Consider the following 115,343-nt stretch of genomic DNA (forward strand, 5'->3'; position numbering starts at 1 on the left):
CTGATCACCGACGGCCCCGACGACGATTCGACGCTGACCGGCACCGCACTGGTCGACGAGATCACCGCGGCGACCGAGCCGGGCAAGCCCATCCGAATCGATGTCGTCGTGATCGGCGGCAAGGGCACCCAAACGCTGCAGACCCTCGCCGATCGAACGGGTGGCACCTACACCAGCATGCCGACCAGCAACGACCTCGGCTTCGGCACCGCGGTGGTCAGGGCGCTCACCACGGCTTGAGCCGGTACACCCGAACCCAGCGAACACCGTCGGTCTGAAAATACCGCGCACCGGGATGTCCAATGGTTCATGCCCGCACGGCGTACACCTCGTGCAGTTCTGTGCCGGACAGTGATGGGTCTTGACGGGTTCGGGGGGTGAGGCCGTGGACGTCGAGCACCTCGCAGAACTCGGCGAGACGACCGTCGCGGTCGTGCACCTCCGCTACGACGGATCGGATGCGGGACCAGTCGGATTCGTTGATGCCGAGCAGCACATCGAATTCGGCACGTTCGACGTCGATCTTCAGCACGCCGATCTCGGCGGACGGATCATGCTGTGCCAGGATCGCCGACACGGTCGTGACCTCGACATCGATCTGCTCGCCGTCGTGCAAGCCGCGGGTGATGAGGGTGATCGCGTCGTCGGGCAGGCCGCTGTTGCGCAGAAAGGTCTTCGTCGCGTCGTCGTCGGCATCACGATCGGCGTACAGGCTCGAATTCGCGGTGGCCCGGGGGTACCAGGTGAACGGCAGCACGCCGGGTGCGGCGCCGACCGCGACTTCGAGAGCGACACCGCCGGGTACGTGGGCCGCCATATTGCGGTGCAGGCAGTCGTAGGTGGCGGGGGCCGGTTCGGCGGCTATCACCCGCACACCGGGGTGCGTCTCGGCGAACATCATCGCGCTGAGACCGATATTGGCGCCGATGTCGACGGCGAGGTCGCCGGGGCGCAGGGTAGCCGCGGCTCGGCGGTAGTACCCGTCGGCGATCATCTCGTTCCAGAGCATGCGTGCTTCGGCCGGGCTGGTGCAGGCCACGGTGCGCCCGTCGTCGAGGCGCAGTTGCTGCTGTGTGGTCATGAGGTCATGAATCCTTCGAGGATCGGGCCGATCACGGCCAGCGCGGACGGATGGGTCAATTCGAGGTGGCGTGCGTCGAGAACAGTGTTGTGGATGCGGCCGGTGACGTGCGGTCGCCACGTCCGCGCGATGGCTTCGATGTCGTCGCGGTCCCGGCCCGCGGTGAAGAAGACCAGGTCACCATCGAAGGTGCGCGGCTGGTAGTCGTCGGCAAGTTTTCCCGCGGTGGAGAAGCTCTCCATCACTCGGTCGATCTGATCGGCGCTGAACAGACCGGTGCCGGTGATCTGATCGCGGACGACCTGCCAGGCCTGCTCCGGGGTGCTAGCGGTGACGGCGTCGCCCAGATCGAACAGTTCCCGCCAGCCGCCGAGCAGGTCCGCCATCAGCTCGCCCGGCGCGGATTCGGCCGCGGGGGCGGTCGGGGGCTCACCGGCCGCGCTGTCCATCATCGCCAGCAGAGCGACCCGTTCACCCTGCTCCTGCAGCAGTGTCGCTACCGCGTGGGCGATCTCGCCGCCCAGCGACCAACCGAGCAGGTGATAGGGCCCGTTTGCCTGTACCCGGCGGATCTCGTCGACGTAGCGGTGCGCCAGCTCGTCGATCGAAGCGGCACCGGGCTCGTCGGTGACGACGTGTGGATCCTGCAGACCGAAAACCGGCCGGTCGCCGCGCAGGTGGCCGACGAGTCCGCCGTAGAACCAGGCCAGCCCGCCCGCGGGGTGGATCGCGAACAGCGGCGCGGCAGCGCCGACGGGCCGCAAGGGCAGCAGCACCTGCATGCCCGATCCGGCCTCGGTCTCGTCGACCCTGCGGGCCAGGGCCCGCGGTGTCGCATCGTCGAACATCCACGGCAATTCGAGCTGCACGCCACGGCCGTGGAGTTCTGCCACCGCCATGGTCGCCAGCAGTGAGTTGCCGCCCAGGTCGAAGAATCCGTCGCAGGCTCCGACCCTGGCCACGTTCAGTGTTTGGGCGAAGACCTCGACTATCGCGATCTCGGAAGGTGTTCGCGGCGCGTCGTATTCGTCCTCGGTGCGTTCGAAGTCCGGTGCGGGCAGGGCATTTCGATCGAGCTTGCCATTGACCGTCATAGGCAGCGTGGCGAGCACCACGATGGCCGATGGCACCATATAACTGGTGAGCAGGTCGGCGGTGGTGTCGCGGACTCGAGCCGGATCGAGCAGCTGACCGCCGACGGGGACGACGTAACCGATCAACTGGTCGACATCCTTGGTGTGCCGGTGCACCGCGGCGGCTGCCTGTGCGACGCCGGGATGGCCGAGCAGTGCTGACTCCACTTCACCCAATTCGATACGGAAACCACGTAATTGGATCTGTGTGTCGGCGCGACCGAGGTAGTCCAGTTCCAGTCCGTGCCCGTTGCGGCGCCACCGGCCGACGTCACCGGTCCGGTACAGCCGGCTGCCTGGCGTGCCGAACGGATCGGCGACGAATCGGCCCGCGGTGAGCGCGCCCGCACCGTGATAGCCGCGCGAGACCTGGCCGCCGCCGACATAGAGGTCACCGGCGACGCCGACCGGGACCGGCCGCAGCCGCTCGTCGAGCACGTAGACCGCCATCCCGGGTAGGGCGCAACCGATCCCGCCGTTGCCCGTCTCATCGATATCGGCGTAGCTGACGTGGACAGTCGTCTCGGTGATGCCGTACATGTTCACCAGTCGCGGTGAGCCCGCAGGGTGGGCGGAGAACCAGCCGGTCAACCGTGCCGGGTCGAGCGCTTCGCCGCCGAACACGATGTAGCGCAACGCGAGATCGTCGCCACCTTCCGCACGGTAGCGGCGCTCCGCGTCGACGAATCCGTAGAACGCGGACGGAGTCTGGCTGAGAACGGTTACCTGCTCGCTCGCCACGAGGTCGACGAAGGCGTCAGGTGTGCGGGTCGTGTCGTAGTCGACGACCACCAGGCGACCACCCGAGAGCAGTGCGCCCCACATCTCCCAGACCGCGAAATCGAAGGCGGAGGAATGGAACAGCGTCCACACATCGTCCGGACCGACCTCGAATTTCTTCGCGGTGTTCGTGAGCAGGGTGACGACGTCGCGGTGGGTGACGGCCACACCCTTCGGCCGTCCGGTGGATCCCGAGGTGTAGATCATGTAGGCGACGTTGTCCGGAAGCGCAGCGCCGCTGTGCCTGCTCGTGACAACGGCTTCGTCGTCCAACTGAATGACCGGCCCGGCGAATTCGGGGACCTGCGACGCCATCGCCGACGTGGTCAGCATCGCCACAGGCCGGGCGTCGTCGAGCACGAAGCGGAGCCGTTCGGCCGGATAGGCCACATCCAGGGGCAGATACCCCGCACCCGACATGACAACCGCCAACAGCCCGACAACCAGTTCGGCCGATCGCGGCAATGCGACGGCCACCAGATTTTCCGGCCCGGCGCCGGACGCGATCAGTTGGGCGGCAACAGTCTTGGCCCGCAGCTCCAGCTCCCCATAGGTCAGGACGGTCGTTCCATCGGTCACCGCGATCGCGTCCGGGGCGGCAGCCGCCCGTCGCGCGAACAATCCACCGATCGTCTCGTCGGGAACGTGTGCCCCCACCTCACCTGCCGCATCGAGCACTTCGTGGCGCTGCCGCAGCTCCATGAACTCGATGTCGCCGATGACGGCCTGCGGATCAGCGGTGACCGCCTCCAGTATCCGGAGGTACCAATGCGCGAACTGTTCCATCGACTCTTCGACGAAAAGGTCTGTGGCGTAGGTCAATCGGCCCAGGGTTCCCAGTGCCCTGCCGTCGGCGTCGAACCGCTCGACCAGCTTCACGTTGAGGTCCGACTGCGCCTGCTCGAAATAGTTCTCGATCGGTTCAACCGTGATTCCCGGCAGTTGCAGAACTGCCTGATCCAGGTTCTGGTAGTCGATCGTCACCTGATACAGCGGCAGGTGGGCGGTCGACCGCGGCGGGTTGAGCGCCTCGACTACCTGTTCGAACGAGACCTCCGGGTGCGCGAGGGCCGCCAGATCGGCTGCGCGGACGTCGGCAAGGAGCGCGTCGAACGGCTGATCAGCGCATACTGCCGTGCGCAGGACGACGGTGTTGACGAACATGCCGATCAGATCGTCGAGTTCGCGTTCCCCGCGCCCGGAAACCGGTGTGCCGACCGCGACATCGCGGGTGTTGGCCAGCCGCGCGAGCAACACGGTCAGCGCGGCGTGCGCCACCATGAACGGCGTCGCGCCCGCTGCCCGCGCGACCACGGCGATCCGCTCCTGCAACGGTGCCTCGATGGTGAAGTCGATGATCCGGCCGCGCATCGACGCGACCGGCGGGCGCGGCATGTCGGTCGGCAGTTCGAGGAGTTCCGGCAGCCCGGCGAGGGTGTCACGCCAGAAGTCCAGCTGACGGGACAGCAGCGACTCGGGATCGCGCTCATCACCGAGCAGATCACGTTGCCACAGTGCGTAATCGGGGTATTGGACGGTGAGCGGTGGCCACGCGGGCGCGCTCGTGGTGGTCACGGCGTGATAGGCGGCCGCGACGTCGCGGGCAAGGGGGATCATCGACAGGCCGTCCGCGCAGATGTGGTGCACGGCGATCACCAACACGTGATCGTCGGGGCCGAGCTCCAACAGTTCGGCCCGCACCGGCGGCGCCTCGGTGACCTGGAAGCTCGCCGACAGCATCGCCGCGGCGGCCTGCGGCAGCACCGATTCCTCGATCTTCACCGGGATCAGGTCCGGCATCACTTCGTCGGCGTCGACGATGACTTGCTGCGGAATACCGTCGACCACAGGGAACTTGGTGCGCAACGATTCGTGCCTGCCGATCACCATCGCGCAGGCGCTGCGCAGCGCGCAGATATCGAGCTCTCCGGTCAACCGGACCACCAGTGGCACGTTGTAGGCGCCGACCGAGGCGTCGAGCTGATTGAGGAACCACATCCGCTGCTGGGCGGGCGAGAGCGGGACCGGGCCGCTGTCCGGTCGCCGGGTCAGTGCCGGGCGTTCGATATGGTCGCCGCCGGTGAGCCGTACGGCGAGGTCGGCCAGTGTCGGGAACTCGAACAGGTCGCGCACCGCTACCCGAATTCCGAGTGTGGAGCTCAGTCGTGCGGTCAGCCTGGTCGCGGTCAGGGAATTGCCCCCGAGGTCGAAGAAGTTGTCGTGCATGCCGACTCGGGGCAGGTCGAGTACTTCGGCGCAGATGTCGGCGACGAATTGTTCGGTCGGGTTGCTCGGTGCTACGTGTCCGGCGGCAACGAAGGCAGGCATCGGTAGTGCGCCGCGGTCGAGTTTGCCGGTAGTGGTGAGCGGAAGGTGTTCCAGCACAACACAGATGTCGGGAACCATGTGGGCGGGTAGTCGGCGGCGTGCCGATGCTCGCACCTGCTCGGGGTCGACGGCGTCGCCGACCAGGTAGCCGACGAGTCGATCTGTGCCGTTGTCGTCGGTGCGCAGCACCGCTACCGCATGGGTGACCGCGGGGTGTGCGGCGAGGACGGACTCGATCTCGCCGAGTTCGATCCGTTGCCCACGAATCTTGACCTGGTGGTCGGCGCGGCCAACGTAGTCGAGTGTGTGGTCGGCAGTCCAGCGGACCCGGTCGCCCGTGCGGTACATCCGGGTGCCCGGATCGTAGGGGTTGGCGATGAACGTCGCGGCGGTAGCCGCAGGTCGGCCCAGATACCCGCGCGCCAACTGGATGCCGGCGATATACAGTTCGCCTGCCACACCGATCGGCACGGGCCGCAAGTGTGAATCCAGCACCACCGCGGAGGTTCCGCGAATCGGGCCACCCAGGGTGATGGGTTCGGGGGACGAATGGGGGTTGCTGATGGCGACCATGATCGTCGTCTCGGTGGGTCCGTAACCGTTGAACAACCGGCGTCCCGGCGCCCAGATGGCGGCGAGTTCGGCGGGTACCGCCTCACCACCGGCTACGAGCACCGCGAGGCTGTCCAAGCCGTCGGGTGCCATGGTCGCGAGCACGGTCGGCGTGAGGAAGGCGTGGGTAACCGCGTTGTCGTGGATGACCCCGGCGAGTTCCGCGCCCGCGTAGGTGTCGGGCGGCGAGATGACGAGTGCCGCGCCGTGCGGATGTGCCATCAAGACCTCGAGCATGACGGCATCGAATCCTGGTGCGGCACACTGCAGCACCCGGGATTCGGGACCGACTTGATACCGATCCTGTTGCTCGGCAGCGAAGTTCGCCAGTCCGGCTTGAGTGACAGCGACGCCTTTCGGGGTGCCGGTCGTCCCGGAGGTGTAGATGACGTAGGCCAGGTCGGTGTCACGGACCGTCCGTCGCACAGCGCGCGCGGGCCGGCTCGCGATCTGCCGCGCCACCGCCGGATCGTCCACGACCAGCCGGGCCCACTCCCCCTGCGGGACACCACTGCTCACGTCCGCGACGGTCAGCACGATGCGGGCGTCGCAGTCGGAAAGCATGACCGCGAGCCGTTCGTCCGGGTTGCGCGGGTCGAGCAGCGCGCAGGCGGCGCCGACTTCGGCAAGGGCCCAGATCGTGGTGACCAACGGGATCGAGCGCGGCATGACCACGGCGACGGTGTCTCCCGTTTCGACGCCGAACTCGACCAGCCTGTGCGCCAACCGATGTGCCCGAGTATCAATTTCCGCGAAGCTCACCGTTTCGGACCCGCACATCACCGCGACACCGTCGGGCCGTTGGGTCACGCCCTGCCGCAACAGGTCCGTCAATGCCTCGGGCGTCACCCGCGCCGCACCCCTGGCCGGGACCAGCGCCGCGCGCTCCGCCGCCGACAGCAGGTCGATGTCGCCGACACTCCCATCCGGGTCGGTGGCGATGGCGCGTAGGACGAGCTCGATGCGATCGGCGAGCCCCGTTGCGGTCGTGCTGTCGACGCGGGCGGCCTGGTAGCGCACGCGGATATGCAGGGTGTCGGTGTGGTGCGCCTGCACGGTGATCGGGTAGTGCGCCGCATCGGTGCCGACCACATCCGTTACCCGCACCCCGCCGATATCGGCCTCGCCGAGTCCGCTGCTGTCGACCGGGTAGGACTCGTAGGCGACCAGCGTGTCGAACAGTTGCCCGCCATTCAGGGCGGCCATGATGCCGGACAGTTCGATGTGGTGGTGGTCGAGCAGTCGACTCTTGTTCGCCTGCAACTGTTGCAGCGCAGCCACTATGGTTCGTTCACGACGCACGAGGACGGGGACCGGCAGCGTATTGATGAACAGGCCGATCATCGACTCGACGCCGGGCACCTCGGCCGGTCTGCCGGAGACGGTCTCGCCGAACACTATCCGGTCGCGGCCGAGTTGATTCGCCAGGACTGTCGCCCACGCGAACTGCACGATCGTCGACATCGTGGCACCGCAGGTACGGGCGAGTTCGGTCAGTAACGTGGTGGTTTCGTCATCGAGGTCGATTGTCAGGTCGGTCGGTACTTCGACGGTGGCGTCGCCGCCTGTTCGGGCGATCAGGGTCGGTTCGGTGAATTCCGCCATGGTGTCGCGCCAGACCTGGACGCCCGCGGCGGTGTCGCGCTGGTCCAGCCAGCTGAGGTAGTCACCATAGGACGGTGCGGGAGGCAGCAGGGCCGCGTTGTCGCCCGCCGCGTACAGCCCGACCAGGTCGCGCAGCAGCAGCGGCAGTGACCAGCCGTCGAGCAGTAGGTGGTGGGCGGTCAGGATCAACCGGAACTCGGTGGGCGCCACGGCGGCGAGGACGAAGCGCACCAGTGGCGGGTCGGCGGGGTCGAAAGCCATTTCACGTTCCGAAGCGAGGATCTCCGGCAGCGCCGTTGCCGAGGCCTCGATGGTGCGCCAGTGCAGGATGGGATGCGCCGGAATGACCTGCGCGACAGCACCATAAGCGGTACGGGTGAATGCCGCCCGCAGGTTCGGATGGCGTTGCAGAAGGTCTGCCGCGGCCTGTCGTAGTCGGGGACCGTCGAGCGGGCCGGTCAGCGTCAGCTCGGATTGGGCGGTGTACACGTCCAGTTCGCCCGCGGCGAGTTCGGCATGGAACAGCAGTCCCGCCTGCAGTGGCGCCATCGACCAGACGGCTTCGATCGGCCCGTAGCGTTCAGTGAAGGTGTCCAAGTCCTGTTGGGTCACCGCCACGAGCGGGGTGTCCGACGGCGAAAGGCCCCAATCTCGCTCTTGTGCTGCGGCTTCCGCGATCTCTGTCAGGGCCGTAGTCCACTCGTTGAGCAGTTCGCGAACATCGTCACCATCGAGAAGTCTCGCCGCGTAGCCGATCTGCGCGGAGAGGGTCTGGCCGTCCGGGGTGTCGATGATGCTGGTGTCGATGGTCAGTGTGGCGGCAGCGGGCATATCAGAATCGAAGGCGGCCCGGTGGTCGAAATCGTCGTCGGCGGGAATCCAGGCGAGACCGGACAGTGCCGCGATATCGACGCCTGCCCGGCCCAGGTTGTTGAAACTGATCTGCGGTTCGGACAGCGCCGCCAGCTGCGGGGCTGTTTCCGCGTTGAGGTACCGCAGCATGCCGTAGCCGATGCCCTTGTCCGGCACGGCCCGCAACTGTTCCTTGACCGCCTTCACAACGGCGCGCGGATCGGTGCCGTCGATGTCGAGGTCCACCGGGTATGCGCTGGTGAACCAGCCGACGGTGCGCGAGAGGTCGGCACCAGGGGCGAGCTGTTCCTCGCGCCCATGGTTTTCGAGCAGGATGCGGGCACCGCGGTGCTCGACCCCGCGTGCGGCGCGCCAACGACCCAGTGCCAGTATCAGACCCGCGAGCAGTACGTCGTCGGTGGTGGCGTGCGCGGCGCGTGGCGCCGCACCCATCAGCGCGGTAGTCAGGTCGACGGGGAGCGTCAGCGTCATCCGCTCGACCGTGGCGTGCACATCGACAGCCGGGTCGAGTGCGACCCGACCGAGCAGCGGTTCGGAACGGGACCCCATGCGCTGCCACAGTGCCAGTTCCTCGGCACGACCGTCGGCTGCCGCTGACACGGCCGCTGCCCACCGGCGCATCGAGGTGCCGACTTCGGGCAGCTCGACCGCTCGTCCCTCGCCGACCTGCTGCCACGCGGAGACGAAATCGGGGATCAGGATGCGCCAGGAGACACCGTCGACCACCAGGTGATGGATCACGATCAGCGCGCGTCCCCGCGATACCACGCCGGGCTCCGGCACCAGACAGACGACCTGCATCATCGCGGCATCGACAGGGCTCAGCCGGGCTGACGCTTCGTCGAGTGCATCCTCGACGAGCGCCGTGAAACGCGCGCTCCCCGGTACACTCTCGGGACCGAACGTGCGTACCGATACCAACCGCTCGGCATCGACCGCGCCGCGCGGCAATACCTCGAGGTGGGGCGAATCGGCGTTCGCGGCACTCAGCCGCGCGCGCAGCATGTCGTGCCGGTCGAGCACGGCGCCGACAGTGGCGACCACGTCAGCCGCACGCAGATCGCCGGGCACCTCGACCAGCAACGACTGCGCGAACCGGTCACCGGCGGGGCGGTCCAGATACCAGGAAACAATCGGCGTCCGCGCTACCTCCCCGATACCACCGCCGGGCAGTTCTTCGAGGGTCACGCGTCCCGCGTCCTCGGCAACGGCAGCCAGTCCACGAACAGTCCGATGTTCGAAGATGTCTCGCGCCGTCACGACCACCCCGGCTGTCTGCAACCGCGATGCCAGCTGGATCGACATGATCGAGTCGCCGCCGCGCGCGAAGAACGACTCGTCGGCGCCCACCGAGGCCACCCCGAGCACTTCGGCGAAGATCCTTGCGATGGTCTCCTCCAGGTCTGTCGCCGCCGCGATCACCGTTGAATCGAACGCCTCGGCGCCGGGTTCGGGCAGTGCGCGCCGGTCCACCTTTCCTGTCGACGACACCGGCATCTCGTCGAGAACCGTGAGCACGGCGGGCACCATGTGTTCGGGTAGTGCGCCCGAGATCTGGTCGCGGATTGCGGTCGTATCGATCGTTCGACCCTGGTCGGCCACCAGGTAGGCGGCCAGCATCGGTTGCCCGGCGTGGCCACGCCTGCTCACGGTGACCGCGGTAGCGACATCCGGGCAGGCCACCAGCGCCGCATCGATCTCGCCGAGTTCCACGCGCTGACCACGGATCTTGACCTGGAAATCGGCGCGACCCACGTATTCGATGGTGTGCTCGGCACTCCAGCGCACCAGGTCGCCGGTGCGATACATCCGGGTGCCCTGCTCCCCGTACGGATCGGCCACGAACGCGGCAGCACTCGCCCCCGGCCGATTCAGGTATCCGCGCGCCAGTGCCTTGCCCGCCAGATACAGCTCACCGACCACGCCGATCGGTACCGGTCGCAACCGAGCGTCGAGCACGACGGCGCGCACCCCGCGGATCGGGGCGCCGATAGTGATCGGATCGCCGGGCGCCAACTCGGAGCTCACACTGACCGCGACCGTCGCCTCGGTCGGCCCGTACACATTGTGGAAACGGCGGCCCGGCGCCCAGGCCGCGACGAGTTCGGCGGAGAGCGCTTCGCCGCCGACCGTCAGCATCTGTAGCGCGTCGAGGCCGTCGGGCCGCAAGGTCGCCAACACGCTGGGTGTCAGGAAGGCATGCGAAACCTGTTGTGTACGAATCAATTCGGTCAGGGCCGGGCCGGCGAACACTTCGGCGGGCGAGACGACAAGGGTGGCGCCCGCCGCATAGGCCATCAGCGATTCCATCATCACCGCGTCGAATGCGGGCGCGGCGACCTGGAGGACCCTCGACAGTCGATCTATCCGGTAGTGCTGGTGCTTCTCCGCCGCGAAGGCCGACAGACCCGCGTGCGTGACGACCACCCCCTTCGGTCTGCCCGTCGAGCCCGAGGTGTACACCAGGTAGGCGGCATCATCCAGGCGCGCCGCCGCGAAGGGGTGATCCATTGACGCGGTGGACAGTTCGGCCACGACCTGCTCGTCGTCGAGGCACACCCAGTCGACGGTGTCGGGCAGCGACGACCGCGCCGCGCCCGAGGTCACGCCGAGCGTGACACCGGAGTCGTGGACCATGTGCGCCAGCCGATCCGCGGGGTAACGCAGATCCATCGGCATGAACGCCGCACCGGTTTTCGCGATCGCCCACAGCACCACGTGGAAGGCCACCGACCGCGGGACAGCCAGGGCGACAAAGGTTCCAGGTGCCGCGCCTGCCCGTGCGAGCAGCACGGCGAGCCGGTCCGATCGCCGATCGAGTTCGCCATAGGTCAGGGTTTCGTCGTCACCGATCAGCGCCGTGGCCGTCGGATCGGCGGCAGCGAGGGCGAGCAGGGCGGGCAGTGTTTTCGGCAGCACCGCCGTCGCACGTCCGGCGGGGAGCAGGTGTGCGGTCTCCTCGGGACTCAGCAGGTCGATGGCCTCGATGGTCACGTCCGGTTGTGTGGTGATCGTGTCGAGCACGCGCAGCAGCCGGTCGGCGAACCGGGTCGCGGTGGCCTCGGTGAACAGGCCGGTGGCGTAGACGATCTCGCCGTCGATCCCCACTCCGTCGGCGCGTTCGTTCAGCAGCACCGTGAGGTCGGTTTTGGCTTGTGCCACACCGGGATCGAGTACCTCGACGCCGATATCGTCGAGTTCGAAGCGCGTGGGGTCGGCATGACGGAAGCCGAGCATCACCTGATAGAGCGGCGAATACGCGGTCGACCCGGCTCGGTCGAGCACCTCGACCAGACGCTCGAACGGCACGTCCGCGTGTGCGAGCCCCTCCAGATCCGTGCCGCGTACCTCCGCCAGGAATTCGCGGAACGACTGTCGCTCGGCGACGCGGGTACGCAAAACCACCGTGTTGACGAACATCCCGACCAGATCGTCGAGTTCGGGGCGCCCGCGACCACTCACCGGGGTGCCGATCGTAATGTCGTCGCTGTGCGCGGTGCGCGAGAGCAGGATCGCCAGCGCGGCATGCAGGACCATGAACACCGTGACGCCTTCGCGACGTGCGAGTGCGACGACGGCGTCATGTAGACCCGGCTCGACGGTGAAGCCGACACTGGCACCGTCCATCGACAGCACCGCGGGCCGCGGACGGTCGGTAGGCAGGGCGAGCAGTTCGGGTGAGTCGGCGAGAATCCGCTGCCAGTAAGCGATTTGGCGGCTCGCCAGCGAGGTGGGGTCGTCCTCGGCGCCGAGCAGCTCACGCTGCCAGACCGCGTAGTCGGCGTAGTCGACGGGCAACGGCGGCCATAGCGGAGTCGTACCGGTGCGGCGAGATCGGTAGGCAGCGAATACATCTCGGGCGAGCGGCGCCATCGACGCACCGTCCGCGGCGATGTGGTGCACCACAAGGACCAGCACGTGTTCGTCGGCGCCCGTGCGATAGAGCCGTGTGCGAACCGGCGTGTTCGTGGCGATGTCGAAGCCCGACTCGACCGCGTCGCGCAGCCGGTCTGCCAGCACTGCCGGATCGTCGACCTCGACGAGTTCGATGTCCGCGGCACCGGCCACGCTGTCCTGGACGAGCTGACGCGGTTGCCCGCTCACCGAGGGGTAGATCGTGCGCAGGGTCTCGTGGCGGGTGATCACATCGACCATCGCCGCGCGCAGTGCCGCTACGTCGAGCGGTCCGGTCAGCCGGGCCGCGAAGCCGATGTTGTACGCACCGGAGGCGGGGTCGAGCTGGTTGAGGATCCAGATGCGCCGCTGAGCCGCCGCCAGGGGAATCGCGGACCGGTCTCGGCGACGGACCAGCGGCGCCTCCGCGTATCCGTCGCGCATCGCGATTCGTTCGGCCAGCTCAGCGACGGTCGGGGCTTCGAAGATGTCGCGCACGCTGACCCGCACGCGCAGAGCGGCCTCCGCGCGGGCCGCAAGCTGAGCGGCTGACAACGAGTTCACCCCGATATCGAACATATCGGCGATGACGCTGACCTGGTCGGCACCGACGATCTTGGCGACGATCTTCGCCAGCACCGCCTCTCGGTCTGTGCGGGCAATGCACTCGGCCAACCGGTTCGCCCGCGTCGCATCGTTGCCCGCGTCGGCGGCAATGAACCCGTCGGCATCGTCGAAAGCCACGTGCGACAGGACCGACCTATCCACCTTTCCGTTGAAGTTGAGCGGCATGGTGTCGAGCACTTGGATCCGCGCAGGCACCAGGTAGGACGGCAGCAGTCGGGCGAGCTGTTTACGGACCGTCGACCCGACGAGCGTCGCGCCCGGTACCGGCGTCACATACGCCGTGATCCGGTCGGCGGAAACAATCGCGGCTGCTTCTGCGACCGCGTCGATCGAGTGCAGGGCGGCCTCGATGTCGCCTGGTTCTACCCGCTGGCCGTGGAACTTCACCTGGAAGTCGTTGCGGCCCTGGTACTCCAAGGCACCGGTTGGTGTCCAGCGAACCAGGTCACCTGTGCGATACATCCGCCCGTTCGGAGTGAACGGGTTCGCCACGAATCGATGCGCGGTCAGGTCCGGCCTTGCGACGTACCCACGCGCGAGCTGATCACCCGCCAGGTACAGCTCACCGACCACACCGGGGGGCACGGGAAGCAACTGTGAATTCAGGACGTATACGCGGGTGTTCCACACTGGCACGCCGATCGGCACCGAACCCCGTCGGGTGTCCTCGACCCGCCAGTGGGTCACCGTCACGGCGGCCTCGGTCGGGCCGTACAGGTTGTGCACCTGTGTATCGGAGATCCTGCGCAACGCCGCGACAGTCTTCGGCGGCAGGGCTTCACCGGCGGCGAGGACAACTCGCAGCGTAGGAATCGAGCCCGGTCTTGCGAGCTCGGCGAACACGGTCAGCATCGACGGCACGAAGTCGGTCATTGTGACACCATGCGCCGCGATGGTTTCGGTGATATAGGCCGGATCCCGATGCCCATCATGGGTGGCGACGACCAGTTTCGCGCCAGCGCGTAGCGGCATGAAGTAGCCCCACAGCGATACGTCGAACGTTGTCGCGGTCTTCTGCAGATACACATCGTCGGGGCCGAGCGGGTACTCCGCGAGCATCCACGCGATCTGGTTGTCGATCGCCTGATGCGATACCGCGACACCCTTCGGACGACCGGTAGTACCCGAGGTGAAGATGACATAGGCCGGATGATGCGGGCGCACTGGCCGGATCAATTCGGCCGCGCTCAGCGGATCACCCGAGAACCCTTCCAGTGCGACGGTATCCATCGTGATCACCGGTGTTACGTCGGCCACCTCGACCGCATCGGTGCTGGTGGTGAGCACACACACCGGCTGCGCGGTCTCGACAATGTGGGCGATCCGCTCGGCCGGATGATCCGGGTCCAGCGGCACATACGCACCACCCGCGGTGACGATCGCGTACATGCCGACGACCAGGTCGAGCGACCGACGCACTGCCAACCCGACCAGCGACTCCGCACCGACCCCACGCTGCACCAGCAACCGGGCCAGCTGGTTCACCCGCTCGTCGAACTCGCGGTAGGTCAACTCGGCGCCCTCATAAGACAGAGCAACCGCATCGGGATACGCGGCGACCGCGGCACGGTAACCATCGAGCAGCAGCGCAGGAGCAAGCTGGTGCCGGGTGTCGTTCCACTGCTCCAGGATTCGCTCACGCTCGATCGGTGCGAGCACCTCGATCGCACCGACCGGGCGGGTCGGGCCGGCCACCACCTCCGACAGCAACCGCACCAACCGATCGGCGAACCCGGCAATGGTTGTCTCGTCGAACAGGTCGGTGGCATAGGTCAGGCGCAGGTTCATGCCCGCGATCTCGTTGTGCGGGCCGCGGTCCTCGGTGATCATCAGCAGCAGATCGCAGATGGCCGCGTCGGCGCCGACATCGATGGCGCCGACGACGAGTCCGGGCAGTTCGAGCTGAGCGGGCGGCATGTTCTGGTAGGCGAGCATTACCTGGAACAGTGGCGAATGTGCCGTCGAGCGGGCCGGATTCAGAACTTCCACCAGCTGTTCGAACGGGACCGCGGCATGGTCGAAGGCCTCGATGTCGGTGCGCCTGGTCAGTTCGAGCAGGTCGACGAACCGCTGTCCCGGGCGGACTCGGGTGCGCAGCACGAGGGTGTTGACGAACATGCCGACAAGGCGGTCGAGTGACCGGTCGCCGCGGCCCGCATACGGGGTGCCGATAGCGATGTCATCGCTGCCCGACAGTTGTGCCAGCAGCACCGCCAAGGCGGTGTGCGCCACCATGAACGGTGTCACTCCGCTGCGGCGCGCAAGCGCGGCAACGCCTTTCGCGATCTCGGAGGGAACTGCGGCGTGCACCGTCGCGCCGCGATGGGATTGCTCCAGCGGGCGCGGCCGGTCGGTGGGTAGGGCGAGAACATCCGGAATCCCGGCGAGCTGGGTACGCCAGTATCGGAGGTGGCGGCCCGCCGCGGAGTCGGGAGCAGCGAGTTGTTCGCGCTGCCATAGGGCGAAATCGGCGAATTGCACCGGTAGCGGCATCCATTCGGGAGCGCTACCAGCACGGCGTGCGCTGTATGCCTCGATGATGTCGGCAGCCAGGGGCGCAATCGAGTAGCCGTCGCAATTGATGTGGTGGACCGACAATGCGAGCGCATGGGAGGTTTCGGTGAGCCCGAACAATGCCACGCGCAACGGTGCGCCCGAGGAGACATCGAAACCGGTGCCGAACAATTGGGCCAACCGTGGGATCAGGTCGTCCGCGGAAACCGGGTGCACGGTGAGGTCGCAGGCCGCAACGACCTCGTCAGCGGTCAGCACGACCTGGGCGGGAGTGCCGTCATAGGCAGGGTAGGTGGTGCGCAAACTCTCGTGCCGTTCCACGACGTCTCGCAATGCCGCGATCAGTGCCGCGGTATCGAGCTCACCGTCGAGGCTGATCGACAGTGGCACAACATAACTCGCCGATTCGGGATCGAGCTGGTTGAGCAGCCACATCCGACTCTGCGCGGGTGAGAGCGGGATTCGCGCGGGCCGGGGTCGTGGCACCGGCCCTGTGACGCTGCCGACCGCACGCACGCATTCGATCCAGCGGGCCAGTTCGGTGACGGTCGGGGCTTCGAAGACGGCGCGCACGGGGATCGTGACGCCGAGGACCTCGCCGATGCGGCTGAGCGCGCGGGTGGCCAGCAGCGAATTGCCGCCGAGGGCGAAGAAATTGTCGTCGGCGCCGACCCACGGTGTTTCCACCAATTCGCCGATCACGTTCGCGATGGTTTCCTCGGCGATGCCGCTGGGGGCCCGGTAACGCGTAGAGATGGCGTCGGGGGCAGGTAGGGCGCGGAAGTCGATCTTGCCGTTGGGTGTCAGCGGAATCGTGTCGATCCGCATCACCTGCGCGGGAACCATATACGCGGGAAGGCGTCCGAGTAGGAACGTCCGCAGCGTGTCTGCGTCGAGCGCCTCGTCGCTCACGGCGTAACCGATCAGCACCTGTTCCCCGGCGACAGCGTGTACACGGGCGACCGCGGCACCGATGTGGTCGTACGCCAGAAGCGCGGATTCGATATCGCCGAGTTCGACGCGCAGGCCCCGGATCTTCACCTGGGAATCGCGGCGGCCGATGTACCGCAGCCTGCCGTCCGAGTCCCAGCGAACGAGATCGCCGGTGCGATACAGGCGAGCACCCGCCACGGCGCCGAACGGGTCGGCGACGAAGGCAGCGGCGGTGAGGTCGGGGCGGGCATGGTAGCCGCGGGCGAGTTGGATTCCGCCGAGGTACAGCTCGCCGGTGACACCCGTGGGGACGGGACGCAGGCGCGCATCCAATACATGAGCGACAACATTCGCCTCAGGTGTGCCGATCGGCACGATAGGTCCGTCGAGCTCGCCGATCTCCCAGGCGGTGGCGCTGACCGCCGCTTCGGTCGGGCCGTAGAGGTTGTCGATGCGTGCCTGGCTCACGCCGCGGAACCGACCGACACCGGCGGCGTCCAAAGCCTCACCGATGCACAGCACTTGGCGCACGGTGGCGAGGTCCTCGCGCGTCGCGGTCTCGAGGAATGTCGACAGGAGCGAGGGCACGAAGTCGACCACGGTCACGCCGTGCCGGGCGATGAGTCGGGCAACGGCGGCAGGGTCGGTGTGATCGTCGGGGCCCGCGACGACGAGTGCGGCGCCGGATGTGAGGGCGGTGAACAATTCCCACACCGACAGGTCGAAGGTGGCGGGCGTGCGCAGGAGCAGCGTGTCCGTGGTGGCGATGCCGTAATGGCCGGTCAGCCATCGTAGTTGGTTGACGACAGCGTCGTGGGTGAGCGCGACACCCTTGGGTACACCGGACGAGCCGGAGGTGAAGATGACGTAGGCCAGGTCACCTGAGCGCAGCGGCCTGATCCGATCGGCGTCGGTCACCGGCGCGTGCGCAGTGTCGGTTACCGGCACTGCGCCGGTCGAAGGCGCGGTGCCGGTCGAAGGCGCGGTGAGGTCGGACAGGCGCCAGACCGGTGCCTCTGTGGACATTTCGATGTCTTCGCGGATCAGCACGGCGTCCGGTCGTGCGGCGGTGAGGACCGTCCGCAACCGGTCGAGCGGGTGGTCGGGGTCGAGCGGGAGATACGCGGCGCCTGCCGCGTGGATGGCGTAGATCGTGGTGAGCAGATCGACCGAGCGTCGCATCGCCACGGCCACAACACTTCCCGGCCCGATGCCGTTGCCGATCAGCACCCTCGCCAGCGCGTTCACCTCGGCACTGAACGCGCCGTAGGTGAGTACGTCGCCGCTGTCTGTGTCGATGACCGCGGTGAGCTCCGGTGTCGCCGCGACCTGCGCCGCGAACAGATCCGGGATCGTCGAGTCGCCCGAGGGGACCTCGGGGCCGGTTTCGCGCAGCGACAGTTCGTCGAGTTCGTGCGGACTCAGCAGCGGTAGGTCACCCACGGGCAAGCTGGGGTCGGCGACGACACCGCGCAGGACAGCGACGAGCCGGTCGAAGATCGGCACGATGGTGGATTCGTCGAACAGATCTGTCGCGTAACCGAATTCGACCCGCATATCGCCCGGAGCACCGTTCGAGTCGATCGTGTCGACCAGGGTGAGATGCAGGTCGTACTTGGCAACGCCCGGTTCGACGAGGTCGGCCGCCACCGTCAACCCGCCGAGGCGCAGGGTCGGGACGTCGATGTTCTGGAACGAGAAGCCGACCTGGGTCAGTGGCTCGTGCGCGGTGCTGCGCGGCGGATTGAGCACCTCCACCAACTGTTCGAACGGGATCGCGGCATTGTCGAATGCGCCGAGATCGCACTCGCGGGTGCGGTCGAGCACCTCCGTGAACGTGGCCGCGGGATCGACCTGCACTCGCAGCACCAGCGTATTGACGAACATGCCGATCAGCAGGTCGAGTGCGGGTTCGCCGCGTCCCGCGACCGGGGTGCCGACCGCGATGTCGCCCGTACTCGACAACCTGGCGAGTAGGACCGCGAAAGCGGCGTGGGCCACCATGAACAGCGTCGCGTCGTGGCGTCTCGCGAGGGCGACCATGTCGCGATGCAGGTCGGCGGGAATCGTTGCCGACAAGGTCGCGCCCCGGTAGGACTGCACCGCGGGTCGCGGTCGGTCGGTCGGCAGATCGAGCATTTGCGGTAGGTCTGCGAGGGCAGCGAGCCAGTACCGGATCTGACTGGCGGTCACGCTGCTCGGATCATCCTGCGCGCCGAGGATCTCCCGTTGCCACAGCGTGTAGTCGGCGTACTGGACCGGCAGCGGTGTCCAGCCGGGCACCTCCCCCGCCGCGCGGGCCCGATAGGCGACGGCCAGATCGGCGGCCAACGGCGCGAGCGAGGATCCGTCGATGGCGATGTGGTGCACGGTGAGCACCACCGTCCACTCTTCGGACGCGGAGCGCAGCAGCGTGATCCGGAACGGGACCTCGGCACTGACGTCGAATCCGATGGTGGTCTCTCGCACGATCCGATCGTGGATCTCGTCCTCGGTGACCGCGACGGAGGTGAGTTGCGGCACCGAGTCGAGCGGCATGACCTGCTGCCATGGTCCGCTGTCGCTGTCCGGGTATCGGGTGCGCAGCGCTTCGTGCCTCTCGATGACATCGGCGAGAGCCGACCGCAGCGCGTCGACGTCGAGTGGTCCGGAGATCCGCACGACGACGGGCACGTTGTAGACCGCCGCCGCGGTGTCGAACTGGTTGAGGAACCACATGCGGGTCTGCGCGGGCGAGAGCGGAATCCGGTCCGGTCGGTGCCGCGGCACGAGGCGGACTCGACCTGTACTTGAAAGATCCTGCGGTCCAACCGAATCCAGTTCACGGGCGAGCGCGTCAACGGTCGGCGTCTCGAAGAGCGCACGCACCGCGATGTCGGTGTCGAACACATCGGACAGTCGTGCCGCGGCCTTCGTGGCCGAGAGCGAGTTGCCGCCCAGATCGAAGAAGTTGTCGAGGGCACTGACGTGGGGGGCACCCAGCACATCACGGTAGACACCGGCAACGAGTTGTTCGGTGGGCGTGCGCGGCGCGATGTCTTCGGCGGTGCGCGGGAACACCGGCTCGGGTAGCACAGCGTAATCGAGCTTCCCGCTGGCGGTCAGCGGGAGCCGGTCGAGCACCATGCACACATCGGGCACCATGTGCGCGGGAAGCCGGTCGCGTGCGGCAGTGCGGACCCGCTCACCGTCGACGCCGGCACCGACCAGATAGCCGACGAGGCGGTCGGCTCCCTCGCTGCCCCGGATCACGACGATCGCGTGGGTCACCGCGGGGTCCCGCGCGAGCACCGCTTCGATCTCGCCGAGTTCGGTGCGCTGCCCGCGGATCTTCACCTGATGGTCGGCCCGGCCCAGGTACTGCAGGGTCTGCTCCGATGTCCACCTGACCAGGTCGCCGGTGCGGTACATGCGGGTGCCCTCGCCGCATGGGTCGGCGACGAAACTCGCCGCGGTCACTGTCGGTCGGCCGAGGTAGCCGCGCGCCAATTGCACACCGCCGATGTAGAGCTCGCCCGCGACGCCGACCGGCACCGGCCGCATCCGGGGGTCGAGCACCTGCGCGGAGATGCCGCGAATGGGGCCGCCGATGGTGATCGCACCGTGCGCGGGTACCGGGTCGCTGATCGCGACCATGATCGTCGTTTCGGTGGGTCCGTAGCCGTTGAACAGCTGGCGTCCCGGCGCCCAGCTCGCGCTGAGCTCGGACGTCATGGCTTCGCCACCGGAGACCAGCACCCGCAGGCAGCCCAGGCCTTCCGGCGACATCGTGGCGAGGACGGTCGGTGTCAGGAAGGCATGGGTAACCGAGTGTGCCCGAATGAGTTCCGCCAGCTCCGCACCCGCGTAGACGTCGGGCGGGGACACGATCAGCGCCGCGCCACCAGGATGGGCGAGCAGGATCTCGAGCATGACCGCGTCGAACCCAGGACCGGCGGCCTGCAGGACCCGCACGGTGGGCTCGACGTTGTAGCGGTCCTGCTGTTCGGCGGCGAAGTTCGCCAGCCCCTGGTTGGTGACCTCGACGCCCTTCGGGACACCGGTCGTTCCGGATGTGTAGATCACGTACGCCACGTCGCCCGGATGCACGGGCCTGCCGCGGTCGGCGTCGGTCACCGGTGCGGGTGAGTACCCGGCGGTGATGGCGCGCGAGACGGGATCGGCGACCACCAGCAGCGACCACGGCTCCCCGGACGCGGCGCCCTCGACCTCGGCGCTGGTCAAGACCACCCGGGGCTTGCTGTCGGCGAGCATCGAGCGGACCCGATCCCGCGGGTTGCGCGGGTCGATCAGCACCAGAGCAGCGCCCGTCTTGGCGACGGCCCACACCCCAACTACGAAGTCGACCGAGCGTGGCAGGACCATCGCCACCACTTCGCCGGGTCGGGCTCCGTCCTCGAGCAGCCGCCGGGCGAACCGGTTCGATGCCGCGTTCAACTCCGCGAAGTCCATGCGCTCGGCACCGGAGACGACCGCCGGACCGTCCGGCGAGATCGCGACACCTCGGGCCAGCAAATCCGCCAGTGCTACTCCTGGTACCGCGTTCGCACCCCGAACAGGATGCAGCGCAGCATGTTCGGCGGTGGACAGTAATTCCACATCGCCGACCGGCGCGGAGGGGTTCGCCACCACCGCGTCCAGGATCCGGCGCAACCGTGCGGCCATCTGCTCGACGGTGGCCGGGTCGAACAGGTCGGTCGCGTAGTTGATGCGCAGGGTGACGTCACCGGGGTTCGCGGCGTTCGCGGCGACGGTGACGACGAGGTCCACCTTCGCGGGTTCGGCGCCCGGATCGAGGATGTCCACCTCGAGGTCAGGCAGGGTCAGGCGAGGCAGTTCGGTGTTGTCGAAGGCCAGATACACCTGGCACACGGGTGCATAGGCCGCGGAACGGCGCGGATCGAGCGCTTCCACGACCCGGTCATAGGGCAGGTCGCCGTGCGCGAAAGCGTCGATGTCGATGTTCTTGACGCGTTCGAGGAAGGCGGTGAACGATTCGTCGCCGCGCACCGGCGTGCGCAGCGCCACCGTGTTCACGAACATTCCCACCAGTGGCGCGAGGTCCGGCTCGCCGCGTCCGGCCAGTGGGGCGCCGATGACGATGTCGCCGGTGCCCGACAACCGAGCCAGCAGGACGGCGAGCGCGGCGTGCACGACCATGAAGGGGGTGACGTCCGCGGCACGGGCGAGTCGCGCGATGTCGGCGTATGTCTGCGCGGGGAGCCGCGCGGCAACGGCCTCGCCGCGCATCGAACGGCGAGCGGGCCGCGGCCGGTCGGAGGGTAGTTCGAGCACAACGAGCGCATCGGCCAATTGGTCTGTCCAGTAACGTAATTGGTCGGCGGCGAGGGAGTCCGGATCGGTTTCGTCGCCGAGCAGGCGACGGTGCCAGTCCGCGTAGTCGGCGTATTGCACCCTCAGGGGCAGCTGATCCGGCGCGATCTGCTGCGACCGAGCCGTGTAGGCGGTGGCGAAGTCGACGGCGAGAGGTGCCAGCGACGCACCGTCACAGCAGATGTGATGGAGCACCAGGACCAGCACGTGGCTGTCGGGGCCGGTCGTGAGCAGGACCGCCCGCAGCGGCGGTCGAGCGCAGACATCGAAGCCATCGGCGGTCAGCTCGCGGATCCGGTCAGCGAGCTGGTCTTGCGCGACTTGTTCCGGGACGCAATCGAATTCGGCCAGGGTGGACGCGGTCGACAGGATCTCCTGCACGCCGTGGCCGTCGCGGGTGGGGTAGCGGGTCCGTAGCGACTCGTGGCGATCGAGAACGTCGCCCAGCGCCGTGCGCACTGCGGCGGTGTCGAGTCGGCCGGTCAACCGCAGGACAAGGGGGATGTTGTAGGCGGCCGACTCCGGTTCGACACGGTTGATCAACCACATCCGGTGCTGCGCGGAAGCCAGCGGCAACAGCCCGTCCCGCGCGACCGGGGTCAGGGCGGGCCGCACCCGCCGCCGCGCCCTGCCGACGCACGCGGCGAACCCGGCCACCGTCGGGTTGGCGAACAGATCACGCACCGACAGTTCGCATTCGGTGGCATCGGCGACCCGGACGACGGCGCCCGCCGCGGTTAGCGAGTTGCCGCCCACCGCGAAGAAGCTGTCGAACGCACCGACATGATCCACACCGAGCACCTCGGCGAAGACTTGCGCGACAGTCGCTTCGGTCTCGGTCCGCGGCGCGATATAGCTCGCCGTTGCCCCCGCTGCCGGATCGGGGAGTGCACGCAAGTCGAGCTTGCCGTTGACCGTCAGTGGTAGTTCGTCCAGAACTGTCACGACATTCGGGATCATGTAGTCCGGCAGCAGCGAACGCGCCTGGGCAACAACAGAATCGACATCACAATCGGCACCGGACGCGACGACGTAACCCACCAGACGTGCCGCCTCGGTGTCGGCGCGATGCACCACCACAGCAGCCGAAGCCACCGCCGGATGAGCCAGTAGCGCGGCACGGACCTCGTCGAGTTCGATGCGGAACCCACGCAGCTGCACCTGCTGATCCGCACGGCCGCGGTATTCGAGGTCACCGTCGTGATTGCGGCGAGCCACATCGCCGCTTCGGTACATCCGAGCCCCCGGCGCCCCCCATGGGTCGGCGACGAACCGGCCCGCGCTCAGCGCGGGCTGACCGAGGTAGCCACGAGCCAATTGTGTTCCCGCTACGTAGATTTCCCCCCATGCGCCCACCGGTGTCGGCCGCAGGCGCCGATCCAGCACATAGGTGCGCAGGCCAGGTAGCGCTGTTCCGATCACGCTGGGTGCGCCGGGGACGGCCATTTCGGCGCTCAGGTCGGTGCGGGTGACGAAAACGGTGGTCTCGGTGATGCCGTAACTGTTGACGAGGACCGGTCCGGCCGGATGGTCTTCGTACCAGGGCGCCAACGCCGCCGGATCCAGACCCTCACCGGACAGCACGACCACCCGCAGTGCCAACTCCCCATCGGGTGCGCCTGCCACGAGGTGCCGCCGCCGAGCCGCGGCGAATTGATAGAACGCCGAGGGGGTTTGACTGAACACGGTGACGCCTTCACGGGCGGTCAGACGCACCAGTTCATCGGGCGCGCGCGCTGTCAGCCCATCGACGACCACCACCCGGCCGCCGGTGACGAGCGGACCGAAGACCTCCCAGATCGAGTAGTCGAAGGCCACCGAATGCAGCCATGTCCACACGTCGTCGGCCCGAATATCGAGCGCGGCCGACGCATTCGCCAAGTACGTGACCACCGAGCGGTGGCTGATCACCACACCCTTGGGCCGCCCGGTCGAGCCGGAGGTGAAGATGACGTATGCCGCGTCGTCGGGTCGCAGCGGTGCGCTGCGCTCGTCGTCGGTGATCGGATCCGCGGCACCGTCGAGGTCGTCACCGGGCTCGAGGACCAGGACCTGCCCCCCGCCCGCCGGCTGCGCGGAGTCCGCGACGAGGACAAGCGTCGGACCGGCTCGATCGATGACGTCGTTCAGCCGCTCCGGCGGATGGGAGATATCCAAAGGCAGATACGCGGCACCGGATTTCAGGACAGCGAGCATCGCGACGATCAGCTGGGCACCGCGCGGCAGGGCGACGGCGACCAGCGCACCCGGACCGGCACCACGCTCGATCAAACGCCGGGCGAGCCGAGTGGAGCGCTCGTCGAGATCGCGATAGGTGATCGTCTCACCGTCGGCGGTGACAGCCGCGCCGAGAGGCGTCGAATCGGACTGTCGCGCCAGCGAATCCACCAGCGTCTCGACCGGTCCGACAGCGTCGACGCCGACCGCCGCGTCGACGATCTCACGCTCCTGCACGGACGAGACCAGCGGTAGTTCCACCACCCGATCGCCGGAGTCGGCCTCGATGAAGCGGTGCAGGAATTCGATGAACAGGTCGGCGTGCGCGTCGATATCGCGTCGGCTGTAGAGATTGTCGTTGCCGTGCAGTTCGATGAGCAGCGGTGCGTCCGGGCCGGTCCGGTAGAGATTGATCTGCAGATCCTCGAGCGCGCCCGACGTGAGCGCGTGGTAGCGGCCGACGGCCTCACCGAGTCGGATCTCGGAGTCGAAGAACAAGATGTTGAGCACGGGTCCGAAAGTGTTGGCGGAGTTGTCGATCGCGGCCGATTCGCGGCGCAGATCCTCGAAGCGGTAGCGCTGATGGCGCAACGCCGAGACCAGCTCGCCGATCGAGGCCTTCACCAGCTGTGCCACCGTGGTCGCGTCGTCGACCGCGAACCGGATCGGCACCATATTGGCCAGCATCGCGGCGGCACTGCGCAGCTTGACGGTGACCCGCGCACTCATCGGGACCGAGAGCACGACCTCGTCGGCCCCCGTCATTCGCGTGAAGAACGCCGCGAACGCCGCGACAACGACCTGCGCGGCCGACGCGTCGAGTTCGGCCGAGCGGCGATCGAGCAGCGCGCACAGCTCGGGCGGAAGTTCGCGCGCCGCAACCTCGTCCACGGCTCCCGCGCGCGCCGACCGGCCGGAAAGCCCGGCGGGGGCGGGTAGATCCGCGACCTTGTCCAGCCAATACCGGCGATCGGCCTCGAAGCGCGCACCTTCCCGATAGGCCTGCTCTTGCGCGGCGATATCTCGCAGGCGAGCGGCGGTCAGCCGAGAGGGCGGCCGGTCTTCCGACAGCGCGTTGTAGTGCTCGGCGACCCTGCCCACCACGTTGAACGCGCCGTACCCGTCGATGACGAGATGGTGCGCACGCGCGTACCACAGGTGCAGGTCGTCGCCGATCCTGATCAGTCGGCAGACCGCGAGTTGGTCGCGGGTGATATCGACCGGTCGGGTGTAGTCGCGACGCATCCACTCCAGCGCCGCCGCCATCGGATCGCGGCGTGTGCCGAAGTCGAGCACGAGTTCGTTGAACGTGATGCCGCGATCGACGACCTGGTAGGGACGTCCTTGCACCTCGACCACCCGCACCATGAGCGACTCGGTCTCCTCGGCCGCCTCGTGCACCGCCCTGTTGAACAGGGCCACATCGATCCGCCCCGCGATCTCGACGTACTGCGCGATATTGGCCGCCGATCCGCTGTGCGCGCTATCCGCGAACCACATGCCGTATTGCGCGGCGGAAAGCGGAATAAGATCCCGATTACCAGCACAGCTTTCGACAGACTCCATGATTACCCGACCCCTCGCATGGCTATCGACCTAGCACAGACTCCAAGTACGAAAATCTGCGCGCTTTCATACCCCGCATATCAACGTGTACCACTACCACCGTTGAATGTGGATCCATTACCGCCGAACAGCCATACGTATTCCCCTTGCCGTATCAAGGACAGATGGGGATCCCGGTAGACACCGATCCGGCATTCCGCGAGGTGCGGTACCCAGTCGATTCAGATCCGAAACCCACTACCGACATTAGCCTGACAGCAAATAATTAGCATCCGATTTAGAGGAAACACCATAGTAACAATTCAGGTCACATGAACTATGAATTCAGACATTCCACGCAAAACCACTTTTCGACAACAGTCCAGGTAGAAGCGCTGCGGTCGATGATCCACCACCGGCGGAGGCACACGGCCATCATCCGGGGTCTGGTGATACAGATGCACCATTCTGCACATCCCCAGCGTAACTAGCAATTTTCGGCACGAATTCGCCGAGAATGATTGATCGACCGAAGCCGATCGATCACATCCGCGTCGTCAGTCGACGTATGACGGGCCCAAGAAAGCAATCCGGAAACCGGATTCGTCTCGAACATTCCGACGTCGCGCGTGTCGTCGGAGGAAAAACCGATTCTGCCCCCAACAATATTCGGGGCTTGACTTATCTGGGAATACTTCTTGTCCGTATAGACATACTGGGCATTCCCTGAACAGGCTGAAACAAGACGTTCAGTTTGCAACACGCCGACAGTTCAGCCGATGAGAATTCACTGTCGGCAATCTTGCCGCGACCGCGGCATCAGCCGATCGTGCACACTCGCATCGACAGCAACGGGCCCCGCCGACAATCTCGGCGGGGCCCGTGGCGGGCAGACCGGTCAGTCCTCGTACGCATCCAGCGGCGGGCACGAGCACACCAGATTGCGGTCGCCGAACGCACCGTCGATGCGCCGCACCGACGGCCACACCTTCGGGCGGGTATGGCCGATCCCACGCGGGTACACCGCGGTCTCACGGCTGTAGGGGTGGTCCCACTCCGCGACCAGACTGGCCGCGGTGTGGGGTGCGCCGCGCAGCGGGTTGTCGGTCACCGGCCACACCCCGGCGGCGACCTGGTCGATCTCGCCACGGATGGCGATCATGGCGGCGATGAACTCGTCGATCTCTTCGAGGTTTTCGCTCTCGGTGGGCTCCACCATCAGGGTGCCCGCCACCGGGAAGCTCATGGTCGGCGCGTGGAAACCGTAGTCGGCCAGTCGTTTTGCCACGTCGTCGACAGTGACGCCGGTCTGTTTGGTGATCTCGCGCAGATCGAGGATGCACTCGTGGGCGACCATGCCGTTCTCGCCGGTGTAGAGCACCGGGAAGTAGGCATCGAGGCGGCGGGCGATGTAGTTGGCCGACGCGATCGCGGTCAGGGTCGCCGCCCGCAGGCCCTCGGCGCCCATCATCCGGATGTAGGCCCAGGTGATCGGCAGGATCGACGCGGAGCCGTAATTGGCCGCCGACACCGCGTGCGAACCGGCTTCGAGGGGATTACCGGGCAGGTACTGCGCCAGGTGCGCACCCACCGCGACCGGGCCCACTCCCGGACCGCCACCGCCGTGCGGGATGCAAAAGGTCTTGTGCAGGTTCAGGTGGCTCACATCGCCACCGAATCGGCCCGGACGGGCGAGGCCGACCAGGGCATTGAGGTTCGCCCCGTCGACGTACACCTGGCCGCCCGCATCGTGCACGAGCGCGCACAACTCGGCGACCTCGTGTTCATAGACGCCGTGGGTGGACGGGTAGGTGATCATGATGCAGGCCAGCCGCTCGGCGTGGTCGGCGATCTTGGCGCGCAGGTCGTCGAGGTCGACGTCGCCGTTCGCGCGGCATTTCACCACCTCCACGCGCATGCCCACCATCGCCGCCGAGGCCGCGTTGGTGCCGTGCGCGCTGGAGGGGATGAGGCAGGTGTCGCGGTGGTCGTCGCCGCGATCGAGGTGGTAGCGACGGATCGCGAGCAGGCCCGCGTACTCGCCCTGGCTACCCGCGTTGGGCTGCAGGCTCACCGCGTCGTAGCCGGTGATCTCGGCCAGCCACCGCTCGAGGTCGGCGACCAGTGCGCGGATGCCCGGGGAGTCCTCCGTCGGCGCGAAGGGGTGCAGGCGGGCGAAACCGGGCCAGGTGATGGGCTCCATCTCCGCGGTCGCGTTGAGCTTCATCGTGCAGGAACCGAGCGGAATCATGCTGCGGTCGAGGGCGATGTCCTTGTCCGAGAGCGCGCGCAGGTAGCGCAGCATGGCGGTCTCGGTGTGGTGGCGGGTGAAAGCCGGGTGGGTGAGGTACTCCGAGGTGCGCGTCTCGATCACGACGAGCTCGGTGCCCGCGCCCGCGTCGGGCGTCGACGCGGTGCCGAAGGATTCGACGACGGCGGCGACGTGCGCGTCGGTGGTGGCCTCGTCACACGCGATCGCGACATGATCGGCGTCGACCAGGCGCAGGTTGATGCCCTTCGACTTCGCCTTGGCGACAACGGCTTCCGCACCGCCGGGCACCTGGGCGAGCACCGTGTCGAAGAAGGCGCCGTGCACCACTGCCCCACCGAGACCGGTCGCGACAGCCGCAGCGTGCTCGTGCACCCGGCGCGCGATGGCACGAAGACCGTTGGCACCGTGGTAGCTCGCGTACATGGCGGCGACGATGGCCAGCAGCACCTGGGCGGTGCAGATGTTGGAGGTGGCCTTCTCGCGGCGGATGTGCTGCTCACGAGTCTGCAGCGCCAGGCGGTAGGCGGGCGTGCCGTCGGCATCGACGGAGACACCGACCAGGCGACCGGGCAGCTGACGAGCGAACGCCGTGCGCACGGCGAGGTAGCCGGCGTGCGGGCCACCGAAGCCCATCGGCACACCGAAGCGCTGGGTGGTGCCGAAGCACACATCGGCGCCTTGCTCACCGGGCGGGGTGATCAGCGTCAACGCGAGCAGATCGGCGCCGGCGGCGACCAGCGCGCCACGCTCGTGGGCGGCGGCGAACAACGGGGTCCAGTCGACGATGCGGCCCGACGCGCCCGGGGTCTGCACGATCACGCCGAAGAACTCACCCTCGGGCAGCTCCCCGGTCGACAGGTCGGCCTCGACGATCTCGATGCCGAGCGGCTCGGCCCTGGTGCCGATGATGGTTTTGGTCTGCGGGAACAGGTCGGTGTCGAGGAGCAGCCGGTTCGACTTGGATTTGCCCGCGCGGCGCAGCAGCGTCATCGCCTCGGCCGCGGCGGTGGCCTCGTCGAGCATGGAGGCATTCGCGACGTCCATGCCGGTCAGGTCCGACACCATGGTCTGGAAGTTGAGCAGCGCCTCGAGGCGGCCCTGGCTGATCTCGGGCTGGTACGGGGTGTAGGCGGTGTACCAGGCGGGGTTCTCGAGCAGGTTGCGCACCAGCACCGGCGGGGTGAGGGTGTCGTAGTAACCCAGGCCGATCATCGAGGTGGCGACGGTGTTCGCTTGCGCCAGCGCGGCCAGTTCCTCGAGCACCTCGTGCTCGGAGGCGGGCGCGGGCAGGGCGCCGAGGCCGGACTCGTCGAGGATCGTGGCGGGCAGCGCCGTGGTCGCGAGTGCGTCGACGGACTCCACGCCGATGGTCGCGAGGATCCGGGCGAGTTCGTCGGAATCGGGTCCGATGTGGCGGTCGGCGAACGAACGGGTCACGGCAGCTCCAGGTCGGGCGGGTCGACCTCGTGGTCGACGGGTACCAGCCCTCCCCCTCTGTCTGTGCGCCTGAGAGATTCGGAAACACGATCTTCGAGAGACCGTGCTCCTTTCCCCGTGGGCGGGCAGCCGGATGCCACCGCTTTCCAGAGGCGTCGAATCACCGTGCGGTCCCTGTTGCCTGAGAGATTGACGGGGAGGTGCTGCTCCTTCGGCGCCCGGATTCATACGAACCAAGGACTCTCCCGCACGGCGGCGACGCGCTACCGAGTCTAGATGCAGCAAACCCCCGGTCGCGCCACCAGGGGCACGCCGGGGGTGTAGCTCTCGTCACTAACCGGTTTTTCGGTTCTCCCTCACCTTGCGGCGGAAGGACAGTTCGTCCTCGGGGCGGTCGGTGATCGCGGTGGCCCGTTCTGCCGGGAAATCGGCGATCGCGCCGGTCAGTTCCCGCATCGCGCCACCGACGGCGATGCCGAAAACGCCCTGGCCACCCTGCAGTAAATCGACGACTTCCTCGGGCGAGGTGCACTCGTAGACCGAGGTGCCGTCGGAGAACAACGTGATCCCGGCCAGGTCGCCCACGCCACGACTGCGCAGGTGATCGACGGCGATCCGGATGTTCTGTAAAGAGATGCCCGCGTCCAGCAGCCGCTTCACGATCTTGAGGACAAGGATGTCCTTGAACGAGTAGAGCCGCTGGCTGCCCGACCCGGCCGCACCACGGATCGACGGCACGACCAGCCCGGTGCGGGCCCAGTAGTCGAGCTGCCGATAAGTGATCCCTGCGACCTGACACGCGCTCGGCACCCGGTAGCCGACCAGATCGTCCGGAACCGAGTCGTCCGGGAACAAGCCAGGCTGTACGACATCCTGCGTTTGTTCTTCCACTGATCGCTCCTTCTGCCGACGTTCTCGGGTCGGAGTCACGACGGATGTTGCCCGACTTTCGAGGTTACTCCTGCCATTGTCGGACCTGCGGTGTTGTCACACCAAGCACCAAACGCCGCGATTCCCTGGACCTCTACTTAAGGCTGAGCCTTTTGGCGGCTGGCGCCGCCGGGTTCTCGGCCTGGAAGCCTCGATCTCAACTGTCGGTTGCCTTGAAGTCGTCGGGTGAGACCGACTCCAGGAACTCCTTGAACTTCTCCACCTCGTCTTCGCGTTCGTCGGGCATCACCAGTCCCGCCTCGGCGAGCACCGGTTCCTCGGCGTAGATCGGGCACCCCACGCGCAGGGCGATCGCCACCGAGTCCGAAGGCCGCGCCGAGACCCGCAGGTCGCCGTCGAAGACCAGGTCGGCGTAGAAGGTGCCCTCCTGCAGGTCCACGATCCGCACTTCCTTGAGCGTGTGCCCAAGGTCGGTGATCAGAATCTTGATCAGATCGTGAGTGAGCGGACGGATCGGGGTGACCCCCTCCTGCTCGAGCACGATCGCGGTGGCCTCGGCCTGCCCGATCCAGATCGGCAGATACCGCTCCCCCGATGCCTCCCGCAGCAACAGCACGGGCTGGTTCTGTGGTTGCTCGACACGGATGCCGATCACGCGCATCTCGCTCATGCCTGCACCTCGCCGGCGCTCGGCTCCGCCATGACCGAGTACTCGGCTGTGATCACCGATCGCTCGCTACGCTCGCTCATGAGTTCGTCCTGCCTCCCATACTCGGCCGCCGGCCGGCACGACAGCTGCACAGCTCGCCGTATCACTGAGTCTAGGCGAATTCTGGGGCGCGCAACGGCGACGTTCGAGCCGAAATCGGTGTGTAGCCGGGGTGATACCTGATCACCCCGATGGGTGTGTCAGCCGCCGAGGGCCGTGCGCACCGCGGCTTTCACCAGTGCGGCGTGCAGGTTCAACGACAGTGCCGCGAGTTCGCGGACGGTCTCCTCCGCGCGTGCGCGCGCGTCGGCATCGCGACTCTTCGCGATGGGCGCGGCGATCTGCGCGATCAGTGCGGCCTCGCGATCGGCGGCCAGTTTGAAGGCGCGCAGATGCCGGGCTTCCAGGCCGAATTCGGCCATCGCTTTCGCCGCGTGCGCGAGCGTCACCGCGTCGGCCTCGAAGAACCCCCCGACGCCGGGGACGATGAGCCCCGCGCGCAGCAGATCGTCGAGGAAACGATCATCGATATCGGCCTTGGCCAGCAGATCTGCCCTGGTGAGCCGCACACCGACGTCGACACGCAGTTCCTCGGACGTGATCTCCCCGGGAACGATGCCGAGACGGCGTGGCCCGGCCCTGCCCGGCCCGGCGTCGGCGTCCGCGGAGCCGGACAGACCGTGTGCGGCTTCCGCGGACCCGTGGTGGGAGTGCGCGCGGGCGCGCGCTTCGCGCACGCCCAACGTCGCCGCACCACTGTCGATCGCTTCCAACTGCTCCTTGATCACCTTCAACGGCAAGTACTGATCGCGTTGCGCGGTCAATACGAAGCGCAGCCGGTCGTAGTCGGACACCGAGAACCGCCGGTATCCCGACGGTGTTCGTTCCGGCCGGATCAGGCCCTCGGATTCGAGGAACCGGATCTTGGAGATGGTGATGTCGGGAAAATCTGGTCGCAGCAGGTCGAGTACGGAGCCGATCGACATCCCTCCGCGCGCCCACTGCGCCGCCCCTGTCACAGCACTGTGCCCTTCACGGCCACCAGTACCGTTGGGGTCATCGCGACCCCGCGCCCGACGCCGACTCGTTCGCCTGTGCGCGCGGACCGGTCAGGAAGACCAGCCGGAACTTGCCGATCTGGACCTCGTCGCCGTTCTGCAGCTCCGAGGAGTCCACCGGCTCCCGGTTGACGTAGGTGCCGTTGAGGCTGCCCACGTCGACGACCTGGAACGAATCGTCGTCCTGACGGAACTCGGCATGCCGCCGGCTGACAGTGACGTCGTCGAGAAAGATGTCACTGTCGGGATGACGGCCGGCCGAAGTGGTCGGCTGATCCAGCAGGAAACGCGAGCCCGCGTTCGGGCCACGCTTGACCACCAAGAGGGCCGCACCGGCCGGCAGGCCCTCGACGCCCTGAACCGGCTGTTCGCCGGTCGGCTCTGCGGAGCGCGACGCGTCGACCTCGTTGAGGAAGTCCGCGCGGAAGACCGACGTCGTCTCGGCCGCGGTTTCCCCGTAACCCGGGTCCCTGTTCTCGCTCACCGTTTCTCTCCTCCTCGAACCTGATTATCCATGCAAGCAGGTGCTGTATTCGGCGACACGACCGGCGCGATCACATCGCCAGGAAAAGATCCCGGCGTCGATTCCCCGACGTATCCGCTGTGGCTTTGACCGTACCCTGCCGAGGCGTGCCCGTGCAGGGAGAACTGTGAAGGCTGAGTCAGCCCCCGATAACTCCTTGGTAACCCGCCGCATCCAGCAGTTCACCGAGTGCGGAATCCAGGGTTGCCTCGTCGTCGAATGCGAGCTCGAACAACCAGCCCGCGTCGTAGGGATCGGTGTTGAGCGTCTCCGGTGACTGCACCAGATCTTCGTTCACCGCAACGACTTTGCCGTTGAGCGGAGCGTAGATGTCGGACACGCTCTTGGTCGACTCGACCTCGGCGATGCTGTCACCGACGGTCACATCCTTGTCGACATCGGGCAGCTGAACGAACACGACGTCACCCAGCTGTGACTGTGCGTAGTCGGTGATGCCGACACGGACCGCCGTGGGGCTGGTCCGCCGCACCCATTCGTGCTCTTCGGTGTAGCGCAGATCCTCAGGGGTCCGGGTCACAGGACGTCCTTTCTTCGTCGACGTTGCACGCAACAGTATCGACTAGCTCCCACGGTGCGGCACAGGCGGTATCGATCGCGCGACCGCGACCGCGAGTCCCGCGTAGAGCAACCCCGTCCACACGTAGAGTGCCGTACCCCAGATCAGCAGCGCCCAGCCGAAGGCCCACCCGAAACTCGCGCCCGCCCAGTCCATCTCCCCGGTCAGCATCCACGGCAGAGCCGACATCAGCGCGAAAGTGGCCGCTTTGCCCAGGTAGATCACCTCCGGCGCGGGCAGGTCGCGCCGTTTGTACACCGACAAGGTCGCGGTGAGCACCAGATCGCGTGCGATCAAGATCACTGCCAGCCACCACGGCAGCAGGCCGCGCACGACGAAGGCCACCAGGGTCGTCACCAGATACAGCCGGTCGACGAGAGGATCGAGCAACGCGCCCAGCCGTGAGGACTGATCGAGCAGTCTGGCGAGTTTGCCGTCGAGGAAATCGGTGAAGCCGCTGGCGATCAGCAAAGCGAAAGCCCAGCCGTCGGCATGCCGGACCAGCAGCAGCCACAGGAAGACGGGAATGCCGATCAGCCGCACGACGCTCAGCGCGTTCGGCACGGTCAGGATGCGGTCGCTGAACACGCCACCGGTTTCGGTGTCGTGCGTGCCCGGCGTTCCTGATTCGGTTGCCACGCCCCTGCTTACCGCACCGACCCCGTCCGGCGCCATCCGGCCACGCCGAAACGCCGTCAAGTCCGCTGTGTGTCGAGCGTGGCGCCGCCCGCCGTGCCGCGACCGGCTAACCTGGGCAATCGTGTCCGACAGTGGTATCGATCTGCGCTCCTACGTCTCCGCCGAGGACGCCCGCGAACGCGGCCGCGCCGCCCGGCAACGGGTGCCCGTCACCGAACGGGACCGCGCCGCGCAGAGCCCCGAGCGGCCGACGGTGCGCGAGTTCATCGATATCAGCAACCGGGGCCGGATCGAGCGCCTGCTTCCGCTGCGGATCGGCCGGATGATCGCCTCACCGTTCACCTTCTTCCGCGGTGCCGCGGGCCTGATGGCGGCCGACCTCGCCGCCGGACCGGACAGCGGCCTTCCCGCCCAGATCTGTGGTGACGCCCACGCGGCCAACTTCGGCCTCTACGGCACCCAGCGCGGCGAAATCGTGATGGATATCAACGACTTCGACGAAACGGTGATGGGCCCGTGGGAGTGGGACCTGGAACGACTCGCGGCGAGCCTGGTGCTGGCCGGGCGCGAGAGCAGCGTGGGCGAGGACGAGTGCCTGCGCGCCGCCCGTGACGCCGCTCGTTCCTACCGCCACACGGTGGCCGAGCTCGCCGACATGCCGTTCATGCAGTCCTGGACCGCCTTGCCCGACGAGTCGATTCTGACCAGTGCCAAGGCCGAGGACCTTCTCGACGATTTCAAGAAGGCCGCGAAGAAGGCCCGCAAGAACAACAGTGCCAAAGTGGTGGCCAAGTGGACCGAGCATCTCGACGATCACGAGACCGATATCCGCAAGCGCCGATTCGTCAGTGACCCGCCGGTGCTGACCTCGGTCGACGCGCCGGTGGCGGAAGCGGTGATCGACGGCTTGGAACGCTACGCGAGCACCATCCGGGAATCCCGGCGCAATCTGCTCACCCGATTCGCGGTCTCCGATGTCGCGTTCCGCATCGTCGGCACCGGCAGTGTCGGCCTGCACAGCTATGTGGCGCTGTTGCACGGTAACGACGGCGAGGCGGTGGTGCTGCAGGTCAAGCAGGCGCGCCCGTCCGCGCTCACCCCGTTCGTGCCGCCGACGGCACCTCGTCACGAGGGCGAACGGATCGTGGCAGGCGCGCGGACCGTGCAGTCCGAAACCGACATCCTGCTCGGCTGGACGACCATCGAGCTCGACGAATCGCTGCCGTTCATCGTGCGTCAGTTCCGTAACCTCAAGGGCAGTATCGACCCGGCGGGGCTGTCGGCCGACGATCTGGACGACTACGGCCGACTCGCCGGTGCGCTGCTGGCCCGCGCGCACGCGCGCTCGCTCGACCCGCGCGCGCTGGCGGGCTATCTGGAAACCGACGACGACGATGACGACCGATTCGAGGTATCGGTGGCCCGCTTCGCGGTGCGCTACGCCGACCGGACCGAGGCCGACCACGCCGAACTCGTCGCCGCCGTCGACGCGGGCACGATCCCCGCCGAACAGGACTGACCCAGCTACGATGTACGCCAACGGTTCTCGGCACGGTCAGCGACTGCCGAGCACCGCGCCAACGACCAACGAAGGGCGGTCTCCATGCTCGTGCGCGTGCAGAATGCGGCAGGCAGCGATGCCGAGGCGGCACTGATCGATTGGTTGCGTACCTGGAAGGACCCGTCGAGCCCACACGGCGTCGCCACGATCAATTGCAGCCTGTTCCATCAGGATCGACTGCACCAGTTCGACGCGGTGGTCTGGACCCCGACCAGTTGCGTGGTGATCGAGGCGGAGACGTTCACCGCACCGCAGGACGGCGTGCTGGAGATCCCGCTCAACGGCCCGTGGATGGTCTCCGGGGAACTCGCCCAGTTCGCGGGTTCGGAGAAGACGACGCCACTGGAACGGTCGCGCGAGCACACCTTCGCCCTGCAGGACTATCTCGCTGCCCGCGGGCTCGGCCAGCGGGCGGTGCACGGCCTCGGGCTGATCGTGCCGATGCCCGGCGCCCAGATCGACGTGCACCAGGGCTGGAGCGACCCGAGCTTCGATGTGATCGTCACCGACGACCCACACCGGCTCGAGATGTACTTCGAGTTGCTCGCCGAGAAGGAACACAACCTCTGGACGGCCAACGACGTCGCCATCGCCTTCCGCGGACTCGGCATCCTGCCGTTCCTGCCCGCCCCGCAAGACCTGCTCAACGAAGGTTTCCTCGGTCCGATCGACGTGACGCTGTGGCACGGCGGGCCCACCCAGGCGGCCGCGGAGGCCTATGCCGAGGAGCAGGCTCAGCGCGAACACGAGGCGCAGTCCCAGGGCATCTCCGCCCCGTGGTACAGCCCGTGGAAACTGTATCCGCGGGTCGGCGGCGATCTCGATTTCGGCCAGGCGTTCCTGCGGATCACCCTCGCCCTCGGGATGATCGTGGCGATCGTGTGGGTGCTGTGGTTCCTGGTCACGGCGGTGCTCACCTACGGTCCCGCCTGAGCGAGCCCGGGCGGCGGCTATCGTCGCGTCCGTGATCGACCATGTTCGCAGCTCCACTGTTGCCCGGGTGACGGCGATCGGCACCGGCGCCGCGCTGACCGTCGCGATCCCGTCGACGTTCCCCTCGAACGGCGGAGCGAGCGGATTGGACTCCGTGGTGTCGGACGACACCGTCTCCCCCGGCCTAGCGCACGTGCTCGTCACCCCGAGCAACGCGCCTGTGGTGGTCGCACTGCTCCTGGCCGCGAGTGCCTGGTTCGCGCTGCGTCGACAATGGTGGCGGGCCGCGACGATGCTGGTGGTTCCCGAGATCGCGGTGGCGGTCAACACCTGGTTGCTGAAACCACTGTGGGACCGTCAGCTGGACGACCATCTCGCCTACCCCAGTGGACACACCGTCCACATGGTCGCTGTCGCAACAACTTTCGCGTGTCTGGTGACCGACTCGCGAATACGGACCCTGGTCGCGGCGCTGACCACGCTCGCGCTGATCGCGATCATCCCGGGTATGGCCGAATTGAGGTACCACCACCCCACCGATGTACTCGGCGGGGCGGCGGCGGCAGCGTCGATGGCGATCGGCCTGTGCTGGCTCTCCGACTCCCTACGCGCCCGCGGACGCGCCTAGCGGCGATCGAAAACGCTGGCGTCGTGCAGCATTTCGGCGCGCAGCATCGCCTCCGGCACACCCATCGCCTCCACCAGGGTCAGTGCGTCGGGGCGCAGGCGGTCGACGAGCTCGTTCACCCCGCGCCGCACCGCCTTGGCCCGCTCCACCGACATGAACCGGTGCATGATGTACCAGGCCAGGTTCTCCTCCAGCGAGGCGTACACGTAGAGATCGCAGACGGTTTCGGCGAGCGCCTTCGCGTCCGGGTCCTCGATGGTGGCGATACCGTCGACGAACTCCTCCAGCACGAGCCGGTCGATGTGCGCGGTACCGGCGGCCAGGATGTGGTCCTGGGCGTTGTTGAAGGCCTCGAACGGGCCGGTGTCGGCCGCGCGGGCGCGCAGCCGGTGCGCCGCGGTGCGCAGCAGGTAGTCCTCGCGGTCGGCGAACAGCTGCAGCTGCACGTCACGCTTGGACAGGTCGCCCTCATCGACGGTCTCGTCGTTGCGGTCGCGCAGGGTCTGGATCAGCTGACGCACGCCGGAGCGTTTGCGCACCACGTCACCGGCCATGGTGGCGGCGAAACGCACCCAGCCGAGCGCGTCGAGATCGCGCACCTCGTCGGAGTAGGCGGTGAGCAGTTCTTTCGCCACGAGCTGGGTCAAGACGACGTTGTCGCCTTCGAAGGTGGTGAACACGTCGGTATCGGCCTTCAGCGTCACCAGCCGGTTCTCGGTGAGATAACCCGCGCCGCCGCAGGCTTCGCGGCATTCCTGAATCGCGCGGGTCGCGTGGCGGGTCTGGGCGACCTTGAGGCCGGCGGCACGCTTCTCCAGCGCCCGCTGCGAGCTCGGTTCGACGTCCTGTCCGCGCTGGATCAGATCCATCCGGCGAACCAGGTCGTTCTGGGCGAAGGACAGCGCGAACGACTTCGCGACCAACGGCAGCAGCCTGCGCTGATGGCTGCGGTAGTCCATCAGCAGGGTCTCTTCGCCGGTGTCGGGGTCGGCGAACTGGCGGCGCGCCAGCGCGTAGCGCACGGCGATGCTCAGCGCGACCCGCGCACCCGCGGCGGCAGCACCGCCGACACTGACCCGGCCGCGCACCAGCGTGCCGAGGGTGGTGAAGAAGCGGCGGCTCGGGTTCTCGATCTCCGAGCTGTAGGTGCCGTCCGGGGAGACGTCGGCATAGCGGTTGAGCAGGTTCTCACGCGGGATCCGCACGTGGTCGAAGACGATCCGGCCGTTGTCTACGCCGGGCAGACCGCCCTTGAGTCCGTCGTCGTAGGTGGTCACACCGGGCAGGTCCGCGCCGAGGTCGTCGCGGATGGGCACCAGCAGACAGTGCACCCCCTTGCTCTCGCCACCGACGATCAGCTGGGCGAACACCGCGGCCATCCGCGCGTGGACCGCGGCACCGCCGATGTAGTCCTTGCGCGCCGACGGGGTCGGGGTGTTGATGACGAATTCCTGGGTGGCCGGGTCGTAGGTGGCCGTGGTCTCCAGGTCGGCGACATCGCTGCCGTGTCCCGATTCGGTCATCGCGAAACAGCCGAGCAGATCGAGCGAGATCAGGCGCTTGATGAAGTCGCGGTGGCGTTCGGTGCCCAGATTCTCCACGGCGCCGCCGAACAGGCCCCACTGCACGCCGGATTTCACCCACAGCGACAGGTCGGTGTAGGCCAGCATCTCCAAGCCGGTCACCGCGCCGCCGGGATCGCCGGTGCCACCGTTTTCGGGCCGGAAGCCGCGCTCGGGGTAGCCCATGGTGGCGATGGCGCGCATCTGGTCGAGCACGCGAGCCCGGGCCGCGTGCATGTCGAGTTCGGGGTCGTCGGTGAATTCCACACCGGCGAGCTGGGTTCGCGCCTGTTCCCTGACCGCGCGCCACGGTCCGTCCAGCGCTGCGCGGAGGTGTTCTGCCGTCGTAGATGTGCCGGTAGCCATGGCTTCGACAGTAGCCCGCGCCCTCCGTGTCGCCGGGCCCGAAACTCGGTTCGGGCGAAACTCTTGCCCGCGTATTGAACATCCGTTTAACATATTGAACATGCGTTCAGCCGACCTCACCACCGCTGCCAGGATTCGCGACGCCGCGATCGAATTGTTCGGTGAGCAGGGCTTCGGCGTCGGTGTGCGGGCGATCGCGGCGGCGGCCGGGGTGTCGCCCGGGCTGGTGAACCACCACTTCGGTTCCAAGGACGGTCTACGCGCCGCCTGCGACGATCGTGTGCTCGAGATCATTCGCGACCAGAAGCTGCGCACGATCCAGGCGCCGGAGCCGGCGGGGATCCTCACCGCCATGGCCGAGATCGAGAACTACGCCCCCATGGTGGCCTACATGCTGCGCAGCTTCCAGGCCGGCGGCGCGCTGGCGGAGTCACTGCTCGAGCACATGATCTCCGACGCGGTGCAGTACATGCAGACCGGCGTCGACGCGGGCAAGGTCAAGCCGAGCCGCGATCACGCCGCGCGCGCCCGCTACATCGTGCTCTGCCACGTCGGCGCCATGAACCTGTTCCTCCAGATGCGAATGCACCGAGACGGAAAACTCGACTACCGCAAGGCGATTCGCGATCTGTCCGACGAGGTCACCTTTCCGGCGCTCGAGCTCTACACCCAGGGACTGCTCACCGATTCCACCATGCTCGACACCCTTTTCAAGGAGTAGACGATGCCCACCCCCACCACCGACCGGGTCATCGACGTCGCGGACCTGCGAAAGACGTTCGGGCGCTTCGCCGCGCTCGACGAACTCGACCTGCACGTCGCCACCGGCGAGATCCACGGCTTCCTCGGCCCCAACGGCGCGGGCAAGTCCACCACCCTGCGAATCCTGCTCGGAGTGCTGCGCGCGAGCGGTGGCCGAGCCGAGGTCTTCGGCCGCGACCCGTGGACCGACGCGGTCGACCTGCATCGCCGGATCGCCTACGTCCCCGGGGATGTCACGCTGTGGCCGTCGCTGTCGGGTGGGGAGACGATCGACCTGCTCGCCCGCATGCGCGGTGGCCACGACGACGCGCGCCGCGGTGAGCTGATCGAACGCTTCGAACTCGACCCGACCAAGAAGGCGCGCACCTATTCGAAGGGCAACCGGCAGAAAGTCGCTCTGGTGTCGGCCTTTTCGGCGAACGCCGACCTGCTGATCCTCGACGAGCCGACCTCGGGTCTCGATCCGCTCATGGAGCGGGTCTTCCAGGACTGTGTGCGCGACGCCGCGGCACGCGGTGCGACAGTGCTGCTGTCGAGCCACATCCTGTCCGAGGTCGAGCACCTGTGTGACCGGGTGACGATCATCCGGGCCGGCCGCACCGTCGAATCCGGCTCGCTCGCCGACCTGCGCCACCTCAGCCGCACCGCCATCACCGCCGACCTGATCGGCGATCCCGGAGACGTGAGCGCGCTGCCCGGCGTCGCCGATGTCGAACGCGATGGCTCGACCCTTCGCTGCGAGGTCGATGCCGACCATCTCGGCGACCTGATCCGGGTTCTCGGCGACGCGGGCGTGCGCAGCCTGACCAGTGCGCCACCGACGCTCGAGGAGCTGTTTTTGCGCCATTACCACGTCGACACCGCCGAGAAGGTGCACGCATGACCGCCATCGCCGCCGGTGCGCGCGTCGCGGCGACCTCGCGCACCGCGGGCGAATTCGCGGGCACCGGCCAGATGCTGCGCCTGTACCTGCGCCGCGACCGGGTGGTGGCGCCGCTGTGGTCGCTGCTGATCGGATCGATGCCCGCCCTGCAGATCGTCTCGATGAAGGACATCTATTCCACCGGAGCACAACTCGACCAGTTCGCGGCGACCACGGCGGCGAGCCCCGCGCTGATCGCCATGTACGGACCGGTTTTCAGTTCGGCACTGGGTTCCATCGGCACCTGGAAAGCCGGGGCGATGTACGCGATGATCGCGATCGCGGCGGTACTCACGATCATTCGCCACACCAGGGTCGAGGAGGAGACCGGGCGCGCGGAACTGGTGGGCGCCACCAGCATCGGCCGGTTCGCCGGCCTGACCGGAGCGATCCTGCTCACCTTCGGCGCGTCGGCAGTGGCCGGAATCACCTGTGTCGCTTCACTGATGGCCACCGGCCTACCCGTCGCGGGCTCGGTCGCCTTCGGTGCCGCGCTGACCGCGTCGGGTGTCATGTGGGGTGCCGTGGCCGCTGTCACCGCTCAGGTGAGCACCGGAGCCCGGCTCGCCCGTGGCATCGCGCTCGGTCTGCTGGGCGCGGCGTTCGCGGTTCGCGCGGTCGGTGACGCGGGAAATGGTGTGCTGTCCTGGTTTTCGCCGCTGGGGTGGTGCCTGCAGATCCGTCCGTTCGCCGACGAACGCTGGTGGGTTCTGCTGCCTTCTGCCGCCCTCGGCGCGGGGGCGACACTGATCGCCTATCGGTTGCTGCGGACTCGCGATATCGGGGCAGGGCTGCTGGCCGACCGCCCCGGACCTGCGGCGGCCGGCGCCGCGCTGACGGGACCGGTGGGACTGGCCTGGCGATTGCAGCGGGGTTCGCTGCTCGCCTGGACAACCGGATTCGCGCTGTACGGTCTGCTCATCGGTGGTGCGGTGAACAGCATCGGCGGCATGCTCGACGACAGCGGCACGATGCAGGACGTGATCACCTCGCTGGGCGGGTCGGCGGATCTGGAGAAATCGTTCATCGCCTACGCCGTCACCATGCTGGCCGCCGCGGCCGCCGCCTACTCGGTGTCGGCCGTGCTGCGGCTGCACGACGAGGAGAACTCGGGCCGCGCCGAGCCGGTCCTGGCAGCGGCTGTCGGGCGCGTGCGGTACGCGTCGAGCCACCTGCTGTTCGCGATCGCCGGGCCCGCCGTGGCGCTGCTGGCCGCCGGACTCGCGATCGGCATCGTCTGGGGCGCCACCGAAGGCGACATGGCTAGCAAGCTCGCTCACTCCGTGGGCGCGGTCGCGGTCCAACTTCCCGCCGTGTGGGTGGTCACCGCCATCGCGATGCTGCTGTTCGGCGCGCTTCCCAGGTACGCGTCGCTGGCCTGGGGCGTGCTCAGCGCGATGATCGTGATCTTTCTGCTCGGCTCACTCGGCACCTTTCCACAGTGGATCCTCGATCTGGTCCCCTTCGTTCATCCACCGAAGCTGCCCGGCGCGCCCTTCGATATCGCCCCGGTCGCCTATCTGAGCGCCCTCGCGGCAGCGGGAATCCTGCTCGGGCTCAGCGCATTTCGTCGACGCGACCTGCGCTGACCGGTCGCGGGATCAACCCCGGCCGAGCCGGGACGGTGAGATCCACTCGCCGTCCCGGCCTCAGTAGGCGCCGTCGCCGCGGGTGACCGCCCCGACCGTGCGCGCGATCAACGCCAGATCCAGCACCATCGACCAGTTCTCGACATAGGACAGGTCCAGTCGCACCGAATCCTCCGGCGACAGATCAGATCGTCCACTGACCTGCCACAACCCGGTGACACCCGGCTTCACCAGCAACCGCCTTCGCATCTCCCCGTCGTAGCTGTCGACCTCCCGCTGCACCTGTGGCCGCGGACCGACGACACTCATGTCCCCGCGCACCACGTTGAAGAACTGGGGCAACTCGTCGAGGCTGTACTTGCGCAGGAACCGGCCGACGGCGGTCACCCGGGGATCGTCTTTGACCTTGAAGAACAGCGGATTTCCCCCGTGCCGCTCGATGAGCACCTCGACCGCGCTGTCGGCGTCGACGAGCATGCTGCGGAACTTGATCATCCGGAACGGAATGCCGTCGCGCCCGATCCGCTCCGACAGGTAGAACACCGGCCCCGCGCTCGTCATCTTCACCGCGATCGCGATGGCCGCCAGCATCGGCGCGATGAGTACCAGCACGGTGACGGCGAAACACAAGTCGAACAACGCTTTACGGCTCGACTTGGCCCGGCCGTAGCGCGGCGGGTCGATATGCAACATCGGCATCCCCGCGACGATCCGGTTGGTCAACCGCGCTCCCGCGATGTCGACGACACCGGGCGCCACGATCAGGTCGACGCCGAGTGGGTCCAACGCCCAGGCCATCCGACGCAATTCGGCGGGCCCGAGATGATCGGTGGCGGCCACGGCCACCGAATCGGCACCGCTTCGGCGCACCGCCTCGAGCACCGAGCGATCGTCGCCGAGTACCGACGGCCCCTCGGTCGTATCGAACTGTGGGCCGGGCGATCCCGCGGGCACGCACACCCCGACCACGCGATATCCCGAGCCGGGATCACCGGTGAACGCGGACGCCATGGCCTGCGCGGCCTCGGGCGAACCGACGACGAGGACCGCCGTATGGCACCGCCCCTGGGCGCGCCACCGGCGCAATCGCCAGCGCCACGCCAGACGTCCCGCGACCAGCGCGAGCAGTCCGGCGGGCAACGCGATGGCGAGGTAACCCCGTGCGACTTCGACCCGGAACAACAACGCGAGGATCGCGAGCACACCGAACAGTCGCAGGGTCGCCGACACCAGCCTGCGGAACTCCTCGGTGCCGGTGCCGACCACCTGGGGCGTTCGGCTGCCGTACGCGTGCAGTAGCGCCAGCCACCCGGCGGCCAAGGCCAGCGACACCACGGAGTAGCCGACCTCGTAGGGCAGCGGCCATGCCAGCGGCGGTGCGGCCGGCCCGCCGAAGCGGATCACCTGCGCCGCACCGACAGCGCCGAATACCGCGACCACATCGGTCACCACCAAACGCTGGACCAATGCGGTCTGCCAACTCTCGCGCTGCGTACGGCGCAGCACTTGGACACCGTTGACAACATCGACGTCGCCACTACCGGTGAGCTCGTAGCTCATGAACCCACACTCCCCTTCGGGAGACGAATCGTTTTCCGATCCCCATCGATCGGAACGCGGCCGTTGCGGCCGTCCTACTTCCCGTCGATTCGATACCCGCCCGCTGATTGTTACAGACCCCTAGCAGGGGTTCTTGCCGAACCCTCAGCGCCACAACGGCTTCCAGAAGTTAGCCACACCACAGCGCAATCGCAGAGCTATCACAGCGCGGCAATCGCCTTTCGATATGAATGCAGGACAATCACTTTCGCCAGTGATCGGCATCACAGATTAATGAGCAATGGTCGCCCTCGCCGGAAATTAGCCGGTGCTGGTTCGGCCCGGTCGGCCTTCGGAATTTATCACGAAACTACTTATGCCCGTTTTGATTCAGGACGCCCCGAAGTGCCCGACCGCTGTAACGTCTGAGCCCGCCGGTCCGACTTCCGGCATGACCGGCACGAGCCGTGACAGCTTTTGGTGAACATGTAAGAAGATGGGGCTCCGCGTGCAGTGTCGACTCTGTGAATCCGAACGGCTCACGAGCGTGCTCGACTTGGGCGCCACCCCACCGTGCGAGAGTTTCCTCGCCGTCGACGAGCTCGATCTGCCGGAGACGACCTATCCGCTGCATCTGCGCCTGTGCGAGGACTGCCTGCTGTTGCAGATTCCCGCGCTGATCACTCCCGAGGACACGTTCACCGAGTACGCGTATTTCTCCTCGTTCTCCGACAGTTGGGTGCGCCACGCCGAACAGTTCGTCGCCACCACCGCCGAGCGGCTCGGCCTCGGTCCCGACTCGTTCGTCGTCGAGGTGGCCAGCAACGACGGCTACCTGTTGCGCCACGCGGTGGCCCGCGGCATCCGCTGCCTCGGTATCGAGCCCTCGGTCAACGTCGGTCGGGCGGCCCGCGAGGTCGGCGTGCCGACGGAAACGGCGTTCCTCGAACCGGAATCGGCCGCACGGGTTCGTGCCGAGCACGGTCCGGCCGATGTGGTGGTCGCCAACAATGTCTACGCCCACGTGCCCGACCTGCGCGGCTTCACCCACGCGCTGCGCACCCTGCTCAGCGATGACGGCTGGTGCAGCATCGAAGTGCACCACGCGCTGAACCTGGTCCAGCTCGGCCAGTTCGACACCATCTATCACGAGCATTTCCAGTACTACACGGTCCATTCCGCGCAGCGCGCGCTGGCCGTCGCCGGCCTCACCGTTGTCGATGTGGAGCGGCTCGACACGCACGGCGGCTCGATTCGGCTGTGGGCCCGCCCGGACGCCGTCGCCGAACCGACCGCCCGGGTCGGCGAGGTCCTCGACCTCGAGCGCGCGGCGGGCCTGCACGAGCCCGCCGGTTACGCCGCGCTCGGTGCTCGCGCCGCATCGGTGCGCCAGGAACTGCTGCGTTTCCTGCTCGACTGCCGTGAGGCAGGCAAGCGGGTGGTCGGCTACGGCGCCCCGGGCAAGGGCAACACGCTGCTCAACTACTGCGGTATCCGGCCCGACCTGCTCGAGTACACCGTGGACCGCAATCCCTACAAGCACGGCCGCTACACCCCCGGTACCCGGATCCCGATCCATTCGCCGGAGCGCATCGACGCCGACAGGCCCGATGTGGTGCTGGTGCTGCCGTGGAATCTGGAAACCGAGATCACCGCCCAGCTCAGCCAAGTCGGCGAGTGGGGTGGCGAACTGATCTATCCGCTGCCTGTGCTGCATCGCGGCACCCCGATCAGCGAGCCGGTCGCGGCCGGCGCACACTCCGAACGAAGGTGAACGAACCGATGAAGGTCGTGCTGTTCTGCGGCGGATACGGCATGCGCATGCGCGGCGGATCCGACGACATCGTCCCCAAGCCGATGCAGTTGGTCGGCCCGCGTCCACTGCTGTGGCATGTGATGCGCTACTACGCGCACTACGGCCACAAGGAATTCGTGCTGTGTCTGGGCTACGGCGCCGAACACATCAAGAACTTCTTCCTCACCTACCAGGAGTCGGCGTCCAACGACTTCGTCATCCGCAACGGTGAAGTGGAGTTGCTCGGCAGCGATATCGGCGACTGGTCGATCACCTTCGTCGACACCGGCGTCGAATCCGCGATCGGGGAGCGCCTGCGCCGCGTGCGCGAGCACCTCGACGGCGACGAGCACTTCCTGGCCAACTACGCCGACGTTCTCACCGACGCGCCGCTGGACACCATGATCGAACGCTTCCACGCCTCGGGTGCGGCCGCGTCGATGATGGTAGTGCCGCCGCAGTCCTCGTTCCACTGCGTCGACATCTCACCGACGGGCGAGGTGAAGGAGATCGTGCCGGTGGCGCAGATGCCCCTGTGGGAGAACGGCGGCTACTTCGTGCTGAGCCAAGAGATCTTCGATCTGTTGCCGCCGGGCGGAGATCTCGTGGCCGACGCGTGCGGTGCCCTCGCCGGGCAGGGCAGGCTCTTCGGGTATCAGCACATGGGCTTCTGGAAGCCCGCCGACACTTTCAAGGAGCGCGCCGAACTCGACGACGCCTACCGCAACGGCGCTCGGCCGTGGATGGTGTGGGACCGGCAGTGATCGGACTGTTCACCCGCCCGCCGCGCCGGATCGCGGTGCTCGGCGCACATTGCGACGACATCGCGATCGGTATGGGCGCCACACTGCTCGCGCTCACCGGTGCCGACCCCGAGGTCGAGGTGCGGGCGCTGGTGCTCTCCGGCGGCGGTACCGCACGCGAAGACGAGGAGCGGGCAGCGCTGACCGCGTTCTGCTCGGGCACCAAGCCCGAGCTGCGAGTTCTCGACATCCCCGACGGCCGCGCACCGGCGCACTGGGACCGGATCAAGGACGCGTTGGCGGCGTTTCGTCGAGGCGGCGAACCCGAGGTGGTGTTCGCACCGCATCGTGGCGACGCCCACCAGGACCACCGCCTGCTCGCCGAACTGGTGCCCACCGAGTTCCGCGATCACCTGACCCTGGGTTACGAGATCCTCAAATGGGAGACCGACACCCCGACGCCCACGCTCTACCACCCGTTGAGTCATGCACTGGCCCAACAGAAGTCACGACTGCTCCACGATCACTATCCGTCGCAGACCGGCCGCGACTGGTTCGACGAACAAGCCTTCCTCGGGCTGGCCCGGATGCGTGGCGTGCAGTGCCACGCACCGTATGCCGAGGCTTTCGTGCTCGACAAAGCGATCATCAGATGGGAACAGACGTGAACATGCGGGTACTGGTCACCGGACACCAGGGCTATCTCGGGACCGTGATGGTGCCGGTGCTGCTGGCGGCGGGCCACCGGGTCACCGGCCTGGACGTCGGCTATTTCGCCGACTGCCTGCTCGGCGAATTCGCCGGTGATCCCGAAGGATTGGCGGTGGACCTGCGCGAGGTGAGCGTCGATCAGCTACGCGGCTTCGACGCGGTGATCCATCTCGCCGCCTTGTCCAACGATCCCCTCGGCGCCCTGGCGCCGGAGATCACCTACGACATCAACCACCACGCGTCGGTGCGCCTGGCCCGCCTCGCCAAGGAAGCCGGGGTCACCCGGTTCCTCTACGCGTCCACCTGCTCGGTCTATGGTGCCGCCGGCGCCGACCTCGTCACCGAGGACGCTCCGCTGCGCCCGATCACGCCGTACGCCGAGAGCAAGGTACGCGTCGAAGACGATGTGGCCGCCCTCGCCGACGACGACTTCGTTCCGGTATTCCTGCGCAACGCCACCGCTTTCGGGTTCTCGCCGCGACTGCGCGCCGACATCGTGCTCAACAATCTGGTCGGTTACGCGGTGCTCACCGGCGAGGTGAAGGTGCTCTCCGACGGCACCCCGTGGCGCCCCCTGGTCCACGCCGCCGATATCGCCGCCGCATTCGCCACCTGTCTCACCGCACCCGCCGCCGATGTCTCGTGCCGGGCGTTCAACATCGGCACCGAGGTCAACAATCTCACCGTCGCCGAGATCGCCGCCTCGGTGGTCGAGGCGGTGCCGGGCTCACGTCTGCTGATCACCGGCGAGAGCGGCGCCGACCCGCGGTCCTACCGGGTCGACTTCTCCTACGCGCGTGCGGTTCTCGGCTTCGAGGCGCAGTGGACGGTGCCCGCGGGTGCGGCCGAACTGTGCACCGAGTACACCGCGCGCGGGCTCACCTCCGAGGCGTTCTTCCGCCGGTTCACCCGGCTGCCACATCTGCAGGGCCTGTGCGATTCCGGGGTGCTCGACGCGCAGCTGCGCCGGATCAGTGCGTCGGCGTCAGCGTAGCCAGCAGCGCGGGCCAGCTCCCGGCTCGCGCGTCGCGCGCGGAGACCGGGCCGACGGGCAGTGGCCAGTCGATGGCCAACTCGGGGTCGTCGTAGGCGACCCCGAGGTCCTCGGTGGGATCGTGCGGACGGTCGATGCGATAACAGACGTCGGCGATGTCGGTGAGTGCCTGGAATCCGTGCAGGAAACCCGGCGGCACGTACAAGTGGTGGAACTGCTCGTCGTCGAGTCGAAAGGCTTGGCGCGCACCGAAAGTCGGCGAACCCGGACGAATGTCGACGAGTACGTCGTGGACGGCTCCGTGTGCGCAACGCACCAGCTTGGCCTCGCCGCGCCCGCCGCGACCGTGCATGCCACGAATCACCCCGCGCACCGACCGCGACTGCGAATCCTGCACGAAGCTCGCCGCCGCGCCCGGCACCCCGAGATGGGCGTCGAACTCTCCCGCGTCGAAAGTGCGGGTGAACAACCCACGCTCGTCCCGGAACGGTTCGGGAACGAGTACCACCACGTCGGCCAATTCGGTCCGCTCGATACGCACGAGGACATCCTGCCATGACCCGCCGATGCCGTGGCTGCGCGAAGACAGCGCTCACTCCCGTACTCGACCTGGGATCGGTCCCGGCGGCGGACCACTTTCCGCCACGTGACACTCCGATCGCCGCCACCGAGTCCGGCCATCCGTTGCGGATGGACCAGTGCACAGCATGCGGACTGGCCCAACTCGCCGACGACGACACCGTCACCGCCGAACCCCGCGGCATCGAACCGCGGGCACTGCGCGAGCAGGCCGCCGAGGCGGTGGGTCTGGTGCACGCCGCCGGACTGCTGCACGGTTCGACGGTCACCGAATTCGGCAGCCCACACGGCGGCACCTGGCTGCCCTTGCTCGCCGCCCGCGGCTTCACCGAGAACACCGACGGACCGGCCGATGTGGTGCTCGACTGCTTCGGCATCATGCACGAACCCGATCAGCGGGCGGCCTTCGCGGCACGTGCCGCGGCGACGGCCCCCGATGGTGTGCTGCTCGTGCAGTACCACTCCCTGGCTGCCATCGTCGCGCAGGGCCAGTGGAACGCTCTGCGACACGGACACTTCGCGTACTACTCCCTGTCCACATTGCGCGCCCTGCTGCGGGCTGCGGGAATGAGTGTGGTCACCGCCTGGGAGTTCGACCTCTACGGCGGCACCGTGCTGGTCGCGGTGCGCCACGGCGAGCACACTCCGGACGCTACGGTCGACGACCTGCTCGCGACCGAAGCCGATGCGCTGCGCTCCACCTCCGAGCTGCAAGCCATGGTCGACCGCCATGTCCGCGCCCTGCGCGCATGGCTGGAAAGTGGTGCCGCACACCATCATCGAGTCTTCGCCTACGGTGCCGCGTCTCGGGCGGTTGCCCTGCTGAGCATGGCGGGCGCGCACCGTGGCCTGCTCGCCGCTGTCGCCGATGCCTCGCCCGGTAAACAGGGCCGTCGGATGCCCGGCACCGATGTGCCCATCATCTCCCCCACCGACCTGGTCGCCGCCGAACCCGACCTTGTGCTGCTGACGCTGCCGGACCTGTTCGCCGAAGTGAGCGACCGACTGCCCGCACTGGACGGCCGATGGATGATCGACGACCCCGGGGGCCCACGTCGGCCATAGTCACCCTCGACGGCCTTATCCCACGCGCGGGCATCTCGCCGCAGGCTTCGGCCCCGGCATCCAGGAGGTCGAGGTCGCCGGTGGTGAAATCTCCGGAGCCGAAGGCGTACTGGGCCTTTCGGGCTTCCACTGCTCGATCTGAACCCCGGGCGGCCTGGTCGTCACCACGGGGTGCCGACCAGGCCCCACGCATCCAGCTCTGCCGCGATATGGCCGCGGAGTTCAGCTTGGTCGCCGAAGTAGTCGGGGTGGATGCCGAAGAACGTGATGGTCAGCTTGTCGTCGTACTCGACAGCCCACGCCGCGACGGCGGGGCCTTGACGGCGACGCTCGGCAGCGTCGCGTCCCTGCATGATCGCGCGGATGGCGAAGGATTCGGCGCGCCGACCACCGATCTCGATGGCGCTGTCCGGGGCCGCACCGAGGTTGGAGACGGTGGTGTCGGGGCCTGCGATCGAGCGCATCATCTTCCTGATCACGCCGTTGGGCAGCAGACGCACGACCGGCTGGAGGTTGTCGGTCAGCTTGTCCTGACCGGACGTCGCGTAACGGGTGAACGCCGCTTTGCTCAGTGCTCTGATTTCCCGCAGGCCCGCCTCGGGCGAGATCTCGTCGGGCACCCGGATCCACACTCCGCCGGATGCGTTGGCGCGGTCGTCGCCCTCTTCTCGGTTGCTCACCGCGATGCAGACCCGCAGCCCGTCGGGCCCCACTGGATAGCCGGAGCGCTGCACCAGACCGCCGAGTATCGCGGTGAACAGCGTATTTCCGGTGCCGTCGAACCGGCGCGCTCGTTCGGCCCAGCGGGCGCGATCGACGTCGACGATCGCGAGGGTGGTGCCAGGGCCGTCGGTCGCCGGGTCGATCGTGCGCGGCGTCCGCTTCGCGGCCGGAGGGCGGTCGTTGCGAGTGCGGATGAGTTCAGCGCCGATCACCCGAGCCGCCGCGGCCGCCGCACCGAGTTGAGCGAGGGCGTCCCGTGTGTCGGCTCGCCACCGGGGCCTGGCCAGTACCTCGGCTTCGAGGGGCAGGGTGCTCGCAGAACTGCCCGCGTGGGCTGCCGCCAGTGCGTTGTAGAGGCCCTGACCGTCGGCGACCATGTGGGAGATCAGCAGCGAGAGCACGAACCTGCCCGAGTCGGTGCGCACCCCGACCAACTGCCATCCCCGACCGCCTACGGGATCCAGGTCGGCGGTACGCAGAGTGCGATCCGCCCATGCGCCGATGTCGGCATCGGCGATCGAATTCGGCTCGACGCACAGCAGGGGCGGATGCGGGGAACGCACCCACCGGTGTCGCGCGAACGGAACCACGGCGCGAATCATCTTGCGGCTCAACGACCCAGCGGCCAACTGCTCGCCGAACCGTTCGAGTTCCGCGAGCTCGGGCTCGCTACCGAACACCCAGGCATACTGGATGGGCGCCGACCAGCCGAACAGGTCCTGCGCCAGTAGATATGACTCGTCTGCCCCGGCAACACGGTTCATTTCGTCAGGCTAACCAGGTAGGCGTGGTCCCGCATCCCGACGACCCGTGATAGCGACGTTCACCACATCCGGTACTCGAGACTCCACCGATCGAGTTCACCGGACAGTAGCCCGCGCAACGCATCGGAGTCGGGGAAGCGTTCCTCGTCGAACGCCGCGACCGAGAACGTCCACGTGTCGCCCGCGCGAACAGCCCAGGACTGCAGGCCGTCACCGAATCGGTACGGCTGGGCCGGGTCGACTCCCTGCGCGATGCCACGGAACGCGACAGCGGTGGCCGTCACTGCACCGACGGAGCGCAACCCCTGCCCGAAGTCACCGAGATTCGACGCCACCGCGTCCGGCATTCCCGAGCCTGCGGTGGCGGCGCGAACGACCAGCGTTGTCGGCAGCAACGACACCAGGGGCAGCAGATGGACGTGCGCGGCGCGCTGCCCCGCCGACAGTCGCGCGAACGCCTCCTTGCAGCGGCGGCGTAGCCGAGCGAGGTCTCCCCCGGTGACCAGTTCGTCGGTGACGAGCACCGAGACACCGGCGGTCGCGTTGCCACGATCGTCGTGCTCGGTGCGCCTGCTCACGGGGATGCCCACTTTCAGCGGCCCGCCATCGGCGTACCCCGAGGCACGCAGGGCGCCCGCGAGCACCGCGACGAAGAGCGTGTTGGCGGTACCGCCGTACCGATGTGCAACCGAATCCCAGTGCGCCGCATCGACACTGACCGTCGTCCACGAGCACTGCGCCCGGGGAGATCGCAGGTGTGCCGGGGCCTTCACCGGTCGACCGTGCGATTCTGCGCGCGCGGTCGGCCCGTGCTCGGTAGAGCTCGGGGGGTGCCCGATCTTGCTCGAGGATCGCCCGCCGGGGCGATCGCGACCCAGAAGCGGCACTCGATTGCGGGCCAGCGTGGCTACCGCCAGTGCGACGCCGCGCCCCGCCTCGGCGACCTGACGGAGGCCGTCCGCCGCATCTTGTAGGCGCGAGCCGACCGAGTCGAGCAGGGTGGCGTTCCCAGCGACATCGGTCGGGCGACGCACCGCGTCGGCACCGGACAGCGGGTCGAAGGCAGTGTCGGCGAGTGCGGCCATCGCGGCGGCGACCATCGTGCGGCCGTCCGCGACCAGATGGAGGGCGGTCAGCGACAAGACGAAGCCACCGTCATCGACGGCAACACCGCGAAGCCGCCAGGCGGGCCCCCGTTCCGGGTCGAGCGGCGTGTGGTAAAGCTCTGTCCCTGACCAGGTTTCGATGCCGCCGGACTCGATGGGTGTCGCGTCGATCGACAACTCGGGCGCGAAGTCGGCGTGCACCCAACGAGGCCTGGCGATCGGCACACCCGCCCTGACCAGGCGCCGATTGAGCACACTGTCGCGTAAACGTTCGTTGAACGCCACCAGGTCGACCGGATCAGGCCGTGCCGGGAAACGCCAGAGGATCTGCAGCACGACCGACCAGCCGAACGCCTCTCGCACCAGCCAATACGTACTGTCCTCCGATTGCATCCGCAGCACCGCGGCCATCAGTGTCGCTCCCGCGACCGGAGGTGGGCCTCGGTGCGCTCCTCGACCAGATCGGCGCAGCGAGCGACCGCTTGTTCGGGCGTGATGAGTTCCCCCGCGACCTGCTCGGCCCGCCGTGCGCACTCCGGCGTGAGCACAGTGTTCAGCTCGGCGACCAGGACATCAGCGGTCAACCCCTTCAATCGCACCGATGCGCCGACGCCGTGCCGCACACATTGCGCGCCCCAGTACGGCTGATCCGATCCCACCCAGCACACCAGGCTCGGAATACCCGCCCGTAATGCCGCCGCAGTGGTCCCGGCGCCGCCGTGGTGCACGGCGGCCCGGCACAACGGCAGGATCTGTTCGTGATCGAGTGCGCCGACAACCCGCACGTTCTCGGTGTCGGACGGCGCCAGATCGGCCCAGCCGGTGCTGATCAGCGCACGCACGCCGAGCCGCTCGCAGGCCGTGACGATGGCAGACACCACCGCCGTCGGGTCCGGGACCGGCATGCTGCCGAACCCGAAATAGACCGGCGCCGTACCGATCCGGATCCAGTCGAGCAGTGCGGCATCGCCGGTGTCGGCCCCGATGCGACGGCGTTGTTCGCCCGCCAGTCCGAGGAAGCCGACGAAGGGACGGTCAGCGGACCACTCCGACACCAGTTCCGGGCACAGCGATGGATCGTAGGCCTGGATCTCGAGTCGGTCCCGCGGCGAGCGCTCGACCGCGCCCTCGATGCCGAGTGCACGGCGCAAGGCGTTCTGGCGATCGCGGGTCAGCACCCACATCGCGGTATCGGTGAGCCACCAGCACGCCCGGTTGAGCACCGGCGGCAGCCCCGACATCGCCGCGGGCACCGGCGACACCGTGCTGTTGGGTCGAATGGGCGCGTGGTGTACCGAGATACACACCGCGTCAACGGATTCGGCGAACGGCGCCGCGATCTGTTCGGTCACGAATCCGGTGAGGATCGCGTCAGCACCGGTTCCGAGCGCGGCCATGTCCGAGACCGCCTGCGACCAGCCGAGGTCGCGGATCTCGGTGAACGCCCGCCACCGTTGCCGAGGCCCACCGGATCGCATTCTCGTTCGCACCACCTCGGAGTTCATCAGCGCGTGGGTGTCGTAGCCGAACGGCTCAGCCGACAACCCCGCCGCGGCCACGAACTCACACAGGTTCGGCGGTGCGCCCACGACCACATCGTGGCCGCGGCGGGCCAACTCGGCGCCGATGACAACAGCGGGCTGGATATCTCCCCGAGTTCCATTGAACGCAAGTAGAAACCTCGACATAGCAGCACGGTAGGCGAGACATACAGCAATGGACCAGCATCCGGGCCTCGCTTGTGACATGAACCACCCGACTCGGATTTCAGCGCGCGCACCCGGCGACATTCTGATTACGGTGGTCTCCTCGACCCTGGTAGCCGTACTGCGAGGAGCTCGATGAAATTAGTTCTCGCGTTCACCGGCAGTCGCGGTGACGTTCAACCGGGCCTGTCGCTCGGCGTGGAATTGCGGTCCCGTGGTCACGATGTGACAATGGCGGTTCCGCCGAATCTGACCGAATTCTGTCGCCGTGCCACAATATCGACGCGGGAATTCGGGACCGATACCAAAGAGTTGCTCGATTCGGCGCTGGTGTCGAGCAAGCTGAAATCGGCCGATCCGCTGACCCGGCTGCGCGCGATCGCCGAGATCAGTCTGCGTGACGGCCGCCGAGTCCAGTCCGAACTCATGGACCTCACGGCAGGCGCCGACGCGGTGATCGGTGGCAGCGTCGGGCAAGAGCGGTTACTGAATGTGGCTACGGCACGCGGCATTCCCTATGTTCCGGTGCACTACTGCCCGTTGCGTCGCAACAGCGTCGCGTCGCTGCTGCCCTTCGACCGCGCACCAGGGCGCGCGCACCGACTCAGCTGGGCGGCCCTCGAGCAGCTGACCTGGCTGGCGACGCGCTCGGCCGAGCGAGAACTCGCCGCCGACCTCGGCCTGCCACTGCCGTCGAGTCCCCCCGCTACCCGGATCACCGGAACGGGTACGCCCGAGATCCAGGCCTATGACCCCCTGATGTTCCCCGGCCTGGCACAGCAATGGGGGCATCGCAGGCCACTGGTCGGCTTCCTCGATCTGGCCCCACGAACACGTGCCCAGATCGGTGACGCCGATGACGACGTCGGGCTGGAGGGCTGGCTCGACTCCGGAACGCCACCGCTCTACGTCGGTTTCGGCAGTATGTCGATCGCCGACCCACAGCGGCTGGCTCGAACATTCCTCGACGTCGCGACCGAGCTGGGTGTGCGGCTACTCGTGGCTACCGGATGGAGCGAGTTCATGGCGGATGCGGTCGGCGCCGATGTGCGCGTGGTCCGCACGGTCGACCATGCCACGGTGCTGCCGCGGTGTGTCGCGGCCGTGCATCACGGTGGCGCCGGTTCCACCGCGGCGGCCCTGCGCGCACGGATCCCCGCACTGGCATGCTGGCTCGGCGCCGACCAACCGATGTGGGGTCGCCGACTTCATGCGCTCGGAGCGGGAACCTCACTGCCGGCTGCCAGGGTCGACCACGTCTCCCTCGCCCGCGCCCTGCGTCGACTCCTCGAACCCGAATGTGGCGCTGCCGCACAGGTACTCGGTTCAGCGATGATGACGCCCGCCGCCGCTGTGCACGCGGCGGCCACCCTCATCGAAGACTCCGTCCGCACCCCCGTCGATACCGGTACGCCCCGTGGAGGAAACCGATGAACGCGTTGACACTGTCCGTGGTGATACCCGCCTACAACGAGGAGCAGATCATCGACGAGTGCCTACGCCGCCTGGCCGACCAGCGCGCGCACATCACCGAAGTCCTCGTCGTCGACAACAACTCCACCGACGGAACGAGCGCGATCGTCGCCGCACACGCCGTGCGGTGGCCCGCGATCCGCCTGATCCACGAAGCCGAACAGGGGCTGGTCCACGCGCGCAATCGCGGCCTCGACGCTGCGGACGGCGAGTTGATCGCCCGCATCGATGCCGACACCCTCGTTCCGCCGGACTGGGCTCGGCGCGTCGTCGAGTTCTTCGCGGACGATCACGAGGGCTACTGGGCCGCGGCCTGTGGCCGCGGACAGGCCTACGACCTGCCCTATGGCGACACCGTCGGCGCCCTGCGGCAGCGGTGGCGGACCAGGAGAAGGAGCCAGGTAAAGCAGGTCCCGGTGCTCTACGGCTCGAATATGATTCTGCGACAGGACACGTGGGCGGCGATTCGGGACAAGGTGGCCATGCGCCGCGACGTCTTCGAAGATGTCGACACCGGCCTGTGCGTCACCGAGATCGGTGGCCGCAACGCATTCCTGCCCACCATCACCGTCGGGGTCGCGCCGCGGCGCATGGAGACCGGCATGGCGTCGTTCGCGCGGTACATGTCCTGCCTGCCACGCACGCTGATCCTGCACCGGCGCTACGGCCTCGCCCTCGGCGCGGCGGTGCTGTATCTGCCGCCGATCTTCGTCGTGCACGCCGCACGGCTGGTCCTGCTGCGCACCTACGACGCGAAGACGCGCCGATTCGATCCCGCCAACCTGTTCCGCAAGACCGTCGATCGCGTTGCGCCGTAAACTCTTTCGTGCGGTCAGGCCCGTCGCATGTATACGCGAACGGTCAGCGGCGCCAGCACGGCGATCACCACCGCCGCACCGAGCAGCGAGATCCCGATCTGCGCGCCGAACCGGCCCTCGGTCAATTCCCGCACGGCTGTGACCAGGTGCGAGACCGGGTTCACCCCGGCGAAAGCCTGCATCCATCCCGGCATCGTCGACACCGGTACCAGCGCGTTGGACACGAATGTCAACGGCATCAACACCAGCATCGACACGCCCTGCACCGTCGACGGTTTGTCCATCAGCACACCCATGAGGGCGAATATCCAGCTCAGCGCGAATGCCACCACCATCACCAGCAGACACGCCACGGCCAACCCGAAAGGACTCGCGGGCCGATACCCCATCGCCAGCCCGACCAGCACCGTCATCGTCGTCGCGACCGCGTAGCGCACCATATCCGCGAGCAACGAGCCGGCCAGCGGCGCGACCCGTGCGATCGGCAACGCCCGAAAGCGGTCGAAGACCCCCTTGTTCATGTCCTCGCGCAACTTCACCCCGGTGTTGACCGAGGCGGCCACCGCGACCTGCACGAGCACACCCGGAACCAGCGTTGGCAGATAACCGGTGACCGTCCCGGCGATCGCGCCACCGAAGATGCTGGAGAACATCACCGTGAACACCACCGGCAGCGCGACGACGTCGAACAGTTCCTGCGGGTTGTGCCTGATCTTGAGCAGCCCGCGCCGCGCCATCGTCGCCGCCTGGGATACCGACTCCGACAACGAGATACGGCGGGCCTGCGAGCCGGTCGACTCGGTGGCCGTCGTCATGCCGGCTCCGGCACGCGCTGGGTTCCGCTCGCTCCGGTGATCGCGAAGAACACCTCGTCCAGGCTCGGTGGCGCGACGCCGAGCTCACGCACCTCGATCCCGGCCTCGCGCAGCGCGATCAGCAGCTCGGGCAGTGTCGTCGTGTCGGTGGCACTCATCCGGATACGCCCTTCCTCGGCGGTGACGACCCCTTCGGAGCCGCTGAATCGGTGCACAATGGCCGCGGCGGTGGCCAGATCGGTGCGATCCACACGCAGGGTCAGCGCCGCCGCGCCGACCGCGGTCTTGAGCTCGTCAGCGGTGCCGTCGGCGACGACCCGACCGTGGTCGATCACCACGACGTGATCGGCGAGCGCGTCCGCCTCGTCGAGATACTGGGTGGTCAGCAGCACGGTGGTGCCCGTGGCGACGAGGTCGCGCACCGTCTGCCACATCTGCGCGCGCGTGCGTGGGTCGAGGCCCGTTGTCGGTTCGTCCAGGAACAGCAGCGGCGGGCGGGCGATCAGACTCGCGGCGAGATCGAGCCTGCGCCGCATACCTCCGGAGAAGTGGCGGAGCGGCCGTCGGGCCGAATCCTGTAGCCCGAATTCGTCGAGCAGTTCGTCGGCACGGTGCGCGGCGCCTGCGCCGGACAGCCCCAGCAGCCGCGCGAAGATGGTCAGGTTCTCCCGTGCGGTGAGGTCTTCGTCGACCGAGGCGTACTGGCCGGTGACGCCGATCAGCGACCGAACCGTGCTCGCGTCGCGGACCACGTCATGACCGAATATTCGGGCGCTGCCCGAGTCAGGGCGCAGCAGGGTGGCGATCATCCGGACCGTGGTCGTCTTTCCTGCCCCGTTCGGACCGAGGACCGCGCAGACCGTGCCTGCCCGCACCGTCAGGTCGATGCCGTCGACCGCCCGAAACGCGCCGAAGGATTTCGTCAATTTCCTGGTTTCGATCGCCGATTCGAATGCGGCCATCGTCGTCTCCTCATCGGTGTGGGAGTGCGGTCGCACCACTGCGAACTGTTGGCAGCCTATGTTCTTCGCGAAGTCAGCGGCAACCCCAAGGTGACACGCGACGCCACAGTGACTCGACCCGACCGCACTACTACCCAGCTCCGAAATACTGTGTTCATAGACCACTCATCTGCCGGAAACGTCGAAATCTACTGACACCGACCAATAACGCGCCAACCACCTGATATATCCGGATGGAATCATCGTGACCAAGGCCACGGCGAACCGGCAGGAACTATCTTCCCGCTACATCTACGCTCATTTCATGCCCTTATGGGCCAACGCCGTTGGTGCGAGCAACGTCGATGTTGCGCCGCCCTCGAGCGAGCGTGCGGATTCACAGTGTTTTCAGCTTTCGGTCAGCAACATGGTTGGAGCGCGTTCGTATGGAATTCACAGAGCTAGCCGATTATCCGCTTCCCGCGGGCACAGTCATCGAATGGATACCGGTCACCAGCGCGACAAATGTCTGGGAACCGGACGATCGAGCTTTGAGTCATCTGCACGAGGAGCACTGCGTGCGCTCGGTCGGATCCGCCGGGGGCGAGAGTTCCTGGCTCGGCACGATCTTCGAGATACCGTTGCCCTTCGACGAGGGCGCCGTGCGTACGACGCTGCGGCAATGGATGGCACGACACGACGCCTTCCGCACCACGGCCGCGGCCGACGAAGCGGCGGACGAACAATTCCTGCGCTACACCTGCCGCGCCGACGATGTCCAGGTCGCGGCCCGCCACGTCGGGCACCTGCGCAGCGGAACCCGGGTGTATCAGCACCTCTCCGATTTCTTCGGCTCCCGCCTCTCGCCGACCGAGTGGCCGCACTGCCTCGTGGCCACTGTCAGCGATACCGATTCGACCGAGGGGCCCGGCTTCCTGCTCGTGTTCGGTGCCGATCATTCGGTGATGGACGCCTACTCGATGATGTTGGCCATCAGCGAGATCCAGCGCATCTATCGCTGTGAAATCACCGGGGCGTCTGCCGAACTGCCCGAGGTCGGCAGCTATATCGACTTCGGCGCGGACGACCGCGCGGTGGGTTCGGCGATGACCGCGGACCATCCCGCGGTACGGCACTGGGGGCAGTATCTGCGCCGGGAGGGCGGGCGATTTCCGGCTTTCCCCTTGCCGATCACACCGCGAGCCGCCACGGATTACAGCACGACCGGCCGAGATTCATCGCACCGGCGCACCCCGCCGCGCAGCACACTGCACCAAAGCGGTCTCTCGTCCTGGGTACTCACCGCCCAGCAGGCCGAACAGCTGCAGACACGCAGCCGCGCGGCGGGCCACTCCACCCAATCGGCGGTCTTCGCCGCACTCGCCGCGACCCACAGGGTGCTGGTCGGTGCGCGGCCGCTGCGCTGCGCGATGCCCGTCCACACCCGCCATACGCCCGAGCACGCGCATGCGATGGGCTGGTACGTCGGGCTACTGCCGTTGGAGATCGACCACGCCGGCGCCGACTCGGTCGACGAGTTGCTCGCGCGCACCACGGTCGCCATCAACTCGATGAAATCACTGGCCCGCTTCCCTTTTCCGCGGATCGCCGCCCTGCTCGACAGCACCGAGGTGCCGCGATTCGTCGTGTCCTATGTCGATGTCCGCTTCGTGCCCGATGCCGCGCAGTGGCAGCAGTGGGGTGTGCGGCCGTTGCGCAGCGGTGAGCAATCCGACGACGAGGTCTACCTCTGGATCGCCCGCTCTCCGGGGGGAATCGCCGTGTCGGCGAGGTTTCCGAGCAACGAGGTCGCCGCCGCGAATGTGCACCGCTTCATCAGTACTTTCACCGCCATGCTGTCGACGGTGGCCGAGGACGGGACGCTGGTCGATCGGCGCACCGATGTCGCCGCGGCGGCAGGGTGAGGCACTGATGATCATCACAGCACTGCGTAATTGGCGGCCTGCGGCAGGTGAGCTGGTCGAATGGCACCCGACCGAAGACGCGCTCCGAGCGGCCGGTGCCGCCGGGGCCGACCCTGATCCGGGAACCTTCCTCCAGGACAACCACATTCGTGGGATATGGGCGAAGAGCTGTGCTGCCGCACCGCATACCGCGTATCTCGCGGTGACCACCGAAGTGGCGGGCGACCTCGACGCCGAGGCGATGAGTCGCGCCCTGCAACGGTTCGTCCGCCGGCACGGTGGGCTGCGGACCTGGTTCACGACCGACGGCACCACGGTGACCCGCAGCAGTATCGCCGCCGACGAGGTCGTATTCCAGGCGAGCAGTGTCGGCGAGACCGCGGGCGAGGAACAGTTCCGGGACTACGCGCTCGCCCGGATATCGTCGCAGGCGCTGGCGACTTCCTGGCCGGGGTTCGTTCTCGGAGCCGTCACCAGGGCGGCTTCGTTCACCCTCTACTACGCCTGCGATCACGCACTCAGCGACGGCGCTTCGCAGGCCTTGGTGCTCACCGAGATACTCGACTTCTACGACAACGAAGCGTCCGGACATGCGCTCGGGCCCTATACGAGCGCGCCGACCGGCGGGTTCCCCGACTACGCGCGCGCCGAACACGACCTCGCGCGGTCGTTCGACCGGTCGAGTCCCGAGCTCGTCGAGTGGGTGCGCACCTTTCGGCACCACGGCAACACGATGCCGCGCTTTCCACTCGACCTGGGTCTGGCACCGGGCGAGACCGCGCCGATGTACGGCATCGAGTTCGACCTACTCGACGGCGCGGGTTCGGCAGCCTTCGCCGACGTCTGCCGGGCCGCGGGAGGGCGATATCTGGCAGGCATTCTCGCGGCCGTGGCGGTCACCGATCTCGAAATGGCCGGTCGCCGCGAGTATTACGGGATGACGGTGATGAGCACGAGGGGGCTCGGAGACTTCCTGCTGACCCAAGGGTGGTTGTGCAATTTCGCACCGTTGAGCTTCGTCGTCGAGGGCTGCGCTTCGTTCACCGAGCTGGTAGCCCGCGCCAACGACGCCTACGACCGCGCGATCCGGCTGTCCGCCGCACCACTGTCGTCCGTGCTGGCTACCCTTCTCGCCTCGGGCGCAGATCCCAGCGACGTGCTGACAACACCGAATATGCTGTCCTACATGGATTTTCGACGGTTTCCGGGTGCGGGCACGGCGCCGTACGAGCGTGGAATGCTGTTCACCGGCGAGGGCGAGACGGCCAACGCGTCGATGTGGTTCAACCGCGATTCCCGCCATCTCTACCTCGGCTGCCAGAGCCCGTCGACACCGTTCGCCCAGCGACAACTCAGGCGCTACCACGCCCACCTGCGCACCGTCTTCGCCACCGTCGCAACGGACGGAGACTATTCGATCACGCCCGACCGGGAGATAGCCGATGCACGTCACCACGGTTGATCGCTACACCCCGGAGCCGGGCACCTTCCTACACTGGACGGTGCCCGCCGATGATGGTGCGGCGGTCGAGTCACCGATCCCGCCCTCGTTCAACCAGCTCGTACATCTTGCCGGCGCGCAGTCCGGAAGCATCTGGTTGGCAGCGACTTTCGATGTCACGGGTCATGTGGATCGAACCCGGCTCGCCACCGCCTATTGCGGATTGATCGCCCGCCACGGCACCCTGTGCAGCTCGTTCACCGCGACTCCGGCGGGCCCACGCCGAATGTCGCGACCGGCGCCGGCGACGTTGGAGCCCCAGCCCGATATTCCACACCGATCCGCCACATCTTTGCGCGAGACCCTGCGGCGCCACAGCGATATCAGGTGCGCGCCGTTCGCCGAGCGGGCGTATCTGCTGGCGGCGATCGATCGACCACACAGCTCCACGATCGTGTGCGCGTTCGACCACGCGCACGTCGACGCGTACTCGATCGCCATCATCATCGAGGACCTGCGCCGGCTCTACCACGGGGTCGAAACCGAAACACTGCCCGCTGCCGGGAATTTCGTCGACTACTGTGCGATTCCGGTCGAATTCCGGCCCGATGATCCGCGAGTGGACGGTTGGCGCGAGTTCTTCGGCGACCAGGGCGTGGACCCGCCGTCGTTCCCGCTCGATCTCGGACTGGAACCAGGCCGACGTGTACCGCAGGCCGTCGAGCTGCGTCGATTGCTCTCGGCCGATGCCACCGAGGCCTTCGAAGGCTTCTGTGGCACGCACGGTGCGGGACTGTTCGCTGGTGCGCTGGCGGCGCTGGCCCACAGCGTTCGGGCGGCCGGGGGCGGGCACCGGCTGCGGTTGCTCTTTCCGCTGCACACGCGCCACGATCCGCAGTGGCACAACGCCGTCGGCTGGTTCACCACCAACGCGCCGGTCGCCGTGGAGGCGACGCCTGACTTCGCCGCCACCGTCCGCGGCGCACAGGCCTCGGTGCGCGCCGCCATCGAGCTGGGCACCGTCCCGCTCGCCGAGACCATTCGTGCGCTGGGCGGTTTGCGCCCCTCCCGGGCCGACATCTTCATGGTGTCCTATGTCGACTATCGGCGGCTGCCCGGCGCCGACACCCACCGCGCTGTCAACGCGACCCACATCTCCAACACCGGCTTCGCCGACGACGTCCAGTTGTGGTTCTCACGCAGCGACGACGGCTTGGCGCTGCGTGCCCGCTACCCATCGATCCCCACCGCACACTCGGTGGTGCGTGCCTTCCTCGACGATGTCGAACAGCGGCTTCGGGTCTAGCCGCCGGGACGAACAGCGACCGCACCGAGAGTCCGCACCCTGACCCGCTCCATGATCTGGCCGACCAGGCGCAGGTCACCGGTGAGCACGTCGGCGCGGGTGACCAATTCGGGGTGGTCGGCGACGAGGCGATGATGGAAGCGGTACATATCGGTGAGCTTGGACCTGGTGGTGGTACGACTGCACAGGTTGAACGAGGAGTTTCGCCACGCGGCGACGATCCGGTCCATGCCGACGAAATGACCGCCGGTGGCGACGCGGGCGAACAGGTCGACGTCCATCGGGAACACCAGATCGGGGCGCAGGCCACCGACGCGCCGATAGTCGGCCAGCCGGAACATCGCCGCGGCCGTTGGACCGAATTCGGCAGGCCCGCGGCGCACGATGACCTTGGCCAGTTCGCGTGGCGTGCGTCGGCCGAGCAGGCCAGGCAGGCCGAGGTCGGTCTCGAGCAAACCGCCCTGCTCGTCGATCACATCGAAACGTCCCGCGCAGATCGCGACCGACGAGTCGGCCATCAGCGCCCACTGTTCGGTGAGCGCTCCGGGGCGCAGGATGTCGTCGGCACACACCACTTTCACCAGGTCACCGGATGCGGCGCGGATGACCCGGTCCCAGTTGGCCCCGATCGGCAGCACCGACTCGTTGCGCAGCACCCGCACCCGGGGGTCGCCGGTGGAGCGGGCGATCTCACCGGTGCTGTCGGCGCTGGCATTGTCGAGGACGAGCAGTTCGAAGTCGGCATCTTCGGCGAGCACCGATTCCAAGGTCACCGCGAGCGTCCGCTCGGCGTCGTAGGCAGGCACACACACCGTCAACGCGGAAACCACTGTCGCACTCCCTATCACCGAGGTATGCCCTGTTGCACCCCGCGTTCCCCCGCGACGAATCTACCCCACCCCTGCGTGGCCTGCCGCTCGGTACGCCCGAACGTGGGTACTCCCCTAGACTGTGGGCTGATAGCGAATTCGCCGGTCGGGATGCACTTCGCGGGACATGATGAAGGGTGCGGAGGTTGACGACTGCGACCGCAACGGTGGGTGTGCACATGACCGGATCGGAATGGTTCGGTGCCACACCGGGCGGACTCAACCGGTATTTCACCGATCTGTACCGGGCACTGACCCGGCAGCCCGACATTCTGGTGACCGCGGCCGCGTTCGGTACCGCCGACGACGCCGGCGCCCGATCGTGGGGGCCGACGGGCGGTTCGACACTGCACCGCACCCGCACGGCGCTGCTCGCGCGCTCCGCGCTCGTCCCCGGCACGGTCGTGGACCGGCACTTCTGCCTGTACGGCCCCGTCGCCCGGACCGTGTCCACGAAGTTGCCGCTGGTCGTCCACTTCCACGGGCCGTGGGCGCAGGAGAGCGCGATGGCGGGCGAGTCGGCCGGTGCTGTGCGCGCCAAGTACCTGTTCGAACGGCTGCGTTACCGCGGCGCCGACCGATTCGTCGTGCTGTCCAGCCACTTCCGTGACGTGCTCGAACGTGACTACCACGTGCCCGCCGACCGGATCTCGATCATCGCGCCCGGCGTCGACCTCGACCGCTTTCGCGCCGCACCGCTCGACACCACCGCCGCGACCAGAACCGTGCTGTGCGTGCGCAGGCTCGAGCGGCGCATGGGAATCGATGTGCTGCTGCGCGCATGGCGGCAGGTATCGGCCGCGCACCCCGACGCTCGACTCGTCGTTGTCGGCACCGGCACCGCCGAAGCGGATCTGCGCGCCGAGGCGGCCGAACTCGCGGGCACCGTCGTCTTCACCGGCCGGGTCGACGACGACCGGCTCACCGAGCTCTACGCCGAGGCGACGGTCTCTGTGGTGCCGACGGTGGCGCTGGAAGGCTTCGGCCTGATCGCGCTGGAATCCCTGGCGGCGGGCCGGGCGCCGATCGTCACCGACTGCGGCGGACTGCCCGACGCAGTGCGCGGTCTCGACCCCACCCTCGTCGTCCCCGCCGGCGAGCCCGACGCGCTCGCCGCCCGGCTCGTCGCGGCCCTCGACGGCCAGGTCCCCGACCCGGCCGCCTGCCGCGCGCACGCGGAGACCTTCACCTGGGATATCGCGGCGGATCGACACGCAGCCCTGTATCGAGACCTGCGATGACCCGAGCTGTTTTCCTCGCCCACACCGCGGCACCGTCGGGCGCCGAACTCGCCACCCTTCGCCTGCTCGACGCGCTGCGCGCCACCGGCCGCTACCAGGTCACCATGATCTACACCGAGGACGGGCCGATGGTGGCCCGGATGCGGGCACGCGACATCGACACCCGGGTCGTGACGGGACGATTCGACTCGCGCGCCATGCGCATCGGGACCGGACTGCTCGGGCTCGTCACCGGGTTCGTCGCCCTGCTCCGGTTGGGTTGGGCCGTCGGCGCTGCCGTCGAACAGACCCACGCCGATGTCGTCGTCGCCGAGAGCACCAAAGCGCTGGTCCTCGGTGCGGTCGCCGCCCGCCGCGCGCGTGTTCCCCTGGTGTGGCAGGCCCATGACCGCGTCTGCGGCGACTACTTCGGCAAGGTTCCCGCCCTGGCGATCCGCGGGCTGGCCCGGCTGGTGTGCCGCGGACAGCTGGCCAACAGCCACGCGACCGCTGCCACCCTGCCCACCGGCATACCGACCGCGATCGCCTACCCGGGTGTCGAACTACCTGTCGCGCACACGGATCCGCGCCTTCGCCCCGCCGCGGCGGCCGTCGTCGTCGTTGTCGGCAGGCTCAGTCCTTGGAAGGGCCAAGACGTCTTCCTGCGCGCGATCGCCGCACTGCGGGTCCGTCCGGCTCGGGTGGTCCTGGTGGGCGGCACGTTCTTCGGCGAGCAGCCCTATCGCGCACAGCTGGAAAAGCTCGCGGCCGAGTTGGGGGTGGTCGCCGAGTTCACCGGCCATGTCGAGGACCCCACCGAACATCTTCTCGCCGCGGACATTCTCGTGCACTGCTCGGTACTGCCCGAGCCCTTCGGACAGGTCGTCGTGGAAGGCATGGCCGCGGGCTGCGCGGTGATCGCCGCGACACCGGGCGGACCCGCCGAGATCATCCACACCGGGGTCGACGGCCTGCTCGTGCCCGGCGGCGACGTCGGCGCGCTCACCGCCGCGCTGGACACACTCCTGCACGACCCCGCCGACCGTGCCCGCCTCGCCGTCGCGGGTCGGGATCGCGCCCGCGACTTCGACATCCACACCTGCGCGGGCACGGTCGCCGACTTCCTCGACACCGTGGTGACCCGCGGTGACTGAGCACGACCGCTACCTGGCCACCGTCACCACCGACGTTTTCCCGCACGTGCAAGCGGTCCCCCACGACAACGGCACGCATCGCCGCCCCGACGACGAACGCGAGTCCGGCGGCGGGGACAACTCCATCAAGTCCGGCCCGCTGGCCGTGCTGCGCGACATCGGGTTCGTCAGCTTCGGCAAGTACGGGCAGTACCTGGTCACCTTCATCACGGTGCCGCTGATCGCCCGAGTGCTCGGCGCGCACGGTCTCGGGCTGCTCGCGATGGCGATGTCGGCCTATTTCATCGGCTCGCTGATCGTCGACCTCGGCATCACCTCGTTCATGGCGGCGCGCGTGCCCGACGCCGAGGACAACCACGGCGGCGGAGCACGGTTCGCGGCCATCAACCAATTGCGCGGCGACTACCTCGCCGTGCGTCTGAGCTTGCTGCTGACACTCGGGCTGGCCCTCGGCGCCGGCCTGGCCTTCGGTGTGCCCGAACCGGTGCAGATGATCCTGCTCGGGCTGTTCGCGGGCGGGTTCTGGTCGATGTCGGAGGACTGGCTGCTGATCGGGCTGGGCCGCTTCGGTGCGTCGACGGTCTATCAGGGCATCGGGCGGCTCGGTTATCTCGCCCTGCTGCTCGGCGTGCTGCCACGCCTGCCGAGTGCGCAGGTCGCGGTGTTGTGCCTGTTGGTGTCGTCGGTGCCGACGATCGTGGCCACCTGGATCGACACCTCCCGGCGGTACGGCCGACCGTCGCGGCCACGCGATGTCGGTGAGCTACTGCGCACCGGTGCGCCGGTTTTCGCCTCCCGTTTGCTGATCACCACCTACGGCCAGGGCGCGGCCGCGATCTATTCGGTGGTGCTCAACGCGGCCGCCCTCGGTTTGTACTCCGCGGGTGATCGCCTCGTGCGGGCCTTGCAATCGCTTCTCGACCCCATCGGTTTCGCCCTGCTCCCGCGCATGGCTCGACGCAGTTCCGACGGCAATTTCTGGCGCGACAGCGTGCGGGTGCTCGCGGCCTGCGTCGCGCTGGCAGCGCTGGTGAGCGCGCTGGTCTGGGTCACGGCGCCGTTCCTGATCGAGGTGATCTTCGGCACCGAATTCCTCGGCGCCACATCACTGCTGCGCATCGAGATCCTGATCCTGCCCGCCACCACCGTCACCTCGTTCGTCACCACCGCCATCCTGCCGGTCCGCCAGGACACCTTCGGCGTGCTCACCGGCGCCGTGATCGGCACGGTGATCGCGGCCTGCGCGCTCGGGCTGACCTTCCGAACCCACTCGGTACACACCCTCGTCTACGGCAGCGTGCTGGTGGAATACACCGTCGCTGCCTGGTATCTCGCGCGCGTCAGGATGCTGGTCCTGCGCGACCGCCGTAACAAGGACCACTTCGTATGAGAATTCTGTTCATCGGCGACGACTGGATCGGCAGCAACGCCCGCTCGCTGGCCGATGGTTTCCGGCAGGCGGGCCACGATGTGCTCGTGGTGGACTCGACCGCGATCACCCTGCCGACCCGTTTGTCGCCGCCATGGATCTACGCCAAAGTGCGCGAGGACCGTGCGCCGTGGCAGGTGCGCGCATTACACGAGCGAATCGAACGTAGCGCCGGCGCCTTCGATCCCGATATGGTGTTCGTGTTCAAGGGAATCCACCTCGACCAGCGCAGATTGCTCGATCTGCCTGCCGCGCTGCATGTGCATTACAGCGCCGACGACGTGGCGAACCCGGAAAACCTCACCACCTCCTACCTCGCGCACGAAGCCGAATGGGATCTGGTGGTCACCACCAAGCGCCACAATGTGTCCGAGTTGCGGGCCCGCGGCGCCCGTGCCGTCGGTTTCGTTCGCAGCGCCTACGATCCGGCCTGGCACCATCGGACCGCTCGCCGCGAGGGGCGTGACTACCTGGTCGGCTTCATCGGTGTGTGCCGTCCCGACCGCCGCGCCGCGATGGTCGAACTGGCCGGGCGCTACGGCGAACGCATGCTCGTCCGTGGTCCCGGCTGGCGTCGAGTGCCCGAACTGCGCGCCACCGGCGCGCACGTGGGCGGTGCGGTCTACGGCGCCCAGTATTCGGCGGCGGTGGCCCAGGTCGGCGCCAACCTGGTGCTGCTGAACTCCGACAACCGCGACACCCACACCTGCCGCACGTTCGAAGTGCCCGCCGCCGGTGGACTTTTCGTCGGCGAACGCACCGACGAGCACGCGCAGCTGCTCGACGACACCACCGAGTGCTTCCTCTTCTCCGACACCGACGAACTCCACGACATCCTCGACCGGTGTGCGGCCGAGCCCGGCAAGGTCGCCGCGGTGGCCGCCGCCGGGCACCGCCGCGTCGTGGCCGACGGGCACCGCTATGTGGATCGGGCGCGCGAGATCGTCGCGCTGGCACAGGAGGTCAGACCCTGAACGGTTCTGCCACCGTCGCCGCCGTCGCCGCCGCGCTGCTCGTGATCGCGGTCGCTGCCCTCTGGGTGCCCGGCGTCGCCCGGGTGTTCCTCATCGCGCAGGCCGTGTTCTGGTCGCTGTCGTATGTGGCGCGGCCACTGGTGCTGCTCGCGGTACGACCCGATCCGCACTTCGGTGACAACGTGCCCGATCCGCGCCTGGCCGATCTCGGCTACGACCGCGGGATCGCGCTGGCGTTGCAGCATGTCGTGTTCGGGCTGTGGGTATACGCGGCACTGGTTGTCGCCTATGCGATCTGGGCGCACCGCAGGCCCCTGCGGCGGGCCGCCGCCCTCGACGACCCGGACTTCGTGCCCGCGCTGGTCGCGCTCTATGTGCTGGGCATGCTCGGGCGGGCCGCGGGTAAGGCGTCGGGATCGGCGGGCACCGCCGGTGAGGTCGACAGCGCCAACCCGATGTTGGCCTTCCTCGCCGTGCCGGCCGCGATCGCCGCGATCGGCCTGATCATCTTCCTGCGGCCCCCCGATCCGCGCCGCACCGCGATCATCCTCGCCGCGCTACTGGCCGGTGAGCTGTGGTGGTCCTCGGTGGTGCAGTCCAAGACCCCGATCCTGGGCGCCGCACTGGCACTGGCCATCCGGTTCTCGATGATCGGCTGGAACCGGCGCACCGCCCTCGGTGTCGCGGGCATCGGCGTGCTCGGGGTGATCGGCTTCGGCTGGCTGCAGTCGTTCAAATCCTCCGGAACCGCGGCGCGCGACGCGGCGGCGGTCGATTCGATCTACCCGGAGAGTGTGCAACCGTTCCTGAGCATTCTGCGCCGGTTCGACCTCCTCGAGGCCGCGACCGACGCACTGTTCTACGGCCCCGGTGGCTGGCTGACGCCGACCGAGATGGCCCAGCACGCGAGCCTGAGCCTCATCCCGGCGCCGGTGCTCGGGCTGGAGAAGTTCCAGTCCGGCACGGCGTGGGCGAACGAGGTTCGCGGCGCCTCGGTGGATATGAGCACCGTGACGGTCTCGCTCGCCGAGGGAAATTTCAACGAAGGATATGTGCTCGGCGGCTACAGCGGAGTCGTCGTGTGCGCGGTGTTCACTTTCACGCTGCTGCTGGCGTGGTCGTACTCGCTGTATTCACGATGGTTTCCGGTGATCGTGCTCGGTCTGGCGATCACCGGTGCCTCGACGCTGTTCGAGCGCGGGATTCTCGGCAGCATGGAGAATCTCGGCAAATTTCTGCAGACCGCCGTGCTGGCGTGGCTGGTGTATCTGGTCGTCGAGGAGTTCCGGCGCCCCGAATCATGTGTAGTACCAGGTGAAATGGAGTCCCAGCGATGGGTTTGATCGATATGTGGCGCATCGTACGACAGCGATGGTTGTTGATCGTGGCTGTCGTACTGGTGTGCACGGCAGCCGCCTGGGCCTACGCCCAGACACTGCCGAGCACCTACGCCGCGTCGAGTTCGATGTATGTGTCGATGGCGACGGGCACCTCGGTCAACGATTCGTACCAGGGTGGCCTGGCCGCGCAACAGCGCGTGCGGTCCTATCTCGATCTGGCGTCCTCGACGACGGTCGCGGCGCGGGTGGTGGACGAGAAGGGCCTGAAGGTCACACCGGAGCAGATGCGCGCGCGGATCACCGCCAGTTCACCGCCCGCGACCTCGGTGATCGTGATCTCGGTGGAGGATTCGACACCCACCGGCGCCCGCGATCTCACCGATGCGGCGGTGGCGCAGTTCCGCAAGCTCGTCGACGAGCTCGAGTCCATCCAACGTGACGCGGCACCGGCAGCGCGAGTCGCCGTGGTCGATCGCGCCCAGGTGCCGAGCGGCCCGCTCGGGCCGCCACCGAGCAGGCTCGTGCTACTCGGCCTGATCGGCGGGCTGATCCTCGGTGGCGGTGCCGCACTCCTGCGTGAACGCACCGATCGTTCGCTGCGCACCGCCGATGCCGTGGCGCGAACCCTGCCCGTTCCGGTGCTCGGTGTGATCGATGCGGGCGAGCCCGAGGCACCGGGTGAGACGCGCAGATTGCGCAGCCGGCTGCTCCAGCACGACCCGACGAAGTCGGTACAGGTGACAAGTCTGTCGGCGCGATCGGTGCCGGATGTGGCGATGGCACTGGCCCGTTCGCTGTCCGACAGCGGTCAGCACGTGGTGCTCGTCGACGGCGACACCAGCGGCGGCGGCAGTTCCGAGTTCATCACCAGCGACAGTCCGGGACTGGCGGCGGTGCTGCGCGCCACCCTGCCCGTCGCCAAAGCGCTCACGCCGTGGTCGGAGACCGGGATCGCGTTCCTGCCCCTGGGCGCGGCCGATCAGCAGACGCCCGACCTGCTCGTGTCGGCGCGGTTCGCCGAACTGCTCACCGATCTGACCTCGCGTTTCGATCATGTCATCGTGGAGACGGCGCCGGTGACCGCGGCCGCCGACGCGATCGGGGTGGCACCGCTGTGCGATGCCACCGTCGGCATCGTCGAACTCGGCGCACTGACCGAGCCCGGATTGCGCGGCGCGCTCGCGACGCTCGGCGCCGCGAAGCTCACCGGAGCGGTGGTGTACAGCAGACCTTCGGCCCCGCTGGCCCGCTTCCTGGAACGGCTGGCGATATGAGCGAGGACTCGGTAGGACGGCGACGCCTGCTCGCGGCCACCTTCGGTGCGGCGGCGGTGCTGCCGTTGGCCGCGGCATGCGCGGCCGAACCGGAACCGAGCGCGGAGTTCCGGTCGCCACACGTCAGTGATACGCCCGCGGCCCGCAACGTGCGCGATTTCGGTGCGGTGGGCGACGGCAAGGCCGACGACACCGCCGCCATCGCCGCGGCCGCGGCCGCCAGGGACCGACCGGTGGTGCTGTACTTTCCCGCGGGCACCTACCGGGTGCGGTCGTGGCCCGAAATGCCGGACTACGCGACGGTTCTCGGCGACGGCGGTGATGCCAGCGTCGTGTTCTGCGAAGACGACGTCACGTTGATCCGGCTGGACAAGCGCAGCCGGGTTCGGTTCTCCCGCATCGGTTTCTATCTCACCGGGCCACGCTCCACCGCTTTCGTGCTGTCGGAGTGCTTCCGCTGCTCCTTCGACGGTGTCGTGATCCGCGGTAATCATCTCAGCGACAACCACCCTCGGTTCCTCGCCCAGCGCGGTGTCGTCCTGGATCGCAACACCGGCGGCACGGCGTTCATCAACTGCGATATCAACAACTTCGGGGTCGGCCTGGAGACGCAGTGCATCCAGAACTACGTCACCTCGTCGAAATTCACCAGCAACTACGTCGGCGTACTCGGCACCGGCAACGATCACAATGCCGGTTTGGCGCTGACCAACGTGGAATTCGTCTCCGACCGCGATCCACTCACCACCGACCGGCACCTGATGGTCGACGGCGCGGCGAACGACTGGTGGCTGACCAATATCTGGTTCGAGGGCGCCGACATCGCGGTCTCGGTCGGCACCAGAGGCAAGGGCGGGCCCGCCCAGTTCGGCATGGTCAACTGCAAGGTCGCGGCCCGCTCGGTCGGCATCGACCTCGTGTACTGCAGGCAGCCGTATCTGGCGAATGTGGTCTTCGATCAGGAATCCGACCGGCCCGCCATCGAATTGCGGATCGACCCGGCCGACTGCGCGGAGGGCACCGCGATCAACCTCATCTCCGGTTCCGCCGATGATCTGCGGGCGGGAGTGTTTCCCGACGGCTGGCAGGTGATCGGTCGCAGCGGGATGCGCACCTCGCGGTTCACCGGAACGGTGATCACCAGGGCCGGGCACGGCGACGCCGATCTGTTCCAGGCGCAAGGCAACGACGGCGCGGTCCGCTCGGCCGTCTTGTCCAGCGGCGCTTGGCTCTCCGATCACGCCGAGGCCGGACTCGTGCTCAAGGATCCCGCGGGGAGCTACTGGCGGCTGGCCGTCGGCACCGACGGCGCGTTGCGCACCGTGGCCATGGGCAAACAGCGGCCACGACAATGAGCAGCTCGTACGCCTCGGTGACGCTGGGCCCGGTACGCCTGCACGGTGTCACCGTGTCGCTGCGACCACCGACTTTCGGTGATTTCGCCGAGTGGCGGCGGATTCGCCTGCGTGATCGCGACTGCCTCGAACCGTATTGGTTTCGTTCTCCGTCGACCTGGGAACAGCGGCACACGGCCATCCGCTGGGTGCGCGAATGTCTCACTGCCCGAGCCGAAGCCAGAACGGGGCGCCGGGTGAGCACGGTGCTCGAGGTCGACGGCAGATTCGCGGGGCAGTTCGAGCTGGTCGGGATCGACTCCGGCGCCGCCGAACTCAGTGTGTGGGTGGATGCCGAGGTGGCCCGACGCGGCGCGAGTGGGCTCGCCGGGTCGCTGCTGCTCGACTTCGGGTTCGACACCGTCGGCCTGGACCGGATCACCGCACCGATCGCCGTCACCAATGCCGGTGCGCGGCGAGCGGTCGGGCAGCGCTGGACGAAGGAAGCGGTGATGGTCGGGTATTTCGACGTCGGCAGCGGCCGCGTCGATCACGAACTCTGGTCGGTGACCAGCGACCGCGCACCGGTGGGCGGTTTCGCCGCCGATTGGCTCGACGGTTATCGCACGGCGCACCCGTCGGCAAGGAGTGCTCGAACCGCCGGTGGCGCCGGTGCCGAGGCGCGCCTGCCTGGCACCGGCGAACACGGTGCCGGTACCCCGCCGCGCGGGTCCGCTGATTCCGTGGTGACCGACGCGACGGTCCCGCTGTCGACGATCCTGCGGGCGCGGGCGCGCTACTGTCTCGGCAGAATACGACACGTCGTCGACCCCCTGCGCGCTACGAATCCGGGCACCGCCCGCCAGGGCCAGGTGGCGTTACGCCCTTGGCGCAGAAACGATTTCCGTCCGCGCCGCGCCGCTCGGATCGCCGCGCGGTCGTTGCTCGCACCGACGAGCGCACCCGAGAAATGGGCTCGGCGCCACACCCGGCGGGAGTGGTGGCGGGCCAAGGCCGCCGCCCGGGCGGGTCTGCGCGGTCGCCACGGCGCTGTCCTCGTCGTCGAGGTGGCTGGTCACTACGTCGGCGAGTGCCGCCTGTTCGACCGGGACATGTTCGATCGCAATATCCGCGCGGCCGTGTGGGTCGCACCCGAGACCCGCCCGGAGATCGCGATCACCGCGCTACGTCTGCTGATCACGCACGCCACCGAAACCCTCGGGATCTGGCGGTTGACGCTGGCCGTACCGTCCGCCGACGTCGCAGGCGCGGCGGTCGCGCTCGCGGCCGGTTTACGACACGAGGGCACCATGCACCGCTACCGCGGTGTCGACGGCGAACTCGCCGATCACGAGCTGTGGGCGTTGAGCACCGCACACACCACCGCGCAGTGCCTGTCCGGCGCCGGAGGGGAGCCCGCATGACAGTCCACCGCGGTTTCGAACGCAGCAACGAGTTGCAGGCACGCCTGCACGACCTCGTCCCCGGCGGCGCGCACACCTACGCCCGCGGCGCCGACCAGTATCCCGAATCCATGGCACCGATCCTGGTGCGCGGCACGGGGGCTCAGGTTTGGGACGTCGACGGAAATCGCTACGTCGAATACGGAATGGGCTTGCGCTCGGTCACGCTCGGTCACGGGTACGGCCCCGTGCAGACCGCGGTGTCGCGGGCCATCGCCGACGGCGTCAGCTTCAGCAGGCCCACAGAACTGGAACTGCTTGCCGCGCAGGACTTCCTGTCGCTCGTGCCCGGTGCCGACATGGTGAAGTTCGCCAAGAACGGCTCGGATGCCACCACCGCCGCGGTGCGACTGGCCAGAGCGGTGACCGGCCGCACCACCATCGCGGTCTGCGATCAACCGTTCTTCTCCGTCGACGACTGGTTCATCGGCACCACCGAGATGGCGGGCGGCATCCCCGCGGTCGACACCGTGAAATTCCCGTACAACGATCTCGACGCCCTGGCGGCGACACTGACAGGCGGTTGCGTGGCCGCCGTCTTCATGGAGGCGGCGACCGCCGTGGCGGAGCCACTGCCCGGATACCTGGAAGGTGTTCGCGCACTGTGTGATCGGCACGGCGCCCTGCTCGTGTTCGACGAGATGATCACCGGCTTCCGCTGGTCGGCGGGCGGCGCCCAGGCCGTCTACGGCGTGACACCCGACCTGTCGTGCTGGGGCAAGGCGATGGGCAACGGCTTCCCGATCTCCGCACTCGCGGGCAAGCGCGAACATATGGAGCGGGGTGGGCTGCGCACCGATCAGGACCGGGTGTTCCTGCTCTCCACCACGCACGGCCCGGAAACGTCCGCACTGGCCGCGTTCCGGGCGGTGGTGCACGCCTACCGCACCGAAGACCCTGTCGCGCGGATGGAACGGGCGGGCCGCACGCTCGCCGACGGCGTGAACGCGATCGCCGCCGACCTCGGCATCGCCGATTCCCTCCAGGTGCGCGGCAGGCCGTCCTGTCTCATCTACCGCACACTGGATGCCGAAGGCGCACCCTCGCAAGCATTTCGAACGCTGTTCATCCAGGAACTGCTGGTCCGCGGCGTACTCGGCCAGTCGTTCGTCACCTCCGCCGCCCACGACGCCGACGCGATCACCACCACGATCGCCGCGTGCGCCGAGGCCGCCGAGGTGTATCGCCGCGCGATCGAGCGCGGCACCGTCGACGGGCTGCTGCGCGGCCGCCCCGTCGCCCCCGCGCTGCGTCGCACCGCGGCGCCCCGACAGATCGAAGCGAGCACCCTGCGATGACCCGTGTCGCCATCGTCCACGAACGTTTCACCGAGTTCGGCGGCTCCGAAGCCGTGGTCGGCGAGTTCGTCGAAACCTGGCCCGATGCCGAGGTTTTCGCACCGATCGTCGCACCGGGCGGCCTGCGCGAACCCGTGCGCACCGTGCACGACAGCTGGCTCAGCAAGGCGCACGCCTACACCGGCGGCAGGCACGCGCCCCTGCTGCCGCTGGTGCCTCGCGCGTTGCGCCGAATGCCGTTGCGCGATTTCGACGTCGTGGTGATCAGCCATCACGCCTTCGCCACCCAGGCCGCCACGGCCACCGACGCGCCTGTCGTCGCCTATGTCCACTCCCCCGCCCGCTGGGCCTGGGATCGCGAATTCCGCGCGCAGGAGGCCGGCGGTCGCGTCGGCCAACTGGCCCTCGGGGCCCTGGGCGCCCTGGCTCGTCGCGGCGAACTGCGCGCCGCACCGCGGCTGACCCACGTCGTCGCCAATTCGCACGCGGTCGCCGAGCGGATCGCCGACTGGTGGGGTCTGTCCGCCTCGGTCGTCAATCCGCCCGTGCAGGTCAGCCACTTCACCCCCGATCCGTCGGTGGCGCGCGAGGACTTCTTCCTGTGTGCGGGCAGGCTCGTGCCCTACAAGCGCGCCGACCTCGCCGTTCGCGCCGCGCAGCGGGCCGGGGTCCGCCTCGTCGTCCTCGGCGAGGGTCGGTTCCGCGCCCAGCTCGAACAGATCGCCGGACCGGAGACGACGTTCCTCGGCGCCACGTCCGGCGACATGCTCCAGGACATGTATCGGCGTTGCCAGGCCCTGCTCATGCCGGGCATCGAGGACTTCGGCATCGTCCCGGTGGAGGCAATGGCATGTGGTACACCCGTGCTGGCCGTCGGCGCGGGTGGCGCGCTGGACACCGTGCGCCCCGGTGTCACCGGAGACTACGTTCCCGCCGCGGCCGATGACGACGTCGTGGCGGCTCTGGCCGAGCGCATGCGCGACTTTCGTTCAGCCTCCTACGATCCCGAGAAGATCCGCGCCCACGCCGGCACGTTCGCGCCCGACCGGTTCCGTGCCAGGATCGCCGCCACAGTCGCCGAAGTTCTTGCGGGGAGCCGCGCCCACTAGCGACAAGTTGTCCGAAACTCTGGGTTACGGAAATCTCCTGTCACACATACCCTTTGACCTGCGACAACAGGTGACAATTCCCACACGGTTACAGACACCCACACGCTTGCCCAGTCAGGTTACTCACGAGTACGGTTAGTCCCAGCCGGGACGACGATGTGCCCGGTTTCTCTCCAGCCACTGTTGCTGGACCACAACGGCTGACACCGCATCCACCGCCGCATGCCGGATCACTGTTGCGCGACACCGTATTTCGAGATTTTTCAGGAGGGGCGATGGTTTCCTACATCGTGACAGGCGGTACCGGATTTCTGGGTCGGCGAGTGGTGCAGGGGCTGCTCGCGGCCGACCCCACCGCGATCGTGCATGTGCTGGTGCGCGCCGAGTCGCTGAGCAAGTTCACCGCGCACACCGCGCAGCATCCCGACCGTGATCGCGTGTTCGCGCTGGTCGGCGACCTGACCGCCGAAGGCCTCGGCCTCGGCGACGGCGCGCCGCGCGCCGATCACGTGCTGCACCTCGGCGCGGTCTACGACATGACCGCCGACGAGGAGACCGCCCACGCGGCCAACGTCGCGGGCACGCGCTCGGTGATCGAGCTGGCCCGCAGCCTCGACGCCACCCTGCACCATGTGTCCTCGGTGGCGGTGGCAGGCGATCATCGCGGCAAGTTCTTCGAGGAGGATTTCGACCTCGGACAGAACCTGACCTCGCCGTATCACCGCACCAAGTTCGCCGCAGAGAAGCTCGTGCGCGAGGCCACCGACCTGCGCTGGCGCGTATATCGCCCGGCGATCATCGTCGGTGATTCCCGGACCGGCGAGATGGACAAGATCGACGGCCCCTACTACTTCTTCTCTGCCATCTCGGCGCTGGCCACCCTGCCGTCCGACCTGCCGTTGCCGCTGCCCGATCTGGGCGCGACCAATGTGGTGCCGGTCGATTACGCCGCCGAGGCGATGGTGCGCCTGGTCCGGCGCGACGGTCTCGACGGGCGCACGTTCCACCTGGTCAACCCCCGACCGCAACCGTTCGGGGAGATCTACCGCGCGCTGGCCACCGCCGCGGGCGGTCCCGTCGGCATCGGCACCGTGCCCGGCAGCGCGCGTGCGTTGAACGGCCTCGGCCTCGTCCCCGGCGCCACCGCGGTGCGCGATTTCCTGTTCGAGCAGGCGGGTATCCCGGCCGAGGTCGCACCGCACGTCGGGTTCACCGCCGAGTTCGTCGCCGATTCCACGCGGGCGCAACTGCCCGGGCTCGCCGTGCCCGAATTCGCTTCCTACGCCGAGCGCCTCTGGGATTTCTGGCGCACCGAGCTCGACCCGCACCGCGGCCGCCCCGCCGCCGACGCGGACCCGCTCTCGGGCCGCACAGTGCTGATCACCGGGGCGTCGTCGGGCATCGGCCTGGCCACCGCCCATGCCGTCGCCCGCCGTGGCGCGATCGTGCTGATGATCGCCCGTGGCGTCGAAGACCTCGAGGCCGCCGCGGAATCCGTGCGTGCCGACGGTGGCACCGCCGTCGCCTACCCCTGCGATATCACCGACGCCGAGGCCGTCGACCTCCTCGTCAAGACCGTGCTGACCGAGCACCACCACGTCGACTACCTGATCAACAACGCGGGTCGTTCCATTCGGCGCTCGGTCGCCAACTCCGTGGACCGTATGCACGACTTCGAACGCACCATGGCGGTCAACTACTTCGGTGCCGTGCGCCTCATCCTCGGACTCCTCCCGTCGATGCGCGAACGTCACTTCGGTCATATCGTCAACATCTCCTCCATCGCCGTGCAGACCAAGGTGCCCCGTTTCGCCGCCTACGCGGCGAGCAAGTCCGCCCTGGACAACTTCAGCGAGATCGCGGCGGTCGAAAACCAGGGCGAGGGAGTCACTTTCACCTCTATCCGGATGCCGCTGGTCCGTACCCCGATGATCGCTCCGACCGACCTCTACCGCTCGCTCCCCCTGCCCGACCCGGACCGGGCGGCCGAGATCGTGGTCCGCGCGCTGCTCGAACGCCCCGCCCGCATCGACACCCCCGTGGGCACCTTCGCGCAGGCGGTCGAGATCTTCCTTCCCTCGCTCAAGCGGACGATCCTGCACACCGGCTTCCGGTTCTTCGGTGAATCCACCGCGGCACAGGGAAAGCCGGTTCCCGCGGCGGTCAGCGAACCTGCCGCACCGACCCGCAACGCCCTCACCGTGCTCGGCCCGGTCCTGGCACCGCTGATGGTGATGCCCCACTCGGCCGCCCGTATGAGCCGGGTGCTGCCCGGCGTGCACTGGTGAACCAACGCTGACACCGGCCGGTCACGATGCTCGGCGTCGTGACCGGCCGGTTCTCGTCAACGCAGGGCGGTGCTCGCCCAGGCCCCGAGCGTGGTCGGCGTGGTGGTGAGCACTGTCCGTGCGTCTTCGGCGACGAAACCCGAACTCAATCCCGCCGACATACCGGCGATTCCATCGATCTGCCCTTGCCCGAGGCCCGCCGATCTCAGAATGTCGCGGAACTCGTTGTCGGCGAGATGGATCGGCGTGACCTCGTGCCCGAGCCGGCTCCCGATGATCTCGGCGACCTCACGAAACGTCAGATCGCACGGCCCGTGCACCGCCTGGACGACACGCCCCGACCACGCCTCCGACAGCAACCGGACCGCCGCCACCTCACCGATGTCGCGCGGGTCGACCCAGGCCATCGCATGATCCAGCGGCCACGGCGTGGACAGCGTGCCTGCCCGGATCTCGTCGAGCTGGGTCAGCAGGTTGGTGAAGAAGTAGCCGCACCGCAGGTGCAGTACATTCGCTCCGGTCTTGTCGAGCAATTCCTCGGTGCGCGCCAACCCGTCGATCTCGCCGGCCCCACCCCGCTTCTCGGCACCCCCACTGCTGACGAACACCGTCGCCTCGATCTCGTTCTCGACCACGGCCCGCGCCGCCGAGGCCCCCATCCGCGCGTACCCCGCCACCGGATCGCCGTCCACGAGGGCGGGCGGGTCGACCCAGAACAATCGGTCAGCCCCCTCGGTGGCCCGCACCACCGCGTCCGAGTCCCCCTGATCGACCTGCGCGACGTCGACAAGGCCGCGCATCGCGGGATCGAGCCGCCCGGGATCGCGCATCAGCACAGTCGGCCGAACCCCCGCCTGTACCAACAACTGCACGACCCGAGCTCCCACATGCCCCATCGGGGTAGTGACGACAATCCGCATTTCCTGCTCTCTACGTCCCATGAATCCCACGCTAGAACCCAATGCGGCCAGTTATTGGCCGCGATGTCCCACGGATTCACTGGCGTGACTCGCAGTGGACGATGAACCGTGGGGTCTCGATATGGGATCGCAGTGTCACCACGCTGCGGAAACATTCCATCTGGCAGGGCTAGACTCAGTGGCTACGGTGACCCTCGGGGAGATCGGAGTCGACATGACGAAGCTGCTGAATTCCTTGTCCGAAGACGAGTACGTGCTGGTCCGCGACACCAAGAAAGCGCAGATGGTCGACCTCGACGAAGAGGCACTGATCCGGCTGCACACCCGCGTTCGGCGGGCGCGCAACAAATTCGTCAAGTTGTACCGCCAATCCGGTGCGGCGAAAGTCGAAGCCAAAGGTGCGCGCGGCGCCGGAAAATCGGCGAACGCGCGCAACGCGGACAAAGCGGAGGTCTTCGAAAGCGCACTCAGCAGGGTGAGCCGCCAGTTGGCCACGGCCGCGAAGCGAAACGCCCGCACGTTGAAGGACGAGAGGCTCGCCCGCGCGCGCAAGGACGCGCCCTCGTTCAGCGACATCGACACCGGCGACGGGAAGGTGTCCTCTTCGGGGAAGGCACGCGTCGACGCCACCCGCGCATCCTCGGGACGAAAGAAGTTCGAGGCCTCCAGCATCGCCGCGGGTGCCCGGCGCCAAGCCAAGAAGGACGGGCGCTAGCTTCTCGCGTTCCAGGTGGGCGCCCGCGTCAGTTCGCGCCGTATTTCGCCAGGACCTTCGCCCGCTTGCTGGGTTGGATGTTCACCCGAGTGATGTCGCCGTTGTAGTGCGCCAGGACGCGATGGTCCATCACCTTGCGCCACAACGGAGTCAGATAGGCCAGGCCGATCAAGCTCGCGTAGCCGCTCGGCAGTTCGGGTGCGCCGTCCATGTGTCGCAGGATCTGGTAGCGGCGAGTGGGGTTGGCGTGATGGTCGCTGTGCCGCTGCAGGTGGTAGAGGAAGATATTGGTGACGATGTGGTCGGAGTTCCAGCTGTGCTCGGGAGTGCAGCGCTCGTAGCGGCCGGAGGCGGTCTTCTGCCGGAGCAGACCGTAGTGCTCGAGGTAGTTCACCGTCTCCAGCAGTGAGAAGCCGTAGATCGCCTGGATCACCAGGAACGGCAGGATCGACGGGCCGAACACCGCGACCAGCGCGACCCACAGCACGACCGACATGAGCCAGGCGTTGAGCACATCGTTACGCAGCGAGAACGGGCTTGTGCCGAGCCGCCGCAGGCGAGCGCTCTCCAGCTCCCACGAGGATTTCAAGCTTCCCCACACACTGCGCGGCAGGAAGCTCCAGAACGACTCGCCGAACCGTGCGCTGGCCGGGTCCTCCGGCGTCGCGACGCGCACGTGGTGACCGCGGTTGTGCTCGATGTAGAAGTGTCCGTAGAAGGTCTGGGCCAGCGTGATCTTCGACAGCCAGCGCTCGAGTTCGTCCTTCTTGTGACCGAGTTCGTGCGCGGTGTTGATGCCTACCCCGCCCATCGCGCCGATGGTGAACGCCAGACCGATCGAGGAGATCAGGCCGAGACCGCCGTCGATGCCGAGCCAGGACAGGTTGTCCGCGGTCCACAGATAGCAGGCGAACACCAGGCTGAACAGCTGCAGCGGAATGTAGGCGTAGGTGCAGTAGCGGTAGTACCGGTCGTTCTCCAGCTGCTCCATCACCTCATCGGGCGGATTCTCGCCGTCCGGCCCGAAGAACCGATCAAGGGTGGGCAGCAGCACGTACACCAGGATCGGCCCGAGCCACCACCACACGGGCGCTACGACCTGCCAGCCGAACTGATCGAAAGCCCACACGAAACCGGTCGCCAGCAGCGTCGCGCTGGGAGCGACGAGGCCGAACAGCCACAGGTACCGCTTGGGGTCTCGCCAGTGCGGCGGTGCCGTCGATGCGTCGTGGTCGCTGATTCGAGAAGTCGTCATTGCCGTTCTCCTGGTCACCGGGACTCGAACACCTGCTTGCCCGAAGTCTTCCTTATTTACACATTAGCGTGATGTGTTCCGATTGGATACAGCAATGCGTTGATTGTCAATGATCAAGCACTTGAGGTAACACATGTAGGATGATCACGTGGCCGAACCACCGAACTTTCAGGCGGAAATGCGTCAACTGCTGCGCGATCGGATGATCGACGCCGCGCGCACGATGGTTGTCACCGAGGGCTGGGGCGCGGTCAACATGTCGCGGGTGGCCAAGGAGGTCGGCATCAGCAGGCCGGTCCTCTACAAGGAGATCGGCACCAAGCAGGCGCTCGCGGACGCCCTCATCGAACGCGAGACCGGCATCTACCTGACCGGAATCGCCGCGACGCTGGCCGAACACCCGGCCGACCCACTCGCGGGGATGACCGCCGCCGCTGAGTACACACTGCGCACCGCGGGCGACAACACCCTGATCAAGGCCGTGCTCTCGGCTCGGCACGACGGCGACACCGCTCTGCTTCCCGCCCTGGTGAGCGACCCGGAACCGGTACTCGGCCGGGCCGTCGCCGCACTCACCACCACGGTCCGCGAACAGTACGAATTCGCCGCCATGTCCGATGACGAACTGACCACGATCGTCGAGATCATGGTCCGGCTGACACTGAGCCACCTGTTCCAGCCGACCGGGAGCGCCGACCGTGCGGTGGCGCAGATCGGCGCTGTTCTGTCCGGAGTCATGCCCGACGCCTGAGCGGGCTCACAACCGCGCGCCCACCTGTCCGGCCGCGGCCGCGAACGCCCACTCGTAGCTGCCGTGCGCGGCCGGGAACACCCCGCCCGCGCACACCGGATCGCCTGCGGCGCAATAGTTCGCGGTGCGGTCGGCGTACAGCGCGGGGACCGTGGCGCCGATGAGTCGCAGTGGGTCACCGAAGAGCAGAACCGCGACGACGCGCGGGGACAGTTCGTGCGGGAGTACCCACATACCGGGCAACGGCGCGGAGCCGAGAACACCGTGGGTGACCACCGCGCCCTGGGAGTAGCCGACGAGCACGAAGCGCTGATCGGGGCAGGCGGCGGCTCGGCCAACCAGATGGCTGGTCATCGCACGCGTGCCGTCGCTGACCGAGGTCGGCACCAGCAGATCGGCCGGGTACTCCACGCGGTGGGCGGTGGTCTCCACCGGTAGTTGCGCGCTCAGTACCGCGTTGAGCGGATCGCCGATGGCGGCACCCAGGTAGCCGGGTTCTACTGTGCCGCGGGCGATGACGACATCCAGCGGGGCGCAACTCCGCGCCCATGCTGTCGATCCCGGGGACATCGCTGCCCCGACTCCCGCAGCCAGTAGCAACACCGACAGCGCTCGCGCTGTATGCCTTGCGACGATACGAATTGCCTTCCGATAGGTCATCGTGCCCACCTACTCACGCCGTTGTGAGAAATAGAGAAAGAGCGATTCACCTCCTGCCCAACGGCATTCGGTGTGCTCAGTGGTGGAATACCCGCTGACCTGCATCGACATGGCACGAACTCGGCATCGGCTGCGCCACGGTTACATCTCGGATCGCCTGTGGCACAACACCGATGCCGCGGCTCAGTGCTTCTTGGGCTTCTTCTTGTACTTCGGCTTGTCGTGATCGGGCTCCCACTCGTAGCCCGCCACACCGCGTTCGCAGTAGGAGTCCGCGACGTGCACGTCGCCTTGATCGCGCTCACACCAGCGCGACTTCGAGCAGGAAGTGGCGCCGAGGCCGGCAACGACGGCGAGCGTGAGGACGGCAGCGCCGGTACGGGTTCGGACGTTCATGAGCTGGTCGAGCCTTTCATCGAATGAAATATCGCGGGGAATGAAATATCGCTGGTCAGGGCGTTTTACAGGACTTACCCCCGTCCCCCGACGAACCAATGCTACGTTCCGTGGCATGTCGAGCACAGTGCCTGAGCCCACCGAAGATTTCACCCCCGACGCGATTGTCGTCGGCGCCGGCCTGGCGGGTCTGGTCGCCGCGCACGAACTGGTCCTCGCCGGACGCAGGGTACTGATGCTCGATCAGGAGAATCGGGCCAATCTCGGCGGGCAGGCATTCTGGTCGCTGGGTGGGTTGTTCGTCGTCGACAGCCCGGAACAGCGCAGGATGGGCATCAAGGATTCTTACGAACTGGCACTGCAGGATTGGCTGGGCTCGGCCGGTTTCGATCGCGAGGACGAGGATCGAATGGGCCGCGAGTGGGCGAAGGCCTACGTGCGGTTCGCCACCGACGAGAAGCGGGATTACCTGCACGCCTTGGGTTTGCGGTTCACCCCCCTGGTCGGCTGGGCCGAGCGTGGCGGCGGCCTGGCCAGCGGGCACGGCAACTCGGTGCCGCGTTTCCATCTCACCTGGGGCACCGGCCCCGAGGTGCTTCGTGTCTTCCTGGAGCCGGTACTGGCCGGTGAGGCACGAGGGCTGGTCCGCTTCGCCTTCCGGCACCGTGTCGACGAGTTGATCGTCGAGGACGGCGCCGTGACCGGGGTGCGCGGCAGCGTGCTCGCGCCCTCCGACACCGACCGCGGCCAGGCGTCGAACCGGGATGTGGTGGGCGAGTTCGCCTTCGAAGCTCCCGCGGTTCTCGTGAGTTCGGGCGGCATCGGTCACGCCCACGATCTCATCCGCCGCAACTGGCCCACCGACCGTCTCGGCCCGTGCCCGGAGACCATGATCTCCGGTGTTCCCGCCTATGTGGACGGCCGGATGCTCGGCATCTCCGAGGAGGCAGGGGCGGCGCTGGTCAACCGCGACCGGATGTGGCACTACACCGAGGGCATCAACAACTGGGATCCGATCTGGCCCGACCACGCCATCCGCATCATCCCCGGGCCGTCGTCACTGTGGTTCGATGCCTGCGGAAACCGCATGCCCGCACCGTGTTTCCCCGGTTTCGACACCAACGAGACCATGCGCCGAATCCTGTCGACCGGTTACGACTACTCCTGGTTCGTGCTGAACCAGTCGATCATCGAGAAGGAATTCGCGCTCTCGGGTTCGGAACAGAATCCCGACATCACCGGCAAGGACTTGAAACTCACGGCCCGCAGCAGGCTCGCCAAGGGCGCGCCGGGTCCGGTGGAGGCGTTCAAGAAGCACGGCGTGGACTTTGTGGTCGCCGAATCGCTGGGCGAGCTGGTCGACGGGATGAACGAGATCGCCCGCGGGCCGAAGCTGGACGCCGCCGCGATCGAACACCAGATCGTGGCCAGGGACCGTGAAGTGGCCAACTCCTTCGCCAAAGACGCGCAGGTGGTGGCGATCAACAGCGCCCGCAAGTTCCTCGGCGACAAGGTCCGCGTCGTCAAACCGCACCGCATCCTCGACCCCGCCCACGGCCCGCTCATCGCGGTGCGCCTCAACGTACTGACGCGCAAGACCCTCGGCGGCCTGCAGACCGACCTCGATTCGCAGGTGCTGCGCCCGGACGGCGCGGTGTTCCCGGGCTTGTACGCCGCCGGTGAGGTCGCCGGGTTCGGCGGGGGTGGCGTGCACGGGTACAACGCCCTGGAGGGCACCTTCCTGGGCGGCTGTATCTTCTCGGGTCGCGCGGCCGGGCGGGCGATCGCGCGGCGCAGGCCCTAGTGCGGGTGCCGGGGGGCCAGGGTGCGTGACGCTTCCTTGGCCACCTCGGCGAGCGCGCGCGCCAGCCGTGCGGTGTCGAGCGCGGTGCGTTCACCCTTGACCGTGCCCGACAGCGAGATCGCGGCCACCGCGACACCGCGCCCGCGAATCGGCACCGCGACGCAGCCGACGCCGGGCAGCGATTCCTCGGTGTCCACGGCCACGCCCTGACGGTTGCGGATGCGGGCGAGTTCACGTTGCAGTTCGGCCCGGTCGACGATCGTGCGCGCGGTGCGCGCCACAGCGTTTCCGCGCAGCGAGGCCTCCGCGATACCGGGTTCCAGGGTCGCCAGCAGCGCCTTGCCGACCGCGGTGGAGTGCGCGGGCAACCTACCGCCCACGCGGGTCGGGATGACCACCCGGCCGCGCCCACCCGAACGATCGAGGAACAGCACCTCGCGCCCGTCGAGCACCGCGAGGTGGCCGACCAGGCCAGTCCGCTGGCTGAGCTCGTAGAGCAGTGGCCCCACCACCTCACGCAGCTCGTTCTGCTCGGCCGCGAGCCCGCCGAGTTCGAGTACCCGCAACCCCAACCGGTAGCCACCGGGGGTGTGCGCGAGCCACCGCAACCGGATCATCTGGTCGAGGATGCGATGCACGGTCGAGCGCGGCAACCCGGTGCGTTCGGCGAGTCCGAGCAGCGTGAGCGTGGGTGTGGCGGCGTCGAACGCGTCGAGAATGAGCGTCATCCGCTCGATCATCGACGTCGGCGGCGCTCCGGTCGCCCGGCCCGGTCCGGCCCACAGGTTTTCCGGCGCCGGTTCGGTCACGATCTCGACCGTCATGTGATCCAACCTCCACAGTGCGTAGCGATAACAGACTAGAGCCGTCAGCTCCGCTCACGCACTATTTCGCCTCGATCTCAACCTTGCCGCCGGGTCACCGGCGTCACAGACGCGATCATCGCCATGTCTCCGATGCCGGTGCCGACGCAGTGGAGGCCCGCGGGATCTCGCGGATACGCCGGGCCGGTGCGCTGCGTCCGCGGCGAACCGAAATCAGCGGGCCGTGCCTCGCCGTGGGTGCCGGAAACTGTCATGCGGCAAATGCTGTGGACACCAGGTGGTTACGTCAGTTCCTGGTTGTGCCGCGAAGGCTCGCCCTGCGACGATTCGGTCTCGCCGGGAAGGCCCACCACCGCGCCTCGGGCGATCTCGAGGCGCGCGGCTCGATCGACGAGCAGTTCACCCGGCCCCGACGGCGGCGTATTGCGGCGCCAGATCGCGCGGAACTTGCGAGTCAGGCGTTCGGCGTCGGCAGAGGGAACCTCCACCAGCGTGCCGGTGACGAGGTCCGGCGCGGCGATCAATCGGCTCAGGACGGCGGGCGCCATGCCGGTTCGCGCGGCGGCCACGATCGCGCCGGTCGAACCGAGTTCCGCGGCAGGCCCGGCGGGGGGTGCCGCCGTGGCCAGCAGGTCCCAGACGGTCTCACGGGTGCCCGAGCCCGGTTCCCGCCACAGCAGGGCGGTGCCTGCCAGCTCGGTCAATGTGACCGGGGTCTTGCGTTGGGCCCATGGGTGGTTCGGCGCCACGACCACCACCAGATCATCGGCGCCCAGCACCCTGCTGCCGAGTCCGGCCGGCGGGTGCGGGCCTTCGACGAAGCCGAGATCGGCGGTGCCGTCTCGCACGAGACCCGCGACCTGCGTGGAGTTCTCGACCTCGAGCGCGATCACGACTTCGGGGTGATCGGTCCGCAGGGCCGCGAGCCAGTGTGGAATGCGGTGGTCGGCAATGGTTTTGGAGGCGGCGATGCGCAGGCGCGGGGCCTGGGCGGCACGGAGACGGGCAACGTCATCGACAAGTTCGTGCACCGCGGCGAGAACGGTCCGGGCATGGGCGACAACGGCGCGCCCCGCGTCGGTGAGCTCGGAGCCGGTCGGTCCACGGTCGAGCAGCTTCACCTGTAGGCGACGTTCCAGCGCACTGATTCGCATGCTCGCGGCGGGCTGGCTGACCGCGTGTCTGCGAGCGGCGCCGCCGAGACTGCCCAGTTCGGCCACCGCCACGAGGAGGGCGAGGACCTCCAGGTCGGGTGTTCCGGGTGGCAGGGTCATGCGCTGATTATGGGTGATGGGCGGGTCCGCCATCGTCGGCGCGGGCGTGGCGGAGCTTTTTGGCGATGCCGTAGAGGGCGAATACCGGTTTCAGCGGCAGCCACTCACCGAAGCGGTATTCCTGGCCGGGCACCAGCCGGGCAGCGAGCTCCGGGCTCTGCTCGGCGAGGTAGTGCCGTGCGGTCTCGGCATGCGTCGGCAGTGAGACGATCTTGATCCGATCGACGTCACGCAGGAGCGGGATCGCGAAAGCGATGTTCTCCCAGGTGGATCGGCTCGCTTGCTCGAGGACCAGTTCACCGTCGTAACCGCAGCCCTCTCTCGCGTATCGCGCCATCAGCGACGCTTCGGACCGCGGACCGGCGCACGCTCCGCCGCACAGCACCAGCCGGGTCCGCGGCGCCGCCGGATCGATGGAGCGAAGACCGGCACGCACCCGCCATCTGTTCATCGCGTTGGCTCGCGGCCCGGCATCGCGATAGCCGAGGACGACGACGGCCTCCGAGCCGACGGTCCCGGCACCGACATACCTGCGCGAGGCGCGCCGATTCGCCCACTCACCCCACAGCAGGACACCGAGACCGGCGACGATGGCGAGCCGAGTCCGTTTCCGCACCTGTCCAGCAAACCACGAACCCGCACGGCTTGCCCGGCGAAATCCCATAAGCAAGGCTTATGCCCCCCTCCCGATTCAGCCCCTACCTGGGAAGTCGCCGCGCGGCGAAGGTGAAGGAGTGAACCGCGCACGCACCCTCGCTCCCGGTCTGGCCCTTGCCGCACTCCTGGCAACCGTGGCCACGCCGCTCGGCAGGGCAATGCCGATGATCGGGGCGCCGGTGCTGGCCTTGGGTGCCGGCGCCGCCGCCGGGATGGTGCTGCGACGCCGTGACGCGACCGGCGAGACCTTCGGGCCGGGGCTCGACGTGGCCCGGCAGCGGCTGCTCGGGCTGGCGATCGTGCTGCTCGGGCTCGGCTTGCCGCTCGGGTCGGTCATGAGCGTGGGCCGCGAGACCGCGGTCGTGCTGATCGGGACCTTGGTTGTCGGCGGGGTCGCGGCGTTCTTCGTCGGACGGCTGCTGGCGGTGGACAAGGAGTCGGTCACCCTGATAGCCGTGGGCACGACGATCTGCGGCGCCTCCGCGATCGCCGCCGCCACGGCGGTCCTTCGACCCGACAAGCAACGGGTCGCCTACGCCCTCGGCACGATCTTCGTCTTCAATGTGACCGCCGTGCTGGTGTATCCACCCCTTGGCCGCGCTCTCGGCCTGTCGCAGGAGGCGTTCGGCCTGTGGGCGGGGACCGCGATCAATGACACGTCGTCGGTCCTGGCCGCCGGCGTCGTCTTCGGTGCCGGTGCGGCGCAGTTCGCGGTGATCGTGAAAATGGTCCGCAGCCTCGCCATCATCCCGCTCTGCGTCGGACTGCACGTCGGCCGCCGCCATATCGCGCAGGAGACCGATCTACCCCAGGCTTCCCTGCGCCACGCAGTGCCGCTCTTTGTGATCCTGTTCCTCGCCGCATCCGTCATCGCGGGCCTGAACATCGTCCCCGCCGAGCTGACTCGGCCGCTCGCCACCACCAGTAGTTGGCTCATCGCCGCGGTCCTCGCCGCCATCGGCACGTCCCTGAGCCTGGCCCGCTTGCGCACCGCGGGCGTGCGCCCACTGGTCCTGGGCGGCACCCTCGGCCTGATCCTCGGCGTCACCAGCCTCGGTCTCATGTACCTGAGCGGATGGTGCTGAAGTCCTGCGCGAGGGCCGGATTCAGGGCCGGCCCACATGCCCGAGCGCCTACCGTGGCGCCCGCGCGAGCCGCAGTCCGAACCGTGAGGCGGCGAGACCGAGCAGCGCACCGGCGAGGGTCGGCGCCGCGACGAGTCCGACCCACAACCACCACGTCGGCCCCATCTTCATCGCCATCTCCCCGAAGACGACATCGTCATACGGCTCGTAGCTTGCGTAGTAGCAGCTGACCGAATTCGGCCCGACCAGCCACCACACCGCCAGAACCGCCGAGGCCGCCAGACCACCACCGAATCCGAGCACCGTGGTCGCGATCACTGTCGACTTCACCGATCGAAAGTTCGTGTGGGTCATGGCGACAGTCAACATGACCCACCCGGAGCTAGGATTGCTGGACATCGCATGTCGGCGCGGACAGGAGGATGATGTCATGAACACTGTGTGCCGGATCTTCGCCACCGCGGGTGCCGCCGCGGTATTGACCCTGGCCACCGCGGGGATCGCAGCGGCTGAGGAAGCCGAGCCACCTTCGTCGCCGTTGGTCGCGTACATCGAGTCGTGGCCGCCCGCCCCCGAGGGCTGCAACGCGGTCTGGGACCCGATCGAGGATGCCGTCGAGGACTCGATTCCCCCGCGGTACGAGGCGGAATTCGACGCCTTCGACGACTGGTGCGAAGGCGACGAGGACTGACTCGTCAGCGCGCTGACGCCGGTGATGCGGGGCGGCCGCCGGTACGACCGCCCCGATCGACCTATCCCGTCGCGTTGACGGCGTTCATCACCGCTTCCAGTGAGGCTGCCACGATCGAGGCGTCGCGGCCGAAAGCCCAGCCGGTGCGCCCTGCCGCGCGATACTCGACGTAGCTCACGGCAGTGCTGTCGGCGCCCTCGTCCACCGAATGCTGAGTCAGGCCGAGGATTTCGATGGGGTGACCCGCCTCGGCGAGTGCGGCGGTCAGGGCGTCGACCGGGCCCGAGTTGTGATGCACCGAGTGCCGTTCGGTGCCCTGCGCCGCGAGGGCGATCTCGGTGCTGCCGTCGGCGATCTGCCACCGCATCAGCGTGATTCGCTGATCGGGGACGAGGTAGGCCTGCTCGAACAGCGTGAACAGTTCCTTGGCGGTGATCTCCGCGCCGGTGTCCTCGGTGTGCGCTTGCACCCGCTTCGCGAGGTCGATCTGCAAACGGCGTGGCAGGTCCAGGCCGTATTCGGTGTGCAGCAGATAGGCGATACCGCCCTTGCCGGACTGCGAATTGACCCGGATCACCGCGTCGTAGGAGCGCCCGATATCGGCGGGGTCGATCGGCAGATACGGCACCTGCCACGGCGATTCGCGTTCGGACAGACCGGTGGCCGTTGCCCGCGCGCGATGCTCGGCCATGCCCTTGCGGATCGCGTCCTGGTGGGTGCCGGAGAAGGCGGTGTGGACGAGATCGCCTACGTACGGATGCCTTTCGTGCACCGGCAGGCGAGTGCAGTGCTCGACGGTGCGACGGATCTCGTCGATGTCGGAGAAGTCGATCATCGGGTCGACGCCCTGGGCGTGCAGGTTCAGGGCCAGGGTGGCGATGTCGACGTTGCCGGTGCGTTCGCCGTTACCGAAGACGCAGCCCTCCACGCGTTGCGCGCCCGCCAAGACGGCCAGTTCGGCGCAGGCGATACCCGTCCCCCGGTCGTTGTGCGGGTGCACCGACAGGATCACACCGTCGCGTCGAGCCAGGTTGCGGTGCATGTATTCGATCTGGTCGGCATAGACGTTCGGGGTCGCGATCTCCACTGTCGCGGGCAGATTCAGCGTCACCGGACGCTGCGGGCTCGCCTGCCACAGCTCGGTCACGGCATCGCAGATCTCGAGGGCGAAATCCGGTTCGGTCAGATTGAACACCTCCGGCGAGAACTGGAAGCGCGCGTTCGGCAGTTCTCCCGCCAGTTCCAGCACATCGCGAGCGCCGGCGAGGATCAGCTCGCGCAATTGCGCACGATCCTTGCCGAGAACCACATCACGCCAGACCGGCGCGGTGGCCGTGTACAGGTGGATCACCACCTCGTTGGTGATACCGCGCACCGACTCGACGGTCCGTTCGATCAGATCACGCCGCGCCGGGGTGAACACGACGATGGTCACGTCCGGCGGAGCGATCGGGGTATCGGCCAGCAGGCGCACGAAATCGAAGTCGGTCTGCGAGGCGGACGGGTAGCCGACCTCGATCTCCTTGTATCCCATGGCGATCAGCAGTTCGAAGAACCGGCGTTTGCGCGCGGGATCCATCGGTTCGGCCAGCGCCTGATTGCCGTCACGCAGGTCGACGGGCACCCAGAGGGGCGCGGTGGTCATCCGCGCGTTCGGCCAGTCACGGTGTTCGACGACGACATCCACGCGCTGATGCACATCGCGGTATCGATACGACGGCATCGTCGAGTGACGCTGCCGATTCCACGCGGGCGCATCGTCGGCGACGGTGCCACAGGGGGTTGTCAGGGTGGGGAACGGGGTCATGACTTGTTCTTCTTCCTGGCCACGACGGGCCACGAGACGACGTCGACCGGCCATGATCGAGCCCCACGGCGGGGCGGCCGGTCGGTCAGGCCCCGCCGTGGCGGCCGAGAAGAAGCGCGGTGTGGATCATGATGGGTACACTTCTACCACAACTCCTCAGACAAGTAGAGAGGTTATTCAATGGTCTCGCAGGTACGGCGTCAGCCCCTGGCCGCCCAAGCGGCCGAACTACTGCTCGCGCGGATTCGCGCGGGCGAGTGGCCGTTGGGCCATCGACTGCCGGGTGAGACGCTGCTCGCCGCACAGTTGGGCGTCGGGCGATCGACCCTGCGCGAGGCGATCCGCGAGCTCGCGGGCAAGGGCGTGCTCGACAGCAGACAGGGCTCCGGCGTGTTCGTCACCGCGCTCGACGTGTCCGAGGACTGGGATGTGGTGCTGCGTGGCGCCACCATCGCCGCGGTGATCGAGGCACGCATCGCGATCGAGGCGGAGGCCGCGGCCCTCGCCGCGCACCGACGCACACCCGCCGACCTGCGAGCCATCCGACGCGCGCTGGCCGGTCGCCGCGTCGAGGGCCAGACCGTCGCCGATCACGTCGACGCCGACATGGCCTTTCATCGCGCGGTCATCGTCGCCGCCCACAACGATGTACTCACCCAGCTGTTCGACAGCTTCCTGCCGCGCCTGCGCCTGGCCATGATCGATATGCTCGAGTTGCGCCCGGTCCGCTCCGAACAGGCCGACCACGACGCGCACGAGCAGCTCGCCCAGGCGATTGCCGACCGAACCCCCACAGCCGCCGCGGAATTCAGCCGCGACCACCTGTCCGCGTTGAAGCAGGCCTTCACATGACCGGCGTCCCCGTGATCGAGCTCGACGACGTGACTTTCCGTCGGGACGGCAAGAAGATCATCAACGGCATCTCGCTGACCGTGCGGGCCGGTGAGCACTGGGCACTGCTCGGCCCCAACGGCGCGGGCAAGAGCACGCTGCTCGGCTTCTGCGGCGCGGTCACCTTCCCCACCACGGGCGCCGTGCGGGTGCTCGGCGCTCAGTTCGGCCGGGTGGAGCTGGCCCGGCTGCGCCGCTCGATCGGCCACGTCAACCCACGCCACCCCCTGCGCGCTCCGCTTTCGGTGCGCGAGGTCGTCCTCACCGGTGTCACCGCCACGATCGACACTCCGATGCGCTGGTCACCCACCTCCGACGACCTCGCCCGTGCCGACGCGATCATCGACACCCTCGGCCTGGCGAGCAGGGCCGACGACAGCTGGCCCACCCTGTCCCAGGGCGAACGCGGTCGCACTCTCATCGCCCGCGCCCTGATCGGCGACCCCGAAGTCCTGCTCCTGGACGAACCGTCCACCGGCCTCGACCTGGCCGCCCGCGAGCAGCTCCTCACCACTCTCGACACCCTCGATCGCACCCACCCCGAGGTCGCCTCGATCCTGGTCACCCATCACCTCGAGGAACTCCCGAGCACCACCACCCACGCCTTGCTCGTCGCCGACGGCCACACCGTCGCCGCCGGCCCCGCCATCGAGGTCATCACCACCGACCACGTCTCCACCGCCTTCGCCCACCCGATCGAGGTCCGCTACGACGGCCGCTGGAACGCCCGAGCCCGCTGACGCCCGGACACCCATCCGGGCAGTGGCTCGCGTCACGGTTCCCGACACCGGTGTGGGCGGCCACGATCCCGCCGACGATCGCCGCGGTGGTATCGACGTCGCCACCGGCTTCCACACAAGCGGTGCGGCAATCGTCGCAACACGAACTCCGTCGGCTACACCAGCTCGACCTCGTCGAATCCGACAGTCAGCTTGTGCCGACGCTCGCGCAGGACATTTCCCTCGCGATGCACGGTCCCCTCCCCGAACTCGATCCGCAGCTCCGCGCGCCGCACGTCGACCTCCCGCACAACCCCACAGATGCCGCTGAACGGGCCCGCTGGGAAGTACACGACATCGCCCGGCCCATAGTCGGTAAACCCCACGGCGCCACTGTAATCCAAGTCAGGGCGCGTCACCGTTGTGCGGTGTGACAGAGAGTGGAAGCAGCCGTTCATAGAGGTCCCGCGCACGGCTCGGGTCGAGGTTCACGAGGTCGAGAAAATAGGCGCTCTGCCATTCCTGCGACTTGTGCGCTTGCTTGTTCGCTGTCGCCGACCACGGCGGGTAGAGGCGAAACCCGCGCTTGCCGCCACGACCGGCTACGGAAACGATTCCGTGTTCGACGAGGGCGCTGCGCGGGAAGACGAACTGCCCGAAACGCGATTCCTCGCGGACGGTGATCACCAGCAGGTCGACACCGCGCTCCGCGGCGAAAGGCTCAGTCGAGCCATCCTCGGCTCGCCGCCACACGGAGACGAACAGACCCGGCTTCGTCGGAGTCCGCTTGCCCACCCGGAATCTCACCGAGCCACGGCCGACCTCGGACAAGAATGCTCCGTATTCCTCGTTCTGCGCTTCGGGGGCGGGGGCCGAACTGCTCAGTCCGAGAAGGGTGAGGAGGTTTCGGGCCTCGCGGATGTCAGGGTGCACGGTCGTTCGAGGCGTCGAAGTCGGGGTCGACGTTGTCGAGGAGTTCGTCGGCTCGGGCTAGGGCTCGGTCCAGTTCGTCGGTGACGGTGTCCATCAGGGACATGCCGTCGAGCATGTCGGACAGTTCGGTGTGGAGGGCGTGGAGTTCGGCGACGGCGGGGTCGACGGTGGTCCAGGCGACGGTGTCGGACCACCAGGTGTCGCGTTGGATCCAGGACCAGATGATGTCGCGGACCAGGAGGGCGTCGGTGGTGAACAGCTGGCGGTGCTCGGCGTCGGTGGTGTGCTCGAGTTCGTAGGTGCCGTCATGGAGGTAGCGCGCCTGAATGCAGTCGGTCGGGGTGCGCGTGAGTAGGAGGAAGGGGTGCTCGGGGGCCGGATCGGCGGCGGAAGTGCCCGGGCGGGCGGGGTCGACGGGGTGTGGCTCCTGTGAGCCGTCACCGACGTGGACTACGACTTCGGGCTGGTCGTCGCGCGGGGCACCCATCGGGCCAGTGTGCCGGATCGGCGAACGCCGCGAACAGCCGGACCGAGGAATCGGTGACGCGTACAGCGCCTGCCGGCCACCGAGAATCGCGCTGCGCCACACCATGACGGCGGGTAGCCTCGCACCGATGACGTGGACAGCTCCCGAACTCGCGCCCACCAGAACTCTGGTCGGCGCGGACGAGCGGCCGATGTTGCAGTCCTGGTTGGACTTTCATCGCCAGATTCTGCTCGGAAAATGCGGTGGACTCGACGGCGAACAGCTCGCCACGCGCTCGGTGCAGCCGTCCTCGCTGTCGCTGCTCGGTCTCGTCCGGCACCTCACCGAGGTGGAGCGGGGCTGGTTCCGGCTGTCGGCCGCGGGCGAGGATGTGGAGCCGGTCTACGGCTCCGAGGAACAGCCCGACGCCGATTTCGACGATGTCGCCTCGCTGTCCGCGGAAAAGGTGTTCGCGGCCTTCCACGCCGAGGTCACCGCTTGCGACGCCGCCGTCGCCGCTCTCTCCCTCGACCACGTGTTCCACGTACCGTGGCGCAGCGACGGCTACACGTTGCGCTGGGTGTATCTGCACATGATCGAGGAATACGCCCGCCACAACGGCCACGCCGACCTGCTGCGAGAGCGGATAGACGGCGTGACCGGCAGCTTCTGAGTCAGCCGGTGACCACCTCCGGGGTGAGCTCGTCGAGATCGCCGATGACCGCGTCGGCCAGGGCGAGCGCGTCGGGACCCGGCGGGAACTCCGGACGCGGCGCCGCGATCAAGCGCATCCCAGCGCGGTGCGCGGAGGTCAACCCGTTGGTCGAATCCTCCACGGCTGTACAGTCTTTCGGATCCACACCCAGGCGCTGCGCGACGGTCAGGTAGACGTCGGGCGCCGGTTTGCCGCGACCGACTTCCTCGGTGGACAGCACCACACCGAAGTGGTCGAGCAGCCCGGACTTCGCGAGCACCAGATCGATCAATGTGGCCGGCGACGAGCTGGCCAGGCCCAGTTTCCAGGAACCCGCGCACCGCCGCACCGCGTCGACCGCGCCGGGCAGCAGCGGGACGTGGTGGGCGTACTTGTCGGCCATCAGATCGATGACCGCGGTCGCCACCTCGTCGGCGGGCTCGGCCACACCCAGCTCGTCGGCCAGATACGACGACCACTCGACGGTATTCATCCCCATCATCTTCTTCTGCGAATCCGGTTGCCACCGGCCACCTTTGAGGACTACATAGTCGCGCCTGACCTGTTCCCAGATGGGTTCGGAATCGATCAGTACGCCGTCCATGTCGAACACAACCGCCGCGATACCCATGCGCTCTGCCTTTCACCGCTCACCCGGAAGGCCACCACCGGCGGTGCGCCGTCTCCGGTATGGAGGAGACCTGCTCGGTAATCGGCACCCAGCCTAGTGGACCCGACACCGATCCCCGTCGCGAACATCCAGCTCCACAGCGATAACGTGTTGCATATGGACGATACACAGGTCGGCAACTCGCTCCCGAACGAGAAGCATCACGAAGGCGGATTCCGGCCGATCGACGAGCTGATCCAGGCACGCAAGGAACGCGGCGCCGGCTCGACCGCGGGCGGGCCACACTACGGCGAACTGATCGAACAGGTCCGTGTGCTGATGGATCGGGCGCGCCTGGTGAACCCGTCCGACGAGCTCGCCAAAGAGGCCATCGCCACCCTCGAACAGCTCAATGCCCGCCTCGACGAGGCGGTGGTGGACGAGTGGTCCTCCCCGAGCTGGACCCGCACCGATCTGCCCGCGCGCGGCAACATCACGCTACCGCCGTACACGGTGGTCAGCGCCGACCGCGACGGCGTCACCGCGAAGGTCACCTTCCGCGGTTTCCACCTGGGCGGCAACAACGCCGCCCACGGCGGGCACATCGCGCTCGCCTTCGACGACATCATCGGCATGACCGCCGCGCTGTCCACCAGGTCGGTGACCCGCACCGCCTCGCTCACCCTCGACTACCGGTCCATCACCCCGCTCAATCGCGAGCTGACGGTGCGCGCGTGGACCGAACGCGTCGACGGCCGCAAGGTGTATCTGCGGGCGACGATGCACGACGACGAACGGTTGTGCGCCGAGGCCAAGGGGCTGTTCATCGTGCTCAACCCCGGCCAGCCCTGATTCGTCCCGACAGCCCCGAATCTGCGCACCTTCTGAATACCCTCCGTGACCGGGCGTCCACGACCGCGGATTCCGGGGCTCGCACCCCGGAATCCGCGGACATATCACCGACGCGGTGTCACCGATCGGCGAGTAGCGTGCTCAGGATTATCACAGCCGGCCGTCGGTAGGCTGGCCCGATGAGCGCACTTCCCGCCACGCTGGTGACGGTCTCCGACGACCTGGACGCGGTGACGACGATCGGCCACGAGGACGATTCGGCCGACGTCGGGTCCTCGCGTGCCGATGTCGAGGCGATCTGGGCGTCGGTGCGCGCGTGGTACGAGATGGGGACGACGCCCGCCATCCAGGTGTGTCTGCGCCGCAACGGCGGAATCGTACTGAACCGGACGATCGGTCACGGGTGGGGCAACGCACCGAGCGACGGGCCGGACTCGGAGAAGATCCTGGCGACGCCGCAGACCCCGTTCTGCGGGTTCTCCACCGCGAAGGGTGTCGCCGCCACGCTGATGTTCATGCTCATCGAACAGGGCGCCTTCGGGCTGGAAGACCGCGTGGCCGACTATGTTCCCGAGTTCGCGGCCAACCGCAAGGGCATGATCACTGTCGGCGATGTGCTGTCGCATTCGGCGGGCATTCCCTTCATCACCGCACCGCACAGCGGAACCGCGGCGGTCCTCGACGAGGAACTCGCGGTGGCAGCCCTCACCGACCTGGTGCCGAGCTGGGCGCCCGGCCGTTTCCGCGTCTACCACGCGTTGACCAGCGGATTGATCCAACGCCTGCTCGTGCGCCGAGCGACCGGCAAGCGGATGCGCGAGCACCTCGATGAGCAGGTGCTGACGCCGTTCGGCTTCCGCTGGAACAACTTCGGCGTCGACCCCGCCGATGTCGACAAGGTCGTGCCCAGCGTGAAGACCGGTCCGCCGCAGCCCCGCCTCGCCCGATTTCTGGCGAACAAGGCCCTCGGCGGCCATATGGACAAGGCGTCGAAGGCGACCAACGACGCCTTCCTCGTCGCCGAACTCCCCTCCGGCAATCTGGTCACCACCGCCTACGAACTGTCACGCTTCTACGAAATACTCGCGCGCGGTGGAGAATTGGACGGACGCAGGATCATCGAGCCCGGCACGCTGCGCGACGCGATCGCCCCGGCCGACCGCATGCCCGGTCTGGCCGGTCGCGTCAGCCGTGCGGGATTCGAGCTCGGTGCCCGGCGGTCGAAATTCGGCCGCGACACCGGTTCCCATTTCGGCCGCAGTGGCCTCACCACCCAATACGGTTGGGCCGATCCCGATCGCGGCCTCTCCGGGGCGATTCTCACCAACGGTAAGGCCACCACCGACCTCGAACGACCGTGGCAACTGGTCGCCCAGATCTCCGGCGCCCTGCGTCCACTGTCGCCCGCCCATCGGCTCTTCCGCCCCTGATCGGTCGAGCCCTTCGATGGTCAGAAGAAGGTTCCGCTGAAAGGCATTGTGGGCGTGGCGAACAGGTCGTCCGCGGCATCGACGGCACCTGCGCGGTGCTCGACGACACGTCCGGCGAGGGCGAGCTGGCGCCACGTCGACCCGCCGAGGTAGATCGCACCGAGTGCGGCGACGTCGACGCTGACCTCGGCGGGATCCTCGACCCGGGTCACCTCCTGCGCGCTGATCCGGTACCGGCCGGTGTTGGCGGTGCGGATCGCGTCATCGACGCCGACGATCACGGGCGCTGTGCCGCGATAGGTGCGGCGGGCCAGCGCGGTGGGGACGTCGACGAGTCGCAGCCAGGTCTCATCGTGCACCGCCGCGACCTGGACCGCGCGTTCATCGGTGAACAGGTGCCGTAGCGGCGCGTCCACCGGCGCGTACGCGAAGGTCACGGTGTCGACGAGATCGACCGAGAGCAGGTGCCGGATCAGGCCGAGATAGGCCTGCGGGGTGGTCGCGACGAGGTCGTCGACGACGATCGTGCGCTCTCGGCTGGTGAACCAGTTCGCGGTGTCGACCGGGTGGTAGCGCGCGAACCCGTCCTCGGCGCCGATCGGACCGTGGGTCACGGTGTACACCGGCTCGGCCGCGGTGCGTTCCCGTAGCTTCCACCAGTACTCGGGACGATCGATCGCGCCGGTCCAGGAGACCGCCGCGCTCGCGTAGATCTGGGGGAACAGCTTCCACGCGTCCGCCGGTTCGACGAACCGCACCGGGCCCGACGACGGCACCGTCTCCCGCAGGTGGGCTCGACCGCGCAGGAGATCCAGTCGCGCGAAGGAACTGGCCACGCCGTACCCGAAGCGCTCGTAGATCGAGCCCTCGGACGCACGCAGGCTCGCCACCACTTCGCCTCGCTCGGCGATGTCGTCGAGCTGGCGGCGCAGCAGTGCGGTGAGCACTCCGCGCCGGGTGTGCGTAGGCAACACACCGACGTGCGTCACCGCGGCGTGCGGAAGGCGCGCACCACCGGGGGCGACCAACCAACTGGTGTAGGACTCCGCGGTGCCGACCAGCCGACCGTCGAGGCGCGCACCGAGCGTGCGGCCGGGTTCGGACAGATGATCGGGATGCGGCGGCAGCGGCGGCAGTCCCACCATCGCCGCGCGGAACAGTGCGCTCGCCGCGTGCAGGTCGTCGTCGCCGTGGAGGGTGTCTACGTCAACAGCCATCCCCTCACTGTTCCCTATCCGGGACGGAGCCTCTACTCGGGATCGACGACCACCCAGATGCGGGTCGGCGCTTCGAGCAGGTCGAGGGTGCGCGTGGCGGCGCTGTCGACGTGGATGCGGGGATGTGCCGGTGGGCTCGACTCGTAATATGTTGCGGGCCCGTAGAATTGGCCGTAGCGCAGCACGACGCCGCCCGCGGCGAGGACGCTGGATTCGTGGATCGCGATCGCGTCGCCGCGGCCCGCGGGCGGTGACCAGGCGATGCTCTGGGCGACGAACCGTCTCGCCCCGGCGGCCGCCGCGGCCGCGAGCAGGTTGGCGGTGCCCTCGGTGCGGATACGGGAGTTCGCCTCGCCGGAGGCGGCCAGTCGCGCCGCGTCGTCGGGGAGGTCGGTGAGCTGGTGCACGACCAGATCGGGGGCGAAGTCGACCACCGCGGTGGTGAGGCCGTCGGCGTCGTAGACGTCGCGGACCACCGCGGCGGCTCCGGTCGCACGGACGGCCGCCGCTTTGCTCGGGGAACGGGTCAGCCCGGCCACCTCGTGACCGGCGCCGACCAGCAGTGGCAGCAACCGTGATCCGATGACGCCGGTGGCGCCGGCGAGAAAGATACGCACGGCCCCGACAGTAGCGGGGCCGACGATCAGGCTCCGATGACCGCGTTCATGATCGTGCCCGCGCTGGTGGCGACCGCGCCGCCCGCCATGGCGCCGGCGATCATCTTCGGCGATTGCAGGCCGCCGCCGTTCCACTTCTCCCAGGCGAAGCGACCGCCGCCGTAGGTGATGGCGGTGACGCCGGATAACAGGATCATCCAGGTGAAATACCGGCCCAGCTGCATCACCTTGTCGGCCATCGGCGGTGCCTCCGGCGTGGGATTGCCCACCTGGGCGACAACGATGCCGTAGGTGTCGTGCACTGCGGCCAGGATCATGCTCACGATCGGTGCTCCTTCGTCGGTTGTTCGTGGTGAAGCCGATGTCGAGAACTCGTGACGCGGTAGAACCCAGAGATGTTGAACATTCAACCTCATGGCCGCTTCGGTGACGTGGGCGACACTCCGCGTGAACAATGACCGCAGTCACTGTCGCGGATCCGTGCCTGCGTCGCGCCGTGCCCCTACCATCGAATGCGCGGGGCTCGTTCAGATTCGGCGCGACGAGGCGCTGACCACCACCTTCATCGCACGACTACCGTACCGCGAGGAGGGCACCATGGCTTTCCCGATTACCTTGTTCGTCGCGTTTCTTCTGGTGACCGCAGCAGTGGCAGCGACTTCTTACGCCACCGTTTTCCTGACCTATTGGTATGAAGCACGCCGGATCCGTCCAGATAAGTCCGACCCGCAACCTGCACGCTGAGCCCCGTTCGGACCTGATGTCCCGGTACCGCACTCGGTCCCGGGACATCGTCGGTTCTTTCCCGGTCGAGGTCAGGGCAGATCGAGACCGGACTGCGACGCGATCACCGCGGCCTGCACCCGTGACTGCACACCGAGCTTGCTCAGCACCCGGGATACATGCGTTTTCACGGTGGCCTCGCCGATGCGCAGGCGAGTGCCGATTTGACCGTTGGACAGGCCGGCGCCGAGTCCGGCGAGTACCTGCCGTTCGCGGTCGGTGAGCGCAGACAGGTCGGGCGGCGGCGCGACGGCTGTCGGGCGGGGCAATGCGGCGATCACCGCGCGCGTCACCTTCGGGTCGAGGACCGCGTCACCGTCGGCCACGGCCAGCACGGCACCGACCAGGTCGTCGCCGCCGACGGACTTGAGCAGGAATCCACTCGCACCAGCCGAGAGCGCGCCGAGGACGTATTCGTCGATGGCGAAAGTGGTGAGCACCAGCACTTTCGCACTGGTCTCCGCGACGACGGCGGCGCATGCCTCCAGCCCGTCGACCCGCGGCATGCGCACGTCCATCAGCACCACATCGGGGCTCAGCGCTCGAGCTTGCCGGACCGCGGCGGCACCGTCTGCCGCCTCGCCGATCACCCGGACCTCACCGGAAGCTTCGAGGAGCATCTTCAGGCCCGCGCGGATGGTGGCGTGGTCGTCGGCCACCAGGACTGTGACTGTCACTTGTCTCCCAGGGGAATTCGCGCACACACGCGCCAGGTGCCGTCCTCGGCGCCCGCGGTGATGGTGCCGTCGACTGATTCCGCGCGAAACATCATGTTGCGCAGTCCGTTTCCGTGTCCCTGCGCTACTTCGGAGGGGATCGGATTCATCGCCGTCACCACCAGCCGTGTGGCATCGCGGCGCAGTTCGATGTCCAGTGGCGCTCCGGGGGCGTGCTTCGTCGCGTTGGTCAAGGTCTCGCCCAGTATCCGGGTCACGACGGCCTCGACCGCGGTGGGCAGCTCGAGGTCGTCGGGTCGCCGCAACGTCACCGCCCCGCCGGCGGCCTCGGCCGCGTCGATCAGGCCGTCCAGGGACGACAAGCGCGTGGTCACCGCGGTGTCGTCGGGTGCGGTCAGCAGCTCGATCGTCGACCGCATCTCCTCCAGCGCGGCCAGGCTGCCCGCGCGGATCGTCCGCAGCACCTCCGTGTTCCCCGGATCCTTCTGTGCCACTTCGGCCAGGATCGCAACGGCGGAGACGTGGCCCGCCACCGCGTCGTGCAGATCTCGGGCCAACCGCCTTCGCTCCTCGCCGAGCGCGGCGAACCGCTCGGCGTCGCGTGCGGCGAGCTCGGCGCGCGCGGTGGACCGTTCGGCGTCGACCGTGCGGCGGGAGGCACGCACCGCGCGAGCGTAGCCGAGCGGCGACCAGGTGAGGGCGACGCCGATCAAGGCCGCGTACAACGCCGCTCTCACATCGAGCAGAGCCACCGCCAGCAGCGACCCGCCCAGGGTGACGGTGAGCGAGAACCACCCCACCACCGCGCCCAGCCGGTCCGATCCGGTGCTGACGGCCAGGAAGATCACGTCGGTCAGCGCGATCCACAGCGGCAGCGACGGACCGTACACGAAGTCGGCGGCCAACAGCGCGACCATCAGGCCGAACCCGAGGGCGGGCTTGCGCTGCGCGGTCATCTGGACCGCGAACGCCGCGCACAGCAGCACCAATTTCGCGGGCGCCGGATACAGGTCTCGGTCCACCGCGACCGCCCAGCCGCCCGCCGCCCACAGCAACAACCCCACCAGAAACACCCCGACCGCGGCGGAGGTCGCGCTGTCGAAGGCGTCCGCGAGCCGACTCAGGGGCGTGCGCGGTGGTGGCATGCCCCATTTCAGCACACCGCTGCGACGCGACGGGTCCCCCGAAAGGCGGACCGCGCAACAGCCCGAAGCGGGACGACGGCGGCCCGGTGGCCCCGGCACAGTGAGGGAATGGACGAACTGAACAACCCCGTATTACTGACGATCGCCGCATGCGAAGTCGGTTTCTGGGTGCTGGTGGTGGGCGGCTTGCTGCTGCGCTATCTGATCCGGCTGCCGCGCGCGAGCACGGTGATCTTGGCGATGGTGCCGATCCTGGATGTGGTGCTGGTGGCCGCGGTGGCGATCGACCTGCACCGCGGCGGTGAGGTGACTTTCGCCCATCGGGTCGCCGGGATCTATCTCGGCTGCACGGTGATGTTCGGTGGCCGGATGATCCGATGGGCCGACGAGCGCTTCGCCCACCGATTCGCCGGTGGACCGGTTCCGGTGAAGGTCCCGAAGTACGGCCCTGAGCGCACCCGCAAGGAGTGGGCCGATTTCTCCCGTTGGCTCGGTGCGGCCGCCATCGCCGGCGCGCTCACCATCGCGCTCAGCTACACCGTCGCCGATGCCGAGCAGCGCGAGCAGTTGATGGGGGTGTTCGGATCGCTGGGAGTGATCACCGTGATCTGGTTGGTGACGGGACCGGTGTGGGTCACGGGTTCACGGCGCGGCTGAAGTTCGACCGGACATCCGAAAGCCGCCCCTCCCAGGGAAAGGCTGATTTCCGCCGATCGCGTCACACCGTCGTAAAACAAGGCGCGCAGTGGGGCTTGCCACCGATACGTTGAACGTTGTCGGTCGGAGCAACGAAAGGACGTCGGTGGCGACAGAAACCGCGAGCCCAGCCGTCGGATTCCGATCGGACCGGGGCGCGATCCTCGTCTCGCTGATGCTGTCCACCGGTCTGATCGCCCTCGACTCGACCATCATCGCGACCGCGGTCCTCACGATCACCGACACCCTCGGCGGGTTCGCCATGTTCCCGTGGCTGTTCTCCATCTACCTTCTCGCCCAGGCTGTTACGGTGCCGATCTACGGCAAGCTCGCCGATATGGTGGGGCGCAAGCCGGTGATCCTGTTCGGCATCGCGACCTTCGCGGTGGGGTCTGTGCTGTGCGGGCTGGCCACGAGCATGGTGGCGCTCATCGCCTTTCGGGCGATTCAGGGGATCGGCGCCGGAGCGATCCAGCCGATGACCATGGTGATCGCCGGCGATCTGTACACGCTGGCCGAGCGGGCCAAGGTTCAGGGTTACCTGGCGGGGGTGTGGGCCAGTTCGGCCGTGCTCGGTCCGCTGCTCGGCGGCCTGTTCGCCGACCATCTGAGCTGGCGGTGGATCTTCCTGATCAATCTGCCGCTGTGCGCGGTGGCCGGCTGGATGTTGGTGCGCCACTTCACCGAATCGGCGGTGCGCAGCACCCAGCGCATCGACTATCCCGGTGCGATCCTGCTCACCGTCGGTGCGGGCGCTCTGATCCTGGCCTTGCTCGAGGGCGGTCAAGCCTGGGAGTGGACCTCACCGGTCTCGCTCACCCTGTTCGTGGGCAGCGTGGCGGTGCTGGTGCTGTTCACGGTCGTCGAGTTGCGCACGGCGAATCCGATTCTGCCGCTGTGGATCTTCACCCGGCGCGTGGTGATCGCGAGCAGCACGGTCTCCCTGCTGGTCGGTGCCGTCATCCTCGGATTGACCTCGTATGTGCCGACTTTCGCCCAGGGAGTGCTCGGGACCAGCGCACTCGTGGCCGGCCTCACCGTCGGTGGACTCACGCTCGGCTGGCCGCTCACCGCGACCCTGTCCGGAAGGCTGTACCTGCGCTGGGGATTTCGCATCAGCGGCCTGGTCGGCAGCACCCTCACCGTCCTCGGCTGCGCGAGCACGCTCCTCGTCGGCCCCCACGCGAGTCCCTGGCAGATCGCGGCGTCGTGCTTCCTGATCGGCGCGGGCATGGGCCTGGTCGCCTCCCCCACCCTCATCGCGGCGCAGGCCAGCGCGCAGTGGCACGAACGCGGCGTGGTCACCTCCGCCAACATGTTCGCCCGCTCCCTGGGCAGCGCGCTGGGCGTCGCACTGTTCGGCGCCATCGTCAACGCGGGCATCCGCGACCCCGACCACCCGGCGCCCAGCGAACTCGCGCACGGCATCCACCTGGTATTCGTCGCCATGCTGGCCATGGCCGCCGTCATGTTCGTCGCCGCCGCGACCATGCCTGGTCGCGTCCACGCCGACAAGTAGGCGACGAACCAGGTACCCCGATTCTCGCCGCCTACCGTCGCGCCCCGACCAGGTGGCCGGTCGCGGCCCTAGGCCGAGCGTTGCGCCGAGCTCCGAACCACGTCAACGACCTCGTCGGGCGCGAACTCGACGACACGGCGGACACGGGAGTTGGCCACCGGGGCCAGGTCGACGACGATCGGCGCCCCGGCGGCGTGCTGGGTGATCGCGGTGATGCGGTCCTGCAGGAAGCCGCCGTCCGGGACCGGAACGCGGATGATGTCGCCGACGGTCAGAGCTTCGGCACGGATGCGCCCGCCGGCTGTCGCGGGATCGTGGACGCCGCAGCGGGTGTGGCCGACCGTGGCGCCCAGGCCGCGCTCGGCGATGGTCCACCAGACCGGCGAATCGGGTTCTTCCGATCCGATTCGGATGTGCCAGGACAGGATTCGGTCACGCTCGGCTTCGGCGTCGGCGCGGGTCTCGTGCAGGGACAGCTGGCGGCGCACCGGAGCGTTGCGCGAGCGTGTGGTGCCGGCCGCGCCGTCGACGACCAGGATCCAGCGGGCGCCGACCGCTTCGTCACGGCGGGCGGTGACTCGTTTGGCCAGGGCCAGACCCGGGGTGGCGCCGAGACGGTCGGCGGCTTCCTCGATGCTCTCGACCAACCCGAGTGCGCGCAGCAGCTCGGCGACCGACAGTTCCGACGTGGCCAGTTCCTGGGCGAGTGCGGGCATGGGAGTGCGCCTGCGCCAGCCGATACGGGCGCAGTGCTCGTGGCGGGTGAACCACAGGCCGCTGCGGGAGCGGCGGTGATGGTCGATCACCACCGCCCACCAGTCCCATTCCGGTTCGGCGACGAGGCGTGTGCGGATCCAGCGTTCCCGTTCGGCGGTCGGCACCCGTTCCTCCGGTGGTACGAAATTGCGCAGTGCGGTGCGCACCGCCGATTCGGTGCGCCCGACCGTGATCGCCGTGCGGGCCAGATCGGCGCCCGCGCGCAGGTCGTCGGCCAGTACTCGGTATTCGGATTCGCGCCAGGTGGTTCCGTGCTGGCGTGGCGGCCGCAGATCGCCGCTGTCGATGTCACTCATCTCGTGTGCCCCCGTTCTCGCACCGCCCGGCCACACTTCGCGTTCGGGCAGGTTGTGTGACACTTCGACGATACCGAGGGGGTACGACAGAAAACGGCTCTCTGCCAGCGGCTTTCCAGCTAACAGGCGATCCGGTGTCCACGGCGACCGATGCCGTGGTCGGTCTGCCGCGGTGATCTCGGCCCGCAGACGGGCACCCGCACCTCCCCGAACGACAAGCCGGTGACGAAACGGCCGAGACCATCGCACATGGTGTCGGTGAAGCCGCATGCGGGCCGACGGCCGACCGCGCGCCTGATGACGACCACCGGGGCCGACTGCGCGCACGCCACCGTGGCCGATGTCACCACCACCGGTGCGCGGAAATACCGGCCGCCCGACGCGGGTTGGCTTCGATAGGGGCAATACACACTCGAGGAGGCTCATGAGCGCCGTCACGCTGTCGGTTCTGGATCTGGCACCGGTGCAGTCCGATGCGACGGCGGGTGCCGCGCTGCACGCGACAACGCGTTTCGCGCAGCACGCCGAGGAGCACGGTTTTCGTCGATTCTGGGTGGCCGAGCATCACAACATGCCCGGCATCGCCAGTGCGGCACCCGCGGTGGTGCTCGCGCATCTGGCCGCGTCCACCTCGCGGATCAGGGTCGGTTCGGGCGGGGTGATGTTGCCGAATCATCCGCCGCTGGTGGTGGCCGAACAGTTCGGCACGCTCGAGTCGCTGCACCCCGGCCGGATCGATCTCGGCATCGGACGTGCCCCCGGCACCGATCCGGTGACCGCGCGTGCCCTGCGCCGCAGCGCCGAAGGGCTCGGCGGCGACGCGTTCCCCCAGGAACTCACCGCCCTGATCGGCTTCTTCCGTGGCGCGGATCCGAACGGGATCGTGGCAAGCCCCGGCCTCGGCGCGGAACCGGAGGTGTGGTTGCTCGGGTCGAGTGGCTACAGCGCCCAGGTGGCTGCCGCACTGGGACTACCGTTCGCCTTCGCCCATCACATCGCCCCGGACAACACTGTCGCCGCACTGACGCTCTACCGCGACAACTTCCGGCCGTCGCAGACACTGCGCGAGCCGTACACGATCGTGGCGGCCTCCGCGATCTGCGCCGACACCGACGCCGAGGCCGATCGCCTCGCCGCGCCGCGCGATCTCGCCTTCGCCAACTTGCGCTCCGGCCGCCCGCAGGCTCTGGCCACGCCGGAACAAGCCGCGAGCTTCCCCGGCAACGACGCCGAACGCCACTTCGCCGCGCAGCGCAAGGCCGCGCAGTTGCAGGGTTCACCGGAGACGGTGCGCGCCCAGGCGGCACAACTGCTCGACGCCACCTCCCCCGACGAGCTCATGCTCAACACCCTCGTCTACGACCTCGACGCCCGCATCCGCTCGCTGGGCTCGACGCAGAAGGCGATCAACGGCTGAGCGGGTCTGCCGCTGGTTCGTACTCGGCGACCGGCGCGCGCGAACACCGCGGGTCATCGTCTGCGGTAAATCTCGCCGTGCACCGAACGGCCGTCACGGTGCGGCCGTCGATACAGTGGAGGCGGGGAGCCCGCCGACTGACGGGACGAGAGAGTGCGTCATGGGCAAGGTGTTCGATCGGATCGACGACAAGTTGCGGGCATTCATCACCGAACAGCCGATGTTCTTCATCGGTACCGCACCCTCCGTCGGCGGCCGTGTCAACGTCTCCCCCAAGGGATATCGCGATACCTTCGCCGTGGTCGACGACCACACCGTCGCCTACCTCGATCTGTTCGGCAGCGGTTCGGAAACGATCGCTCACCTGCGTGACAACGGCCGGATCACCGTGATGTTCTGCTCGTTCACCCGCACCACGCGCATCCTTCGGCTCTTCGGCACCGGTCGAGTCGTTCGCCCCGACTCCGACGAATTCGACACGCTGCGAGCGCATTTCGGCACCGGGCACCCCGGCATTCGTGCGGCGGTGACGATTTCGGTGGATCGCATCGCCGATTCGTGCGGCTGGTCGGTGCCCAAGCTCGATCTCGTCGAGGAGCGCTTCATCCTCGACGAAGCCCACACCCGCCGCACCGACGCCGACTTCGCCCGTCGCATCGCGGGCGACAATGCCACCAGTATCGACGGGCTACCCGCACTCGAGCCGGACCACCCGGTGCCGTCGACCGTTCGACGCTGAGATCAGGTCGGCACCGACGTCACCGCGATCGCGGATTCGGACAGGCTGCCGAGGTAGAGGGTGCCGTTGTGTTCGGCCACCGCGGTGACCAACGCGTAGTCGGTGCCTTCGCGCTGCAGGTCGTGCACGATGGTGCCGTCGAGATCGAGCCCGAGCACCCAGACCGAGCGGACGGGCGCGGGCGTCAGCCGATCCGGCAGGGCGTCGACAATTCGCCGTAGGACACCGGGAAGCGCAAAGAGCTTGTCCAGCAAGGGGTTGCGTGGCGAGACGATGCCGACCCAGACCAGCCCGTCGCTGCCGAGCAGCATGTTGTCGGGTGAACCGGGCAGGTTTTCGGCGATGTGGTCGGTGGTGCCTGCGCACGGACCGGTCAGCCAGTATCGCGTGATCCGGTAGGCGCCGGTCTCGGCGACCAGCACGCAGGACCTGTCCGGGGCGAGTACCACGCCGTTGGCGAACTGGAGACCGTCGACGAGCACCTCCAGGTGTCCGTCCGGGTCGCGGCGTACCAACTGTCCGCTGCCGGAGTGTTCCAGAATGTCGGTCATCCACTCCTCGAAGGGCCATCGCCGCGTCGAGATCGAGAAGTAGATCGTGCCGTCGTCATCGCCGACCACGTTGCTGGGGAAGGCGATCGGGGCGCCATCGATCTCACCGACCACGACTTCCAGCTCCGCGTTCGCCCGCGCCAACCGCAGCACGCCTCGACCCGCGACGCAGATCAGCAGTGAGCCGTCGGCGTCGACGTGCATGCCCAGCGGTCGACCACCGGCCTCGCCGATCCGCTCGACCGCTCCGCTCGCCGGATCTACGCGCCAGATCGCACCGTCGTCGGTCCCGGTGACGAGCCGACCGTCGGCCAGCACCACCACGTCCTCCGGGCCGCTTCCAGGCAGCGGCAACAGTCGGATCGGCGGCATCGGCGGATCGCTGAGGGTCTGCCGCGCACGAGGGGTGGGGCGCGGCGGAGTCCAGCGGTGAGGGCGCATCTGCATGCCCATTGCTACCACGCCGGCCGACGCCACGGGAGCGATGCGGGAACGACCGGTCCCACGCCCGGTGAGCGAAAGGGCTACTCGCGCAACGGAGATCTCGGTAGCCTGCCGTCGCCGCGACCGAACTCGCCTTACCGTCGGGGGCTCGTGGCGGGGCCGGTGCCGGCCGCGGACAGTTGTGGGCCGGTGGGTATCGCCGCAGTTCCCCGGTCGGCGGCGAACGAGCCCACGGCCGGTTAAAGTGCGGCGGTGAACACCGGATCCGCCAGCTCGCTGCTCGATCGTCTCCTCGCACCCCAGCCCGCGCCCGCCTGGTGGTTGGTACTGGCCACCGCGGCGGTGGCGTTGGTTCTGGTCGGTTACCGACCGCTGTGGCGGCTGACCCGCGCCGCGGTGACGGTGGCGCACGAGGCCGGGCACGCCGTGGTCGCGCTGCTCACCGGGCGCAGGCTGCACGCGATCACCCTGCACACCGATACGTCGGGGCTGACCGTGTCGAGCGGCAGGCCCAGCGGCCCCGGCATGATCCTCACCGCGGCTGCCGGGTACCCGGCGCCCGCGCTGCTCGGGCTCGGCTACGCCGCGCTGCTCGGGACGGGCCGGGTGACGGTGATGTTGTGGGCGACGCTGCTGATGTTGGCCGCGGTGCTGATCAAGGTGCGCAACATGTACGGGCTGCTCACCGTGCTGGTGCTCGGCGCTCTGGTGTTCGGGGTGTCGTGGTTCGGCAGCGATCTGCTCCAGGCCGCGTTCGCGTATCTCGCGGCGTGGTTCCTGCTGGCCGCCGCGGTGCGGCCGGTCTTCGAACTGCAACGCAGTCGTCGGCGGCAGCCGGGGCGCACGGACTCCGATGCCGACCAGTTGGCCCGGTTGACCCACCTGCCCGCGGTGCTGTGGGTGTTGTTCTTCACCGCCGTCTGCCTGGCGGCGCTGGTAGTGGGGGCGATGCTGATGCTGGCGCCGGTCGAGGAGCTGCATCCGCTGCTTCAGCGGTGATCGGCGATCCAGAGGTCGACGGCCTCGGTGACGAGCACGCTCGGCGGCTGTAGCGCGTTGAGGGTGACGCCCACTTCGTCGGATTGCAGCGGTTCCAAGGTGTCCAGCTGTGAGTCCAGCAGGATCGTCGGCATGAAGTGGCCGAGTCGGCCGGTCATCCGGCGGAGCAGTTCCTCGCGGGTGGCTGCCAGGTGCACGAAGTAGGTCTGCGGGGCCCTGGCGCGCAGGCGGTCTCGGTAGACCCTCCGCAATGCCGAACACGTCGCTACCCCGCCGGTTTCCTGGTGTTCGGCGAGCCACTCGGCGACGGTGTCGAGCCAGGGCAGCCGGTCCTCGTCGGTCAACGGGATACCCGCCGCCATCTTCTCGATGTTGGCCAACGGATGGAAGTCGTCGCCTTCGGCGTACGGCACCTCGAGCCGGTCGGCGGTCAGCGCGCCGACCGTGGTCTTCCCACATCCCGACACCCCCATCACCACGATGACAGGTTCGACCACAGCGACCTCCTCGTCGGACTCTTCACAGCGTGCGCACGCATCCTGCCCGACCGAGGGTAGTGGGGCGACGACGCCCCCGGCTTCGGTCAGGGAATCGGGCGGTCCGTGGGCAGGTTGACGAAACTCGGTGCCGCGGGGTCGAGGCGCAGGTGCTGTGGTTCGAGGCCACTGGCGTTGAGCATCGGCCGAAACGGCAACGCCTTGGGCGCGTTGCCCGCGAAGACGTCGATACGCAGCCGGTGCCCCGGTGCCAGCACTGCCTGGGTCGGAATGACGGCGACATCGATTTCGGTCGGTGCGCCGGGCACGACCGGAAGCAGCCGGTCGACGGTGAGCGGGTTGAAGGGCGCGGTGAAGTCACCGTTGATCGAGCGCGCGCTGCGGCGTTCGTCGACGGCCCGCATCGACGAGGTGAGCTGGCCGGTGGTCAGCACGGTCGAGGTGCCGTCGGGCGCCACGTCGTTGACGGTGACATTCCAGAATCCGTCGGTGGCGTCGTGGACCGTGTTGAGCCGCACGTTGATCGGCCCGGAGATGACCGTCTGTTCGGTCAGCGGAGCACTGGTGAAGGTGAGGCCGTTGCGTTCGGCGATGCGGGAGTCCTTCGCGCAGGTGTCGAACGCAGCTGTCATCCCGGCCGCGCCCTGCGCCGCGTCACGGGAGCAGATTTGATTCAAACCCGGTGCGACAGTGAGTGTTTCGACAGCGCCAGGCCCGGTGGCGCTGAGCGATCCGTCGTGCAGGCTGTCTTCGGTGCTGCCGCTGGGCGCGGCCGAGAGGTAGACACGGCGATGCGTGACACCCGGCTGGGGGAACTCGCGCAGTGTCACCCAGCTTCCGCCCTGCTGTTTCACGGTGACGGGCCCGAAATCTTCGATGCCGGTGGCGATGCCCTTGAGCCATGTGTCGAACCAGGCTCGCTGCAGAACGTCCAGGCGCGGGGGCGCGCCGGGGACACCGGTGCCCGCACCGGGATTGGCGTGATAGGTATCGCCGACGACGAGCTGTTTGCGCCCGGCCGGAAGCGGGATCTGTTCGTAGAGTTTGGTCGCGCTGTTGGCGAAGATGTCGTGCCAGCCGCCGTAGACGAAGGTGGGCACCGTGACGTTCTCGGGGTGGCCCATGATCGCCTCGCGGAAGGCGGAGGTGTCGTCGAGCGCGCCGTCGAGCGCCGGCGGCATATTCGACAGCGACGGGGTGAGCAGCGATTGGGCGAGCAGGTCGAAGTTGGTGGTCGGGTCGGCCAGGCGGTCGTTGAACCAGGTCCAGTCGAAACTGCCGTCCACCATGGAGGCCACGTCGGGGACGAGTTTGAGCTGGTTGACCGAATTGAGCCACAACGGCAGGAAGGTCGTGCCGACGCCGCCGCCGGGAGCGACCACATCACGCATGAGGTCGCTGCCGGGCTCGACCGGGAAGATGGCCTGCAACGCGGGCGGGGCGTTTTCGGCAGCACGCAACTGATTGATGCCGGAGTAGGAGCCACCGCTCATCCCGATGCGTCCGTTCGACCACGGCTGCGTGGCCGCCCAGTCGATCACCTCGCGGGTGTCGAGCTGTTCGCGCGCCCCGAGGGTGTCCCATTTGCCCTGCGACAGACCGGTTCCGCGCACGTCGGCCACGACAACGGTGTACCCGGCGCGGACGAGTTTGCGGTCGACGCCGAGCATGGTCTGGATCATGCCGCCGTCCAGAGCCTGCATCAGATCACCGAACCCGCTGATCGGGGTGGTGGACAGATTCAGCCTGCGCACGATGTCGACGGCGGTGGACTGCAGGCCCGGAATCGCGGCGGCCGATTCGATCAGGCCGGTCATCAGTTTCGAGTACGGCGTGAGACTCACGACGGTGGGTAGCGGTTTGTGTTCCATCACCCCCGCGGCGTCGGCGGGGCGGTAGACGTCGGCCTTGAGCACGACGCCGTCGCTCATCGTGATCTGGACGCCGCGCTCCACCCGCACCTCGGGATAGGCGCCCGGGCCGTCGTGCAGCGCGGTCCACTTCGCGCCCGACGCGTCCGGGGGCTGCGCGCCTGCGGGACCACCGCCGCAGCCGAGCACGACGACCACCGCGAGGATCGTCACCAGCATGCGGACGAACCCGCGTTCCGAATCTCTCACCACCATGAATCGCTCCCGACCGGTTCGTCTCCACCGTTGACCAAGCCACCGCACGATCGGCGCGGAAACTGTAACAGCGCTAACGAGTTGAGCCGGTGAGCGTCGGCCCGCTCGGGCTGTCGCTGTGAACACGCCTTGTTCCAGTTCAGCGCGGTTTCGGAGTCCCCGTTCGTGTCGGTGTCCGGTGGTTGACTTGGCACACGCCGGTGCGGCTGGGGCCGGCCTTCATCCATCGCCGAGGAGGACATTCGACAATGCCGACACGCGACGAAGCTTGGCCGCAGGGCACGCCCTGCTGGATCGACTGTCAGGTGGACGACACCGACGCCGCCCGCGACTTCTACAGCACGCTGTTCGGCTGGGAAGTCCAGTCCGGACCCGCCGAAGCAGGTGGATACCTCATGGCCATGGTCGACGGCCGACCCGCGGCGGGCATCGGCCCGAAACCCGAGGGCATGGGCGAGATGCCGTCGGTATGGACGACATACTTCGCGGCCGAGCGTGCCGACGAGATCGCCGAACGGGTGAGCAGGTCCGGCGGGCAGGTACTCGTGCCACCGTTCGATGTGCTCGACGTGGGCCGCATGTTCATCGCCGCCGACCCGGCGGGCGGTGTCTTCGGCGTGTGGGAAGCCAAGGCACACAGCGGCGCCGGCGTGTACAACCAGAACGGCGCCTATTGCTGGAACGAATTGCACACCCCTGCCTACGATCGGGCACAACAGTTCTACAGCGCGGTGTTCGGCTGGCGGTACACCGAAATCGGCGACGGGGCGGACTTCACCTACTCCACCTTCGCGCTGCCCGGTGACAGCCACGAAGTCGGCGGCATGATGGATGCCTCAGCGTTGAGCACCCCGCCCTACTGGCTCACCTGGATCCAGGTCGACGACACCGACGCCATCCTGGCCAGGGCCACCGAACTGGGCGCCTCGGTGATCATGGGCGCCGAGGACAGCCCGTTCGGCCGCACGGGCATCCTGGCCGCTCCGCAGGGCGAGGTGTTCGGTGTGATCGACACGGCCGCGGCGGTCGGCGAGGTACCCGGGTCCTGACACCGTCACGGTGTGACGATGGCGAAGTTCGGGTCCGGCTTGTCGATCACGCCGGGCAGCTTCGCCAGGGCGGTGGCGTCGCCGTCGATGGCGATGTCACCGCTCGCGACGCCCTTGCGCAAGTCGGCGCCGCCGACCAGGGTGGCGATCAGGGTCGTGCGACTGAGGGTGATCGTCGCGTCGGGCGCGGGTAGCGAGTCACCGGCAAAGCGGTCGTGGTGCACCAGGACTCCGTTGCGCAGTTCCACGCGGTGCACGCGATGGTTCTCGTCGCTGATCCGCCAGTCCGTGGTCATTCGGACGTCCCAGGCCTTCGGACCGTCGATCCGTAACGACACCGCGTCGAACACCTGGTCCACACTCAGTGCGGCGGCCATCGCGGCGGAGTCGGCGGTGGTCGGCGTGCCGAACGAACCGTTGCGCAGTTCGTGGGCGCCGCTGAGGTAGAAGTTGCGCCAGGTGGCGTTCTCCGCGCCGTAGGCGAGTTGTTCGAAGGCACTGGCCTGCAAGTCTTTCGCTGTTTTGTTGGCCGGGTCGGCGAAGATCACGTAGTTCACCAGTTGCACGACCCAGCGGAAGTCGGCGGCATCATAGGCTCGCTGTGCCGTTCGCAGTGCCGCGTCGGCGCCACCCATCGCCTCGACATGACGGTGGGCGTTGTCCACCGGCGGGTGTTCCCACAGGTGCGCCGGGTTGCCGTCGAACCAGCCCATGTACCGCTGGTACACCGCCTTGACGTTGTGGCTGACCGAGCCGTAGTACCCGTGCGTCGACCACGACGCGGTCAGCGCGGGGGGCATCTGCAGCATTTCGGCGATCTCGGCGCCGACGTAGCCCTGATTCAGCAGTCGCAGTGTCTGATCGTTGAGGTAGCCGTACATGTCGCGCTGCAGCGACAGGAACTCCACGATCCGATCGGTACCCCAGATCGGCCAGTGGTGCGAGGAGAACACCAGCTCGGCTCGGCGGCCGTAGCGGTTGATCGAATCGGTGAGATATTTCGACCAGACATGCGGGTCGCGGACCAGCGCACCGCGCAGGGTGACGATGTTGTGCATGGTGTGGGTGGCGTTCTCGGCCATACACAGGATGCGCCGATCGGGGAAGTAGAAGTTCATCTCCGAGGGCGCTTCGGTGCCCGGCGTCAGTTGGAAGACCATCCGCACACCGTCGACCAGCTCTTCCTGGTCGGTGCGGGTCACGGACACGGTGGGCGGGATCAGGCTGACGGTACCGACCGACGTGGTCTGTCCGAGACCGGATCCCACCTGGCCTTTCGGGCCTCGGGGCAATGCGGCGCCGTACATGTACGCGGCGCGACGGGCCATCGCCGTGCCCGTGTAGATGTTCTCGGCCACGGCGTGCTCCATGAATCCCGAGGGCGCGATCACCGGGCAGCGCCCGGCGGCGACGTCCTGCGGGGTGATGACGCCGTAGCTGCCGCCGAAGTGATCGACATGGGAGTGCGAGTAGATCAGGCCGGTGACCGGCCGGTCACCGCGATGTTCGCGATAGAGCGCGAGTCCGGCGGCCGCGGTCTCGGCCGAGACCAGCGGATCGATGACGACCACGCCGGTCTCGCCTTCGATCAATGTCATGTTCGACAGGTCGAGACCACGAACCTGGTAGAAGCCCGGCGCGATCTCGTAGAGGCCCTGCTTGACGACGAGCTGGGATTGCCGCCACAGGCTCGGGTTCACCGACTGCGGACAGGAGCCGGCGAGGAAGTCGTAGGAGTCGTTGTCCCACACCACTTTGCCGGAGGGATCGGTGACCTTGCCCGGCTCGAGCGAGGCGATCCAGCCGCGGTCGGCATCGGCGAAGTCGGCCGTGTCGCCGAAGGGCAACGTGTCGGCCAGCGCGCGGTTGGCATCCAGGACGGCTCCGGTCGGCTCGGTCTGGGTGCTCGACGGGGTGACTCCGCTCGGTTGGTCACCACATCCGGTGACGGTCGCGCCGACCGCGACTGCGGCAGCCGCACCGGCTCCGACACCCAACATCGCGCGCCGCGACAGCTCGCCGCGACCCCTGTGTGCACTGTTCACCGCTACTCCTTCGTTCCACGACCGCCCGACCCGGACGGCTATTGCAGAGTAACTGCAATATCTGTGTTACCTCTGAGCAATCGGCACAATCGCCAGCGCGGCCAGTTGGATGTCGAGCAGAAGCCGATCCTGCGGATCGGCCAGGTCGATGCCGAGGATCGCCTCGACCCGCCGCAGCCGATAGCGCAGCGTGTTCGGGTGCACGCGCAACGCG

At 67.9% G+C, this 115,343-nt stretch carries 89 protein-coding genes, 1 pseudogene and 1 riboswitch (1 of these 91 running past the window's edge); of the genes and pseudogenes, 46 read left to right on the plus strand and 44 right to left on the minus strand.

Annotation, left to right across the window (positions count from 1 at the left end):
- A pseudogene (locus ACFWUR_RS11895) lies at nucleotides 1-240 on the plus strand (hypothetical protein); the annotation flags it as partial.
- Nucleotides 241-307: 67 nt separating this feature from the next.
- Here ACFWUR_RS11895 and ACFWUR_RS11900 read toward each other — a convergent pair.
- The 9 genes from ACFWUR_RS11900 to ACFWUR_RS11940 all read right to left on the minus strand — a co-directional run bounded on the left by ACFWUR_RS11900 (nucleotide 308) and on the right by ACFWUR_RS11940 (nucleotide 33,582).
- Entirely contained in the window at nucleotides 308-1,081 is a 774-nt protein-coding gene (locus ACFWUR_RS11900) for an FkbM family methyltransferase (protein WP_378905833.1), read from the minus strand.
- Entirely contained in the window at nucleotides 1,078-25,497 is a 24,420-nt protein-coding gene (locus tag ACFWUR_RS11905; RefSeq protein ID WP_378905835.1) for a non-ribosomal peptide synthase/polyketide synthase, read from the minus strand. Before ACFWUR_RS11905 ends, ACFWUR_RS11900 begins: the two co-directional genes overlap by 4 nt.
- 877 nt (nucleotides 25,498-26,374) lie before the next feature.
- Entirely contained in the window at nucleotides 26,375-29,185 is a 2,811-nt protein-coding gene (gcvP, locus tag ACFWUR_RS11910) for an aminomethyl-transferring glycine dehydrogenase (RefSeq protein ID WP_378905837.1), read from the minus strand.
- Nucleotides 29,186-29,343: 158 nt separating this feature from the next.
- Nucleotides 29,344-29,443, minus strand: a riboswitch (glycine riboswitch).
- 75 nt (nucleotides 29,444-29,518) lie between these two features.
- A complete protein-coding gene (locus ACFWUR_RS11915; protein ID WP_131816826.1) occupies nucleotides 29,519-30,076 on the minus strand; it encodes a MerR family transcriptional regulator in 558 nt (185 codons plus the stop codon).
- A 196-nt stretch (nucleotides 30,077-30,272) separates the two neighbouring features.
- The gene (locus tag ACFWUR_RS11920; RefSeq protein ID WP_056817654.1) at nucleotides 30,273-30,746 is read right to left on the minus strand and encodes a bifunctional nuclease family protein; all 474 of its coding nucleotides are present in this window, start codon (nucleotides 30,744-30,746) and stop codon (nucleotides 30,273-30,275) included.
- A gap of 239 nt (nucleotides 30,747-30,985) precedes the next feature.
- Complete coding sequence (locus ACFWUR_RS11925) at nucleotides 30,986-31,771, minus strand: MerR family transcriptional regulator (RefSeq protein ID WP_378905839.1); 786 nt, start codon at nucleotides 31,769-31,771, stop codon at nucleotides 30,986-30,988.
- Between the two features lie 70 nt (nucleotides 31,772-31,841).
- On the minus strand, nucleotides 31,842-32,327 hold the full coding sequence (locus ACFWUR_RS11930) for an FHA domain-containing protein (RefSeq protein ID WP_056817657.1): 486 nt from the start codon (nucleotides 32,325-32,327) through the stop codon (nucleotides 31,842-31,844).
- A gap of 178 nt (nucleotides 32,328-32,505) precedes the next feature.
- Nucleotides 32,506-32,904, minus strand: coding sequence for a glycine cleavage system protein GcvH (gene gcvH / locus ACFWUR_RS11935; RefSeq protein WP_378905841.1), 399 nt, complete (start codon nucleotides 32,902-32,904; stop codon nucleotides 32,506-32,508).
- A 42-nt stretch (nucleotides 32,905-32,946) separates the two neighbouring features.
- Nucleotides 32,947-33,582, minus strand: coding sequence for a CDP-alcohol phosphatidyltransferase family protein (locus ACFWUR_RS11940; RefSeq protein ID WP_378905843.1), 636 nt, complete (start codon nucleotides 33,580-33,582; stop codon nucleotides 32,947-32,949).
- Between the two features lie 121 nt (nucleotides 33,583-33,703).
- Between ACFWUR_RS11940 and ACFWUR_RS11945 the strand changes: the two genes are divergently transcribed.
- The 3 genes from ACFWUR_RS11945 to ACFWUR_RS11955 all read left to right on the plus strand — a co-directional run bounded on the left by ACFWUR_RS11945 (nucleotide 33,704) and on the right by ACFWUR_RS11955 (nucleotide 36,704).
- Nucleotides 33,704-35,101, plus strand: coding sequence for a DUF2252 domain-containing protein (locus ACFWUR_RS11945; RefSeq protein WP_378905845.1), 1,398 nt, complete (start codon nucleotides 33,704-33,706; stop codon nucleotides 35,099-35,101).
- A gap of 96 nt (nucleotides 35,102-35,197) precedes the next feature.
- Nucleotides 35,198-36,076, plus strand: coding sequence for a nuclease-related domain-containing protein (locus tag ACFWUR_RS11950; protein ID WP_378905847.1), 879 nt, complete (start codon nucleotides 35,198-35,200; stop codon nucleotides 36,074-36,076).
- Nucleotides 36,077-36,107: 31 nt separating this feature from the next.
- Nucleotides 36,108-36,704: a phosphatase PAP2 family protein gene (locus tag ACFWUR_RS11955; RefSeq protein WP_378905849.1), complete on the plus strand. Its 597-nt coding sequence runs from the start codon at nucleotides 36,108-36,110 to the stop codon at nucleotides 36,702-36,704.
- On the opposite strand, the gene ACFWUR_RS11960 is transcribed toward ACFWUR_RS11955, so the two are convergent.
- Nucleotides 36,701-38,632 carry an acyl-CoA dehydrogenase gene (locus ACFWUR_RS11960; RefSeq protein ID WP_378905851.1) on the minus strand — a complete coding sequence of 644 codons (1,932 nt, stop codon included), beginning with the start codon at nucleotides 38,630-38,632 and terminating at the stop codon, nucleotides 36,701-36,703. The two genes, ACFWUR_RS11955 and ACFWUR_RS11960, sit on opposite strands and share 4 nt — an antisense overlap.
- Nucleotides 38,633-38,732: 100 nt before the next feature.
- Here ACFWUR_RS11960 and ACFWUR_RS11965 point away from each other — a divergent pair, with 100 nt between their 5' ends.
- Genes ACFWUR_RS11965 through ACFWUR_RS11975 form a run of 3 tightly spaced genes read left to right on the plus strand, consistent with a single transcriptional unit; the run spans nucleotide 38,733 to nucleotide 41,905 of the window.
- Nucleotides 38,733-39,353 (plus strand): TetR family transcriptional regulator, encoded by a 621-nt coding sequence (locus ACFWUR_RS11965; RefSeq protein ID WP_378905853.1) that lies wholly within the window; start codon nucleotides 38,733-38,735, stop codon nucleotides 39,351-39,353.
- Nucleotides 39,354-39,356: 3 nt separating this feature from the next.
- Complete coding sequence (locus tag ACFWUR_RS11970; protein ID WP_378905855.1) at nucleotides 39,357-40,277, plus strand: ATP-binding cassette domain-containing protein; 921 nt, start codon at nucleotides 39,357-39,359, stop codon at nucleotides 40,275-40,277.
- Nucleotides 40,274-41,905: an ABC transporter permease gene (locus tag ACFWUR_RS11975; RefSeq protein WP_378905857.1), complete on the plus strand. Its 1,632-nt coding sequence runs from the start codon at nucleotides 40,274-40,276 to the stop codon at nucleotides 41,903-41,905. Before ACFWUR_RS11970 ends, ACFWUR_RS11975 begins: the two co-directional genes overlap by 4 nt.
- Before the next feature lie 60 nt (nucleotides 41,906-41,965).
- Here the strand turns inward: ACFWUR_RS11975 and ACFWUR_RS11980 are convergent, their stop codons facing one another.
- Nucleotides 41,966-43,465, minus strand: a complete 1,500-nt coding sequence (locus ACFWUR_RS11980) for a sugar transferase (protein WP_378905859.1) — start codon at nucleotides 43,463-43,465, stop codon at nucleotides 41,966-41,968.
- Nucleotides 43,466-43,952: 487 nt separating this feature from the next.
- On the opposite strand from ACFWUR_RS11980, the gene ACFWUR_RS11985 reads away from it, so the two are divergent.
- From ACFWUR_RS11985 to ACFWUR_RS12000, 4 genes are read left to right on the plus strand one after another with little or no spacing between them, the layout of a single operon-like run.
- Nucleotides 43,953-45,218, plus strand: coding sequence for a methyltransferase domain-containing protein (locus ACFWUR_RS11985; protein ID WP_378905861.1), 1,266 nt, complete (start codon nucleotides 43,953-43,955; stop codon nucleotides 45,216-45,218).
- A gap of 8 nt (nucleotides 45,219-45,226) precedes the next feature.
- A complete protein-coding gene (locus ACFWUR_RS11990) occupies nucleotides 45,227-46,003 on the plus strand; it encodes a glucose-1-phosphate cytidylyltransferase (protein ID WP_378905863.1) in 777 nt (258 codons plus the stop codon).
- Complete coding sequence (locus tag ACFWUR_RS11995; protein WP_378905865.1) at nucleotides 46,000-46,650, plus strand: PIG-L deacetylase family protein; 651 nt, start codon at nucleotides 46,000-46,002, stop codon at nucleotides 46,648-46,650. The genes ACFWUR_RS11990 and ACFWUR_RS11995 overlap by 4 nt, the downstream gene beginning before the upstream one ends.
- Before the next feature lie 2 nt (nucleotides 46,651-46,652).
- The gene (locus ACFWUR_RS12000; RefSeq protein WP_378906356.1) at nucleotides 46,653-47,687 is read left to right on the plus strand and encodes an NAD-dependent epimerase/dehydratase family protein; all 1,035 of its coding nucleotides are present in this window, start codon (nucleotides 46,653-46,655) and stop codon (nucleotides 47,685-47,687) included.
- On the opposite strand, the gene rfbC is transcribed toward ACFWUR_RS12000, so the two are convergent.
- Nucleotides 47,665-48,228: a dTDP-4-dehydrorhamnose 3,5-epimerase gene (rfbC, locus tag ACFWUR_RS12005; RefSeq protein ID WP_378905867.1), complete on the minus strand. Its 564-nt coding sequence runs from the start codon at nucleotides 48,226-48,228 to the stop codon at nucleotides 47,665-47,667. The genes ACFWUR_RS12000 and rfbC overlap by 23 nt on opposite strands.
- Nucleotides 48,229-48,242: 14 nt before the next feature.
- Here rfbC and ACFWUR_RS12010 point away from each other — a divergent pair, with 14 nt between their 5' ends.
- Nucleotides 48,243-49,331: a class I SAM-dependent methyltransferase gene (locus ACFWUR_RS12010; protein ID WP_378905869.1), complete on the plus strand. Its 1,089-nt coding sequence runs from the start codon at nucleotides 48,243-48,245 to the stop codon at nucleotides 49,329-49,331.
- 161 nt (nucleotides 49,332-49,492) lie between these two features.
- Here ACFWUR_RS12010 and ACFWUR_RS12015 read toward each other — a convergent pair whose 3' ends face one another.
- The 3 genes from ACFWUR_RS12015 to ACFWUR_RS12025 are packed head-to-tail and all read right to left on the minus strand — an operon-like array spanning nucleotide 49,493 to nucleotide 53,612.
- Nucleotides 49,493-50,818: a hypothetical protein gene (locus tag ACFWUR_RS12015; protein ID WP_378905871.1), complete on the minus strand. Its 1,326-nt coding sequence runs from the start codon at nucleotides 50,816-50,818 to the stop codon at nucleotides 49,493-49,495.
- A gap of 59 nt (nucleotides 50,819-50,877) precedes the next feature.
- Nucleotides 50,878-52,335: a hypothetical protein gene (locus ACFWUR_RS12020; protein WP_378905873.1), complete on the minus strand. Its 1,458-nt coding sequence runs from the start codon at nucleotides 52,333-52,335 to the stop codon at nucleotides 50,878-50,880.
- A complete protein-coding gene (locus tag ACFWUR_RS12025; protein WP_378905874.1) occupies nucleotides 52,335-53,612 on the minus strand; it encodes a glycosyltransferase in 1,278 nt (425 codons plus the stop codon). The genes ACFWUR_RS12020 and ACFWUR_RS12025 overlap by 1 nt, the downstream gene beginning before the upstream one ends.
- Before the next feature lie 153 nt (nucleotides 53,613-53,765).
- Here ACFWUR_RS12025 and ACFWUR_RS12030 point away from each other — a divergent pair, with 153 nt between their 5' ends.
- Together ACFWUR_RS12030 and ACFWUR_RS12035 are read left to right on the plus strand one after the other, a co-directional pair.
- Complete coding sequence (locus ACFWUR_RS12030) at nucleotides 53,766-55,064, plus strand: glycosyltransferase (protein WP_378905875.1); 1,299 nt, start codon at nucleotides 53,766-53,768, stop codon at nucleotides 55,062-55,064.
- Nucleotides 55,061-55,921, plus strand: a complete 861-nt coding sequence (locus tag ACFWUR_RS12035; RefSeq protein ID WP_378905877.1) for a glycosyltransferase — start codon at nucleotides 55,061-55,063, stop codon at nucleotides 55,919-55,921. The genes ACFWUR_RS12030 and ACFWUR_RS12035 overlap by 4 nt, the downstream gene beginning before the upstream one ends.
- 14 nt (nucleotides 55,922-55,935) lie before the next feature.
- Here the strand turns inward: ACFWUR_RS12035 and ACFWUR_RS12040 are convergent, their stop codons facing one another.
- Together ACFWUR_RS12040 and ACFWUR_RS12045 are read right to left on the minus strand one after the other, a co-directional pair.
- Nucleotides 55,936-56,736, minus strand: a complete 801-nt coding sequence (locus ACFWUR_RS12040) for an ABC transporter permease (RefSeq protein ID WP_378905879.1) — start codon at nucleotides 56,734-56,736, stop codon at nucleotides 55,936-55,938.
- The gene (locus ACFWUR_RS12045) at nucleotides 56,733-57,698 is read right to left on the minus strand and encodes an ATP-binding cassette domain-containing protein (RefSeq protein ID WP_378905881.1); all 966 of its coding nucleotides are present in this window, start codon (nucleotides 57,696-57,698) and stop codon (nucleotides 56,733-56,735) included. The genes ACFWUR_RS12040 and ACFWUR_RS12045 overlap by 4 nt, the downstream gene beginning before the upstream one ends.
- Before the next feature lie 530 nt (nucleotides 57,699-58,228).
- On the opposite strand from ACFWUR_RS12045, the gene ACFWUR_RS12050 reads away from it, so the two are divergent.
- From ACFWUR_RS12050 to ACFWUR_RS12060, 3 genes are read left to right on the plus strand one after another with little or no spacing between them, the layout of a single operon-like run.
- Complete coding sequence (locus ACFWUR_RS12050) at nucleotides 58,229-59,602, plus strand: condensation domain-containing protein (RefSeq protein WP_378905883.1); 1,374 nt, start codon at nucleotides 58,229-58,231, stop codon at nucleotides 59,600-59,602.
- Between the two features lie 7 nt (nucleotides 59,603-59,609).
- A complete protein-coding gene (locus tag ACFWUR_RS12055; RefSeq protein ID WP_378905885.1) occupies nucleotides 59,610-61,064 on the plus strand; it encodes a condensation domain-containing protein in 1,455 nt (484 codons plus the stop codon).
- On the plus strand, nucleotides 61,045-62,349 hold the full coding sequence (locus ACFWUR_RS12060) for a condensation domain-containing protein (RefSeq protein ID WP_378905887.1): 1,305 nt from the start codon (nucleotides 61,045-61,047) through the stop codon (nucleotides 62,347-62,349). The genes ACFWUR_RS12055 and ACFWUR_RS12060 overlap by 20 nt, the downstream gene beginning before the upstream one ends.
- Here the strand turns inward: ACFWUR_RS12060 and ACFWUR_RS12065 are convergent.
- Complete coding sequence (locus ACFWUR_RS12065) at nucleotides 62,346-63,179, minus strand: glycosyltransferase family 2 protein (protein WP_378905889.1); 834 nt, start codon at nucleotides 63,177-63,179, stop codon at nucleotides 62,346-62,348. The genes ACFWUR_RS12060 and ACFWUR_RS12065 overlap by 4 nt on opposite strands.
- A 218-nt stretch (nucleotides 63,180-63,397) precedes the next feature.
- Between ACFWUR_RS12065 and ACFWUR_RS12070 the strand changes: the two genes are divergently transcribed.
- The 11 genes from ACFWUR_RS12070 (at nucleotide 63,398) to ACFWUR_RS12120 (ending at nucleotide 78,101) form a co-directional block, all read left to right on the plus strand.
- The gene (locus ACFWUR_RS12070; protein WP_378905891.1) at nucleotides 63,398-64,459 is read left to right on the plus strand and encodes a glycosyltransferase family 4 protein; all 1,062 of its coding nucleotides are present in this window, start codon (nucleotides 63,398-63,400) and stop codon (nucleotides 64,457-64,459) included.
- Nucleotides 64,456-65,592: a glycosyltransferase family 4 protein gene (locus ACFWUR_RS12075; RefSeq protein ID WP_378905893.1), complete on the plus strand. Its 1,137-nt coding sequence runs from the start codon at nucleotides 64,456-64,458 to the stop codon at nucleotides 65,590-65,592. Before ACFWUR_RS12070 ends, ACFWUR_RS12075 begins: the two co-directional genes overlap by 4 nt.
- A gap of 124 nt (nucleotides 65,593-65,716) precedes the next feature.
- Entirely contained in the window at nucleotides 65,717-66,982 is a 1,266-nt protein-coding gene (locus ACFWUR_RS12080) for an oligosaccharide flippase family protein (protein WP_378906358.1), read from the plus strand.
- Nucleotides 66,979-67,995, plus strand: coding sequence for a glycosyltransferase (locus ACFWUR_RS12085; protein WP_378905895.1), 1,017 nt, complete (start codon nucleotides 66,979-66,981; stop codon nucleotides 67,993-67,995). The genes ACFWUR_RS12080 and ACFWUR_RS12085 overlap by 4 nt, the downstream gene beginning before the upstream one ends.
- Before the next feature lie 41 nt (nucleotides 67,996-68,036).
- Nucleotides 68,037-69,338, plus strand: coding sequence for a hypothetical protein (locus ACFWUR_RS12090; RefSeq protein ID WP_378905897.1), 1,302 nt, complete (start codon nucleotides 68,037-68,039; stop codon nucleotides 69,336-69,338).
- The gene (locus tag ACFWUR_RS12095; protein WP_378905899.1) at nucleotides 69,329-70,609 is read left to right on the plus strand and encodes a Wzz/FepE/Etk N-terminal domain-containing protein; all 1,281 of its coding nucleotides are present in this window, start codon (nucleotides 69,329-69,331) and stop codon (nucleotides 70,607-70,609) included. The genes ACFWUR_RS12090 and ACFWUR_RS12095 overlap by 10 nt, the downstream gene beginning before the upstream one ends.
- Nucleotides 70,606-71,964 carry a glycosyl hydrolase family 28-related protein gene (locus tag ACFWUR_RS12100; protein WP_378905901.1) on the plus strand — a complete coding sequence of 453 codons (1,359 nt, stop codon included), beginning with the start codon at nucleotides 70,606-70,608 and terminating at the stop codon, nucleotides 71,962-71,964. Before ACFWUR_RS12095 ends, ACFWUR_RS12100 begins: the two co-directional genes overlap by 4 nt.
- Complete coding sequence (locus ACFWUR_RS12105) at nucleotides 71,961-73,367, plus strand: GNAT family N-acetyltransferase (protein WP_378905903.1); 1,407 nt, start codon at nucleotides 71,961-71,963, stop codon at nucleotides 73,365-73,367. Before ACFWUR_RS12100 ends, ACFWUR_RS12105 begins: the two co-directional genes overlap by 4 nt.
- Nucleotides 73,364-74,704 carry a glutamate-1-semialdehyde 2,1-aminomutase gene (locus tag ACFWUR_RS12110; RefSeq protein ID WP_378905905.1) on the plus strand — a complete coding sequence of 447 codons (1,341 nt, stop codon included), beginning with the start codon at nucleotides 73,364-73,366 and terminating at the stop codon, nucleotides 74,702-74,704. Before ACFWUR_RS12105 ends, ACFWUR_RS12110 begins: the two co-directional genes overlap by 4 nt.
- Complete coding sequence (locus ACFWUR_RS12115; protein WP_378905907.1) at nucleotides 74,701-75,813, plus strand: glycosyltransferase; 1,113 nt, start codon at nucleotides 74,701-74,703, stop codon at nucleotides 75,811-75,813. The genes ACFWUR_RS12110 and ACFWUR_RS12115 overlap by 4 nt, the downstream gene beginning before the upstream one ends.
- A gap of 275 nt (nucleotides 75,814-76,088) precedes the next feature.
- A complete protein-coding gene (locus ACFWUR_RS12120) occupies nucleotides 76,089-78,101 on the plus strand; it encodes an SDR family oxidoreductase (protein WP_378905909.1) in 2,013 nt (670 codons plus the stop codon).
- A gap of 56 nt (nucleotides 78,102-78,157) precedes the next feature.
- Here the strand turns inward: ACFWUR_RS12120 and ACFWUR_RS12125 are convergent, their stop codons facing one another.
- Nucleotides 78,158-79,042 carry an NAD(P)H-binding protein gene (locus ACFWUR_RS12125; protein WP_378905911.1) on the minus strand — a complete coding sequence of 295 codons (885 nt, stop codon included), beginning with the start codon at nucleotides 79,040-79,042 and terminating at the stop codon, nucleotides 78,158-78,160.
- Nucleotides 79,043-79,235: 193 nt separating this feature from the next.
- Here ACFWUR_RS12125 and ACFWUR_RS12130 point away from each other — a divergent pair, with 193 nt between their 5' ends.
- Nucleotides 79,236-79,736, plus strand: coding sequence for a hypothetical protein (locus ACFWUR_RS12130; RefSeq protein WP_378905913.1), 501 nt, complete (start codon nucleotides 79,236-79,238; stop codon nucleotides 79,734-79,736).
- Between the two features lie 28 nt (nucleotides 79,737-79,764).
- On the opposite strand, the gene ACFWUR_RS12135 is transcribed toward ACFWUR_RS12130, so the two are convergent.
- Nucleotides 79,765-80,991: an alkane 1-monooxygenase gene (locus ACFWUR_RS12135; RefSeq protein ID WP_378905915.1), complete on the minus strand. Its 1,227-nt coding sequence runs from the start codon at nucleotides 80,989-80,991 to the stop codon at nucleotides 79,765-79,767.
- Between the two features lie 148 nt (nucleotides 80,992-81,139).
- On the opposite strand from ACFWUR_RS12135, the gene ACFWUR_RS12140 reads away from it, so the two are divergent.
- Nucleotides 81,140-81,742, plus strand: a complete 603-nt coding sequence (locus ACFWUR_RS12140) for a TetR family transcriptional regulator (protein ID WP_378905917.1) — start codon at nucleotides 81,140-81,142, stop codon at nucleotides 81,740-81,742.
- 6 nt (nucleotides 81,743-81,748) lie between these two features.
- Here ACFWUR_RS12140 and ACFWUR_RS12145 read toward each other — a convergent pair whose 3' ends face one another.
- The gene (locus tag ACFWUR_RS12145) at nucleotides 81,749-82,402 is read right to left on the minus strand and encodes a cutinase family protein (RefSeq protein ID WP_378905919.1); all 654 of its coding nucleotides are present in this window, start codon (nucleotides 82,400-82,402) and stop codon (nucleotides 81,749-81,751) included.
- A 183-nt stretch (nucleotides 82,403-82,585) separates the two neighbouring features.
- Nucleotides 82,586-82,798, minus strand: coding sequence for a hypothetical protein (locus ACFWUR_RS12150; protein ID WP_358059451.1), 213 nt, complete (start codon nucleotides 82,796-82,798; stop codon nucleotides 82,586-82,588).
- A 115-nt stretch (nucleotides 82,799-82,913) separates the two neighbouring features.
- Between ACFWUR_RS12150 and ACFWUR_RS12155 the strand changes: the two genes are divergently transcribed.
- Nucleotides 82,914-84,602: an FAD-binding dehydrogenase gene (locus tag ACFWUR_RS12155; RefSeq protein WP_378905921.1), complete on the plus strand. Its 1,689-nt coding sequence runs from the start codon at nucleotides 82,914-82,916 to the stop codon at nucleotides 84,600-84,602.
- On the opposite strand, the gene ACFWUR_RS12160 is transcribed toward ACFWUR_RS12155, so the two are convergent.
- The 4 genes from ACFWUR_RS12160 to ACFWUR_RS12175 all read right to left on the minus strand — a co-directional run bounded on the left by ACFWUR_RS12160 (nucleotide 84,599) and on the right by ACFWUR_RS12175 (nucleotide 87,316).
- On the minus strand, nucleotides 84,599-85,426 hold the full coding sequence (locus ACFWUR_RS12160) for an IclR family transcriptional regulator (RefSeq protein ID WP_378905923.1): 828 nt from the start codon (nucleotides 85,424-85,426) through the stop codon (nucleotides 84,599-84,601). The two genes, ACFWUR_RS12155 and ACFWUR_RS12160, sit on opposite strands and share 4 nt — an antisense overlap.
- A 77-nt stretch (nucleotides 85,427-85,503) precedes the next feature.
- A complete protein-coding gene (locus ACFWUR_RS12165; RefSeq protein WP_378905925.1) occupies nucleotides 85,504-85,680 on the minus strand; it encodes a hypothetical protein in 177 nt (58 codons plus the stop codon).
- Between the two features lie 27 nt (nucleotides 85,681-85,707).
- Entirely contained in the window at nucleotides 85,708-86,700 is a 993-nt protein-coding gene (locus tag ACFWUR_RS12170) for a LysR substrate-binding domain-containing protein (protein ID WP_378905927.1), read from the minus strand.
- A gap of 7 nt (nucleotides 86,701-86,707) precedes the next feature.
- Entirely contained in the window at nucleotides 86,708-87,316 is a 609-nt protein-coding gene (locus ACFWUR_RS12175; RefSeq protein ID WP_378905929.1) for a YdcF family protein, read from the minus strand.
- A 118-nt stretch (nucleotides 87,317-87,434) separates the two neighbouring features.
- On the opposite strand from ACFWUR_RS12175, the gene ACFWUR_RS12180 reads away from it, so the two are divergent.
- Nucleotides 87,435-88,442, plus strand: a complete 1,008-nt coding sequence (locus ACFWUR_RS12180; protein ID WP_378905931.1) for a YeiH family protein — start codon at nucleotides 87,435-87,437, stop codon at nucleotides 88,440-88,442.
- 48 nt (nucleotides 88,443-88,490) lie between these two features.
- On the opposite strand, the gene ACFWUR_RS12185 is transcribed toward ACFWUR_RS12180, so the two are convergent.
- Entirely contained in the window at nucleotides 88,491-88,796 is a 306-nt protein-coding gene (locus ACFWUR_RS12185) for a hypothetical protein (protein WP_378905933.1), read from the minus strand.
- A gap of 76 nt (nucleotides 88,797-88,872) precedes the next feature.
- Between ACFWUR_RS12185 and ACFWUR_RS12190 the strand changes: the two genes are divergently transcribed.
- Nucleotides 88,873-89,133 (plus strand): hypothetical protein, encoded by a 261-nt coding sequence (locus tag ACFWUR_RS12190; protein WP_378905935.1) that lies wholly within the window; start codon nucleotides 88,873-88,875, stop codon nucleotides 89,131-89,133.
- Between the two features lie 61 nt (nucleotides 89,134-89,194).
- Here ACFWUR_RS12190 and ACFWUR_RS12195 read toward each other — a convergent pair whose 3' ends face one another.
- Nucleotides 89,195-90,940 (minus strand): 2-isopropylmalate synthase, encoded by a 1,746-nt coding sequence (locus ACFWUR_RS12195; protein WP_378905937.1) that lies wholly within the window; start codon nucleotides 90,938-90,940, stop codon nucleotides 89,195-89,197.
- Between the two features lie 180 nt (nucleotides 90,941-91,120).
- On the opposite strand from ACFWUR_RS12195, the gene ACFWUR_RS12200 reads away from it, so the two are divergent.
- Both ACFWUR_RS12200 and ACFWUR_RS12205 read left to right on the plus strand, forming a co-directional pair.
- Nucleotides 91,121-91,792 carry a FadR/GntR family transcriptional regulator gene (locus tag ACFWUR_RS12200; protein ID WP_378905939.1) on the plus strand — a complete coding sequence of 224 codons (672 nt, stop codon included), beginning with the start codon at nucleotides 91,121-91,123 and terminating at the stop codon, nucleotides 91,790-91,792.
- Entirely contained in the window at nucleotides 91,789-92,571 is a 783-nt protein-coding gene (locus tag ACFWUR_RS12205; protein WP_378905941.1) for an ABC transporter ATP-binding protein, read from the plus strand. Before ACFWUR_RS12200 ends, ACFWUR_RS12205 begins: the two co-directional genes overlap by 4 nt.
- On the opposite strand, the gene ACFWUR_RS12210 is transcribed toward ACFWUR_RS12205, so the two are convergent.
- The 4 genes from ACFWUR_RS12210 to ACFWUR_RS12225 are packed head-to-tail and all read right to left on the minus strand — an operon-like array spanning nucleotide 92,489 to nucleotide 93,970.
- A complete protein-coding gene (locus ACFWUR_RS12210) occupies nucleotides 92,489-92,686 on the minus strand; it encodes a hypothetical protein (protein WP_378905943.1) in 198 nt (65 codons plus the stop codon). The two genes, ACFWUR_RS12205 and ACFWUR_RS12210, sit on opposite strands and share 83 nt — an antisense overlap.
- A 40-nt stretch (nucleotides 92,687-92,726) precedes the next feature.
- Nucleotides 92,727-92,936 carry a hypothetical protein gene (locus tag ACFWUR_RS12215; protein ID WP_378905945.1) on the minus strand — a complete coding sequence of 70 codons (210 nt, stop codon included), beginning with the start codon at nucleotides 92,934-92,936 and terminating at the stop codon, nucleotides 92,727-92,729.
- A 19-nt stretch (nucleotides 92,937-92,955) separates the two neighbouring features.
- A complete protein-coding gene (locus tag ACFWUR_RS12220; RefSeq protein ID WP_378905947.1) occupies nucleotides 92,956-93,483 on the minus strand; it encodes a MepB family protein in 528 nt (175 codons plus the stop codon).
- Entirely contained in the window at nucleotides 93,473-93,970 is a 498-nt protein-coding gene (locus ACFWUR_RS12225) for a hypothetical protein (protein WP_378905949.1), read from the minus strand. Before ACFWUR_RS12225 ends, ACFWUR_RS12220 begins: the two co-directional genes overlap by 11 nt.
- Nucleotides 93,971-94,097: 127 nt before the next feature.
- On the opposite strand from ACFWUR_RS12225, the gene ACFWUR_RS12230 reads away from it, so the two are divergent.
- On the plus strand, nucleotides 94,098-94,622 hold the full coding sequence (locus ACFWUR_RS12230) for a DinB family protein (RefSeq protein ID WP_378905951.1): 525 nt from the start codon (nucleotides 94,098-94,100) through the stop codon (nucleotides 94,620-94,622).
- Between the two features lies 1 nt (nucleotide 94,623).
- Here the strand turns inward: ACFWUR_RS12230 and ACFWUR_RS12235 are convergent, their stop codons facing one another.
- Nucleotides 94,624-95,274 (minus strand): HAD family hydrolase, encoded by a 651-nt coding sequence (locus tag ACFWUR_RS12235; protein WP_378905953.1) that lies wholly within the window; start codon nucleotides 95,272-95,274, stop codon nucleotides 94,624-94,626.
- Between the two features lie 156 nt (nucleotides 95,275-95,430).
- Here ACFWUR_RS12235 and ACFWUR_RS12240 point away from each other — a divergent pair, with 156 nt between their 5' ends.
- Both ACFWUR_RS12240 and ACFWUR_RS12245 read left to right on the plus strand, forming a co-directional pair.
- Complete coding sequence (locus ACFWUR_RS12240; protein ID WP_378905955.1) at nucleotides 95,431-96,105, plus strand: PaaI family thioesterase; 675 nt, start codon at nucleotides 95,431-95,433, stop codon at nucleotides 96,103-96,105.
- Nucleotides 96,106-96,284: 179 nt separating this feature from the next.
- Entirely contained in the window at nucleotides 96,285-97,535 is a 1,251-nt protein-coding gene (locus tag ACFWUR_RS12245) for a serine hydrolase (protein WP_378905957.1), read from the plus strand.
- A gap of 20 nt (nucleotides 97,536-97,555) precedes the next feature.
- Here the strand turns inward: ACFWUR_RS12245 and ACFWUR_RS12250 are convergent, their stop codons facing one another.
- Genes ACFWUR_RS12250 through ACFWUR_RS12260 form a run of 3 tightly spaced genes read right to left on the minus strand, consistent with a single transcriptional unit; the run spans nucleotide 97,556 to nucleotide 99,686 of the window.
- Nucleotides 97,556-98,752, minus strand: coding sequence for a GNAT family N-acetyltransferase (locus tag ACFWUR_RS12250; RefSeq protein WP_378905959.1), 1,197 nt, complete (start codon nucleotides 98,750-98,752; stop codon nucleotides 97,556-97,558).
- 32 nt (nucleotides 98,753-98,784) lie between these two features.
- Nucleotides 98,785-99,369: an NAD-dependent epimerase/dehydratase family protein gene (locus ACFWUR_RS12255; protein ID WP_378905961.1), complete on the minus strand. Its 585-nt coding sequence runs from the start codon at nucleotides 99,367-99,369 to the stop codon at nucleotides 98,785-98,787.
- A 26-nt stretch (nucleotides 99,370-99,395) separates the two neighbouring features.
- Nucleotides 99,396-99,686, minus strand: a complete 291-nt coding sequence (locus ACFWUR_RS12260; protein WP_378906360.1) for a hypothetical protein — start codon at nucleotides 99,684-99,686, stop codon at nucleotides 99,396-99,398.
- Nucleotides 99,687-99,783: 97 nt separating this feature from the next.
- On the opposite strand from ACFWUR_RS12260, the gene ACFWUR_RS12265 reads away from it, so the two are divergent.
- Nucleotides 99,784-100,113 (plus strand): hypothetical protein, encoded by a 330-nt coding sequence (locus ACFWUR_RS12265; protein WP_378905963.1) that lies wholly within the window; start codon nucleotides 99,784-99,786, stop codon nucleotides 100,111-100,113.
- A 71-nt stretch (nucleotides 100,114-100,184) separates the two neighbouring features.
- On the opposite strand, the gene ACFWUR_RS12270 is transcribed toward ACFWUR_RS12265, so the two are convergent.
- Together ACFWUR_RS12270 and ACFWUR_RS12275 are read right to left on the minus strand one after the other, a co-directional pair.
- Nucleotides 100,185-100,829: a response regulator gene (locus tag ACFWUR_RS12270; protein WP_378905965.1), complete on the minus strand. Its 645-nt coding sequence runs from the start codon at nucleotides 100,827-100,829 to the stop codon at nucleotides 100,185-100,187.
- Nucleotides 100,826-101,974, minus strand: coding sequence for a sensor histidine kinase (locus tag ACFWUR_RS12275; protein WP_378905967.1), 1,149 nt, complete (start codon nucleotides 101,972-101,974; stop codon nucleotides 100,826-100,828). Before ACFWUR_RS12275 ends, ACFWUR_RS12270 begins: the two co-directional genes overlap by 4 nt.
- A gap of 108 nt (nucleotides 101,975-102,082) precedes the next feature.
- On the opposite strand from ACFWUR_RS12275, the gene ACFWUR_RS12280 reads away from it, so the two are divergent.
- Both ACFWUR_RS12280 and ACFWUR_RS12285 read left to right on the plus strand, forming a co-directional pair.
- Nucleotides 102,083-102,631 carry a hypothetical protein gene (locus ACFWUR_RS12280; protein ID WP_378905969.1) on the plus strand — a complete coding sequence of 183 codons (549 nt, stop codon included), beginning with the start codon at nucleotides 102,083-102,085 and terminating at the stop codon, nucleotides 102,629-102,631.
- A 145-nt stretch (nucleotides 102,632-102,776) separates the two neighbouring features.
- Nucleotides 102,777-104,189, plus strand: coding sequence for an MDR family MFS transporter (locus tag ACFWUR_RS12285; protein WP_378905971.1), 1,413 nt, complete (start codon nucleotides 102,777-102,779; stop codon nucleotides 104,187-104,189).
- A 68-nt stretch (nucleotides 104,190-104,257) separates the two neighbouring features.
- Here ACFWUR_RS12285 and ACFWUR_RS12290 read toward each other — a convergent pair whose 3' ends face one another.
- Nucleotides 104,258-105,262 carry a hypothetical protein gene (locus ACFWUR_RS12290; protein ID WP_378905973.1) on the minus strand — a complete coding sequence of 335 codons (1,005 nt, stop codon included), beginning with the start codon at nucleotides 105,260-105,262 and terminating at the stop codon, nucleotides 104,258-104,260.
- 150 nt (nucleotides 105,263-105,412) lie between these two features.
- Here ACFWUR_RS12290 and ACFWUR_RS12295 point away from each other — a divergent pair, with 150 nt between their 5' ends.
- The 3 genes from ACFWUR_RS12295 to ACFWUR_RS12305 all read left to right on the plus strand — a co-directional run bounded on the left by ACFWUR_RS12295 (nucleotide 105,413) and on the right by ACFWUR_RS12305 (nucleotide 107,418).
- Nucleotides 105,413-105,661, plus strand: a complete 249-nt coding sequence (locus tag ACFWUR_RS12295; RefSeq protein ID WP_378905975.1) for a hypothetical protein — start codon at nucleotides 105,413-105,415, stop codon at nucleotides 105,659-105,661.
- A 25-nt stretch (nucleotides 105,662-105,686) separates the two neighbouring features.
- Nucleotides 105,687-106,679, plus strand: a complete 993-nt coding sequence (locus tag ACFWUR_RS12300) for an LLM class flavin-dependent oxidoreductase (RefSeq protein WP_378905977.1) — start codon at nucleotides 105,687-105,689, stop codon at nucleotides 106,677-106,679.
- 160 nt (nucleotides 106,680-106,839) lie between these two features.
- Nucleotides 106,840-107,418 carry a pyridoxamine 5'-phosphate oxidase family protein gene (locus ACFWUR_RS12305; protein ID WP_378905979.1) on the plus strand — a complete coding sequence of 193 codons (579 nt, stop codon included), beginning with the start codon at nucleotides 106,840-106,842 and terminating at the stop codon, nucleotides 107,416-107,418.
- 2 nt (nucleotides 107,419-107,420) lie between these two features.
- Here the strand turns inward: ACFWUR_RS12305 and ACFWUR_RS12310 are convergent, their stop codons facing one another.
- The gene (locus ACFWUR_RS12310) at nucleotides 107,421-108,416 is read right to left on the minus strand and encodes an SMP-30/gluconolactonase/LRE family protein (RefSeq protein ID WP_378905981.1); all 996 of its coding nucleotides are present in this window, start codon (nucleotides 108,414-108,416) and stop codon (nucleotides 107,421-107,423) included.
- Nucleotides 108,417-108,665: 249 nt separating this feature from the next.
- Between ACFWUR_RS12310 and ACFWUR_RS12315 the strand changes: the two genes are divergently transcribed.
- Nucleotides 108,666-109,412, plus strand: coding sequence for a M50 family metallopeptidase (locus ACFWUR_RS12315; protein WP_378905983.1), 747 nt, complete (start codon nucleotides 108,666-108,668; stop codon nucleotides 109,410-109,412).
- Here the strand turns inward: ACFWUR_RS12315 and ACFWUR_RS12320 are convergent.
- Together ACFWUR_RS12320 and ACFWUR_RS12325 are read right to left on the minus strand one after the other, a co-directional pair.
- Nucleotides 109,403-109,885: a gluconokinase gene (locus ACFWUR_RS12320; protein WP_378906362.1), complete on the minus strand. Its 483-nt coding sequence runs from the start codon at nucleotides 109,883-109,885 to the stop codon at nucleotides 109,403-109,405. The genes ACFWUR_RS12315 and ACFWUR_RS12320 overlap by 10 nt on opposite strands.
- A gap of 110 nt (nucleotides 109,886-109,995) precedes the next feature.
- Nucleotides 109,996-112,035, minus strand: coding sequence for a CocE/NonD family hydrolase (locus ACFWUR_RS12325; protein ID WP_378905985.1), 2,040 nt, complete (start codon nucleotides 112,033-112,035; stop codon nucleotides 109,996-109,998).
- A 248-nt stretch (nucleotides 112,036-112,283) separates the two neighbouring features.
- On the opposite strand from ACFWUR_RS12325, the gene ACFWUR_RS12330 reads away from it, so the two are divergent.
- Complete coding sequence (locus ACFWUR_RS12330; protein WP_378905987.1) at nucleotides 112,284-113,084, plus strand: VOC family protein; 801 nt, start codon at nucleotides 112,284-112,286, stop codon at nucleotides 113,082-113,084.
- 5 nt (nucleotides 113,085-113,089) lie between these two features.
- On the opposite strand, the gene ACFWUR_RS12335 is transcribed toward ACFWUR_RS12330, so the two are convergent.
- Both ACFWUR_RS12335 and ACFWUR_RS12340 read right to left on the minus strand, forming a co-directional pair.
- A complete protein-coding gene (locus ACFWUR_RS12335) occupies nucleotides 113,090-115,084 on the minus strand; it encodes an alkyl/aryl-sulfatase (protein ID WP_378906364.1) in 1,995 nt (664 codons plus the stop codon).
- 111 nt (nucleotides 115,085-115,195) lie between these two features.
- Nucleotides 115,196-115,343, minus strand: the final stretch of a protein-coding gene (locus tag ACFWUR_RS12340; RefSeq protein WP_378905989.1) for a PucR family transcriptional regulator. Its footprint extends 1,493 nt past the window's final position; 148 of the gene's 1,641 nt are visible here — the last part of the coding sequence; its start codon lies off the right edge, out of view; its stop codon occupies nucleotides 115,196-115,198.

This window comes from Nocardia sp. NPDC058633, from assembly GCF_042717045.1.
Lineage (GTDB): Bacteria > Actinomycetota > Actinomycetes > Mycobacteriales > Mycobacteriaceae > Nocardia.

Bases quoted from the DNA above. Each gene is read 5' to 3' on its own strand.
- ACFWUR_RS12290 (WP_378905973.1), bottom strand. From the start codon at position 105,262: ATGAGTGACATCGACAGCGGCGATCTGCGGCCGCCACGCCAGCACGGA.
- ACFWUR_RS11920 (WP_056817654.1), bottom strand. From the start codon at position 30,746: ATGAGCGAGATGCGCGTGATCGGCATCCGTGTCGAGCAACCACAGAAC.
- ACFWUR_RS12000 (WP_378906356.1), top strand. From the start codon at position 46,653: ATGCGGGTACTGGTCACCGGACACCAGGGCTATCTCGGGACCGTGATG.
- ACFWUR_RS12310 (WP_378905981.1), bottom strand. From the start codon at position 108,416: ATGCAGATGCGCCCTCACCGCTGGACTCCGCCGCGCCCCACCCCTCGT.
- ACFWUR_RS12170 (WP_378905927.1), bottom strand. From the start codon at position 86,700: ATGACCCTGCCACCCGGAACACCCGACCTGGAGGTCCTCGCCCTCCTC.
- ACFWUR_RS11970 (WP_378905855.1), top strand. From the start codon at position 39,357: ATGCCCACCCCCACCACCGACCGGGTCATCGACGTCGCGGACCTGCGA.
- ACFWUR_RS12195 (WP_378905937.1), bottom strand. From the start codon at position 90,940: ATGACCCCGTTCCCCACCCTGACAACCCCCTGTGGCACCGTCGCCGAC.
- ACFWUR_RS12305 (WP_378905979.1), top strand. From the start codon at position 106,840: ATGGGCAAGGTGTTCGATCGGATCGACGACAAGTTGCGGGCATTCATC.
- ACFWUR_RS12325 (WP_378905985.1), bottom strand. From the start codon at position 112,035: ATGGTGGTGAGAGATTCGGAACGCGGGTTCGTCCGCATGCTGGTGACG.
- ACFWUR_RS12135 (WP_378905915.1), bottom strand. From the start codon at position 80,991: ATGACGACTTCTCGAATCAGCGACCACGACGCATCGACGGCACCGCCG.
- ACFWUR_RS12100 (WP_378905901.1), top strand. From the start codon at position 70,606: ATGAGCGAGGACTCGGTAGGACGGCGACGCCTGCTCGCGGCCACCTTC.
- ACFWUR_RS12130 (WP_378905913.1), top strand. From the start codon at position 79,236: ATGACGAAGCTGCTGAATTCCTTGTCCGAAGACGAGTACGTGCTGGTC.
- ACFWUR_RS12025 (WP_378905874.1), bottom strand. From the start codon at position 53,612: ATGTCGAGGTTTCTACTTGCGTTCAATGGAACTCGGGGAGATATCCAG.
- ACFWUR_RS12160 (WP_378905923.1), bottom strand. From the start codon at position 85,426: ATGACGGTCGAGATCGTGACCGAACCGGCGCCGGAAAACCTGTGGGCC.
- ACFWUR_RS12190 (WP_378905935.1), top strand. From the start codon at position 88,873: ATGAACACTGTGTGCCGGATCTTCGCCACCGCGGGTGCCGCCGCGGTA.
- ACFWUR_RS12010 (WP_378905869.1), top strand. From the start codon at position 48,243: ATGACCCGCCGATGCCGTGGCTGCGCGAAGACAGCGCTCACTCCCGTA.
- ACFWUR_RS12155 (WP_378905921.1), top strand. From the start codon at position 82,914: ATGTCGAGCACAGTGCCTGAGCCCACCGAAGATTTCACCCCCGACGCG.
- ACFWUR_RS12200 (WP_378905939.1), top strand. From the start codon at position 91,121: ATGGTCTCGCAGGTACGGCGTCAGCCCCTGGCCGCCCAAGCGGCCGAA.
- ACFWUR_RS12280 (WP_378905969.1), top strand. From the start codon at position 102,083: ATGGACGAACTGAACAACCCCGTATTACTGACGATCGCCGCATGCGAA.
- ACFWUR_RS11965 (WP_378905853.1), top strand. From the start codon at position 38,733: ATGCGTTCAGCCGACCTCACCACCGCTGCCAGGATTCGCGACGCCGCG.
- ACFWUR_RS11925 (WP_378905839.1), bottom strand. From the start codon at position 31,771: ATGTCGATCGGCTCCGTACTCGACCTGCTGCGACCAGATTTTCCCGAC.
- ACFWUR_RS12060 (WP_378905887.1), top strand. From the start codon at position 61,045: ATGCACGTCACCACGGTTGATCGCTACACCCCGGAGCCGGGCACCTTC.
- ACFWUR_RS12185 (WP_378905933.1), bottom strand. From the start codon at position 88,796: ATGACCCACACGAACTTTCGATCGGTGAAGTCGACAGTGATCGCGACC.
- ACFWUR_RS12265 (WP_378905963.1), top strand. From the start codon at position 99,784: ATGGCCGCTTCGGTGACGTGGGCGACACTCCGCGTGAACAATGACCGC.
- ACFWUR_RS12075 (WP_378905893.1), top strand. From the start codon at position 64,456: ATGACCCGAGCTGTTTTCCTCGCCCACACCGCGGCACCGTCGGGCGCC.
- ACFWUR_RS12085 (WP_378905895.1), top strand. From the start codon at position 66,979: ATGAGAATTCTGTTCATCGGCGACGACTGGATCGGCAGCAACGCCCGC.
- ACFWUR_RS12115 (WP_378905907.1), top strand. From the start codon at position 74,701: ATGACCCGTGTCGCCATCGTCCACGAACGTTTCACCGAGTTCGGCGGC.
- ACFWUR_RS12015 (WP_378905871.1), bottom strand. From the start codon at position 50,818: ATGAACCGTGTTGCCGGGGCAGACGAGTCATATCTACTGGCGCAGGAC.
- ACFWUR_RS12040 (WP_378905879.1), bottom strand. From the start codon at position 56,736: ATGACGACGGCCACCGAGTCGACCGGCTCGCAGGCCCGCCGTATCTCG.
- ACFWUR_RS11900 (WP_378905833.1), bottom strand. From the start codon at position 1,081: ATGACCACACAGCAGCAACTGCGCCTCGACGACGGGCGCACCGTGGCC.
- ACFWUR_RS12330 (WP_378905987.1), top strand. From the start codon at position 112,284: ATGCCGACACGCGACGAAGCTTGGCCGCAGGGCACGCCCTGCTGGATC.
- ACFWUR_RS12300 (WP_378905977.1), top strand. From the start codon at position 105,687: ATGAGCGCCGTCACGCTGTCGGTTCTGGATCTGGCACCGGTGCAGTCC.
- ACFWUR_RS12020 (WP_378905873.1), bottom strand. From the start codon at position 52,335: ATGGCCGCGGTGCTGCGGATGCAATCGGAGGACAGTACGTATTGGCTG.
- ACFWUR_RS11980 (WP_378905859.1), bottom strand. From the start codon at position 43,465: ATGAGCTACGAGCTCACCGGTAGTGGCGACGTCGATGTTGTCAACGGT.
- ACFWUR_RS12035 (WP_378905877.1), top strand. From the start codon at position 55,061: ATGAACGCGTTGACACTGTCCGTGGTGATACCCGCCTACAACGAGGAG.
- ACFWUR_RS12105 (WP_378905903.1), top strand. From the start codon at position 71,961: ATGAGCAGCTCGTACGCCTCGGTGACGCTGGGCCCGGTACGCCTGCAC.
- ACFWUR_RS12205 (WP_378905941.1), top strand. From the start codon at position 91,789: ATGACCGGCGTCCCCGTGATCGAGCTCGACGACGTGACTTTCCGTCGG.
- ACFWUR_RS12295 (WP_378905975.1), top strand. From the start codon at position 105,413: ATGCCGTGGTCGGTCTGCCGCGGTGATCTCGGCCCGCAGACGGGCACC.
- ACFWUR_RS11990 (WP_378905863.1), top strand. From the start codon at position 45,227: ATGAAGGTCGTGCTGTTCTGCGGCGGATACGGCATGCGCATGCGCGGC.
- ACFWUR_RS12045 (WP_378905881.1), bottom strand. From the start codon at position 57,698: ATGGCCGCATTCGAATCGGCGATCGAAACCAGGAAATTGACGAAATCC.
- ACFWUR_RS12225 (WP_378905949.1), bottom strand. From the start codon at position 93,970: ATGGGTGCCCCGCGCGACGACCAGCCCGAAGTCGTAGTCCACGTCGGT.
- ACFWUR_RS12240 (WP_378905955.1), top strand. From the start codon at position 95,431: ATGGACGATACACAGGTCGGCAACTCGCTCCCGAACGAGAAGCATCAC.
- ACFWUR_RS12320 (WP_378906362.1), bottom strand. From the start codon at position 109,885: ATGGGGGTGTCGGGATGTGGGAAGACCACGGTCGGCGCGCTGACCGCC.
- ACFWUR_RS11960 (WP_378905851.1), bottom strand. From the start codon at position 38,632: ATGGCTACCGGCACATCTACGACGGCAGAACACCTCCGCGCAGCGCTG.
- ACFWUR_RS12250 (WP_378905959.1), bottom strand. From the start codon at position 98,752: ATGGCTGTTGACGTAGACACCCTCCACGGCGACGACGACCTGCACGCG.
- ACFWUR_RS11975 (WP_378905857.1), top strand. From the start codon at position 40,274: ATGACCGCCATCGCCGCCGGTGCGCGCGTCGCGGCGACCTCGCGCACC.
- ACFWUR_RS12230 (WP_378905951.1), top strand. From the start codon at position 94,098: ATGACGTGGACAGCTCCCGAACTCGCGCCCACCAGAACTCTGGTCGGC.
- ACFWUR_RS12055 (WP_378905885.1), top strand. From the start codon at position 59,610: ATGATCATCACAGCACTGCGTAATTGGCGGCCTGCGGCAGGTGAGCTG.
- ACFWUR_RS12110 (WP_378905905.1), top strand. From the start codon at position 73,364: ATGACAGTCCACCGCGGTTTCGAACGCAGCAACGAGTTGCAGGCACGC.
- ACFWUR_RS12150 (WP_358059451.1), bottom strand. From the start codon at position 82,798: ATGAACGTCCGAACCCGTACCGGCGCTGCCGTCCTCACGCTCGCCGTC.
- ACFWUR_RS12120 (WP_378905909.1), top strand. From the start codon at position 76,089: ATGGTTTCCTACATCGTGACAGGCGGTACCGGATTTCTGGGTCGGCGA.
- ACFWUR_RS12030 (WP_378905875.1), top strand. From the start codon at position 53,766: ATGAAATTAGTTCTCGCGTTCACCGGCAGTCGCGGTGACGTTCAACCG.
- ACFWUR_RS12070 (WP_378905891.1), top strand. From the start codon at position 63,398: ATGACCGGATCGGAATGGTTCGGTGCCACACCGGGCGGACTCAACCGG.
- ACFWUR_RS12095 (WP_378905899.1), top strand. From the start codon at position 69,329: ATGGGTTTGATCGATATGTGGCGCATCGTACGACAGCGATGGTTGTTG.
- ACFWUR_RS12260 (WP_378906360.1), bottom strand. From the start codon at position 99,686: ATGATCCTGGCCGCAGTGCACGACACCTACGGCATCGTTGTCGCCCAG.
- ACFWUR_RS11905 (WP_378905835.1), bottom strand. From the start codon at position 25,497: ATGGAGTCTGTCGAAAGCTGTGCTGGTAATCGGGATCTTATTCCGCTT.
- ACFWUR_RS12165 (WP_378905925.1), bottom strand. From the start codon at position 85,680: ATGACAGTTTCCGGCACCCACGGCGAGGCACGGCCCGCTGATTTCGGT.
- ACFWUR_RS12275 (WP_378905967.1), bottom strand. From the start codon at position 101,974: ATGCCACCACCGCGCACGCCCCTGAGTCGGCTCGCGGACGCCTTCGAC.
- ACFWUR_RS12245 (WP_378905957.1), top strand. From the start codon at position 96,285: ATGAGCGCACTTCCCGCCACGCTGGTGACGGTCTCCGACGACCTGGAC.
- ACFWUR_RS12125 (WP_378905911.1), bottom strand. From the start codon at position 79,042: ATGGGACGTAGAGAGCAGGAAATGCGGATTGTCGTCACTACCCCGATG.
- ACFWUR_RS12335 (WP_378906364.1), bottom strand. From the start codon at position 115,084: ATGTTGGGTGTCGGAGCCGGTGCGGCTGCCGCAGTCGCGGTCGGCGCG.
- ACFWUR_RS12145 (WP_378905919.1), bottom strand. From the start codon at position 82,402: ATGACCTATCGGAAGGCAATTCGTATCGTCGCAAGGCATACAGCGCGA.
- ACFWUR_RS12235 (WP_378905953.1), bottom strand. From the start codon at position 95,274: ATGGGTATCGCGGCGGTTGTGTTCGACATGGACGGCGTACTGATCGAT.